Origin of the sequence: Aeromonas bestiarum, from assembly GCF_000819745.1 — a bacterium.
Classification (GTDB): Bacteria; Pseudomonadota; Gammaproteobacteria; order Enterobacterales; family Aeromonadaceae; genus Aeromonas; species Aeromonas bestiarum.
Map to the genome: position 1 here is coordinate 57,283 of NZ_CDDA01000015.1, position 112,920 is coordinate 170,202.

Here is a 112,920-nt window from a genome sequence, read left to right on the forward strand (position 1 = left end):
TGCGGGCTGTGGATGAGCAGGGCGCCCCGCACGCTGGAATGCCACGGCAGCGGGAGCAGCAGGCGGGCCCGCAAGGTGGCCGAGTGATGGACAATCTCGCTCGCCAGTGCTTCGTTGCGTGGTTCGTCATCGCGGATGGCCTGACGCAAGGCAGTATCCCGGGTGAGCCAGCGGTCATTGGCAAACCAGACGGCGTTGCCCGCCTGCGCCAGGATCTGCAGCGCATCCGGCTCCGTGGCCTCCTGCAGCACGGTGACGAGGGGAAAGCGGCCATCGAAGGTGATGGCGTCACAGATCTCCTGCAGCAGCATCTGCTCATCCCCCTGCCCGAGCATGGCATGGTGGGCGCGGCCAATGGCCTCCAGGGTCCAAGTATATTGCAGCAACTGCTCCTGCTGCTGTTTCTTCTCCGTGATGTCATCGAAAAAGACGCCGACGCCGATCACCTGGCCCAGCTCATCGCGCAGGGGAAACTTGGTGGTGCTGAGCCAGCGGGCCTCGCCGCCCTTGAGGTAGGGTTCTTCGTGCCGGTGCGTTGTGCCGTTGGTCATGACCCTGAGATCGTCATCCCGATAGCGCTGGGCCAGCTCGGCCGGGAAAAAATCGGCATCGCACTTGCCGATGATCTGGGCCGGCTCCAGGGCGAGATCATCGGCCAGCAGCCGGTTGCAGGCAGTGAAGACGGAGCGGGTATCCTTGAGCAGGACGCGATAGGGCAGCTGATCCATCACCTGAGCGAAGAGAGGGCCAGCGGGCAACGGCAGCTGGGCGTCGAGCTGATGGCGGGATGAGGGTTCTGGTCTTGAAGTCATCTGTGCTCCTGCGGCTGATCAGCTGGTAGTGAAACGGTAGCCCGCCTGCCACACGGCGAGACAGGCGTTCACCACCTGCTCGTCATAGTGGACGCCGGCATAGCGCGCCAACTGGGCGAAGGCATCGGTCAGCGACATGGCGCGGCGGAAGGGGCGGTGCGCCGTCATGGCAGCCAGCGAGTCCGCTACCCGGATGATCCTGGCTTCCAGACAGATGGCATCACTCTGCAGGCCCTGCGGGTAGCCGCTGCCGTCCATGTTTTCGTGATGCTGCTGCACTATGGTGGCGATGGGCCAGGGGAAATCTATCTGCTGCAGGATGTCACAGCCGGCCTGAGGGTGCAGCTTGATCAGTTCAAACTCCACCGGCCTGAGCTCACGGGGGCGGGTGAGGATTTCGGCCGGGATCTGCAGCAGGCCTATGTTGTGCACCATGGCCGCGAGACCGAGCCCATCCAGCCGCTCCTGTGGCAGTTGCAGGTGTTGACCTATGGCCAGCGCCAGGTCGTGTACGCGCCTTTCATGGCCGGCCGTGCCGGGATCCTTGTGGGCGATGGCGGAGGAGAGCGCCGCTATGGTTTGAAACAGCAAGGTGCGCTGATGCTGCTCGCTCTCCTTGATATGGGTGATATCGACCAGTGCTCCTATGATGCCGGCCACCTTGCCCTGATGGTCATAGAAGAGATCCTTGAAGTTGAGCACCTGATAACGGTGGCCGCTGCGATCGAGCAGACTGTGCTCGAAATATTGCGGTTGCTTGCTGCGCAGTACCTCCATGTCCCGCTGGCTGTACTCGTCCGCCATCTCGGGCGGTAGAATTTCATCCACGCGTTTCCCCAGCAGCTCTGCCTTGCTGATGCCGGTGATCTGGGTAAAGGTCGGGTTGCAACTGATGAAGCGCCCCTCGACGTCCTTGTAGAACACGGGAATGGGGATCGCCTTGAGCAGGGATTCGTTGAAGCGCTGCATGTCCACCAGCTCCGCCTGCTGACGCAGGGCCAGCTGCTCGCTGTCCCGGCACAGCTGGATGGCGCGAGCCAGGTTGCCGAGGATGGGGCTGAACAGGTGGCACAGCTGTTCACCCTCTTGTTCGGCTCTGGGGGAGAGCAGCAGCATGAGGTAGCCCCCTTCGATCCGCAAGCGGTAGGCAAAGGGATAGGGGCGGGAGCCGGGCAGGGGGATGGGGCCGTGCAGGGTGCACTGCTCGCCGCCACTGACCCAGGCGGGCAGCACCAGTGGTTGCCCGTGCTGCTGGATCAACTGCTCGTCCCCGATGGCCTTGACGATCTTGTACTCCCCCTGCGGCAACTGCTGCAGCACGAGACCAACCGGGCAGGCGCAGTGAAACAGAAAGCGTTGCAGCACCTTGGTCAGCAAGGCATCCAGGGTCACCTCGCGTCCGATGCAGAGGGCGAGATCGCAGACGATGGCCATGGCATGGTCGTTGTTCATGACGGCGTTACTCCGTTGCAGAGAATGGCGCCATTGTGGAAGAGGGGATAATCCCCCGCCCGCAAACTGCCAATCTCGCCGAGTGAGAGGGCGCCGACCAGCTCGCGGGCGCCGCTATGGGTAAACAGCGTGCTCAGCTCGAGCTCGCTCTGCTGGCCAAAATGCTGCTGACGGCCGGCGCAGTAATAAAGCTCCAGCGTGTCGACCGGGCCGTGCTGGCGGAGCTTGCCGGCCAGTTCGATGGCATGGGCGGTCGGGCTATGGGGGGCCTTGAGCAGGGTGAGAATGCTGTGATCCGGCACCTCGCCAACACAGAGCAGGGCACCCTCTTCGGTGACTGTGACCGGGATCCTCACGACCACGTCGCCATTGGCCCGCAGCAGACCCAGCGGCAGGTGGACGCCGTACTGATAGAACTGCGCTTGGGTCAGCGTCTGCTGAAATTGTTGCCGGACAAGCGACTGGTAGCGGCTGAAGGCGGGCTCCCAGTCGATGAAGGAAACCTTGTTGCCCTCCGTACTGGTAGCGAGCATGGGCTGGGCCATGAGTTGATAGCCATGCTCCAGCAGGGGATAGCTGTGATGGGGCAGTAGGCTGCAGATGACCGCCTGACTCGTCAGGGTCTGGCTGTCGAACAGGCAGGGCATGGCCTTGAACTGGCCGCTGCCCGCATTGACGCCTGCGTAGTTGACTCTGTCCGCCAGCCTGAGATAGACCCCCTCGAGGATGGAGGCGATGTTGGGGATCATGGCATCGAAGGTCAGAAAGAGGGTGGGGGGGCGGGCCGGATCCGGCCATTGCGCGAGCCGAGGCGCCAGCTGTTCGCAGAGCATGGCGGCAAGCCGGTCTGCATCGTCATTTTGGGGTAACGAGATCAGCCGGGGATCGTGGGATAACGGACGGGGCAGCAGCCAGGCGCCCCTGTCATGAAAACCCTGTCGGCTGATGAGGCGGGGAAAGATGGCGCCGGAAAGCGAAATCGCCAGCTGCCGGCACTCTTGCTGCAGCTCGGCGACACGGTCGATATCCTGTTCGGCCAGCAACACATCGAGTCGACCGCCTCGATAGGGGAGCAGTGCATCGACCAGTGAGCGGGCATCAAAGAGGCAAAAGGAGGGCTGCGTCATGGCTCCTGGCTCCATTCCTGTATCTCATGAATATATCAGCAAGGGGCGGGGTGATGATACTCAGCGGTGACCTGCGATGTGACATAAGTGGTTATAAATACGCATAAAAAAAGAGCTTGCCACCTTGCGGCCGTGATCTTGCTCAACCAGAAACACAAAACCGGCCACCTGGGCCGGTTTTGTGTTTCTGGCAGGGGCGCTACTTAGCGCAGCACCAGGTTCTGGAAGCCCTGCACCAGGCTGATGACGGGTTGGGGTAGATGCCCAGCGCCACCACAGCCGGACTTTGAGCGTCACGTCGATCAGATGGGACTTGCCGATAAGGCCCAATGTCATGGGAATACCTGGGCGATTCCCTGACCTGGGATATAACGCCCCACTTACACAAAAAATGACATGGTTTTGTTTGAATTCACGTCGGTGAATGGTTACACACATCCCAGTTTAAAAATAAAATTTGATCCCCTGGTGAACTGGATATAAGACTTACTCTGCACGGGACTCACAAGGAAGATAAAATGAAAAATGGAAGAGCAGGATGGTTAAATATTTTAACCATCCTAGGGTCAGTAATGTTCACTGTTCAAACGGAGGCTGCAATACCTTATGTCAACTATCATCACACGGTTACGCAGCCGGATGGTTCGACACTTGAGTTGATCCTCAATGGTTCAACTCTTTACGCAGATCAACGTACTAAAGATGGCTATCCGGTTATCTATGACAATACCCTGAAAGGTTACGCTTATGCCAAGCTTTCAGAAAATGAAGAAATGTTTGAGTCGACCGGAGTTCTAGTTACCGAGTCGAATGGTGTTAGCACCAGGTCCATACAGAAGGACACTGATATTCCTCAACATGCCAAGCGTTCTATCGTGCAACGTAACGCCAAGCAATTAAAAATTTTACAATATCAACCCCAGTCACCAAAAATCAGTGGTTTTGCCAATCAATATGCCAATGTAATAGGTAATGTTCGAGGGTTGACCATATTAATTCAGTTTCCTGATGAATCCAGTTCTATTCCACCCAGTGAGGTCATCAACTACACCAACCAAATCGGTTACACAGGCTATGGAAATGCACAATCAATCCGGGACTATTTTCGTGCTGTGTCTGGTAATAAATTAGACTATACCAATACTGTGGTTGGATATTATACGGCCAAGAAATATAAATCCTATTACACAGACCCCACGATAACCTATGGTGCCAGAGCAAGAGAGTTGATAGCCGAAGCTCTGGATTGGCTTGAATACACCGAAGGCTTCGACTTTTCGACCATCTCGAAAGATAGTGACGGCAATATTCGTGGTTTGAACGTGTTCTATTCTGGCAGTACTGGTGGTGGCTGGGCTCAGGGCCTATGGCCTCATCAAGGTGGCTTGAACCGCTGGTGTGCTGATGGGGTCTGTGCATCCAAATACCAGATCTCCAACATGGATAGCAGTTTATCTATCGGGACCTTCATCCACGAGTCAGGACACCTGTTGTTCGGCTGGCCTGATCTTTACGATTACGATGGCAGCTCAGGAGGATCCGCTGGCTCGCACTGCATTATGGGATATGGCGGTGTAACCGGTAACAGACATAAAAAACCAGTTCCACCCAATGGCTACTTTCGCTCACTGAGTGGCTGGGAAACGATCACCGAGCTCAATCCTGCAGTTAATAGCAATGCTCCTTCAGGTCTATTGAGTCACCAGGCTAACAGCAACACACTATACCGCTGGTCCAACCAGAATAAAGCTGGTGAGGCTTTTTATATAGAAACAAGAACTCAAGTCGGGCAAAATCAGTATATGCCAGGTCAAGGTCTGATTGTATGGCATGTTGATCCTAATGGCTCCAATAATAATGAGTGGTATCCATATGTTCAGATGGAGCATGCGGATGGGAATCGTGACCCAGAAAAAAATACTAATCTTGGTGATGCTTATGATATGTATCATGCTTCTGGGCAAGACACTTTCGGTGATACTCAACCCAATGCGCTGTCCAGCCGAGGAACCAATTCACGCTGGTGGAGTGGTGCTGATTCAGGGTTGGAGCTGACTAATATCAGCGCTGTCTCAAGTCAAATGACATTTGACATCGGTGGCAAGGGTAATTCAAATCAAGAGGAAAATTATTCAGGTTATCTGAGTGGGAAGGGCGTTAGTCATATCATTCCGAATGGCAGCTGGTTTCAATATGATGGTGGAACCCTGAGTGGTGTGTTGACCGGCCCCGGCAATGCTGATTTCGATTTGTCACTGGAAAAATGGCAGAATAGTACTTGGATAGCTGTGGCAACATCAACAAGCGTCACCTCGAATGAAGCGATTAACTATGTTGCAAGCAGTGGTTATTATCGGTTTAATGTTTATTCTTATAATGGTGAGGGGAACTATGATTTCACGTTGAGAAAATAGATTCTTGTCATAAATATAAAGGGTCTTAATAAACACATTAATGGAATGTGTCGACTAAAGTCCTATTCTGAATCTGTAGGTTTCATCTGCTGACAATCACATTAATCCGAAACCAGCCAAGCTGGTTTCGGATTTTTTCATCTCTGGAAGATGGCCAATGGTGCCTGACACAAGGGGCATTGGCCATCAGGGCGGGTTAGCGCAAGACCACGTTCTGGAAGCCCTGCACCAGGCTGATGACGGGTTGGGGGTAGATGCCCAGCGCCACCACTATGATGGCGGAGAGCAGGACCACCATGCCGCCCGAGGAGACGGCCCAGTCGGCCTTGGCATCGCGCAGCTGCATGCCGGGTTCCCGCAGATAGAGGGTGACCATGACGCGCAGGTAGTAATAGAGACCCAGGGCACTGCCCAGCACTATGGCGCCGGAGAGCCACCACAGCTTGGCATCGACCGTTACCCCGATGAGATAGAACTTGCCGATGAAGCCCAGCGTCATGGGGATACCCGCGAGCGACAACATCATCACCGTCATGACGGCGGTCAGGTAGGGGCGGTGCCAGAACAGACCACGGTAGCTGTGCAGGGAGTCCGCATCCTTGCCGCGATAGGGGCTGGACATCATGCTGATGACGCCGAAGGCCCCCAGGCTGGTGAACAGGTACATCAGCAGGTAGACGCCGGCCGCTTCCACCGGCATCTGGCCGAGGCGGCTGGCGACGATCACCGCCAGCAGATAACCGAAGTGGGAGATGGAGGAGTAACCCATCATCCGCTTGATGTTGGTCTGCAGCAGGGCCAGCAGGTTGCCGATGACGATGGAGACGACCGCCATGGCGGCCAGCAGCCAGTGGATCATCGGATCCCCCGCCGCAGGCACCGCCAGGTAGAAGCGCAGCAGCACGCAGAACACGGCTATCTTGCTGACGGTGGCCAGGAAGGTGGCCACAGGTGCCGGGGCGCCTTCGTACACGTCAGGTGTCCAGAGGTGGAAGGGGGCCAGGGAGAGCTTGAAGGCAAACCCCACCAGCATCAGTCCCAGACCGCCCATCAGCAGCGGGTGGTGAGCCGGGGTGGTGGCCAGGGTCAGGCCGAGATCGCTGAAGCTCAGGCTACCCGCCTGGGCGTAGAGCAGCGCCATGCCAAACAGCAGGAAGGCGGTGGCGGCGGCGGAGAGCACCATGTACTTGATGCTGGCTTCCAGCGAATGGCGCTCGCGGTAGGCGTAGCCCACCAGACCAAACATGGGCAGGGTCAGCATCTCGATCCCGATGAACAGGGAGGCGAGGTGGCGGGAACCGGCCAGCACCAGGCCGCCGGCGGTGGCGATCAGCAGCAGCAGGTAGAACTCTTCCCGGTTGTCCGGATAGCCCTTGAGCCAGGAGCGACCGAAGGTACAGGTGGCCAGGGCGCCGATGAGCACCAGCCCCATGTAGAAGACGGCGTAGCCGTCTATCTGCAGCAGCGGGGTGACCCCCTGATCACCCTGCGCCATGACGATGGGCAGGGAGAAGAGCGCCAGGTTGAGGCCCGCTATGGTGACGACGAAGGCGGTGTCGTCACAGCGCCGCCAGGCGATGGCCAGCATCAGGGCCAGCATGGCCCCCGTGGTCAGCAGCAGGGGCAACAGGGCCAGCAGTTGAGAAGCTGTGAATGTCATTGCAGTGCTCCTGTAATGGACAAGTAAGGCAACAGGGCCAGCGGTCGGGAAACAGTCAGGTTCATTGCAATGCTCCAGCGGACGGCAGTGCGTACCAGTGCAGCACGCTCATCAGGCTGCTGCCTGCGGTATCGAGCACCGGCTGGGGATAGACACCGAGCAGCACCAGCAGACCGGCGATTGTCAGCATCATGGCCAGCTCGCGGCTGTCCAGTCCCTTGAGTACCTTCTCGTCCTTGGGCGCGCCGAAGCAGGCACGTTGCAGCATGATGAGGGAGTAGACGGATGCCAGCACCAGACCGAAGGTGGCGATGATTGTGATGATGGGAGCGACCTGGAAGCTGCCGATGAGGATCAGGAACTCGCCGACGAAGTTGCCGGTACCCGGCATGCCAAGGGAGGCCACCGAGAAGAACAGCATGACGCCGGGCAGGTAGCGCAACCGGCCCCACAGGCCGCCCATCAGGCGCAGATCACGGGTGTGCAGCCGCTCGTAGAGCTGGCCGCACAGGATGAAGAGGCCGGCGGCGGAGAGGCCGTGGGCTATCATCTGCACCACGGCGCCTTGCAGCGCCAGCTCGCTACCCGAGTAGATGGCGATCATCACGAAGCCCATGTGGGAGATGCTGGTGTAGGCCACCAGCCGCTTGATGTCGGTCTGGGCGAACGCCACTATGGCGCCGTAAACGATGCCGACCAAGCCCAGCAGCATGGCGTAGGGGGCGAACTCGGCGGAGGCCTCCGGGAACAGCGGCAGGGCGAAGCGCAGCAGACCGTAGGCGGCGGTTTTCAGCAAGATACCGGCCAGGTCCACCGAGCCTGCGGTCGGCGCCTGACTGTGGGCATCCGGCAGCCAGCCGTGCAGCGGCACCAGCGGCATCTTGACCGCGAAGGCGATGAAGAAGCCCAGCATCAACAACCACTGGACGCCCTTGCTCATCGGGGTGTTGAGCAAGTCCTGATAGTCAAAGGTGAACACGCCGGTGGCGGCGTGGTGGGTCAGCACCAGACCCAGGATGGCGACCAGCATGATGAGGCCGCTGACCTGGGTGTAGATGAAGAACTTGGTGGCCGCGTTGATCCTGGACTTGCCGTCGGTGACCGAGTGGCCCCACAGCGCGATCAGGAAGTACATGGGGACCAGCATCATCTCCCAGAAGAAGAAGAACAGGAACAGATCCAGCGCCATGAAGACGCCGAGCACGCCCCCCAGGATCCAGAGCAGGTTGAGGTGGAAGAAGCCGATGCGCTGCACGATTTCCTTCCAGGAACAGAGGATGGCCAGCACGCCGATGAAGCAGGTGAGCATCACCATCAAGAGCGACAAGCCATCCACCGCCAGATGCAGGGATATGCCGAAGCGAGGGATCCAGGGCAACTGCAGTTCGGCGGCCCAGGCGGACACGCCCGTCTGGGTTGCAAGGGAAAAGTCACCGCTCCACCAGATGGCGCCGGAGAGCAGCAGGCAGGCGCTCATGGACAGCAGGGCGACCCAGCGCACGAAGTATTCACCGAAGCGCTCGGTCTGCCAACAGAGCAGACCGCCGATGAAGGGTATTAACAAGATCCAGAGTAAGGTCACGATATCAGCTCTCGTCTATGTTCTAGTCACTGTGCAGGCCCGTGGGCTTGCTGCGAGTTCAGGGGCTGCATCACGGGATCAGCCGAGCAGCAGCAGGGCCAGGATCAGGGCGGCGCCCATCCCCATGGAGGCTGCATACCAGCGCAACTTGCCGGAAACGGTCCAGGCCAACAGCTGGTGGCCACTCTGTGCCAGCCAGGCCGGCAGGTTCATCATCCAGTCCAGCGGATCCTTGCCGAGCAGACGGGTGCTGAGCAGGTAGGGTTTGACCCACAGCTGATCGTACAACCAGTCAAAGCCCCAGGCATTGAACCAGAGGGTGCTGAGCAGACGGCCAGGCGCGCTATTCGCCACGCTGGTGGCCAGTCGACGCTCACCCAGGAACAGGAAGGCGGCCAGGGCTATGCCCGCGATGGCGACTATGCCGGAGGCTATTTCCAGCGCATGACGACCCGCTTCTATGTGATCTCCCGGACCGGCCGGCAGTACTCCAGCCAGCGGCGGCACTATCAGGGCCCCGATGCCGGTGGAGAGCACCAGCAGGACCAGCAGCGGCAGCTGGTGGGCCAGGCCGTGGCCGGCGTGGGCCTCGGTCTGCACCTTGCCGTGGAAGGCGATGAAGATGAGGCGGAAGGTGTAGAGGGAGGTCAGGAAGGCCCCCACCAGACCGGCCCACAATAGTGTGGTCTGGCCGGATGCCTGCACCTGCCACAGGATGGCGTCTTTACTGTAGAAACCGGCCGTGACCAGCGGCAGCGCGGCCAGCGCCGAGCCCCCCACCAGGAAGCAGGCATAGACCAGCGGCAGACTCTTGCGCAGGCCTCCCATCTTGAAGATGTTCTGCTCGTGGTGGGTCGCGACTATGACGGCACCGGCGGAGAGGAACAAGAGCGCCTTGAAGAAGGCGTGGGTCATCAGGTGGAAGATGGCCCCTTCCCAGGCGCCAACCCCGAGGGCCAGGAACATGTAGCCTATCTGGCTCATGGTGGAGTAGGCCAGGATCCGCTTGATGTCGGTTTGTACCAGGGCTGCAAAACCCGCCAGCACCAGGGTGATGGCACCGACCAGTGCCACCAGATGCAGGATCTCGGGGGCCAGCAGGAAGAGGCCGTGGGTACGGGCGATGAGATAGACACCGGCGGTCACCATGGTCGCGGCGTGGATCAGGGCAGAGACAGGTGTCGGGCCCGCCATGGCATCCGCCAGCCAGGTTTGCAGCGGCAGCTGGGCCGATTTACCGACCGCGCCGCCGAGCAGCATCAGGCAGGCGAACGACAGGGCAGGGGAACCCTCGGCGAACATCGCGGGCGCGCGCACCAGCAGCTCATGGATGTTGAGGGTGCCCAGCTCCCGGTAGAGGACGAACAGGCCGATGGCGAGGAAGACGTCGCCGACCCGGGTCACCACGAATGCCTTGAGGGCGGCCGCCCCGTTGGCCGGGTTGCGGTAGTAGAAGCCGATCAGCAGGTAGCTGCACAGCCCCACCCCTTCCCAGCCGAGGTAGACGAACAGCAGGTCATCGGCCAGCACCAGGAACACCATGCTGGCGATGAACAGGTTGGTGTAAGTGAAGAAGCGGGAATAGCCCTCTTCTCCGCGCATGTACCAGGAGGCGAACAGGTGGATGAAGAAACCCACCCCGGTCACCACCCCCAGCATGGTCAGCGACAGGCCGTCCAGTGCCAGGCGGAAGGTGGGATTGAAGCTGCCCACCGACATCCATTGCCACAGGGTCTGGGTGTAGACACCGCCGACCGGCATGGTATTGAGGAAATCGATGCCGACCCACAGGGTGGTGAGGGCCGACAACCCTATGCTGCCGACGCCGATCAGTGCCGAGCTGCGCTCGCCGAAACGGCCAAGGGAGAAGGCCAGCACCAGCCATCCCAGCAGCGGGAATAGAAAAGTCAGGTATAAGAGGCTCATCCGCGCATCTCACTCACAGTGTCCACATTGAGGGTGTGGTAACGACGATAGAGCAGCAGTAACAGGGCCAGGCCTATACTGGCCTCCGCTGCCGCCAGAGAAATCACCAGTATGTACATGATCTGGCCATCGGCCTGGGCCCAGCGGCTGCCAGCCACCACGAACGCCAGCGCGGACGCATTCATCATGATCTCGATACTCATGAGGATAAACAGCAAGTTACGGCGGATCAGCAGACCGCACAAACCGATGCAAAACAGCACGGCGGCCAGCAGCAGACCGTGTTCCATGGGGATGCCACTCATTGCTGACCTCCTTCTTGAGATGGACTTGGTGCTGGGCGCACGGCAGTTTTGGGAACGGAAAGCACTTCTCCGCTCTTGTCTTCACGGCCCAGGTGGTAGGCGGTCACCAGACCCGCCAGCAGCAGGATGGAAGCGAGCTCCACCGCCAGCACGTAAGGGCCGAACAGGGCGATGCCGACCTCTTTCGCACTGACGTCGGTCAGACCAAGCTGACCCCCTGTCACGCCGAGAATGCCGTAGGCCAGAAAGCCCAGCAGGACGAGAGAGAGCAGGCCCGGACCCACCCAGGTGGTGGGGGTGAGCCAGTTCTTCTCCTGATCCTGGGACGATCCCAGGTTCAGCATCATCACCACGAACACGAACAACACCATGATGGCGCCCGCGTAGACGATCACCTGCAGGGCACCCGCGAAGGAGGCACCCAGACAGAAGAAGATCATGGCCACGGCGATGAGCGAAATAATGAGATTGAGCAGCGCATGCATGGGATTGCTGGTGCTGATCACCCGCAGCGTGCTGTAAACGGCTACCAGGGCCGCGGCATAAAATGCCAGTTCCATGATTGACTCCTCAGGGCAGCAGGCTCTTGACATCGATAGGTTTGGCTTCGTGCTCGGCATCCCCTTTCGGCTTGCCGTCGATGGCCATACCGCTCATGCGATAGAAGTTGTAATCCGGGTATTTGCCGGGCCCGCTGATCAGCAAGTCTTCCTTCTCGTACACCAGATCCTGGCGGCGGTATTCGCCCATCTCGAAATCCGGCGTCAGCTGGATGGCGGTGGTGGGGCAGGCCTCTTCGCACAGGCCGCAGAAGATGCAGCGGGAGAAGTTGATGCGAAAGAACTCAGGATACCAGCGACCATCGTCCCGCTCCGCTTTCTGCAGCGAGATGCAGCCGACCGGGCAGGCCACGGCGCAGAGGTTGCAGGCCACGCAGCGCTCGTCGCCGTCCGGGTCGCGGGTCAGCACGATGCGGCCACGGAAACGGGGGGCGGCATAGACAGCCTCTTCCGGGTAACTCAGAGTTTCGCGTGGTCGCCAGGCATGGGAAAACACCATGCCCAGACTGCGAAGTTGGGTACCGACACCCTTGATTATGCTAACAATTTTCATAGTCGTGCCTCACTGCACATTCATCAGCACCACAGCCCCTGAGCCTTGCATCCCGAGCGGGGTGCAAGGCGCGAGGCAAGCAGACGTTCCAGCCAAACGGCATCACAATGTTCATATCCATTCCGGCCTCACTGCGCACTCATCAGCACCACGGCTCCCGTGATCAGCATGTTGATCAGGGTCAGCGGCAGGCAGACTTTCCAGCCAAAGGACATCACCTGGTCAAAACGCGGACGGGGCAGGGAGGCCCGCAGCAGGATGAAGAGCACCATGAAGCAGGCGGTCTTCAGGGCAAACCAGATGAAGGGCGGCAACCAGGGGCCGTGCCAGCCACCGAAGAACAGGGTCACTATGAGGGAGGAGATCAGCACTATGCCGATGTACTCGCCCACGAAGAAGAGACCCCATTTCATGCCCGCATACTCGATGTGATAGCCGTCGGCGAGCTCCTGCTCGGCCTCCGGCTGGTCAAACGGGTGGCGGTGGGTGACGGCGACGCCGGCAAACAGGAAGGTGATGAAGCCCAGGATCTGGGGCACCACGTTCCACAAGCCCTCCTGGGCCTCGACTATGTCTCTCAGGTTGAAGCTGCCGGTCTGGATCACTATCCCCATCAGGGAGAGCCCCAGGAACACCTCGTAGGAGAGGGTCTGGGCCGAGGCGCGCAGGCTGCCGAGCAATGAGTATTTGTTGTTGCTCGACCAGCCGGCGAACAGCACGGCATAGACCGCCAGTCCCGCAATGGCCAGTATGTAGAGCAGGCCCACGTTGAGATCCGCCACGCCCCAGGTGGGGGTGAGCGGCACCACGGCAAACGCCAGAATAAAGGCGGTAAAGGCGATGATGGGGGCCAGGATGAAGATCCGGCGATCCGCGAACGGAGGGATCCAGTCCTCCTTGAAGAACATCTTGACCATGTCGGCCGCCAGCTGCAGCAGGCCGAACGGGCCCACCCGGTTGGGGCCGTAGCGATCCTGCCACAGCGCCAGCAGGCGACGTTCGATGAAGCTCATGAAGGCGCCAGCCCCCACTATCCCCACCAGCACGATCAGCGCCTTGCCGACTTCAATCAGCAGCTCCATCAGGGAATCACTCATGCGATCGCCTCCTGCAGGTTGTTGATGTAGGCCTGTTGCAGCGCGGTCGGCAGACCGTTCACGCCGAGCGGCAGACCCAGCAGACCCTGTGCCAGAGCATGGCTCAACCGCAGCTTGAGGCGCCAGTGGTTGCCACCCCAGGAGAAGCTCACCTGGTTGCCCGCGTTGAGGGCAAGGCGAGCCGCATCGGCCGGGTTCAGCACCAGCTCGGGCTCATTCATGCGGGCCTGGATCACAGGGCTGCGAGCGGAGAGTTCCTCGCCGCCAAACAGCTGGTCATAGTTGACCACCTGCAGGGCTTCCTGAGCCACGAAAGGGGCCGGTATGGCATCAAACCAGCCAAGACTGTCTTCACCCGGCTCCAGCAGGCGGCGACCGGGATCACCGGCGCGCAGCTTGCCGCCCACCTCGTCCTGGAACTTGTTCCAGGCCGACGGCGAGTTCCAGCCCGGCGCCCAGGCAAACGGCACCTGTTGCATCGGTTGGCGGGCACCGGCATAGCCTTCCATGGAGAAGTTGAAGGGGGAGTCAGGATCCTGGGCCACTCTCGGCTCGCTGACGTTCTGATCCGCCAGCATGGAGGTGCGACCGCTGTAGCGGTGCGGCTCACGAGCCAGCTTCATGCCACGGATCCGCAGCCCGGCGTTGGGCGAGGCTTCCAGCATGGGAGCGAGCAGCGGCGTCGAGGCGGCGCAGGCGCGGCTGATCTCGTCAAGGTTCTGCCAGCGCAGGGGCTTGTGATCGAGAGCTCCCTGCAGCGCGGCCAGCCAGCGCCACCCTTCCCGGATCTGGATGTCGGCGTTGTAGAAGGCCGGTGCATAGACCTGGAAGTAGCGCTGGGCACGGCCCTCCATATTGACGAGAGTGCCATCGGCCTCGGCAAAGCTGGCGGCAGGCAGCACCAGATCGGCCTTCTGGGCTGTCTGGGTATCCTGATGATCGACCACCAGCAGGTGTTGCAGGCGGGCGATGGCCGCATCGACCCGATTGCGCGGAGCGCGGCGATAGAGATCGTTCTCCAGGGCCACCAGTGCCAGGTTATCCTGGGCTTCGATGCGCTCAAGGGCCGCTTCCAGCGATTTGCCTGCCGACTTGCCTGCATCCAGCATGGCCAGACCCAGACTGTTGGCCTCTTGCGCCACCAGTGCCAGGCTGACGTCCTGGCCACGGCCCTTGAGGGCGCGGGCTATGTTGCTGGCAGCCTCGATCAGTGCCGGAGTACGGGCTCCCGAGCCTGCGATGATGAGCGGCTTTTTGGCGTTGCCAAGCAGGTCGGCCCAGCGAGCGGCTTGCGCCTGTTGTTCTTGGCCGAGATCGGCCAGGGCCAGGGCCGGGGCCGAGCTGTCGAGCTGATGGGCGATGGCAAAACCGAGGCGGGCCTGATCCGCGTGGGGGGCGTGCAGTTTTTCTGCCGCCACGTCGTCGAGGCGGGTGCTGTCCAGGCTGGTGATGAGCAGCGGGTAGCGCTCATTCTGGCCCAGGGTCTGCACCGCGGCGACCTGCCATAAGTCCACCTTCATCTTGCGGGCGATCTCGCGCGCCTTGCCCTTGACCGATTGGCGCAGGGCCAGGGCGATGCGGGCGGCGCTCATGGTGACATCTTCACCCAGCACCAGAATGGCGTCGGCCTCTTCCATGTCCCGCAGGCTCGGCGTGCGAATGCCGCCGTGTTGCAGTATGTGCAACATCTTTTGCAGGCACTCCCACTCGCTCTGCTCGACGCCGCAATAGAAGTTGTCGGCACCCACCAGCTCGCGCAGGGCGAAGTTGCTCTCCAGCGAGGCGCGGGGAGAGCCGATGCCGATGACGCCGGCCGCGGTGCGCAGGGCGTCGGCGGCACGGTTCAGGGCGCCGTCCACCGTGATGGCCAGCTTGTCGTTGCCGTCACGCAGCAATGGCTGACGCGGGCGATCCGCCAGATTGACGTAGCCATAGCCAAAGCGGCCGCGATCGCACAGGAAGTAGTGGTTGAGGCCACCGTGGAAGCGGTTCTCGATGCGGCGCAGCTCGCCGTAGCGCTCGCCCGGGCTGATGTTGCAACCGACCGAGCACTGCTGGCAGATGCTGGGGGCAAACTGCATGTCCCACTTGCGGTTGTAACGCTCGGAGTGGGTCTTGTCGGTGAACACGCCGGTGGGGCAGACCTCCACCAGGTTGCCGGAGAACTCGCTCTCCAGGGTGCCATCTTCGACCCGGCCGAAATAGACGTTGTCGTGGGCGCCATAGACACCCAGATCCTCGCCGCCGGCGTAGTCCTTGTAGTAACGCACGCAGCGATAACAGGCGATGCAGCGGTTCATCTCATGATTGATGAAGGGCCCCAGTTCCTGATTCTGGTGGGTGCGCTTGGTGAAGCGGTAGCGACGGCTGTTATGGCCTGTCATCACCGTCATGTCCTGCAGGTGGCAGGCGCCACCCTCTTCACATACCGGGCAGTCGTGGGGGTGGTTGGTCATCTGCCACTCCACCACCGTCTTGCGGAACTCTTTCGCCTCCTCGTCCTCGATGGAGATATAGGTGCCATCGGTAGAGGGGGTCATGCAGGACATGACCAGGCGGCCGCGCTTGTCGTCGGCATTCTGATACTGCTTGACCGCACACTGGCGGCAGGCGCCGACGCTACCCAGCGCCGGGTGCCAGCAAAAATAGGGGACGTCCAGCCCTAAGGAGAGACAGGCTTGCAGCAGGTTGTCTGCCCCGTCTACCTCGTACTCTTTACCGTCTACAAAAATGGTGGCCATACAACTTCCCTGACATCAATTAGATAAAACGCGCAGATTGGATTAGCCGGCAGGCGTAATCAGACAATGGCGTCATCAAACATTCGTGAACTCTGGTTTGCACCTGTGTTGCATAAAACGGCCGATCAGGCTTCGCCCATCGGCCCTGCGTCCTCGTCTTACCAGCGTTCACCCAGCAGATTGGGCTGGATCCCTTTGAGCAGCTTGTGATTATCCTGCGGTCCCTTGATCCCGGCCTCGAACTCGGCGCGGAAATACTTGAGCGCGCTGCCAAGCGGCTCGACGGCGCCAGGAGCGTGGGCACAGAAGGTCTTGCCCGGGCCGAGGAAACTGACCAGCTGTTCCAGCGTTGCCAGATCTCCTTGCTGACCCTCGCCCCGCTCCAGCGCCCGCAGCAGCTTGACGCTCCAGGGAAGGCCGTCGCGACAGGGAGTGCACCAGCCACAGGATTCGCGGGCGAAGAACTCTTCCATGTTGCGTAAGAGCCCCACCATGTTGATGCTGTCATCCACCGCCATGGCGAGGCCTGTGCCCATGCGGGTGCCGACCTTGCCGATGCCGCCGGCATACATCTGGGCATCCAGGTGCTCGGGCAGCAGGAAGCCGGTACCGGCCCCGCCCGGTTGCCAGGCCTTCAGGCGATAGCCGGGCTTCATGCCACCGGCGTAGTTTTCAAACAGCTCACGGGCGGTGATGCCAAAGGGCAGTTCCCACAGGCCCGGGTTGTTGACCTTGCCGGAGAAGCCCATCAGCTTGGTGCCGTGATCTTCGGATCCCGGCAGCGCCAGCCCCTGATACCACTCGACGCCGTTGCCTATGATGGCGGGCACGTTGCACAGGGTCTCGACGTTGTTGACGCAGGTAGGCTTGCCCCAGACGCCGGAGACGGCGGGGAAGGGGGGCTTGGCGCGCGGGTTGGCGCGGCGCCCTTCCAGGGAGTTGATGAGCGCCGTCTCTTCGCCGCAGATGTAACGCCCTGCGCCGGTGTGGACGAACAGCTCGAAGTCAAAGCCCGAGCCCAGGATGTTCTTGCCGAGCAGGCCGGCGGCCTTGGCCTCTTCCACCGCGCGGCGCAGATTGATGGCGGCATCCACGTACTCGCCACGCAGGAAGATGTAACCGCGATAGGCCTTGAGGGCCTTGGCGGAGATGATCATTCCCTCGATCAGCAGGTGGGGCAGTTGCTCCATCAGCAGCCGATCCTTCCAAGTATTCGGCTCCATCTCGTCGGCGTTGCAGAGCAGGTAACGTATGTTCATGCTCTCGTCTTTGGGCATCAGGCCCCACTTCACCCCGGTGGAGAAGCCGGCGCCACCGCGCCCCTTGAGGCCGGCATCCTTGACAGTGCCGACTATCTCATCCGGGCTCATCTGGCCGAGGGCTTTGCGGGCAGCGTCATAGCCCTGCTTGCTCTGGTATTCATCCAGCCAGACCGGCTGGCCGTCGTCACGCAGCCGCCAGGTGAGCGGATGGGTCTCGGGGGCGCGCGCAATCAGGTTGGCCGTGCCGATGGAGGCGAGAGGCGTGGTCGGCCGTGGGCTCATGGACATAGGTTGGCCTCCGGGGTCTTGTTGCGTTCAAGGCGCATGGGCATATTGCCCTCGTGAAGACTCATGGGTAGGCCTCCAGGGTCTTGAGCAGGCTGATGGCATCGAGTCCGCCATAGGTGTCGTCGTCGATCATCAGCGCCGGCCCCTTGTCACAGTTGCCGAGGCAGCAGACGGGCAGCAGGGTGAAGCGGCCGTCGGCGCTGGTCTGGCCGGGGGCCAGATCCATCACTTCCTTGAGGCCGGCCAGCAGCCCTTCGTGGCCGTTGATGTAACAGACCATGCTGTCACAGACCCGGATGATGTGGCGCCCGACCGGCTGGCGGAAGATCTGGCTGTAGAAAGTCGCAACCCCTTCCACGTCGCTGGCGGGAATGCCGAGTTCGGCAGCGATGGCATGGATGGCACCGTCCGGTACCCAGCCGCGGGCTTGCTGCACTATCTTGAGTGCTTCTATGCTGGCGGCGCGGGGATCTTCGTAGTGGTGTATCTCATGCCGGATGGCATCGCGTTCGGCCTGGCTCAGGACGAAGCCGTCCCCCTTGCCCTGGCACTCACTTTGCCCCTGCGGGGTCTGATTGTTTTGGCACTGACATTGCTGGCTCATGGCTTAACCTTTTGTGGCTTGTCCTTTTTGTCGCGTAACGGTTGTTTAGTAACAGCGGTTACTCAACGATCCACATCCGACATAACGAAATCGATACTGCCCAGGTAGGCGATGAGATCCGACACCATGCTGCCCCGGATCACCGAGGGGATCTGTTGCAGGTGAGCAAAGCTCGGGGTGCGGATCCGGGTCCGGTAGCTCATGGTGGAGCCATCGCTGGTCAGGTAATAACTGTTGATCCCCTTGGTCGCCTCTATCATCTGGAAGGATTCGGCGGCCGGCATTACCGGGCCCCAGGACACTTGCAGGAAGTGGGTGATCAGGGTCTCTATGTCTTGCAGGGTGCGATCTTTGGGCGGCGGCGTAGTGAGCGGGTGATCCGCCTTGAATGGCCCCTCCGGCATGTTCTTCACACACTGCTCTATGATGCGCAGGCTCTGGCGCATCTCTTCGAGGCGTATCATGCCACGGTCGTAAACATCCCCGTTGGCACCGACCGGCACCTCGAACTCGAACTGATCGTAGCCCGAGTAAGGGCGCCATTTGCGCACGTCAAAGTTGAGGCCGGTGGCTCGCAGACCGCCCCCCGTGATGCCCCACGCCAATGCCTGCTCTGTGGTATAGGGGGCGACGCCTATGGTGCGGCCGCGCAATATGCTGTTGCGCATGGCCGCCTTCTCATAATCCATCAGCCGCTTGGGCAGCCAGTTCAGCAGGTTATCCTGGATGAGACGAGCCCAGCCCACCGGCAGATCGTGCGCCACGCCGCCGATACGGAACCAGGCCGGGTGCATGCGCGCGCCCGTGATGGCTTCGATGATGGTGTAGATCTTTTGCCTGTCGGTGAAGGTGAAGAAGACGGGGGTCATGGCACCCACGTCCTGGATATAGGTCCCGAGGAACAGCAGGTGGCTCTGGATGCGGAACAGCTCCGCCAGCATCACCCGGATCACGTCGACCCGGTTTGGCACCTTGATGCCCGCCAGCTTCTCGACCGCCAGCACATAAGGCAGGTTGTTCATGACGCCGCCCAGGTACTCGACCCGGTCGGTATAGGGGATGTAGCTGTGCCAGGACTGACGCTCACCCATCTTCTCGGCGCCGCGGTGGTGATAGCCGATGTCGGGCACGCAGTCGCGGATCTCCTCGCCATCGAGCTGCAGCACCAGCCGGAAGGCGCCGTGGGCGGAGGGGTGGTTCGGGCCGAGGTTCAAGAACATGTAGTCCTCGTTCTCGTTGCCCCGGTTCATGCCCCACTCTTCGGGTTTGAACAGCAGGTTGTCCTGCTCCTGATCCTGTTTGACCGCATCGAGCATGAAGGGATCGAACTCGGTGGCGCGCGCCGGATAGTCTTTGCGCAGCGGGTGACCCTGCCAGCTCTTGGGCATCATGATGCGGGTCAGATGGGGGTGCCCATCGAAGTTGATGCCCATCAGATCCCACACTTCCCGCTCGTACCAGTTGGCGTTGGGGAAGTGGCGGCTGATGGTTGGCAGGCTCAGATCGCTCTCTTTGAGCGGCACCTTCAGCATCACATCGGCGTTGCGGTCGATGGAGATGAGGTGATAGAAAACGGTGAAGTCGCTCTCGGGCAGGCCGTCGCGATGGCTGCGCATCCGCTCGTCGGTGGCGCTGAGATCAAACAGCATCACGAATGGTGAGGGGAGCTTGCGCAAGAAGCCGATCACGTCCAGCAGCAGCTCGCGGGAGAGCCAGACCACGGGCACGCCGGTGCGGGTGGTCTGAACGGTGAAGCGCTCGGCACCAAAGTGGGCAAACAGCTCGCCGACCACCTGGGCATCCTGGTGATCGCTCGGTTGCCACTGGGCCATGGTGTAGTTACTGGGGAATTCTCGAGTCAGTTTCATGATCAGATCTCATCCGGCGTGCGCAGGTTGGTAACGTTGATCCGCTCGCCGCGCTTGCGTTCCTTCTCTGCCTGCATCTGGGGACGGTAGATCCCCTGATCGCCCACCACCCAGGAGAGGGGGCGGCGTTCCTTGCCGATGGAGTCCTGCAGCAGCATCAGGGCTTGCAGGAAGGCCTCGGGACGGGGCGGGCAGCCAGGAATGTAGACGTCGACCGGCAGGAACTTGTCCACGCCCTGTACCACTGAGTAAATGTCATACATGCCGCCCGAGTTGGCGCAGGCGCCCATGGAGATGACCCACTTGGGTTCGAGCAGCTGTTCGTACAGGCGCTGGATGACGGGTGCCATCTTGATGAAGGGCGTCCCTGCTATCACCATGAAATCGGCCTGACGCGGCGAGGCTCGAATAACCTCGGCGCCGAAGCGGGCCACGTCATGGGGGGAAGTGAAGGCGGTACACATCTCCACGTAGCAGCAGGAGATGCCGAAGTTGTAGGGCCAGAGGGAATTCTTGCGACCCCAGTTGACGGTGTCTTGCAACACCTCCTCGAGACGCCCCATCATGATGCCGCGTTCAGCCTGTTGCGCCAGCGGATCATCGACGGTTTGGCGCTGTTCCTGGGGGTAGCGCTCAACCGGCGCATCCGGGTCAATCCGGGTCAGGGTGTACTTCATGGTGCAACCTCAAAGGGAATATCGGTAATTCAGTCTGGCTTCTTGTCAGTCAGAACGCGTTTCTTTGGTGCCCAGTCGAGGGCGCCGATGCGCCACAGGTAGATAAGACCTACCAGCAGCAGGGTGATAAAGATGGCGGCTTCAATAAAGCCGACCCAGCCACTCTCCCGAACGGAGACGGACCAGGCGAACAGATAGAGTGCCTCGACGTCGAAGATGACGAAGAACATGGCGACCAGGTAGAACTTGGCGGAGAAACGCAGACGGGCATTGCCAACCGAATCTATGCCCGATTCGAAGGGCTTGTTTTTGGCTCGACCGTAGGCACGGCCTCCCAGCAAGGCGGCCAGACCTATCATGATCAGGCACAGGCAAATGGCTGCAACGACATAGATAGCAAAAGCCCAATGCTGGACAGCAATATCAGCAAACATATAGGTTTTCCCTAACCGAATTAATCATGTGACTTAACAAGGGTGTTACGCATTATGCCACTTCCATACTGATTTACATGTCATTTCAAAGGATTAATTATTAATCATGGGGGGAAAAATCGGTTTTTGCTAGCAAGGTCAATTTTCTCATTTGAGAATCATTTTCAATGGCGCGAATAGACCCGGAAAACGGCGCGCCGCAGGGGCCTGTACAGCGTGGCATGCGGGGAAAATAGGGGATGCTGGTCGGATGACTGGGGCGATAACGGCTGGATGAGATGCAAAGAAAACCCCGCTGGGCGGGGTTTGCTGATCAGGGTTTGAGGATGGGGAGCGCCTCTTCGGCGGCCTTGCCCTGGGAGAGGGTGATCTCGACCCGGCGGTTGGCCTGTCGATGCTCAGGCGTGTCGTTGGCATAGCGCGGCTGGGCATCGGCCACCCCCTGAGCTATGACTCTGGTTGCGTCCAGCTTGGGGTTGGTGAGCAGGGTATGGACGATGGAGGCCGAGCGCAGCACCGACAGCTCCCAGTTGCTGCGATAGAGCTCTATCGGCGCCTGCGAGTTGTCCGTGTGGCCTGTCACCACCACCTTGCCCGGGATGTCGGCCAGTATGCCGGAGATCTTGCTGACCAGCGGAATGAACTGGGGCTGCAGGAAGGCCGAATCGGCCGGGAACAGCGCCTTCTCGCCGATGCGGATCACCAGCTGGCTGCCGAGCTGCTCCACCTCCAGATCCTTGGATTCAATCTGAGCCTTGAGCTGCTGCTCGAGTTTCTTCTTGGTGACCTGTACCCACTCCTGTTCCTTGGTCTTGTGCGGCCAGGCCTCGGTGGCACTCGGCTTCTCCGAGGCCCCTATGGTTTCGTTGAAGGGATCTGCCGCCGCGGTCGGAGCTTCTTTTTCCAGCACGGTTTCTTTATCCGGGCTGCTGGGGGCCGTTCTGGATTCCGGCTCCAGGATCCCGGTGCCGCCCTGCATCACAGGGGAACCAGCGGGTGGAGAGATGAGGCCGATTTTACCCAGCGACTCGATGAAGCCCTGGATCAGCACCCGGGTCTCGGACTGTTTGGCCATGGCAAAGGAGTAGAGCACCACGAACAGGGCGAACAGCAGGGTCATGAAGTCGGCATAGGAAACCAGCCAGCGTTCGTGGTTCTCCGGCGCTTCAGGCTTTTTCTTTTTGGCCACCATGGCCTCCCAGATAAGGTTCGAGGGTAACTTGTAACCGGGCTTGCGACTCGCCATCCACGATGCAGAGGATGCCGGTCAAGGTCATCTCCTTGTAGTGGCGGATATCATGGGCAAACCCCTTGTAGCGGTTACCGAAGGGAAGAAAGATCAGGTTGGCGGCACCCACCCCGTAGATGGTGGCGATGAAGGCCACCGCGATGGCACCACCCAGTTTGTCAGGGGCATCCAGCAGGCCCATGGCGTGGATCAGGCCAAATACCGCGCCCACTATCCCCATGGTCGGGCAGTAGCCGCCCATGGCCTCATAGAATTTTACTGTCTGCTCGAGATCCTCATGCTCGAACTCGATTTCGTTCTCCAACACCTCGTGGATCTTGGTCTTCTCGTAGCCATCGACCATCATCTGCACCCCTTTTTGCAGGAAGGGATCCTTGATCTCGTCGATCATGCCTTCCAGGGCCAGCATGCCGCTGCGTCTGGCGTTGCCGGCCAGGGTTTCCAGCAACTGTGCCTGTTCCAGCATATCGAGCTTGGGGGGGGCAAGCAGCCACTTGAAGCGCTTGAAGGTTTTACCGACGACGGAGAAGGGAAACTGGGTCAGTGCGGCACCGACAGTACCACCGATCACTATGAGGAAGGCTGGCAGATCGAGCAGGGCGCTGGGATGGCCCCCCTCGATGATGTTACCGCCAAGGATACAGATTATTGCAAAAATCAGGCCAATCAAGCTCATTCTTTGTACGTCCCTGAATATTGATAATGGCTAGTGTAGCTATTTAAGTATCAGTTTTTCAAAATGATATCCAATCGGTGTGCAATAAATCAGAGCCGGGTCCGGCGGGAAAATATTTAACGGCGCAGGGCGGAACATCTGTCTGGACAGGGCGAGAAACCAGGCATGCTCATTCCTGGGTGGGCAAGGACGCCTGATAGGAAGGATGTCCCCAGAATAGTGCCTGTGTTTTTCGTGAGGAGGGTGAGAGCATTAGCCTATCGAGAGCCGATGGCGCAGGCCAGAAAGCAAAAAACCGACCATCAGGTCGGTTCTTTTTAATTTGGCGGTGAGGGAGAGATGATTCGCCACTGCGTGGCTCACCCCTTCGGGGCGGCCTGCGGCCGTTCATCGCAGCAAGCTGCTCTGCTCGAACCCAGCGAGGGTTCTCACCCTCCCTTGTCGACATCCAAGGGCGCCTGCCCCAATGCAAAAAGCCCGACCAGTGGGTCGGGCTTTGCAATTTGGCGGTGAGGGAGGGATTCGAACCCTCGATACGTTGCCGTATACACACTTTCCAGGCGTGCTCCTTCAGCCACTCGGACACCTCACCAAATTTTGGTCTGTTGTTTAGGGTGCTCAGCCAGCACCTTGTTCGCCGCGCCGTTGCGCTGGAACGGGGCGTAATTTAGGGGAAAGGGCTGCCGGGGTCAACCACTTTTCCCCTTATTTTTCATAATCTTTATCGGATGCCTATCCCTTGAACAGAATGCCTGTTTTTTAAACCCGATCAGGGCTTGTCCAGGATGATCAGGCTGTCGGGCAGCTCATTCTGATCCCGGGTCGCCGGGAAGGCATCGGTCAGGATGGCGCTGGTGTGTTCCACGCACTCGATAAATCCCTGCTCCACTTCCCGGTTGCGTACCCGTTGGGTGAAGTCGTCGATGATCGCCTGCCACTGGGCATTGTCGATGTGCTGGGCTATGCCGTCGTCCACCAGTATCTCCACGTAGTGCTCGGCCACCGAGACGAAGATCAGCACCCCCAGCCGGTCCCGGGTGCGGTGCAGACCCTGTTCGACAAACTGCAGGCGAGCCATCAGCGCCGCCCTGTGCCGACGTACCTTTTTCGGGATCAGGTACATCTTGATGGGGGTCCAGTGGAACAACAGGCTCAGCAGCAGCCAGACCGACCACTGTGCCAGCAGGATCTCGTACCAGCCGAGCCAGAAGCCGAGCTCAAACACCAGCAGGGGCGTGAGCATGGCAATCAGCGCTGCCCACAGGGTGGGAATATAGCGATAGCCGTCGCTGGCTGGCGCCAGCACTGTGACCAGTTCAGCATCCGTTTCCAGCTCCGCCTCGCGAACCTTGGCCTGCAGCGTGTGGAAGAACTGTTTAGAAATCATAGTGTTGTCTCTTCATTCCTGTATTCCTGTTACCAACCACCGGAGGCTCCTCCGCCGCCAAAACTGCCGCCGCCCCCGCTGAAACCGCCACCGCTGCCGCCACGGCCACCGAAGCTGCCGGCCCCGAAGCCTCCGGTCAGCAAAGCCGCGCGGCGTCGGCCACCGCTGCTACCCCCTCCGCCACCGCCGCGCAGGTTGTGCAGCACTAGCATCACAATCACCATCAGGATGAACAGCCAGGGGCCGCCCAGCTTGCCTTCCTGTTTGTCGGTGTCCACCGGCGTGTACTCACCCGCCAGCGCCTGCATGATGCTCCGGCTGCCGGCGACCACGCCGGCGACCATGTCGCCACGCTTGAAGGCGGGCAGGATCCGGGTCTGGATGATGTTGGCCGCAATGGCGTCGGGCAGGGCACCTTCCAGCCCATAACCCACCTCGATGCGCACCTTGCGTTCATCCTGGGCGATCAGCAGCAGGACGCCATTGTTCTTGCCCTTCTGACCTATGCCCCAGTGGCGGCCGAGCTGGTAGCCGTACTCCTCTATGGTGTCGCCACCCAGCGTGTCGATGGAGACCACCACCAGCTGGATGCCGCTGCGCTTTTCAAACGCGGCCAGTTGCTGGGTCAGCTGATGGGCCTGCTTGCGGGACATCAGGTTCGCCTCGTCCACCACCCGGCCGCTGAGGGCCGGAAAGGTGGGGGCGGCTTGCAGCGCCGCCGTCCACAGCAGCAGACAGGGCAACAGCCAGCGAACAAGCCTGCTCATTGGAAGCTGACCTTGGGCGCCTCATCGGCACCTGGCTTGGCACTGAAGCTAGGTTTGGCCTCCAGATCCGAATAGAGCAACTTGGACCAGATGACGCCGGGGAAGGTGCGGATCTCGGTATTGAACAGGCGCACCGCCTCTATGTAGTCGCGGCGGGCCACAGAGATACGGTTCTCGGTGCCTTCCAGCTGGGCCTGCAGGGTGAGGAACTGCTGATCCGCCTTCAGATCCGGATAGCGTTCAACCACCACCATCAGCCGGGAGAGGGCGCTGGAGAGTTGATTCTGGGCCGCTTCAAACTCCTTGAGCTGGGCGGGATCGCTCACCTGCACGCTGCCGACCCGGGCACGGGCGTCGGTGACCGCTTTGAGGGTCTCCTGCTCATGGCTGGCATAGCCCTTGACGGTGGCCACCAGATTGGGAATGAGATCGGCCCGGCGCTGGTACTGGTTCTCGACCTGGCCCCAGCTCGCCTTGACCTGTTCATCCAGGGTCGGAATGTTGTTCATGCCGCAACCCGTCAGTCCCAGCAGCAGGGTCAGGGTCAACAGGCTCTGCGTTGCCCTGCGCCAGAGTGAAGTGGCCATCTTGTTGTTCTCCATTGAAATTTCTAGCGGATATAGGTGCACCATAACAGCTTGTGGTCAACTGCCACAACGGGCGGGCAGCCTGGGTTTGCTGTACGCCATCGAGACCTTGGGCAATTGCGGCTTGTCCTTGAGCCAGGAGGCCAGCTCGGCGCCGCAGCCATTGCCGGGCGGGATAGGGGCCTGGGGCTGGCAATCCGGACTGCCAGCCGGACAGCGAAGACGCACATGGAAGTGGCTGAAGTGGCCGACCCAGGGACGCAGCTTGGTGACCCAGGGTTCGTCGGCGGCCCGTTTGCACACCTCGCCCTTGAGCACAGGGTTGATAAAGATGCGGGCCACCTCGGGCTTGCTGGCCGCGAGGCGCAGCAGTTCCAGTTGCTGGGGGCCGAAGCGTCCCGGCAAGACCCGGTAACTGGGCTCGTCGATCAGCGCCCACTCCCTGGGGGCATCTTGCTCCCATTTGCTGATGGGCTGGTTGGCCATCCGAAACCAGATGTCGGCATCGAGCCCGGTCTGGTGGCTGCGATGGCCCGAGCTGAAGGGGCCGCCGTGGGCCATGGCCAGATCGGCGATATAGAGATCCGGCATGCCGGCCATCCGGGTCTGGTTTGCCAGGGTAGTGAGGTAGTGAATAAGGTCGGGGTGACCGTAGTAGCGCAGCCGTTTGCTGCGGATCACCTGATAGCCGGGCCCTGTCAGCGGCAGGGCCATGCCATTTTTGAGGCAGCCGGCCGAATAGCCACCAATGGCTTCGGGATCGATCGGGCGGCTGGTCCCGGTATGCAGGGCACTGGCCATGAAGAGCAGGGTGGTAGCAAGCATGAGACTCCCGACAATCACGCTAAGAGGTGGGCTCAGATAACCCCAATCATATCAAGAGTCTGGCAAGGTCGTCATCCGACTTGCCGGTCGGGTTGCATCTTGGCGTCCGGCTCCCGCACAATGCGCGCCACAGCCAGGTGAGCGCACGAGAGCATGAGGAGAAGGAGATGAAGGTGAGTGAGCTGGTGGAGAAGGCAGGGCTCTGTTGCCTGATGCCTCCCGCCCGACGTTTTTATCCTGTGATGGGGGTCTTGCTGCTGGCGAGTCTGGTAACCGTGCTGGCCGCCGTCGGCCTGGGTTATCCGACGATGGGGCTGCTGCCCTGGGTGGGTCTGGTGTTTGGCGGCATAGTGCTGCTGATGATGGTGCTGCCTCGCAACTGGCAGCGCTGGCGACTGGCCGAGCTCGCCTGGGACGATGAGCGCCTCTATCTGCTCAATGGCAGCGAGGACAGGGCGCTGGCACTGCCAAGAGCGGCCCTGGTCGGCATAGAGCGGGATCGCAAGGTGGGCCACGACGGCCAGTGGCTGGAGTTCAGCCTGGATCTCAGGCTCGATGGCGAGCAGCTCGCGGCGGCGACCAAACTGATGGGGCTAGGCCGCGAGGGAACCCACGAGGTCGCGCCCGGCATTTATCGCTTTGGCTTTAAACGGGCCTGGCACGGTCGCCGTGCACTCAAGGAGATACTCAAGGCGCTGCTCCCCATTTGAGCTGACTATTTTCTCGACAATCTACCTCAAAGCTCAGATACTGCCAGTGACTCGAATTGATCTTGCCTGTTCTGTTCGCCCAAGAGATCAATGACTTGAGTGAACAGAACGGGGAGTGCCTCGGCATGATGCCCTGGCAGGTCCGGCATGGAGGTTGTGCCCTTACTTCTGTGTTGGTGATTGGATAGAGAAGGCACCTTGAATCGAGAGTGGATGGCATGAAGATTTACGTAGGTAATCTGTCGTACCGGATGACGGCCGACGAACTGACAACCGTGTTCAGCCAATTTGGGCAGGTAGAAAAGGTCGATATCATCATCGATCGCGATACCGGTCAGTCCAAGGGGTTTGGCTTTATTGAAATGCCTGTCAATGGCGATGCCGAGAAGGCCATCGCCGGTTTGCATGGCACCGAAATCGGTGGCCGCACCATCACAGTCAACCAAGCCAAACCGAAGACAGATGCACCACGTGGTCGCCCCCAGCGTCATCGTTGAGTTGCCTCGATAATGCAAAACGGCATGGGTATCTCCCATGCCGTTTTTGTTGGTGCGGCGCCATGCCGCTGTCACTCAGGGTCAGGGCACGTCATACCCGAGCGCCGCCTTGCGAATGCGGAACCACTGCTGGCGAGTGAGCTGGATGGACTCGGCGGCCACGGCGGCGGCGATCCGCTCCCGCTTGCCTGATCCTATCAGCGGCAACGGCTGGCTTGGCAGCATCATCACCCAGGCGTAGACCAGCTGCTCTATGTGCTGAGCGCCCACTTCATGGCGGATCTGCTCGAGCTCGGCGCGCAGCGGCGCATACTCCTGGCCGTTGAACAGGCGTCCGCCACCGAGGCAGGACCAGGCCATGGGCTTGATGCGCAGTTGCTGGCATTGATCCAGGGTGCCATCCAGGGTGGTGCTCTGGTTCAGCGGCGAGATCTCCAGCTGGTTGGTGACCAGCGGGAAGGGCAGGCGCGATTGCAGCAGCTCGAGCTGGCGAGGGGTGAAGTTGGATACCCCGGCGTGCTTGATCTTGCCTGCCTGCCTGAGGGTGATGAAGGCATCGGCCACCTCGTCGGCATCCATCAGGGGGTCCGGACGGTGGATCAGCAGCAGATCCAGATGGTCGGTGCCGAGCTTGTGCAAGGAGGCCTCGGCGCTGGCGATGATGTGTGCCTTGCCGGTGTTGTAGTGGTTGAGGGCATGTTCAGGCCTGGCGGTGAGGGCGATGCCGCACTTGCTGACGATCTCCATCCGCTCGCGCAGGGAAGGCTCGAGGCGCAGGGCCTTGCCGAACGCCTCCTCGCACTGGTAACCGCCGTAGATGTCGGCGTGATCCAGGGTGGTCACTCCCAGGTCCAGGTGGTACTTCATCAGGTCGAGCAGCGCGGCCGGGGAGAGTTGCCACTCCATCAGACGCCAGTAGCCCATGATGAGGCGGGAGAAGGTCGGGCCCTGATCGTGCAGGGCGACGCGAGATACAGACATGAGTGACTCCTTGGGAAATTAATGCTGCCAGCATCTTGGTCTCTTCTGCCTGGCAAGGCAATAATGCGGCTTTTGTTCACTCGAACTTTGGTTCTGACGGGATATATATGGAAGGATTTGCCGAGCGGTTGCGGAGTCTGATCGGGGCGGGCAGCATCAGCGCGTTTGCGCGTAAAGTCGGCTTGAGCGAAGCCCTGATCCGCAAATATCTGAAGGGGGCCGAGCCCGGCCTTGGCAAGGCAAACCAGATCGCCATGGGGGCCAACTGCTCGCTGGAGTGGCTTGCCACCGGCTGTGGTTATCTTTACCGACAGGCAGAAGTGGTGGATCGGGAGGCGCTGGCCGCCGCAGGCGCCCTGTTGCAGGAGCTGCAGCCGGCGCCCTCCCTGCCTGATGAAAGGCAACTGGTCACCCTGCTCGCCTACTACCAGTTCCTGCGCAGCCACAAGAAGGCCGACGGCTTCCTGGATCTGGCGCTGGCGCGCGAATTTGGCAAGCACCTCAATGAGGCATGAACCCGGATGGGCATAGCCGGCCAACTCTTGGCGGCAGCCGGTTATTATTCTGATAACCTCTAAACAGACGGCAGATCCGGGGAGAGGGTGATGGGCTATCTGATCTTGGGCAGTGGTGGATTGGGCACGGCGCTGGCCAGGGAGCTGTCGGACCGGGGCGAGGAGCTGGTGCTGGCGGGCAGGCAACTGCCAAAAGGACTGGATCCGGCCTGCTACTTCCCGTTGCAGGAGGTGGATCCACTCTCCTTCGATGCGCTGTTCACCCTCTATGACACGACCACCCTGCCGAGCGTGGTGATCAACACCATAGGTCTGCTGCACGACATCAACTTCATGCCGGAGCGGCGGGTGGAGGAAGTCAATCCCAAGTGGCTGTGCGACAGCCTGCTGGCCAATGCCTGGCCACATCTGGCCCTCGGCGCCTGCCTGAGCCGCCGCATGGCCCCGGATGCCAGCTTGTGGCTCTGTTCTCTCTCCGATCTGGCCGGCAGCCTGACCGCCAATGAGACGGGCAGCCGCTACAGCTACCGGATGAGCAAGGCGGCCCTCAACATGGGGGCCAGGACGCTGGCGCTCGAATGGCGGGGTCGCTTCCCCTGCGCCGGGGTGATCACTGTGCATCCGGGTCCCATGGATACCCCCATGAACCAGCCCTTTCTCCATGAGCTGGCCCCCGCCAGCCTGCAGGATCCGGCCTGGGTCGCCCCCCGTTTGCTGGATCTGATCGCCGGTTTGTCGTTGGCACAATCCGGCGCATTTGTGGATCTGCAGGGGCAGCTGCTGCCCTGGTAAGCCGTCACCGGGTTCACATTCCAGCGACGCCCTGCTTGCCAAGCCCGCCCGGGCTGGCTAACGTCGTCCTCCTGCACCAGGAGGGATGTCATGCGCTACATCGATTTACGAAGTGATACGGTCACCCAGCCCACGGATGCCATGCGCCAGAGCATGCTGCATGCCGAGGTCGGGGACGATGTCTATGGGGAGGATCCGGGCGTCAATGCGCTGGAAGCCTATGGCGCCGACCTGCTTGGCAAGGAGGCCGCGCTGTTCGTGCCGTCCGGCACCATGTCCAACCTGCTGGCGGTGATGAGCCATTGCCAGCGAGGGGAAGGGGCCGTGCTGGGCTCGGCAGCCCACATCTATCGCTACGAGGCGCAGGGTTCTGCCGTGCTGGGGTCTGTGGCCCTGCAACCCGTGCCCATGCAGGCCGATGGCTCACTGGCACTGGCGGATGTGCGGGCGGCCATCGCCCCTGACGATGCCCATTTTGTCCAGACCCGCCTCGTCTGCCTCGAGAATACCCATAACGGCAAGGTGCTGCCCCTGTCTTATCTGCGCGAGATGCGCGAGTTTGTCGACGAGAATGGCTTGCAGCTGCACCTGGACGGCGCGCGTCTGTTCAACGCCGTGGTGGCGAGTGGCCATGCGGTGCGCGAGCTGGTCGCGCCGTTTGACAGTGTCTCCATCTGCCTCTCCAAGGGGCTGGGGGCGCCGGTGGGATCGCTGCTGGTGGGTTCCCATGCCTTCATCGCCCGTGCCAGAAGGCTGCGCAAGATGCTGGGTGGCGGCATGCGTCAGGCGGGGATCCTGGCCCAGGCCGGCCTGTTTGCCCTGCAGCAGCATGTGGTACGCCTCGCAGACGATCATCGCCGTGCCAGACGGCTGGCCGAGGGGCTGGCGGCGCTGCCCGGCATCAGGCTGGATCTGGCGCAGGTGCAGACCAACATGGTGTTCCTGCAACTGACGAGTGGCGAGAGTGCACCCTTGCTGGCCTTCATGAAGGAGCGGGGGATCCTCTTCTCCGGCTATGGCGAGTTGCGGCTGGTGACTCATCTGCAGATCCACGATGATGACATCGAAGAGGTGATCGACGCCTTTACCGAGTACCTCGGAGCGCATTGATACGGGTTGCTCACTACAGAAACAACACAGGGCGCCGCGGCGCCCTGTTTCATTTGTGAATGATGTTGTTGGTCACGCCTGTCGCTGGCCTGTCATCAGCATGGCCTCGTCGGTAGCATCGTAGATCATCACGGCGATATGGGTCACCTGACCGCCGAAATCGGCCAGCGGCACCAGGGTCAGATTCTGGAACATGTGGGGGGCCGAGCCAGTGATGGGGCGATAGTTGGAGAAACGCAGCAGATAGGGTTTCTGCTCCCAGGTGCTGAAGGCGCGATTGTTGAGCTTGAACACCATGTTGGCCTTGCGTTCGAACCAGGCCCTGTCCACGTCGGGGAAGAGATCGAACAGCACGCCATCGCGCACCTCACCGGCCAGCCGGCCGCTGTGGCTCTCCATGAAGCCGTTCCACACCTGCACCCTGTACTCCTTGTCGAGCACCACCAGCCCCACGTCCAGGTTCTGGACTATGTTCATCAGCCAATGAAATTCACGAATTTCCATGGTCACTCCCTAGAGCATGTGCATGATTTTGTTGTTCATGGTGGCGATGGAATCTTCGGTAAACAGCAGCAGCAGGTCACACTGCACCGCGTAATCCTGGACCCGGTAGTTGATCTCGATGGCCAGGGTGCGGCGCCAGCGGCTCTTGTTGGTGTTGATGAGATCCTTGATGGGCCTGTGCTGGCCGAGCACCACAGGGTGACCTTGGCTGAAGGGGGTATCGAGCTGGCTGGCGTAACCGCGCAGGAAGGCGCCGATCAGCACGTTGGCCGTGTCCATCAAGAGTTCCAGCTCGGCATTGCGATCCAGCGCGCCCTGATGGTTCATCAGTCGGGCCAGATCCTTGAAGCTGGAGTCGTGAAACAGGATCAGCGCTTCGCCGGCGATCCCCGCCCCGATGAAGCCCTGACAGACGGCGGAGAGGGTATCCGAATCGGCGGCGGCCGAGAGGGCCATGTGCAGCTCGGAGACTTCCAGCACGTTGACATTTGGGATGGGCAGCACTACGAAGGCGTTGAGCAGGCGGGCCAGCAGGTCGGCGGCCTGGCCCATGGAGACGTTGGCAAGCTCTTGGTAAACGTCGCGGATCTCGGGGGTGATCTTGACGCCGACATCGGCATCAGGTTCACCTGCCGCCAGGCCCTCGAGCAAGGCTGGCGCAGCAGCGACGCCATTGGGTTGCCACAAACCGTGTTGTCTGAGCAGGGCGCTCAGGGTCTCGGGGGCGGCGGGTTTCTTGATGAAATCGAGGGCGCCCAGGCTCATGACCCTTTGATGCGCCTCGGGCTGGATGTCGCCAGACACGACGAACACCTTGTTGCGCAGCCCTTCCTGTTGCAGTGTCTCCAGCACCCCGTAGCCGTCCATTTCCGGCATGGTCAGATCCAGAAAGATCAGATCGCCATGTCCCATCAGCACCTGTTCCACCCCTTCGAGCCCGTTTGCGGCGTAATGCAGCGTCACATCCCAGTCGGAAGGAAGGGCGCGGGCCAGCTGTTTACGAGCGAATCCTGAGTCATCACATATCAATACATTCATAGTGTTAGGCTGGCCTGGTCAACGAGGATTGCTATAAGTGTGGCCCGCTGACGGTCAGATGCAATGGGACAAACTGGTTGCCGGTGAAAATTGGTTGTCCCATTGGTGGTTCCGGTAGCGCGCTGAGTATTTTTCAACGAATTCAGCGAACATCTTAACACGCAGCGGGGCGAACTGAGGCTGGCAGCGCAACATATAGAAGGGGCGATTGCCGGTTTTCCAGTCCGGCAGCACGGCGACCAGTTGCTCATCCTGCAGGAAGGGGTGCACGTAGTGGCGCGGTGCGTTGACTATTCCCAGATGCCGTCTGGCGGCCCTGACAGCCGCCTGGGTCTGGTTGACGGTGAGCTTGGCGGCGCGCTTGATCTGCACGGTCTGCTCGTCCCGGCCGGTCAGTTGCCAGTGCTGATGGGGCCAGCAGTAGATCAGGGCGTGCTCCTCCAGCTGGGCCGGGTGCGCCGGTGTGCCCATCTTCTCCAGATAGAGTCTGGAGGCGAACAGGCCGTATTCGATGTGACCGAGACACTGGGCATTGGTCATGGATTGGGGCAGTTCACCGTTGAAAAACACCAGATCCCGATCGTTGTCGAGCAGGTGCTGATGGTCGTTGGTCTGGGCGATGTCGAATCGCACCGCCGGGTAGTGCAGGCCAAAATCCGCCAGCATGTCGACCAGTATGGTGTTGGAGAGCGCGATGGGCGCGGCGAGGCGGATCACCCCGTTGATGTCGGCTTCCCGGCCCTGGATTTCACCCGTGGCCTGCTCAATCTCGGCCAGCGGGGTGCACAGACGCTCGTAATATCTGAGCCCGTCGTCGGTGAGGCGGAGTTTGCGGGTGGATCTGTGTAGCAAGGAGCAGCCGAGCTGCTCTTCCAGCTGAGAAATACGTCGACTGATGGTGCCGGTAGGCATGCCCAGTGCGGCAGCTGCGTGGGAGAAGCCTCCCTCTTGCACCACCTTGACGAACAGATAGAACTCTTCGATGTACTTCATAAGCGGTGTTCTGGGTGTAACAAGGGAGTGACCTTAAAAAGAGCCACCCGCCTTGGCAAGTGCAATCCGGCGTTTAATTGATCTGGATTAGATTCGACTCCCGCTGGTATTGGTGCAACAGGCGGACAAATTCGGCCGGATCCCGGTCCAGACTGTTGTCCGGCACCAGCAGATCGTAACCGAGCAGGTCACGCAAGCGGGTCATGCGATTGGCCAGCATGGCGATCACCCCCTCGTAGCGCTGACCAGACGGGGAGCGAAAGTGGCTCTCTTCCAGCAATCCCTCCCCCTGAAAGGCATCACCGCAGCCGCCGCTGGCACAATCTTGTCGTTCACTGCGCAGGGCTTGCAACAGCACGGCCCGCTGTTCGGTCAGCAGGCGCACGGCCAATCTGGGTGTGATCAATGTCAAAAAATCGTCGTAATCTTTTATCTTCAAACCTATGTAGGGCAGGGCGACCAGATCCCAGCCCAGATGAATGCGTGGTTGGTCAATACGTTGAATATTTCTCCATTTCAGGATCCAACCGCCGTATTTATGGTGATATTGCAAACAATCGTGACAGAGCGAGAGGCTGAAATGGGGTTCAACCAGCTTCAATGAGCCGATAAATATCATCATCAGACCTGCCAGCAGGCCGGAGACGAAGGGGATTAGTGGTTGTTCACGGAATAAAAAAAGTATAAAAATCATAGTAATGGTTACTATGATGCCCAACAATATCAAGGTGAGTCCGTTTTTCCTGACCATGGGTTTCACATGTAGCGTTTTCATATGAAGTCAGCCCTTGTGCGCATGCTTATTTCCAGATTATGGGCTGGATCCGATTTTGTACCAGCATCGGGCGTCCCGAGAGGGCGTCTTGTTGCAGGGTTTCCCTGTGATCACACATGATGAATCACCATATTAGATGAATACGCTAGACGAACGGTTATTGAACGGGATGGATGTGCTGCATACCCCAATCTGGGTTTATGACATCCGCCACCATCATATCTACTGGGCCAACCGCACCGCATTGGGGGTGTGGGAAGCCAGCTCGCTTGCCGAACTGCAATCGCGCGACTTCTCGGCCGACATGGCCGATGCCATCGACTTGTTGCTGCAACGCTATCTCGGTGATTTTCAGCAGGGGCGCAGCTACAGCGAGTGGTGGACTCTCTCGCCCAAGGGCGTCAAGAAGCAGATCTACCTGCGGCTGTCCGGCATCCAGCTGGCTGGCCGCTTGATGATGATGACGGAGGCGGTGATCGACGCCGATACCCTCTATCAGGAGTCCTCCCTCGCCACTGGCGACACCTTGGCCTGCCTGTTTGACAATCAGGGTCGGCTGGAGAGTGGCAACCACCATTTCGACATGTGTTTTGGTGGCCAGGTCAGCCAGCTCTCCCAGGTGTTTTCCGGCAACGACGAAGCCTTCTATCAGAAGCTCTCCCGACTCGACGAAGTGGTGGCCGAGGGGGAGTGCCGGACGCTCAAGGGGATGCGCTGGTTCCAGTACCAGTTTCGTCATATCCAGCAGGGGGGCGCAGATCCTGCTCACCATGCGCGACATCACGGACCGCAAGCTGGAGGAGCTGGAACACCGCCACCTGGCCTGGCACGACTCGCTGACCGGGTTGCTCAACCGCTATGGCCTGATGAAATCCCTCGAGGCATATTGCGGTCTGGGTGGGCGTTTCGCGCTGGTGTTCATGGATCTGGACAACTTCAAGCTGGTCAACGACAACTATGGCCACAAGGCCGGTGATCGGCTGCTGGAGCGGGTGGCCGGTCGGCTCAAGCAGGTTTGCCCGCGGGATGTGGAGCTGGCGCGCCTCGGCGGGGACGAGTTCACCGCCCTGGTGCCGCTGACGCACTCCAGCGATCGGGCGCAGGAAGTGGCCGATCTCATGCTCTCCCAGATGACCAAGCCGCTGCAGCTGAGCGGGGTGCCGGAGGTGACCATAGGTGGCAGCATAGGCATCGCCATCTACCCGGACGATGCGGATGACGGCGACAACCTGATCACTCGCGCCGACATGGCCATGTATCAGGCCAAACAGATGGGACGCCTGCGCTGGCAGCGTTTCACCCCCAGCATGCAGCAGACCCTGCACCGCAAGCTGACCCTGAAGCAGTTTCTGGCCAAGGCCATAGGTCGGCAGGAACTGAGCCTCTGCTACCAGCCCCAGGTGGATGTGGCAAAGGGCAAGTTGCTCGGTTATGAGGCCCTGCTGCGCTGGCACAACCCTGTGCTCGGCCATGTCTCGCCGGTGGAGTTCATTCCGCTGGCCGAGGAGATGGGTCTGATCCGGGAGATCGGCAGCTGGGTGCTCTCGACGGCCTTGGCCCAGATGGCCCATTGGCAGCAGCAGTGGCGGGTACGGGTGCCGGTCTCGGTCAATCTGTCCGGGTTCCAGCTCTCCTCCTCCTTGCCGGAGCTGGTGGCCCAGCAGCTCAAGGCGTATGGCGTGGATGCCAGCCTGCTGACTCTGGAGCTGACCGAGACAGTCCTTATGCTGGACATGAAGGGCTGCATCGAGATCCTCGATGCCCTGAGCGAGCAGGGGATCAAGATCGCCATCGACGATTTTGGTACCGGCTATTCGTCGCTGGCCTACCTGAACCGACTGCCGATCGACACCATCAAGCTGGATCGCTCGTTCGTGGTGGGGCTGAACCTGCCGGTGATCCGCGCCACCGTCGCCATGGCGACCAGCCTGGGGCTTGGCATCATGGCCGAAGGGGTGGAGGATGAGCACGAGCTCGCCGCGCTGCGTGCCCAGGGTTGTCACGTGTTCCAGGGCTTTTTGTTCAGCAAGCCGATGACGGTGGAGCAGGTGGAGGCCAGTGCCTTTCTGGTGCGCTGCAAGGCGGGCGACTATCCGCTGGCGGGATAGGGCCAAGGAAGTGCCTCTGTCATCGTCAGCTGCGAGGGGCCTTGGGCCCCTCCGTTTTTTTGGGTAGAGTGTGGGCTTCTTCCTGGAGGCATCATGAACCCGACCATAGACCTTATTCTCGCCCATAGATCCATTCGTCAATTTACCCCGGAGCCCATCACGGCGAGCCAGCTCGACCAGATCCTGAGTGCGGCCCAGTCTGCCTCCAGCTCCAGTTTCCTGCAGGCGAACAGCATCATACGGGTGACCGACATGGCCCTGCGCGCCCGGCTCGCCGAGCTGGCGGGGCATCAGGCCTATGTGGCCGAGGCGGCCGAGTTTCTGATGTTCTGCGCCGATTATCATCGCCACGGCCAAATCGTGCCGGATGCCCAGACAGGTTTTGTCGAGCAGCTGCTGATCGGGGCCATCGATGGCGCCCTGATGGCCCAGAATGCCCTGCTGGCCGCCCAATCGCTGGGATTGGGTGGCGTCTACATAGGCGGTATTCGCAACAATCCGGTCGCCGTGAGCGAGGCGCTGGGGCTGCCCCATCAGGTGATCCCCCTGTTTGGGCTCTGTCTTGGCCATCCGGCGCAGGCCCCCGAGCAGAAACCCCGCTTGCCCCGGGCGCTGGTGGTGCACGAAAACCACTACCAGGCCGAGCTGGATCGCCCCTTGCTGGCGCAATACGATCAGCAGATCGAGGCTTACTATCAGGCTCGCAGCAGCAATAACAAGCAGCAGACCTGGAGCAGCCAGATCCGGGGCATCCTCGGCAAGGAGGCGCGCCCCTTCATGCAGGAATTCCTGCAATCGAAAGGGTTCAACCTCAAGTAATGGGCCCGATGGGCGATACTATGAGGTAATGGCAGTGTTGCCATCGCTGCGTGATCCTGATCTCCGCTGCCGATTTGTGGCTCCAAAGCGCAATAAATCGTGGGTAAGCGCGGCGGTGCGGACTACCTTAAGTGGGTAAGCTGTTGTAGGATCACGCAATTGGATTGGGACAGGAGTTTGAACATCCTATGATTTTAACCTTGGTATTGCTGTCTATTGGCGCACTCCTGTTTCTGGTGATCGCCTATAACGTGATGCAGCAATATAAGCAGAAGGCAGAGGCCGACAAGCGCCATGCCATCGCTCGTCATAAGGCAGTGGCGGATGAAACCGAAGAGGTGCTGCTGAATGTCAACTTGGTGCCCTTCTCCAAGAACATAGTGCTGTTGCTGCAACACCGTATTCTGGATGCGTACCGGGCGATCGCCCTGGTGATGCCCAATGGCCAGATCAAGCAGCGCATCGCAGACGTGCAGACCCAGATCAAGAATGTGCAGGAGAATTACAGCAGCCAGGATGAGGGGCACTTCAAGACGCCCGAATCCGACCGCCAGGCCATTCAGATGCTGCAACTGGTCAAGAAGATGCGGGCCGTGCTGCGGGTCGAACACAACAAGGGCAAGATAGATCCCCACGGTTTTGCCCAGGAGGAGCGTCGCCTCGAGCTGATGCAGCTCAAGATCAACATCTCCAATCTGGTCAAGCGGGCCATGGATGCCCAGATCCAGGGGCAATACGGTACCTGTCGTCAGCTCTATACCAAGGGGCTATCTGCATTGGCCGGGGTGTCTGACAAGGATCCCTATCTGATGGCCCGTGAAGAAGACATGCGCCAGGGGCTGGCCGGACTGGATGCCCACCTGCAGCAGCACAGCGAGAAGGAGCTGCAGAACATCAAGGATAAAGAGGCGGACGAGCTGGACGTCCTGTTCCAACCCAAGAAGAAATGGTGATCATGTCCCACCCACTCGATACCACACTGGGGCCCATGGCCCCATTTGTTTGCCAGCTGCTGGCTGAACTGGCGCAACGGGCCGTCCATGTCGATGCCATCGACGTTGACCACCTCTGTTACCGTGCGGCCACGCTGGTCGAATATCAGGCCCTGCAACAGACCCTGGCGGCGCACGGTGCCCTGCTGGTGGAAGGCATGATAGGGGGGCGTCCCATTGCCACCTACCAGCTGCATCATCCCGTGTGCTGTGGCGACGTCAGCGTGCCCTGCATCGAACTGGCGGCGCCCAAACCGGGTCGCAGCCATCAGGCGGGGCTGGAGCACATAGAGCTGGTGGTGCCGTCACTGCCGGCGCTGGTGGCCGCGCATCCCGATGTACCGTTCAAGACTGGCAACATGGATGATCTCCGCAACCCTGACGTGGGTTTGATGCTGACATCGGGCCAGATCAAGTTTCACCTGCGCTCTTTGGCCGAGGTGATCGAGGAAGAGCTGCACACTGGCGCCGTGGTGCCTGTGCCCGCCGATTATTACGACAACCTCTGATTGATGCGAGAGCGGGCACGGGGGCCCCTTGATGATGATGCTGTGTAGGCGTGGGAGCCGCTACCCGTGACTACGATGGCGTATGACAGGAGAGGGGGCGGGTGTTACGCCCCTTCAAGTGACCGAGCCAGAGGCTCAAGCCCGCGGTGATCACCAGCACCAGCTCGATGCCGAGCACCAATCCCCCCAAGCCACCCCGCTCCCAGAAGGGATGCAGGTAGAGGCCTCCCAGGCTGGCACCCAGATAATACCCCACCAGATAGAGTGACGAGGCGAGCGCCCGGTTGTGTTCCACGTGCTGGCCGACCCAGGCACTGGCACAGGCGTGGGCGAGAAAGAACCCGAAGCTCGAGATGAGCAGCCCCGTCAATATGGCCGCCAGCGAGCCGTGCAACAGCAGCGCACTGCCCAGCGCCATCAGCGAGATCCCCGCCAGCAGCAGGCGCTGTGCCCCCCAGCGGTGGGCGCAGCGACCACTCAGGGAGGAGGCGACCGTACCCGACAGATAGGTCAGGAACAGCATGCCGAGCCACTGGGTGGGCAGGGAGAAAGGGGCCTTGGCCAGCAGGAAGGTGAGGTAGCTGTACTGGTTCAAAAACACCATGAAGTTGAGCCCGCCGATGAGATAGGCACCGACCAGCAGCGGGTTGCCGAGGTGGCTGCTGATGGCCTGCCGGAACTGGCCCGGCTCGGCGATGACGGGCACGAAACGGGTCTGGGCCGGCAGCAGCCAGATGACGAGGGGCAGCAGGGTCAGGCTTATCAGGCCTATGCCGAGAAAGGTGTGCTGCCAGTCGCCAAACCAGCCGGCCAGCAGACCACCGACCACCCGGCCGGCGATCCCGCCGAGCGAGTTGGCGGCGATATAGACGCCGACGGCGGAGAGCAGGGCGCGCTTGCTGAACTCTTCTCCCATATAGGCGATGGCGGTGGCGGGCAGCCCGGCCAGCAACACCCCTTGCAGTATCCTCAGCAGCAACAGCGATTCAAACTGGTTCACTAGGCTGATGAGCAGGGAGAGCAGTATGGCGCCGGCCAGGCTCCACAGCATGATCCGTCGCCGACCGAACCTGTCCGCGAGGCGGGCGCAGAGCAGCAGCGAGGCGGCCAGACCTGCGGTGCAGCCAGCCAGTGTCCAGCCCGCCGCCAGCGAGCTGACAGAGAAGACATCTGCCAGCAATGGCAGCAGGGGATGAGTCTGGTAGAGGTTGAGAAACACCAGGAAGGAACCCAGGCTCAGGGCCAGGGTGGCGCGTATCCATTCGCGGCTACCTACTTCGATCATATGCGGTTGTCCTGACGGCTTTTGTGCAGAGTAGTGCGCCGCAGAGCATAAATATAATATATTTAAGTTATCCAACTAATAAGATTAATTGATATGGATTTGAAACAGCTCACCTATTTGCTGGCGGTGCGGGATGCCGGTTCCTTCACTAAAGCGGCCAATGGCCTCCATATTGCCCAGCCCGCCATCAGCATGGCCATCGCCAAGCTGGAGCAGCAGCTCGAGTTGCGGCTGTTTGACCGGCAGGATCGCACAGTGCGGCTCACCCCGGAGGGGGAGGTACTCTGCCGTCATGCCGAGCGACTGTTGTTGCAGATGCACCAGGCGGAAGCCGAGATGGCCGAACTGAAAGGGCTGGAGCGTGGCGAGGTGCGTATCGGCATTCCCTACATGATGGGCTCTTACTACTTTCCGCCGATCCTGATGGCCTTCAAGCATCGCTATCCCGGCCTCAAGATCCGTGTGGAGGAGGCGGGCTCGCGTGAGCTGCTGAGCCGCATGGTGGATGGCACCCTGGATCTCGCCATCCTGATCACCAGCGATCTGCCGCCTGCATTGGAAGGGGCCCAACTGCTGCGTGAAGAGATGTTGATGGTGGTGGGGGAGGAGCACCCGCTGCGGCAGGCCCCGGCCGTCTCCCTGACCCAGTTTTTCAGCCAGGAGTTGGCCATGTTCCGGCGCGGTTTCTACCACCGCGAGCACATGGAAGCATTGGCGCAGGGGCTGGGCTGTGAGCCCAATATCGCCTTCGAGAGCAACCTCATCCCGCTGCTCAAGGCGGTGGTAAAGCAGGGATTTGCGGTGACCACCTTCCTGCGGATGGTGCTGGACGAGGAGATTGCCTTGACCGGCGTGCCGTTTGCTCCGCCCATTTTCCTCGATCTCTGCGTGGCGTGGCGGCGGGGGGATCCGCTCTCCATGGCGAACCGCGCCTTGCGGGATTTTTTGCTGGCGCAGGCCCGGCCATAAATGGCCAAGAAGGAAAGGCTATCAGGCAAAAGTTTGTTAGTATTAGTTCAAGTCGCCTTTAGAGCCTAACACCATGAAACTCCAACAGTTGCGTTATATCGTTGAGGTTGCCAACCACAGATTGAACGTGTCGGCAACGGCAGAGAGCCTCTACACCTCTCAGCCAGGGATCAGCAAGCAGGTGCGCATGCTGGAAGATGAGCTGGGGATCCAGATTTTCGAGCGCAGTGGCAAGCATCTGACCCAGATCACCCCGGCAGGGCGGGATGTGATCAAGATAGCCAACGAGATCCTGGGCAAGGTGGAGAGCATCAAGGCGGTGGCGAGCCAGCATACTCATCCCGAGCAGGGCACGCTGCATATCGCGACCACCCATACCCAGGCCCGCTATGCGTTGCCCGATGTGATCAAGGGGTTCATCAAGCGCTTTCCCAAGGTCTCCCTGCACATGCATCAGGGCACCCCGACCCAGATCAGCGAAGCCGTGGTCAAGGGCCAGGCCGACTTTGCCATTGCCACCGAGGCGCTGCACCTGTACGAAGATCTCATCATGCTGCCTTGCTACCACTGGAATCGCAGCGTGATCGTGCCCAAGGGCCACCCGCTGACCCAGGTTGGCAAGCTCTCCATTGCCGATATTGCCCGCTTCCCGCTGGTGACCTATGTGTTCGGCTTCACCGGCCGCTCCGAACTGGATACCGCCTTCAACCGGGCCGGGTTCGAACCCAACATCGTCTTCACCGCCACCGATGCCGATGTGATCAAGACCTATGTGCGATTGGGGGTGGGGATCGGCGTGATGGCGACCATGGCGTTGGATCCCCAGGTCGATACCGATCTGGTGGCGCTCGATGCCAGCCACCTGTTCGCCCACAGCACCACCAAGATAGGGTTTCGCAAGGGCTCCTTCCTGCGCACCTACATGTATGACTTCATGACCCGTTTCGCCCCGCACCTGACCCGGGATGTGGTGGAGCGCGCCATTGCGCTGCGCTCCAGTGACGATGTGGATGCCATGTTCGCCGATATCGAGCTGCCCATCCGCTAGCGCGGCCAGTCTGAGAGTCTGCCAACAAAAACGCCTCCCGATGGGAGGCGTTTTTCATGCCGGCGTGTGGCGGGCCGGACTCACTTCTTGAACAGGTGATCCAGCTTGCTCGCCTTGGTCGAGAGATAAAACTCGTTGTGGGGATTGCGCCCTTCCTGCAGCGGAACCCGCTCCGCCACCGGAATGCCAAAGCTCTCCATCGCCTTCATCTTGCGCGGGTTGTTGGTCATCAGACGCAAACTGGTGACGTGCAACGCCTTGAGCATGTCGGCGCAGATGGTGTAGTCGCGCATGTCGGCGGCAAAGCCCAGCGCCACATTGGCCTCAACGGTATCGGCGCCCTGATCCTGCAGGTGGTAGGCCCGGATCTTGTTGAGCAGGCCTATGCCGCGCCCTTCCTGGCGCACGTACAGCAAGACGCCACGACCGGCCTTGGCGATGTTCTCCATGGCGGCCTGCAATTGGAAACCGCAGTCGCAGCGCAGGCTGAACAGGGCGTCTCCGGTCAGGCACTCAGAGTGAATGCGGCCCAGCACAGGCTCATCACCCGTGACATCGCCCATCACCAGCGCAGCATGATCCTTGCCGGTACCGGTTTCCTGAAAGCCTACCAGCGTGAAGGTGCCCCAGGGGGTCGGCAACTTGGATTTGGCCACGAGGGTAACGCTGCTCATAGGTTGCTCCTTACTACAGCTGCTTAAAAAGGGCGGCCAGTTTAGCGCGCCTTGTCCATAACAACCATAAGAACAAAACCTTGCACTGTTTAATGACTTGAGTCGCTGTACGCAAACCACGCGATCGCGACGGCTTCTGCGCAAATGTGCGCCTTGACGACTGCCAGGCTCGGCACATTTGGGTATAATCGGCGCCCATTACCCCATCCCTTCCGGGATGTGTGCAACAAGTGTGCAGGAGAGAAGTTATGCCTCAGATGGCCCCCGTGATGACAATCGATGGCCCGAGTGGTGCCGGTAAAGGCACCCTGTGCCAGTTGCTGGCTGAGAAACTGGGTTGGCACCTGCTCGATTCCGGCGCCATCTACCGGGTGTTGGCCCTGGCTGCCTTGCATCACGATGTAGAGCTCGATTCTGAAGCTGCATTGGTCCCACTGGCTGCCAACCTGGATGTGCAATTCCAGGTGGACAGCGAGCAGGTCAAGGTGGTGCTGGAAGGGGAGGATGTCTCCCGTACCATACGTACCGAAGAGGTGGGTAATGCCGCGAGCAAAATCGCTGCCTTCCCGCGGGTACGCGAAGCCCTGCTGCGCCGCCAGCGTGCATTTCGTCAGGCACCGGGTCTGATCGCCGACGGACGTGACATGGGAACCGTGGTTTTCCAGGAGGCCGAGGTGAAGATTTTCCTCGACGCCAGTGCGGAAGAACGCGCCCAGCGCCGCTATAAGCAGTTGCAAGATAAGGGCTTTGATGTTAACTTTGAGCGTCTTTTAACCGAGATTCGGGAACGTGACGATCGCGACAGAAATCGCGCCGTAGCGCCCCTTAAACCGGCAGAAGATGCTCTCGTGGTGGATTCTACCGCCATGACCATAGATGAAGTGCTGGCAACGGTACTCGCCTATGCAGAGCAACAACTTGGTGATGCCAGCGCAAGCTGACATCCGGTCGTCTGCACCAAGGATGGCGCAGATTATTTAAAACAGCCCCGCTTGTGCCGGATTGCAAGTGGATGTTTCATTTGTGACATAAACAATGATCGAATCTTTTGCTCAACTCTTTGAAGAGTCCCTGAACTCCGTTGAAACCCGTCAAGGTTCCATCGTCAAGGGTACTGTCGTTGCTATCGAGAACGGTTTCGTACTGGTTGACGCCGGTCTGAAATCTGAGTCCGCCATCCCGGCTGAAGAATTCAAGAACGCCCTGGGCGAGCTGGAAATCAGTGTGGGTGACACTGTTGACGTAGCTCTGGACTCTATCGAAGATGGTTTCGGCGAAACCAAGCTGTCCCGTGAAAAAGCCAAGCGCCACGAAGCCTGGCTGCAGCTTGAAAAAGCTTACGAAGAGCAAGCTACCGTTATCGGTATCATCAACGGCAAGGTCAAGGGTGGTTTCACCGTTGAACTGAATGGCATCCGTGCCTTCCTGCCGGGTTCTCTGGTTGACGTGCGTCCGATCCGTGACACCGCTCACCTGGAAAACAAAGAACTCGAGTTCAAAGTCATCAAGCTGGACCAGAAGCGCAACAACGTTGTTGTTTCCCGTCGTGCCGTGATCGAGACCGAGAACACCTCCGAGCGCGAGAGCCTGCTGGCTAACCTGCAAGAAGGTCAAGAAGTTAAGGGTATCGTCAAGAACCTGACCGACTACGGTGCATTCGTAGATCTGGGCGGTGTTGACGGCCTGCTGCACATCACCGACATGGCGTGGAAGCGCGTTAAGCATCCTTCCGAAATCGTCAACGTTGGCGACGAGATCGCAGTCAAGGTTCTGAAGTTCGACCGCGAGCGTACCCGTGTATCCCTGGGTCTGAAGCAGCTGGGCGAAGATCCCTGGGTTGCTATCGCCAAGCGTTACCCGGAGACCACCCGTCTGTCTGGCCGCGTGACCAACCTGACCGACTACGGCTGCTTCGTTGAAATCGAAGAAGGCGTTGAAGGCCTGGTACACGTATCCGAGATGGATTGGACCAACAAGAACATCCACCCGTCCAAAGTTGTTAACGTTGGCGACGTGGTTGACGTGATGGTTCTGGATATCGACGAAGAACGTCGTCGTATCTCCCTGGGTCTGAAGCAGTGCAAATCCAACCCGTGGCAGCTGTTTGCCGAAACTCACGCCAAGGGCGACCGTGTTTCCGGTAAAATCAAGTCTATCACTGACTTTGGTATCTTTATCGGTCTGGACGGCGGCATCGACGGCCTGGTTCACCTGTCTGACATCTCCTGGAACAACCAGGGCGAAGAAGCAGTTCGTGAATTCAAGAAAGGCGACGAGATCGAAGCCGTTGTTCTGCAAGTGGACCCGGAGCGTGAGCGCATCTCCCTGGGTGTCAAGCAGATCGAAGAAGACCCGTTCAATAAGTACCTGTCTGATAACAAGAAAGGTGCTATTGTGAAGGGTAAGGTTACCGAGGTTGATGCCAAGGGTGCCGTGATCGAACTGGCTGACGGCGTAGAAGGCTACCTGCGTGCCTCCGACGCTGCTCGTGACCGTGTTGAAGACGCGACTCTGGTACTGTCTGTTGGTGATGAAGTTGAAGCCAAGTTCATGGGCGTTGATCGTAAGAACCGCACCGTAAGCCTGTCTGTCCGTGCTAAGGACGAGGCTGACGAACGTGTTGCTATCGATAGCCTGAACCAACAAGAAGAAGTTGTGTTCAGCAATGCTATGGCTGAAGCGTTCAAAGCTGCCAAGGGTGAATAATCCTTGATGCAAGAAAAGGGCGGCTTCACGCCGCCCTTTTTTATATTGGCGTAATGAATATTGCATGTGATCGGGGAAGGAGATTTAACGTTATGACCAAATCAGATCTCATCGAACAATTGGCTGCGAGCCGCATGCATATGCCGGCCAAAGATGTCGAAGCTGCCATCAAGGAGATCCTTGAGCAGATGGCATCGACTTTGCAAAACGGCGATCGGATTGAAATCCGTGGATTTGGAAGTTTTTCACTGCACTATCGTGCCCCCCGTGTGGGTCGTAATCCCAAGACCGGGGACAAGGTTGAACTGACCGGGAAATATGTCCCTCACTTCAAGCCTGGCAAAGAGTTGCGCGAGCGCGTGAACATTATTGAATAATGCAGAAAACGGCATACTTGGGTATGCCTTTTTTGTTTTTATGGCCGCTATTGTGCCAATCGTCCGGTTTCTCCAAGTCTTTTCCCATTCGCTCTAGAGTCTGCCCGTGATTTTAAGGATAATCAGCCTTTCATTAGATACTGACAGGGAGCTCCTATGAAGCGTATCTTGGCCCTCATTCCGCTGGTGCTGGTGTTTATTCTGACCCTGGCCATCGGTTCGCAAAATGGTCAGCTGGTGCAGTTCAACTATCTGATTGCCCAAGGGGAGTTCTCGCTCTCCATGCTGCTGGGTTTCTTCTTTGGCGGTGGCTTCCTGCTCGGCTGGCTGGTGTTCGGTCTGCTGTTTTTGCGCCTCAAGATGCAAAACCGCACCCTCAACCGCACCATGCGTCGTCAATCCCGCGAGTTGGAGCTGGCTCGGTCGGCAGTCAAGGAATAATGTCCCTCGATGCTTGAACTGCTTTTCCTGCTGTTGCCGATTGCCGCTGGTTATGGCTGGTACATGGGGCGCAGGAGTGTTCGCCAGGACACCCAGAAACAGAGTAACCAATTTTCCCGCCAGTACGTGGCGGGCCTCAACTATTTGCTGTCTGACGAGTCGGACAAGGCGGTGGATCTCTTCATCCAGCTGCTGGAAGTGGACAGCGAAACCATCGAAACCCACCTCTCCCTTGGCAACCTGTTTCGCCAGCGCGGCGAAGTCGACCGTGCCATCAAGATCCACCAGAACCTGGTGACCCGTGAGCTGACCCGCGAACAGCGCCAGCTCGCGCTGCAGGAGCTGGCGCGCGACTTCCTGGCCGCGGGCTTGCTGGACAGGGCCGAGGCGCTCTGGAACGAGCTGTGCGAAGACGGTGACTATGAGGAGACGGCGCTGGCCCAGCTGCTGATCATCCATCAGCAGTTGCGTGACTGGGACAAGGCCATCGAGGTCGCGGTGCGGTTGCAAAAATATCAGGGCAAGAAGCTGGCCGATCCCATCTCGCACTTCTATTGCGAGCAGGCAGACAGTGCCTTGCGCGACGGCGACAAGCCAGCTGGGCTTGCCAAGCTCAAGCGGGCGCTGGGGGTCAACCCTGCCTGTGCCCGCGCCAGCCTGCGGCTGGCCGAACTGGCGATGGAGGCGGGGGAGTATGAGCAGGCCGGCAAGGATCTGCTGCGGGTGTTCGAGCAGGACATCGATTTTGCCTCCGAAGCCATCCCCTGGCTCACCGAATGCTACCAGCGTCAGGGCCGCTCTCTCGAACTCATCCCCCTGCTGGAGCAGGCGGTGGAGGATCACGCCGGCGTCAGCGTGACCCTGGCCCTTGCCAAACTGGTGGAGGAGCGCGATGGCCTGAGTCAGGCCCGCGCGCTGGTGCTGCGCCAGCTGCGCCGTCACCCCTCCATGAAGGGCTTCTACCAGTTGGTGGGCTTCCAGCTTGCCAGCGCGGAGGAGGGGCCCGCCAAGGAGAGCCTGGAGTTGCTGCAGCAACTGGTTGGCGAACAGATCAAGATCAAATCCACCCACAAGTGTCGGCAGTGTGGTTTTGCCACCCACTCGCTGTTCTGGCAGTGCCCATCCTGCCGTCAGTGGGGATCCATCAAGCCGATCCGCGGCCTGGACGGCGAGTAAGAGCTGGATCAATTGAAAGTGAGATGCCGGGGCTGCAAGTGCCGCCGCGGTGTCATCAGGTTGAACCTGGGCCTGGATGGTGAAGCCGCGCCCAGATGGTGAACAACAATCAATAGGAAGTGAGATGCTAGATCCCAAAGTACTGGTAGCGCTGGATTATCAGCACGAGGCCGATGCCTTCGCGTTCATTGAACGTATCTCTCCGGCCCAGTGCCGCCTCAAAGTAGGCAAGGAGATGTTTACCCTGTTTGGCCCCCAGTTTGTACGTCAGCTGGTCGCAAAGGGATTCGATGTATTTCTGGATCTGAAGTTTCACGACATTCCCAATACCGTGGCCAAGGCCGTGGCCGCCAGTGCCGAGCTGGGTGTCTGGATGGTCAACGTCCATGCCAGCGGCGGTGAACGCATGATGCGTGCCGCCAGAGAGGCCTTGCTGCCCTATGGCGACAAGGCGCCGCTGCTGATCGGGGTGACAGTGCTGACCAGCATGGAGCAATCCGACATGGCGCCCCTTGGCCTGGACGTGAGCCCGGCCGAGCAGGTGATCCGGCTGGCGACATTGACCAGGGCCGCAGGGCTGGATGGGGTGGTCTGCTCCGCCAATGAGGCGAGTGAACTCAAGGCCCTGCTCGGCGCCGACTTCAAGCTGGTGACCCCGGGTATTCGCCCCACCGGATCCGCGGCCGGGGATCAACGCCGGGTGATGACGCCGCTGGCTGCGATGCAAGCCGGCGCCGACTATCTGGTCATAGGTCGCCCCATCACCCAGGCAGAGGATCCCGCCGCCATGTTGTCAGGCATCAATGCGGAGCTGGCCGGGCGTTAAGGTTTGAAGGCCGGGTGAGCCCCGGCCTGTTTTTTGGTCAAGGCAAGCAGGCATTGGGCGCCATCACTCCTTGATGGCCTGGCTGCCGAGACTGACCGGCAACAGGCCGAGCAGCAGGCCCGCCACCGAGCCAATCAGATGTGATTCGATGTGAACCCGGGCGCCAATCAGTACAGAAACCGGGCTCTCGCCCGCGCTGTAGAAGTCCACTCCAAGCTTGATGGCCACCCCCAGCAGCATCAGCCAGCCCGAATAGCGGCGATAGCGGATGTCCTGCAAGGCTCCCCACACGAACAGGCCGTGCAAGGCGCCCGACAGCCCCATGTACCACTGAGTCTGCGGGCATAACCACCAGATGCCGAGACCGACGGCCCCCCCCAGCAACAGCAGCAATACCGGCAGGCGACAGCCCGTCAGGTATTCACGAAACAGGCTGTAGAGCACGCACAGGCCGCTCAGGTTGAGCAGCAGGTGCCATAAATTGGTGTGGGCCAGATTGCCTGTTATGATGCGCCACCCTTCGCCTTGGGCGATCAGGGTGCGATCGAAGGAGAGCAAATGATTCGGTACTGTGAAGAAAAGCAACAAGCTGGCGAGTGAAAGCGTGATGACCCAGAGCAATCCTGATTTTTCTGACAACATGAAACAGCCCAACGATAAGAACAGCCGATACTGTACACGTTGCACCAGAGCCCTCAAAGCCTGTCTGTGTGATTATATTCGGCAGGTGCCGCATCTCGCTCCCCTCCATATTTTGCAGCATCCGAGCGAAGTGGGGCACCCCAAGGGCACTGCCGCTCTGCTCGCCGCCTCTCTCACCCAGGCCAGTATTCATGTGGGGGAGGATTTTGCCGAGGCGCATTGGCTCAATGACTTGCTGGCGGATCCCGAGGTGCACTGCTATCTGCTCTGGCCTGACGAGCATGCGCTGGGGCTGGATCAGGTGCGCGATCAACGGCATCAGGCAGGGGATCGCCGTCAGGTCTGCTTTCTGTTGCTCGATGGCACCTGGCGCAAGGCGTATCGCATCTTGCACAGCAATCCGGCCCTGCTGCGGTTGCCCAGGATCAAGCTTGGCGCCATACCGGGCCAGTACTCCATTCGCAAGAAGCCGTTTCCCGAGGCGTTGTCGACCCTGGAAGCGGGTTATCATCTGTTATCCCAGTGGGAGGGCGAGCCCGCGCGCTTCGCCCCGCTGATGAACCTCTTTACCCATTTAAACCGGCAGTGGCATGACTTTGCACAAGGTCGCCGTACTTGAACTGCCTGAAGGAGTGATAAACGTGAAAAAAGCCGTCGTGGTATTCAGTGGTGGGCAGGACAGCACCACCTGTCTGGTGCAGGCTCTGGCCCAGTATGACGAGGTGCACGCCATTACCTTTGACTATGGCCAGCGCCATCGGGAGGAGATAGAGACGGCTCGCCGACTGGCCGGCGCGCTTGGCATTGCCGCCCACAAGGTGATGGACGTGACCCTGCTCAATGAACTGGCGGTCTCGGCCCTGACCCGGGACGACATTCCGGTCAGCTGCGAGCTGCAGGAGAACGGTCTGCCCAATACCTTCGTACCGGGCCGCAACATATTGTTTCTGACCCTGGCCTCCATCTATGCCTACCAGGTGGGCGCCGAATCGGTGATCACCGGGGTGTGCGAGACCGATTTCTCCGGCTACCCGGATTGTCGCGACGAGTTCGTCAAGGCGCTCAATCAGGCGGTCTCCCTGGGGCTGGGTCGCGGCATCCGCTTCGATACCCCGCTGATGTGGCTCGACAAGGCCGAGACCTGGGCGCTGGCGGATCATTATGGTCACCTGGAGACGGTGCGCCAGCAGACGCTGACCTGCTACAACGGCATCGCCGGCGATGGTTGTGGTACCTGTCCTGCCTGCGAACTGCGTAGCCGGGGGCTGAATCTGTATCTGGCCGACAAGGCGGGCATCATGGCCCGGTTGTACGAGAAAACCGGGCTGGGCGAGAAAAGCGGACTGTGAGCCTGCGTCTTGCCTTCGCTTGGGGTATAATCCGCGACTTTTGCAACAAGCCGTGACCGAGATGCACTACCCAATCAACGAGATTTTCCAGACCATCCAGGGGGAGGGCATCTTCACCGGCCTGCCCGCCATCTTCGTTCGCCTGCAAGGCTGCCCCGTGGGCTGCCCCTGGTGCGATACCCGCCATACCTGGATTGTCGATCCCGCTCGTGAAGTGGGGGTTCAGGCGGTGCTCGACTGTTCCAATGAATCGGATGGTTGGAGCAAGATGAACACTGAGCAGATCCTGGCCAGTTTCCAGCAGCTCGGTTATCAGGCGCGCCACGTGGTGATCACGGGTGGGGAACCCTGCCTGTATGATCTGCAGGGTCTCTCTACCGCCCTGATTGAGGCGGGTTACCAGGTGCAGATCGAAACCAGCGGTACCAGCGAGATCCAGACCCATGCCAATACCTGGGTCACAGTGTCGCCCAAGATTGGCATGAAGGGGGGCCTGCCCGTGCTGGTCTCGGCCCTCGAGCGTGCCAACGAGATCAAGCATCCGGTAGCGACCGAGCGCCATATCGAGGAGCTGGATGCCCTGCTGGCGACCGCCACCTTGCGGCCTGACGTGGTGATTGCGCTGCAACCCATCAGCCAGAAGCCCAGAGCCACCCAGCTGGCGATGGCTACCTGCATCGCCCGTAATTGGCGGCTCTCCATCCAGACCCATAAATATCTGGACATCGATTAATATGGAGTGGCTCTCTGACGAGCGGGTGTTGCTGACCCTGGCCCACAAGATGCCTTACGGCAAATATCAGGGGCGGCGCATCATAGATATTCCAGAGCCCTATCTGGTGTGGATGGCGCGCACCGGCTTTCCCGCTGGCGCGTTGGGCCAGACCCTGGCCCTTGCCTATGAGATCAAGCTCAACGGGCTCGAATCCATGATTGTTCCCATTATTAACAGGATGTCGGTATGAGAATATATACGAGGCAGGGTGATAAAGGCATGACCCGGCTGGCCGATGGTGTGCAATTGGCCAAGGACGATATGCGGGTGGAAACCTATGGCTATATCGATGAATTAAATTCTCATATAGGTCTACTCATTGCCGAGGTTCCTGCTGCTGAAACCGGCTTATTAGCCGACTTGTTATTATTGCAACAAGAGTTGTTCGATTTGGGCGGTGAACTGGCATTTTCCAGCGCTGGTCAGCAGGAGGCCATCTGGCAGGTGAATAATGCATGGACGTTGCGCCTGGAGCGGCAAATTGATGGCTACAGCGCCAATTTGCCCGTGCTGCGCAATTTCATTTTGCCCAGTGGTTCCCGGGCGGCGGCGCAAGCCCATGTGGTGCGCACCCTGACCCGTCGTTGTGAGCGCCTGCTGCTGAGCCTGAGCCGTGCGGAGCAGATCAATCCGGCCATACTGCCTTATATGAACCGGCTGAGTGACTGGTTCTTCACCATAGCCCGCTACCTGCTGGCCTGTACCTCGACGCCGGAAGTGCTCTGGGTCAAGGCGGCAGAACGGAGTTGATGAGCGGATATCAGGTAATAAAAAACCTCGCACTGCGAGGTTTTTTTATGGGAGGTCGTTTGCCTGATCAGATGGCAAATTCTTCGACGGATTTACCGTCGGCAACGGCCTTGGCAATCACGGATGGCATGCGGCCCTGACCGGTCCAGGTTTTTTCAATGCCGTTATCCAGATAGCGATATTTGGCCGGGCGAGGGGCGCGCTTGCCTTTGGCGGCTTTGGCCGGTTCAGTGGCAACCGTGCCCACCAGTTCGGCCGGATCAATGCCGGCGGCTTTCAGCATTTCGGCATATTCGTTAATCTTGCGCTGATGCTCTTCACGGGCCTGACGATCGGCGGATTCATCTTGCTGACGTTCGGCAACAATAGCAGAGAGCTTTTCCAGCCCCTCTTCCAATTGCTCCAGGGTCAGCTCACGGCAAGCTGCGCGCAAGCTACGGATATTCAGCAGTACTTTCAAAAATTCGTTCATAGTGTCCACCACGCGAGCAAAGGAGTGAATTAAATAAAAAAGAGTAATTTTGGGTAATTTATACGGCAGCTTGCTATTAAGTCAAGATAAGCGAATTAATAAATTCAGAGTGCAAATTAAGTGAACTATTTTGAATTCAGGCTGGATTCAGCAATATTGGCCGTCATCATACTCGACTGAGTTCTGGATAGATGAAAATAGCGACAAAACCAATATATTTGCACCATTTGACTACCATTTTGCCATTTTAAAACGCCCCATGTGGGGATTTAATCAAAAAACTTGCTATAACGTGCCGGCACGATAAAATGTGCCTCGAATACCTTTAAGTAGAGGCGCGCTGCCTATGACTACTTGTGCGGAGGGTGATGCCTGTGATGCATGAGGAAAGGAGTCAGCGCCGAAGTGGCCAGGCCATCATACCGGGCTGCTGGTTCTGCATCGAACAGGTGCAGGACTGCCATAGTCATCCACTATGGAGCGCTACCTGAAGGGGCTGAGGAGTATAACCTCCCCATGGGTTTTGTTTCTTTATCCTCTCGGTAGATCTCCACCTGCTGTCTTTAGGTGCAAAGAGATCATGGACATCATTCATTACGCCGACTCCGGTTGGTCTGTCATTCCCCCTTTACTGGCCGTCGCTCTGGCGATCATCACCCGCCGCGTCCTGGTGTCGCTGGGGGTAGGTATTGTTGCCGGCAGCCTGCTGCTCAATCAGTTTTCCCCGCTCGATTCCCTGCATTACATGTTGAATACCGTGCTCAAGATCTTCTGGGTCGAGGGTGCACTCAACCGTGACAACGTCAACATGCTGCTGTTCATGCTGCTGCTGGGCGGCCTCATCAGCCTGATGAGCGTCTCCGGTGCGACCCGTGCCTTCGCCGAGTGGGCCGAGCGTCGTGCCAAGACCCGCAAGGGGGCCAAGGCGCTCACCGGCATGATGGTGTTTGCCTTCTTCATCGATGACTTCTTCCACAGCCTGTCGGTGGGGGCCATCTGCCGTCCGGTCACCGACCGCTTCCAGATCTCCCGTGCCAAGCTGGCCTATCTGCTGGACTCCACCGCGGCGCCCGTTTGCGTGCTGATGCCCATCTCCTCCTGGGGTGCCTACATCATCGCCCTGGTAGGTGGCATCATGGCGGCGCACGGTCTGACCGATCAGAGCCCCATCTCCGCCTTCGTCGAAATGATCCCGATGAACCTCTACGCCGTGTTCACCCTGATCATGGTGCTGGTGGTTATCGCATTCCAGCTCGACATAGGCTCCATGCGTCAGCATGAGCAATGGGCGCTGGAAGGCAAGCTGTGGGATGAGTCCAAGGGTCGCCCCATAGGTCTGGACATGGAGAGCCCGGAAGAGAGCAATGGCGGCATGATCGACATGGTGCTGCCGATCCTGACCCTGACCGCCGCCACCGTCTACTTCATGATCCACTCCGGTGCCGCCGTGCTGAGCGAGAAGGGGCTGCCGTTCAGCGTGCTCGGCTCGTTCGAGAATACCAACGTCGGTTCTTCCCTGGTCTATGGCGCCCTGTGCAGCCTGGTGGTCTCCATCGGTCTGGCCATGCGCCTCAAGCTCGGCGCCAAGAACTGGATGAAGGCCGCCCCGCAAGGGATCATGGCCATGCTGCCGGCCATCAACATATTGCTGTTCGCCTGGACCATAGGCGCCGTGGTGCGCGACGTGGAGACCGGCAAGTACCTGGCCTCCATGGCCAACGGCAACCTGCCGATCGAGGTGTTGCCGGCGGTGGTGTTCATCCTCTCCTGCGCCATGGCGTTTGCCACCGGCACCAGCTGGGGCACCTTCGGCATCATGCTGCCGCTGGCCGGTGACATGGCGGCCGCCAGCGACATCAGCCTGATGCTGCCCATGCTGGCCGCCGTGTTGGCAGGCTCGGTATTTGGCGACCACAGCTCGCCCATCTCGAGCACCAGTATACTGTCGGCCACGGGCGCAGGGTGCCATCACATCGATCACGTGATGACCCAGCTGCCCTATGCGCTGGCCATCGCCTTCGGTGCCGCGCTCGGTTACCTGGTCATGGGGTTGATGCATTCCGTGCTGGCGGGCTTCACGGTCAGCGGGCTCTGGTTTGTGATCTTCTCCGGTTACCATCTGCGCAAGGCTCGGCTCCATCGAGAGCTGGCTATCGCATAAATAGAACAAGGGGCCCACGGGCCCCTTGGTTTTGGCATGGGCTTTGGTTAGCATGCGCCCCATAAATTCAGTTTCGGAACAACACCATGGCTTCACTGCACTACAAATTTGCCACCATGAATTCAGGCAAATCCACCCAGCTCATCCAGGCCCACTTCAATTATCTGGAGCGGGGCATGCAGCCCCTGGCCATGACACCGGCCATCGATGACCGCTTCGGCGCGGGGGTGATCAGTGCCAGGGTGGGATTGGAGTTGAAGGTGGATGTGTTCAGTGACGGCTGCGATCTGTTCGAGATGGTGAAGGCGCGCCATGCCGAGAAGCGCATCGATGTGTTCATCGTCGACGAGGCCCAGTTTCTGACCCGCGAGCAGGTCTACCAGCTCGCGCGCATCGTCGATGAGCAGGATATTCCTGTGATGGCCTACGGTCTCAAGACCGACTTTCGCGGTGAACTGTTCCCCGGCTCCTACCATCTGCTCTGTCTCGCCGACAAGTTCGAAGAGCTGAAAAGCATCTGCTGGTGCGGCAACAAGGCGCACATGAATTCCCGGGTCAATGAAGCAGGCCAGGTGATGCGCGATGGCGAGCAGGTGGAGATAGGTGGCAACGATCGCTATGTGTCGCTGTGCCGCAAGCACTATCTGGAAGGACGGGCCTACAAGTGATCCGGCCGGGATAAGAGAGAAGGGCGCCAATCAGGCGCCCTTTTTGTTTGCGACTCAGTCGATCTCGATATCCACGGGGGCAATGATGGGATCGGCCACCGGCAGGCGATGGAACAGCTGGCGAAAATGTTGCTGAACCCGGCCTATGTCCACCAGCGACATGCCGGAGGCGAAGCCGAACCAGACGTAGAGTCCGGTGAGATCGCGAAACATGGGCGGCAGGTAGCGGGGGGCATCGATCAGCCCTTCCAGATAGTGCTGATAGAGCACGGGGATGTCGTCCAGGGTCACCTTGCCGACGAACAGCATGGGCAGGATCTCGGGGACCCCTTCCAGCACGGCGCTGCGGATGAAGTTGACCGTCTCCACGTAGCCGCGCACGTAGGAGAGATCCTTGGTAAAGCAGGCACCGCCGCCCACCATGCCGCCACGAAACACCCGCTGGGTGATCTTGTAGGCATCGTGCTCGCTGGTGCCCTGCGCCACAAAATGCTGGAACACCTCGACAAAGTCGGCGCCTCGCTCCGCCATGTCGATGGCCATCACCCGATCCGAGATGCGCTTGGCCCGATCCGGAAAGGAGCTGAAGGTGAGCGTCTCGATCAGGACCGCCAGCCCCTCCTGACAGGCGGTGATGCGCGGCGAGCCGGCGCTGAGCCAGGTGGCGTAGGGCTGCTGGCGGCCGTTGAGGGTGGTGCCCACGTGTACCCAGCCCTCGTGTACCTCCAGCACCTGCAGATCCAGCTCGGAGAAGCGGGCGTGGGAGTTGAGCTTGATGTAATCGCCACCGGCGGCGGCGTCCGAGACGATGCCATCGCTTAGCTTGACCTGTACCGTGCCGTCGCTGAAATAGCTCGACAGCTTGCCCTGCAGCTTGGCGACCGCCGCTTCCCCTTCAAACTCCTTGGGGTAGGGGCGCACCAGATGACGGGCACCGGGCAGGGAGAAGATGTCGCACAAGCGGGCTCCCAGCTCCTTGAGGGTCTTGCGATCGCCGCGCAGGTGATCGCTGGCCGAGCCGTACAGCAGCTGGCTGTAGCGCAAGAAATCGGGCTGTCCGCGCTGGCGCAGCATCTCGATCACTACCATGTACTGATCGACCGTCTCTTGCAGGATCCGGCCCAGGTCATCCTGAGGGCCCAGCCGGCGCCGGATCCTGTCTCGCAACTCCTTGAGTTCAAGATACTTGTTGCGGGGATCGAAGCCGAGGGGCAGGGCATCGTAGAAGTGCTGGTCGATGGCGGGCAGCACTCGTCCCCCGTTGGCCAGAAAATCGGCCTGGAGGTGACGGGGCCACTTGATGGCATCCAGAATGCGAATGGGCTTTTGCAGGGCCAGCAGTTCATCCGACAGGGATTTCAGATGCAGGCGGTACTTTTCTTGGATGGTCATCAGGCCTTCTGTGGGGTGAAGGTGGGGCGAGAATGGCTGAGTATATGCATAGTGTTTGCCAAAAAGAAGCTGGCTCCCTGCTTATCCGGCCACTGCACTTTTGGTTGCCGGAAAATTGGTTTAGACTGCGCCCCTTGATCCTTATCGTGTCGTGGAAATGATGAATATCCCCAGCTCTGAAATGATAATGCGTTGGTTGCAGCAGGCTCGTATCGAGCACTATGTCTGCGATCAGTGTCATGGCATCCACATTGTCTCCCTGCAGTCCGTCGACGGCATCCAGGAGAGCCGGATCTTTGTCGAAGAGGAAGGGCTGCTGTTTTCATCCGAGCTGGAAGTGCGTCCCTCCTCGCTGCTGCCGCTGATGGCCGAACTGGGTCGCCTCAACATGCAGTACCCGTCGCTCAAGGTGTTCCTCGACATTATCGATGACAACCTGCCGCGTCTCATCGTGGGCCACACAGTGTTCACCAAGGCGGGTCTTTCAGTGGAACAGTTCCTGCTGTTCGTCGAAAGCACCACGGCCGCGACCCATGAAGTGGTGTCCGAATGCGAGCGCCTTGGCTTCCTCAACCTGCCCGAGATCCTGGTCGCGCCGGAATGCGTGCACTGATTTGTGCGTTAAATGTGCGAACGATTCGTCAGGCAAAAAAAGCCGTTGACGCCGGCGGGGCTTTCCCCTAAATTACGCCCCGTTCCAGCGCAACAGCGCCGTGAACACAGTGTTGGCTGAACACGTTAAACAACAGACCAAAATTTGGTGATGTGCCCAAGTGGCTGCCAGCCGATGATATCGGCAAGCAAGCACGAGCGCATGACTAGAACAAATTGGTGAGGTGTCCGAGTGGCTGAAGGAGCACGCCTGGAAAGTGTGTATACGGCAACGTATCGAGGGTTCGAATCCCTCCCTCACCGCCAAATAAAACAAAAGGGCCTGTCGAAAGACAGGCCCTTTTTGTTTCTCCAGTGCTTGCTGGTGCAACCCCTATCCAGGCTCGGCAAGCGGACAGGCTCCGCCATGCCGGGTAGCCAAGAGTGCCCCTTGGGCGAGATCCCGCTGACGGTGAGCGCATCCCGGCCGAATGCCACCAAAACTGACCTAATTCACCCGGCTCGGAGCGGCTGGCCAGCGTGAGCCCGCCTCAGGCACCAGAGGATCAGTCACACTCGGCGCAGTCCGGCTGCGCCGGGTGTTTTTAGATGCCGCCATGCCTCATCTCTCCCGAGTTGAGATGGGGGAGCCTGTGCTAGGCCGTGACTCGCCGGGCGTACCCTGCATATGAGGGCATATCGGCGTCTGCCAGCGACTGTGCATTGGCGCAGGGCTGGGCAAGCGTGACGAACACCCGGGAGGTGAGGCGGGTCAGCAGTTCATAGGGGATAGTCCCTATCTTCTCAGCCACCTGTTCCACCGGCAGACCCTCTCCCCACAGGATCACCTCATCCCCGCACTGGTCGCTGGCGTGTGGCCCGAGATCGACCGTGATCATGTCCATGGAGACCCGGCCGACGATGGGCACCCGGCGACCATTGACCAGCATGGGCGTCCCCTCGGGAGCCATGCGCGGGTAGCCGTCGCCATAGCCGACCGCGACCACCCCCAGGGTGGTGTCGCGCTGGGCCACCCAATGGGCGCCATATCCTACCGATTCTCCCCGCTTGCACTCTCTGATGGCGATGAGCTGGCTCTTGAGGGTCATGACGGGGCGCAGCCCATGATCGGTGGCCAGCTGGCCCCCGAAGGGGGAGGCGCCATAGAGCATGATGCCAGGTCTTATCCAGTCGCTGCGTGAACCCGGCCAGGCCAGGATCCCCGCCGAGTTGGCCATGGCCCGCTCGCCTGGCAGGTGGGCGGTGAGCTGGTTGAACGCCTCGATCTGCTGCTGGGTGGCTTGGTTCTCCTGCTCGTCGGACTGGCCGAAATGGGTCATCAGATGGAAGGGTTGTACCACGCTCCTGCAATGGCTCAGTCGTTCGATGAAGGCGGGCAGATCCTGCGTTCTCACCCCCAGCCGGTTCATCCCGGTATCGAGCTTGAGCCAGACCTTGATGGGAGCGGGCAGCTTGGCCTGTTCGAGCAGCGCCAGCTGCTCCCAAGTGTGCAGTGTGGTCTGTAGATTGTGCTCCGCCAGCAGCGGCAGCGCCTCGGCCGAGAAGAAGCCACCCAGTACCAGAATGGGTTTGGTGATGGCATTGGCACGCAGCACCAGCGCCTCTTCGAGTCGCGCCACCGCATAGGCATCCGCCTGGACCAGGGTGTTGGCGACCAGCAGCAGACCATGACCATAGGCGTTGGCCTTGAGGACCGCGATGATCTTGCTGTGGGGGGCGTGACGCCGCACGACGGCAAAATTGTGATGGAGCGCATCGACATCGATGCTGGCCGTAACTGTGTTCATCATGGGATCGGGTGTCTGCTCGATGAGGATCTGGGTTGGCTGTTCGTCTCAATCTTGACCCGCTGGCTTGGGCGCCTTGTGTCGGGTCGCCGGAGTACGCAGCGGATGTTTATTTATATGCTTTAAAATGTACGATTATGTTATCAGTTGTTTTTTGTTTGGTAAATTACGTGGCGAATGGGAGCACATGAATGGCCTGAATACGGGATATTCCTCTGTATAAATGTGCTTCCCAACGCTTTGTCTTGCTCCCTATCACGCGATATTTATCACTGGTTATGACCCGCCAAAGGCAGGGGTTAATGTGGGTTTTTCAGTGAGTTGGCGGCAGGACCCGGCTCGGGTTAATGGGGTTTGACACGGATTTTGGGGGCCGGGACGGGCCGGATGAAGGCGCGGGGGAGGGGAAAATAGGGCTGCCGGGATGGCAGCCCTTGTTGGTCTGCTACACCTTGAAGAAACCTATGCCCTGGTTGAGCTGGTGGATGATGTCGGTCAGCTGGGAGGCATCGTGGTTGACGCTCTCGGCGGCGGATACGTTCTCCAGCGACATCTGGGTGATCTCCTCGACCGACTGGGCGATCAGCTGGCTGGCGGCGGCCTGCTCATGGAGCATGGAGCTGATCTCCTGGATGAGGCCCACCACCTTGCGGGAGCTCTGATCCACCTGGGCCATGGTATCGCTGGAGCTGTCGGTGGTTTCTCGCACCCTGCTCATGCTGTCGGCACAGGCATTCATTCCCTTGACCGCGCCTGTGGCCCCCTGCTGGATCGACTTGAGCATCTCGTTGATCTCTTGCGTCGCCTGGGTCGTCCGCGCCGCCAGGGTACGCACCTCGTCGGCCACCACGGCAAAGCCACGGCCCATGTCACCGGCCCGGGCGGCCTCGATGGCGGCGTTGAGTGCCAGCAGGTTGGTCTGATCCGCCACCCCCTGGATCATCACCGAGATCTGGCTGATGCGGGTGATGTCATCAAACAGCCCCTGCACCTGTTTGGCCGAGTCGTTGACGGCCGTGGTGACCTTGAGCACCTCTTGCGAGGCGTGCTTGACCTGCTCTTCGCCCGAATGGGCAATTTCTCCCGACTGCATCACCACGCTGTTGGCCTGGTTGGCGAAGGAGGAGAGCTGGGAGACCGAGGTGGTCAGCTCTTCAACCGATGCGGCTGTATTGGCGGTCGCCAGCGATTGTTGCTGGGAGCTGGTGTTGACCTGCTGGGCGGCGGCGACCAGTTGGGAGGAGCTGGCGGTCAACCCTTCGGCGGCACGCTGCATGGTCGAGACAATGTCGCGCAAGCTGTGGCGGGTGCTGCTCATGGCTTGCTGCATCTGGGTCAGCTCGTCGTTGCCTTCCGCACTGTCCTGCGCCGTGAGATGCCCTTGCGCCAGCTGCTTCAGCTCGCTCATGATGGCGATCAAAGGCAGATTGATGCTGCTGCTGAGCAGCCAGCCCAGCACCAGGGAGAGCATGACGGATCCGGCGAGTATGGTATAGGTGGTGGTGGTGATATTGGCGACGATCACGTCGCTGTCATCATAAGCCTTCTTGCCGAGCCCCTGATTGATGTCCACCAGCTTGCTGAGCAGGTCGTCGACCACCTGGAAGCTGGCGGCGGCTTCCCCCTTCATCAACTTGACGGCGGTGTCGTTGTCATTGGCATAGCTGGCCGCCATGGTTTTCTTCGCCGCTTCCTTGTAAATCGGCCAGGCTCTGTCCACCTCCGCCAGCGCGGCTTTTTCCGGCTCGGTCAGCTCGGTCGCCCGGTATTTATTCAGTAGGGTATTCATCTTCTGTTCGTAGCCATCCATCTGGCTGGCGATCTTGTCCATCCCCGCTGGGGTGGGCTCGATGACATAGTCAAACAGCGAACGGTTATGGTAGATGGCCTGCATATTGGCGTTGGAGACATCTGTGATGGGGGTCAGAATGTTGAGATACATGTCATTGAGCATGTCGTTGACAGTGGCGGTATTCTGTTTGCCGTAGAGCCCCACCCCGATCAGGATGAGGTTCAGCAACAGAAAAGAGACAATAAGCCGCGTCTTGATGGAGATCTGGCGAAGTAGGTTGTTCATGGTAGCCTCATGCTTGTTTTATTTGCGTTCCCTGCAGCGAGATTACGACTGCTCTCTTGTCATCCCACCCCTGGCCGGGTGAGCACCACAATATCGTTTCTGCATCCTCGTTATTTCACCCTTCATGTCACCCTGGCTTGCCATTCGGCAAACCAGGACGTTATCTGTGCCACAGGCAAGGGGCGACTGACGTAATAGCCCTGGGCCAGTTCACAGCCCAGCAGGGCCAGTTGCCGCCAGTCCTCTTCGCTCTCAACCCCTTCGGCCACCGTCTTGAGCCCGAGCTTCTGGCTCATGACGATGGCTGAGGTCAATATAGCCAGCTTCTTCGGGCTGCTATGGGCGTCGTGGACAAATTCTTTATCTATCTTGATCTCGGTGAAGGGGCAGCGGGATAACTGCTTCATGGAGGAGTAGCCGGTGCCATAATCATCCATCGCTATGCCAAATCCCCTGAGCCGCAAACGGGCCAAGGTGCCCAATGACATGGAGAGATTGGACATGAAGGTGGTTTCGGTGACTTCAATAATGATGGCGTTGCAGGGCAGTTGGTGTTCCTGCACGACCGCAATCATGTTCTCGACCAATTTATCCGTGAGCAGCAGGCTCACCGGCAAATTGATCGAACAGCTGATGGGGCCGGGCAGGCTGGCCAGTGTCGTGAGCGCATCACAGGTGGCGTGCAGGAAGTGATAAAAGAAATCCAGCGCCAATTGCCCCTCTTCCAGATGGTGGACGAAACAGACGGGCGGGATCACGCCGTGTTCGGGATGGAGCCAGCGTACCAGGGCCTCAAAGCCATAGAGGCGCGAATCCGCCATCGTTATCTTGGGTTGCAGAAAGGGCACCAGTTGCCGGTTATCCAGCGCCTGCTGCACATCGTCGGCGGTGAAGGCGAGCTGCATCCACTTCTTGTTCTCCCTGTGCACCAGGGGATCGCAATGCTGCAGCATGTTGCGCAGGTCGCTCGATTTGAGCGGCTTTGACAGCACGCCTATCACCTCCAGGGTGCCCGCATCGGCAATGGCGTGGATCACGTCCAGCACATCCCGCTCCACCCCGCTCATCACGGCCACAAACATCCGGTAGTGGGTATTCTTCTCCAGGTTGCTGATGAGCTCCACTCCGTCCATGCCCGGCATGTTGAGGTCGGTCAGCAGCAGATCGATGCGCTCCTCTTTGTGCTCCAGTTGCTGCAGCTTGTCCAGCGCATCCTGCCCGTCATGGGCCACATGAATGTGGCCAAATCCCAGCTCCTGCAACAGGCAGGTCACCTCATACTGCTGGGTGCGGGAGTCATCCACTACCATGGCACTGCGTCCTTGCCATTTTTCCAACGACATAATTACACGCCTCGCTGATCCGGACGGCTGAGCGTCTGGGTGATGTGGGTGAGTGACATGACTTCATCCACGCCACCATGGGCTATGGCCTCCTTGGGCATGCCAAACACCACGCAACTGCTTTCATCCTGCGCTATGGTGCGGGCCCCTGTGTCGTGCAGCTCTTTCATGCCCCGGGCTCCGTCGTCCCCCATGCCGGTCATTATGATGCCAAGCGCATTGCTGCCCGCGCTCACGGCCACCGAGCGAAACAGCACGTCTACCGACGGGCAGTGGCGGGAGACCGGCGGGCCCTCTTTCACCTCAGCCAGATACTGGGTGCCGCTGCGCTGGATCAGCAGGTGCTTGCCGCCCGGGGCTATGATGGCGACGCCCGGCAGCAGGCGATCGCCGGTGGCCGCTTCCTTTACCTCCAGCTGGGAGAGGCTGTTGAGCCGCTCGGCGAAGGAAGCGGTAAAGCGGGCCGGCATGTGCTGCACTATGGCCAGCCCCGGACAGCTGGCCGGCAGGCGGGAGAGCAGGTACTCCAGCGCCTGGGTGCCGCCGGTGGAGGTGCCGAGCGCGATGATCTTCTCCGTGGTGCGAAACGAGATCCGCTCGGCCGGGGGGGAGAGCATCTCATCGGCATTGCGGCGCGGGACGACCGCAATCTGATTGGTCGCGGGCAGCAGATTGCGCAGCTTGGCGCTGACGGCAGCTCGTATCTCCTGGATGAAGTCGTTGGCTGACTGCTGCAGGAAGCTCTTGATGCCCACGCTGGGCTTGGTGACGATGGAGATGGCCCCCGCCGAGAGGGCCTCCAGGGTGATCATGGCGCCCTCCTCGGTCAGGGAGGAGCAGATGATGACGGGGGTCGGGCGCTCGGCCATGATCTTCTTGAGGAAGGTCAGCCCGTCCATACGCGGCATCTCTATGTCGAGGATGATGACATCGGGCCAGCACTTCTTCATCTGCTGCATGGCGAAGATGGGGTCGAAGGCGGCGCCAATGACCTCTATGTCCGCAGCCTTGCTCAGCATCTGGGTCAGCACTTCCCGCACCAGGGCCGAGTCGTCGACGATCAATACCCGTATTGTCATGGCGCATCCTTTGCTGGCAGACGGCGATAGCGGGAAGGGGCTTCCTGCATGAGGGGAAGATCTTGCTGGCGAATGACCTCTGAGTGCCCGACCAGCAGATAGCCACCGGGTCTCAGCAGCTGGCAGAGCTGGGTCAGGACGCGGGCCTTGGTGGTGTCGTTGAAGTAGATGAGGACATTTCTGAGCAAAATTACATCGAAATCGCGCTCCTGATACTCGCCGCACGACAGCAGGTTGAGGTTGGCGAAGGCGACTTTTCTGGCGAGCGTCGGCTTGACCCGGATCTTGCCCGCGTATTCGTCGTGACCGCGCTGAAAGTAGCGCAACCACAGATGGGGTGGCACATGGCGGGCCCGCTCGACCGAATAGATGGCGCGCCGGGCAAAGGGAATGACGCGGGTATTGATGTCGGTGCCATGAATGCTCCAGCGTTCGTTGATGCCGAGCTGCTCGGCCAGCACCATGGCGGCGGAGTAAGCCTCCTCGCCGGTGGAGCAGGCCGCTGACCAGACGCGAAGCGGCTGGCTGCGACTGGCGAGCAGCTGCTCGGCATGGTGTTTCAGCCAGCTGAAGTGCTGGGCCTCGCGAAAGAAATAGGTCTCGTTGGTCGACAGAAGATTGATGGCGAGCTGGCGTTCCTGGGGGGCGAGGGGCTGGTTTATCCGCTCCCAATAGGCTTGATAGCTGGTGAGCTGCAACGCCCGCAGCCGCTTGGCGAGTCTGGATTGCACCAGTGCCCGCTTGCAGGGGGCGAGATCTATGCCCGCCGTGTTGAGGATGAAACGCCGAAACAGATCAAATTCGCTCTGACTGAGGGTCGGGACCAGCTCTGGCGTGAACAGCGGCGCCGCCATGTTCATCCGCCTTGCTCTTGCGAGAACAGCTGGCCGGTGGCGGCCTCGGCCATGGCGCTCAGTTCGGTGATGGAGAGCGCCTTGTGCATGTCGAGCAGGATGGCGAACCGCTGATCTATGGTGACGACCCCCTGAATGAAGTCGCCCCGGATGTGGGTGCCGAAGGTCGGTGCCGGCTCTATGGTGTCGGTGCGGATCTCCAGCACCTCGCACACCGCATCCAGCAGCATGCCGATCTCCTGCTCTTCCCCATTGCTGTTGGGCAGGGAGAGGATCGCGACGCAGGTGGTGGGCAGCAGCGGGGTCTGATCTCTGCCAAAGCGGATGGAGAGGTCGATCACTGGTACAACTGCCCCCCGCAGGTTGATGATGCCCCGCACGAAGCGCGGCATCATGGGGACCGGGGTCATGCCTTCGAACTCGATGATTTCACGGATGCAGCCTATGTCGACCCCATACAGCTCGCCCCCCAGCATGAAGGTGACGCAGTGAAAATGGGAGACTGTAACAGCAGGAGCAAAGGTATCTCTCATCGGCCTGCTCCTAATAGTTGGTGAACTTGCCATCATCTATCTCTCGCTCCAGATCCTCTTCGTGGAAGGGTTGCTGGCGGACAAATCCCTTCTTCGGCTTGATGCGTCTGGTGGCGGAGTAGGTGGCACTGTGCAAGGGATGGGGCTGGCGATCATTTCCCCCCCTGAGCGTGAACTGCTGCATCAGCTCCTGCAGTTGCAAGGCGGTGGAGCTGAGTTCTTCCGAGGTGGAGCTGAGCTCTTCCGCCGAGGCGGCCGAGGCCTGCATGCCATCGCTTATCTGGGTCACGGCTATGTTGATCTGGGAGACGCTGGCCCGCTGCTCGCGGGAGGCGGAGGCTATCTCCTGCACCAGGGTGGCGGTCTGATCGATGCCGGGCAGCATCTCGCGCAGCAAAGATCCCGCCTGTTCGGCCACGCTGACGGAGCGACCCGCCAGCTCGCCTATCTCCTTGGCGGCGGTTTGTGACCGCTCGGCCAGCTTTCTTACTTCGGCGGCGACGGTGGCAAAGCCCTTGCCATGCTCACCGGCCCTGGCCGCCTCGATGGCGGCATTGATGGCCAGCAGATCCGTCTTGTTGGCGATGTCATTGATGACAGTGATGCGCGAGGCTATCTCCTTCATGGCGTGGACCATCTCGCCAACCGCCTTGCCACTGTCGGTGGCGCTGCTGGCGGCCTTGGTGGAGATGTTCTCGGTCACCCTGGCGTTGTCGGCATTCTGGCTCACTGTCGCCGTCATCTCCTCGACCGAGGCGCTGGTCTGTTCGACGCTGGAGGCGAGCTCGGACGACGTCTGGGAGAGGGCATTGGCGGTGGCGGCCACCTGCTCGGAGGCCGAGCCTATCGCCTCCGACATGGCACCCACCTCGTTGAGGGTATCGGAGAGGCGGTGGGCCATGCTCTTGATAGCGTAAAGCAGGCTGCTGGTGTCGTCGGCTCTGAGCAGCACAGGGGTGGAGAGATCGCCGTCGGCGACGCGGGCTACCACCTGTACCGTATAGGAAGGATCCCCCCCCAGCTGGCGCAATATGCTGCGGGTCACCAGCAGGGAGAGAATGAAGCAGATAAGAAAGGCGCTGCAGGCGATGGCGATCAGGATCTGCAGATTGTCCCCATAAATGATTTTGCTGTCGGCTAATGACTGAGTGGCGAGCTTGTCATTCAGGTTGACCAGGTCGGTAAGAAGATCGTCAGCAACATTGAACGCCGGTCGCCCCTGTTCGGCCAGCATGATGGCCGCTTTCTGGTTATTGAGATTGTCCCCCGTATCGGATTGCACAGTTCGTATGATGTTATCGGCTATGGGTTTGTAAATTGCCCACGCTTGGTCAAAGCGAGCCAACAGATCTATTTCTGGCTGGGTGAGGGAGGTCTTGCGGTACTTGTCGATCAGTTCATTCATATTGCTTTCATAGCGCAACATGTTGTTTTCATTTTCTTTTCTTGTTTTTTCGTTGTTTTCAAGCACATAGCGATAGAGGGCCCGACTCGTGTATATGGCCTGCATATTGGCGTTGGCCAGATCCTTGATGGGGGTGAGCTGATTGGCATGCATGTTCTCGACCAGCGTTGCCATCTCCTTGGTGGAGTAGTAGCTGGTGAGCGTCAGCACTCCCAGCAACAGCATGAGAATGGAAAACGAGAACACCAGTTTTGTTCTGACTTGCAAGTTGTGAAACCAGTCCATGGTTCTACTCCGTGAATCCTGTTAGTGACAGTATGGTCTGTGGTCAATGTCTGAGGGTGAACAGGGCGTCGGCCTGCTGATGGAGCAAGTGTTGTTCCCGCCGCCACGCCAGTTGAATGAGTTGGGGCACGTCGAGGATCAGCGCCGGCTGGCCATTGCCCAGAATGGTGGAGCCGCTGACGTAACGCAGGGATTTGAACAAGTCTCCCAGCGGCTTGATCACCGCCTGCACTTCCCCTATCAGGCGATCCACCACGATACCGGCGCGGTTGTCGGCGTAATCGACCATCACCACGAATTCGGGTTCGGTCGCCGCCGGCAGGGCAAACAGTTCGCGCAGGGCGATGAAGGGAACCCACTCTCCGCGCACGTTGATCTGGCGACTCTGGCTGTGCAGGGCATCCGGCGGCAGGTCGATGCACTCGACCATCATGTCGAGGGGGATCACCAGGGAGGCGTGATCCACCTCAATCCGGAAGCCGTCTATGATGGCCAGGGTCAGGGGCAACCTGAGCCGGAAGGTAGTGCCTGCACCCAGCCGACTCTCTATGGTGGTTTCACCGCGCAGAAAGTCCAGATTGCGCTTGACTACATCCAGCCCGACCCCGCGCCCCGAGAGATCGCTGACATCGGCGGCGGTCGAGAATCCCGGCAGGAACAGCAGCTGGAAGATCTCCTGTTCACCGAACACCTTGCCCTCCGGCACCATGCCTTGGGCGTGGGCCTTGGCGAGGATCTTGTCGCGATCTATGCCCCGGCCGTCATCGCTCACCTCCACCACAACGGCACCGGCATCGTGATAGGCATTGAGAGTGATCACCCCTTGCGCCGGCTTGCCGGCCGCCAGCCGCAGTGCCTGATCTTCGAGGCCGTGATCGGCGGCATTACGCACCAGATGCATCAGGGGATCGGTCAGTTTCTCGACCATGGATTTGTCGATGTCGGTGTCGGCGTTGCGGATCTGCAGCTGGATCTCCTTGCCCGTCTGCTGGGAGAGTTCGTGCACCAGTCGCGGGAAACGGTTGAAGATCTCGTTGATGGGCACCATGCGCAGGGTCAGGGCATCGTCACGTATCCCCTCCACCAGGGTGTTGACGGTGGCGACTGATTCGATGAGCTCAGCATCTCCCCTGAGCCTGGCCTGCAGTGTGGTAGCCGAGGTGGCGATCACCAGCTCGCCGACCCGGTTGATCAGGCGATCCAGCTTGGCTGCCTCGATCCGGATGTAGTGCCCTTCGGCGCGCAGCTGCGGCTTGGCCTGAACCAGAGGGGCGGGGATGGGGGCCGATTCGGGCTCCGCTGGTGTCGGCGTCGTGGCGGCACTCGGCAAGTCACCGCTCGCGATGCGGGCGGCTTCCGCTTCGGTCAGTGCCTGGGCGGCCACCCAGCGTTGCAGTTGGGCCGAGAGCGGTTCATCCCGCCATGCCGCCAGCCGTTGGCCCTGCTCGGCAAACCGCGCCAGATCCTGATGCGGCGTGAGCACGCTGATGAGGCTGGCGTGGGCGACAAAATCGAAGGTGCCCAGGATCCGCTCTCTGGGCTCGGCACTGAGCAGGCCTATCTCGTAGCCGAGAAAACATTCTGTGGGATCGAGCAGTTGCAGCGGTGGCCACTCGTGCCAGACCGGCTGGATGAAGTGGATCCGTCCCAGATTGGCCAGGTAGCGGATGAAGGCAAGCAGGTCGAAGCCATCCTGATACAGGGCCGGATAGAAGCGCAGGGAGAGGTGCCAGGGGCGCAGATCCTGCGAGGCGACTGGGGCCGGCGAGGGCATGGCCAGCGGCTCGCTGGGCAGGGTCTGGTGACCCTGTAACTGGGAGAGCAGGGCCAGGATCTGCTGGGTCTCGGTCTGCTGCAGTTCGGGATTGTGTTCGGCGCCCTGCAACAGATCGCGCAGTTGATCGTTGCAGGCCAGCAACAGGTTGATCAGGTGTTCATCCAGCGCTATCTCGCCGCTGCGCAGCCGCTCCAGCATGTTCTCCATGGCGTGGGCGAAGCGCACCAGCATGGTCAGCCCCAACATGCCCGCCGAACCCTTGATGGTGTGGGCGGTGCGAAACATCAGGTTGTAGGTGTCGGGGTGGGCCGGATAGGCCTCACGATCCAGCAGGGCATGTTCCAGGTTGTCGCATTGTTCATAGGCCTCTTCGAAAAAGAGGGCGCGGGCCTTATTGATGTCCATGAACCGCCCCCTCTGGGCCAACGTCTGCCCACAACCCCAGCTCGGTCAACACGCCGTGGGCGACACACTCATCGCTCGCAAGCAGCCGCAGCCGCTTGCCCTGCTGGCTGGCCTCCTGCTGCAGGATGGCGATGAGCTGGGCGCCACAGCCGTCGAGCACCTCCAGCGGGTTCAAGTCCAGGTTCAGGTCGGCAAAGTTGAGCAGGCCGAACAGATCGTCCTGCAGATCCCCCAGCGTCATTATGCTCAGTTCGCCGCTCAGGGTGGCGGTGGGGGGGGTGTGCCGGGTATCGAGTTCCAGGCTCATGACAGTCGCTCCCGGATCATGGTTGCACCACCTTGTAGACATCATCGAGCAGTTTGAGCGGCTCGAACGGCTTGGTCAGCCAGACCCGGGCACCGGCCTCGAATCCCTCTCGCTTGATCTGATCTGAGTCTTCCGTGGTCAGCATGATGAAGGGGAGGTAGCGGGTCGTCTGCTGCGCCTTGACCCGTCTGAGCAGCGTCATGCCATCCATGCCGGGCATGTTGAGGTCTGAAATAATGAGGTGTACGCGTTGGTTGTCCAGCTGGATGAGGGCGGCCTCGCCATCTTCTGCTTCTATCACGTCAAAACCGGCGCTGCTGAGCGTCATGGTGATGGCCGCCCTGATCCCGACGGAATCATCCACCACCAGTATGGTCTTGCCCATAAGTCATCCTCTCGACGCTACATCAGGAGTGGGCCCCAGCGCAGGGGCGAGGCCAGCTCTGGGCCTCAGTGATAATTGTTGTTCAAGAGTCTGATGTTGGAGAGATTTTTTATAGTGCATCCGGGATTGGGAGACACTTGGCACTGATTGTGCAACCTCCTATGGGGGCTAGGTGTGAGGCTAGGGATGGAAACGAGGGGCAGGCTCCTGGCCGTGGTACGGTTTTGCCCAAATAAAAGGCAGTTGAATGAGCGCTGCCATGAGCACGATATTGACGGAACGACAGCTGATAATAAATATCATTGGCAAGTCTATTCCTGTTAGTTACATATATGATCACAAATAATAAAGGTATATTTTATCGGCCTCTTTCTTTTCTGGTGATCACTCAGGGCTGATAACATCAGTAGTCTTAAAAATAGTGTGACAACGCTTTCGTTCTGATTATTTAACATCGCGAATTAACGAATGATTTTTATGTTGTTAATTCATAAAATCATAAATATAACCCTTTGTGGGTATTTTGCTGGGTCATTGTATGGTTAGCTAACTGCATGCTACATATGGTTTTTTTAAATTAATGATGATGAGTTATATATCCGGGTAATGTCCTGCGACTTGATGGAGATCAACACGGGAGGAGAAGGGAGTCCTTAGCATTTCCGCTATTAAGCATTTATCAAACAAGTGCTCACTAACGGGAATAAGAAGAATGGTCGAGGATAATTTTTTATCGGCTCATGGAATTAATCGCCGTGACTTTATGAAATTGTGCGCCGGGATGGCCGCAACCCTGGGATTAAGCCAGAATGCCGTGGCCAAGATGGCCATGGCGCTCACCAGCCCCGAGCGGCCACCGGTGATCTGGATTGGCGCGCAGGAGTGCACGGGTTGCACCGAGTCACTGCTGCGCTCAACCCACCCCACCATAGAAAACCTGATCCTCAACACCATTTCGCTGGAGTACCACGAGGTGCTCTCGGCGGCCTTTGGCCATCAGGCGGAAGAGAACAAGCGCAATGCCATCGAGCGCTACAAGGGCAAGTATGTGCTGGTGGTGGACGGCTCCATTCCATTGAAAGATGGTGGCGTCTACTGCATGGTGGCCGGTGAGCCCATAGTCGATCATATCCGCCGTGCGGCTGCCGATGCGGCTGCCGTCATCGCCATCGGTTCCTGCTCTGCCTGGGGCGGTGTGCCCGCCAGTGGTGGCAACCCGACCGGCGCCGTCAGCCTGGAGGAGGCCCTCGGCAATATCGGCACCCCCATCATCAATATCCCAGGTTGCCCGCCCAACCCCCACAACTTCCTCACCACGGTTGCTTACTACATCACCTACGGCAAGTTGCCGGCGCTGGATAGCAAGAAGCGTCCGCTGTTTGCCTACGAGCGCCTCATCCACGAGAACTGCGAGCGCCGCCCGCACTTCGATGCGGGACGTTTTGCCAAGGAGTTCGGTGACGAGGGCCACCGTCAGGGCTGGTGCCTCTACCATCTTGGCTGCAAGGGGCCCGAGACCTACGGCAACTGCTCGACCCTGGAGTTCTGCGACGTGGGCGGCGGCATCTGGCCGGTGGGCATAGGCCATCCCTGCTACGGCTGCAACGAACAGGGGGTGGGTTTCAGCAAGGGGATCTTCCAGCTCGCCAAGGTCGAAAATCCGACCCCGCGGGTGGAGAAACCCGACGTGGCCATTCAGGAGGGGGGACACATGTCGCCCACCGCCACCGGCCTCATCGGTGGTGCCCTCGGGGTACTGGTGGGGGTGAGCCTGATGACGGTGCGCGAACTCGGTCGCCAGCAGAAGCGCCACGAAGCCGGGCAGCACCCATCACGGGAGGAGTGACCGTGAACAGACGCAATTTCCTCAAGTTTGCCTCCGCCAGCGCGCTGGCGGCAGGGGCCGCCGTGCCCGGCAGCGCCATGGCGGCGGCCAAGAACAAGCCGCCCATTCCTGGATCGCTCGGCATGTTGTACGACTCCACCCTCTGCGTCGGCTGTCAGGCCTGCGTGGCGGAGTGTCAGCGCCTCAACGGCAACCCGGCCAACCCGGCCGGGGAATCGACCTGGTCCAACAACGACAAGCTGACCCCCTACACCAACAACATCATCCAGGTGTGGAAGAGCGGCACGGGTGAGCACAAGGATCAGCTGGTGGATGGCTATGCCTACATCAAGAAGCAGTGCATGCACTGCGTCGATCCCAACTGCGTCTCCGTCTGTCCGGTGCAGGCCCTTAAAAAAGATCCCAAGACCGGCATAGTCCATTACGACCCGAGCGTCTGCACCGGCTGCCGCTACTGCATGGTGGGCTGCCCGTTCGATGTGCCCAAATATGACTACGACAACCCGTTCGGGGCCATCCACAAGTGCGAGCTCTGCAACCAGCAGGGGCTTGAGCGGATCAATCAGGGCAAGTTGCCCGGTTGTGTCGAGGTGTGCCCGACCGGCGCCGTCATCTTCGGCAGCCGCGAGGATCTGATGGCCGAGGCCAAGCGCCGCCTGCTGGCGAGCCCGGGCAGCGAGTATGCCTATCCGCGCCAGACCCTCACTGCGGGCGACCCTTATCTGCATGAAGTGCCGAGCTACCAGCCCTATGTCTATGGCGAGAAAGAGGGCGGTGGCACCCAGGTGCTGGTACTGGCCGGGGTGCCTTACACCAAGCTCGACATGCCCGACTTGCCGGAGCTCTCCTCAGGGGCGCGCTCGGAGCATATCCAGCACACCCTCTACAAGGGGATGGTGCTGCCCATGGTGGTGCTGACCGGCCTCTCGGTACTCATTCGCCGCAACGCCAAGAAGCACGATCAAGCGCACCCTCATGACGAGGACCATGCGCCTGGGCAGGGCAAAGAGCCGGGTTCTGACAAGGGAGGCAAGGATCATGAGTAACCACAAGGCACATCCGCTCGGTGGCAAGCTGGTCAGCTGGCCCGTCATAGTGCTGGCGCCCTTCGTCATCCTGTGCGGCATGCTGATCCTCAAACGCCTCATCTTCGGGCTGGGCTCGGTCACCGATCTCAACGGGGGTTATCCCTGGGGGCTGTGGATCTCGTTTGATCTGCTGATCGGCACAGGTTTTGCCTGCGGTGGCTGGGCACTGGCCTGGGCCGTCTACGTCTTCAACCGGGGCGAGTATCACCCCCTGGTGCGACCGGCCCTGCTGGCGAGTTTGTTCGGCTATTCGCTGGGCGGCCTCTCCATCACCATAGATGTAGGCCGTTACTGGAACCTGCCTTACTTCTACATTCCGGGTTTCTTCAACACCTCCTCTGTGCTGTTCGAGACAGCGGTCTGCATGACCATCTACATAGGGGTGATGGCGCTAGAGTTCGCACCCGTGCTGTTGGAGAAGTTCGGCTGGAAGACTTCCATGGCCCGGCTCAACAAGATCATGTTCTTCATCCTGGCGCTGGGGGCCCTGCTGCCCACCATGCACCAGTCCTCCATGGGATCCTTGATGATAGTGGCGGGGGAGAAGATCCATCCGCTCTGGCAAAGCTACGAGCTGCTGCCGGTCTTCTCCTTGTTGACCGCCTTCATCATGGGCTTCTCCATAGTGGTGTTTGAAGGTTCTTTGGTGCAGGCGGGGCTGGCGGGGCGGGGTCCCAACGAGAAGTCGCTGTTCTACAAGCTGACCCAGGTGATCGACATCTTCCTGATCCTGTTTGTGGCGCTGCGCTTTGCCGAGATCGTCATCAACGACAAGTCGGCCTATCTCTCAGAGTTCAACCGCTACGCCGTCATGTTCTGGAGCGAGATTGCGCTGATGATATTCCCGCTGCTGGTGTTCCACTGGGACAAGAGCCGCCGCGATTCGCGCATGTTGTTCCTGGGGGCACTCAGCATGCTGCTGGGCGCAGCCCTCTGGCGACTGGATTACTCCCTGCTCGCCTTCAACCCCGGCAATGGCTATCACTACTTCCCCTCCGCGGCGGAAGTGCTGATCTCCTTGGGCTTCGTCGCCATCGAGGTCTGTGCCTATTTGCTGCTGATCCGGCTCTTGCCGGTACTGCCATCACTTGAACGTGTTCACCAAGATTATCAGGCCCGAGGGAAAGCCAACGTATGAGCCAACGTATCACCATAGACCCCATCACCCGCATTGAGGGGCACCTGCGTATCGACTGCGAGATCGAAGGCGGCATAGTCACCAAGGCCTGGTCGTCCGGCACCATGTGGCGCGGGATGGAGGAGATCGTCAAGGGCAACGACCCGCGCGATGCCTGGATGATAGTGCAGCGCATCTGCGGGGTATGTACCTCCATTCACGCCATCGCCTCGGTGCGGGCGGTGGAGAACGCCATCGGCGCCCAGGTGCCGGTCAACGCCCAGTACATCCGCAACCTCATCATCGCGGCCCACAATATCCACGATCACATAGTCCACTTCTACCAGCTCTCCGCGCTGGACTGGGTGGACATCACGGCGGCGCTTGAGGCCAATCCGCAGAAGGCGGCGGACATCCTCAAGGGGGTCTCTACCTGGTCCCTCAACAGCGCCGAAGAGCTGACCAAGGTGCAGGACAAGATCCGCGCCCTGGTGGCGAGCGGCCAGCTTGGCATCTTTGCCAACGGTTACTGGGGTCACAAGGAGATGAAGCTGAGCCCGGAGGTGAACCTCATCGCCGTGGCTCACTACCTGCAGGCGCTGGAGTGCCAGCGCGATGCCAACCGCATCGTCGCCATTTTGGGGGGCAAGACGCCCCACATCCAGAACCTGGCGGTGGGCGGGGTGGCCAACCCCATCAACCTGGATGCGCCAAGCGTGCTCAACCTGGAACGGCTGCTCTATGTGAAGAGCTTCATCGACCGGCTCGGCGAGTTCATCGAGCAGGTCTACAAGGTGGATGCCGCCATCATAGCCGCTCACTATCCCGAGTGGCTGGCGCTGGGGCAGGGGGCCAAGCACTACCTGAGCGTGCCCGAGCTTCCTACCGATGCCGACGGCGGCAGCTTCCTGATGCCGGGTGGCTATATCGAGAACGGCAATCTGGCCGGCTATCGCCCCATCGTGAGTCATCAGGATGCCTGGCTGATGGATGGGATTGCCGAGAGCAACAAGCACGCCTGGTACAAGGATGATGCCCCCCTCAAGCCGTGGGAGGGCAAAACTGAGCCCAACTACACCGGTTGGCAGGATGACGGCAAGTACTCCTGGGTCAAATCCCCCACCTTCTACGGCAAGGTGGTGGAGGTGGGGCCCCTCGCAGACCTCTTGGTGAAGCTCGCCGCCAAGCACCCGGAGACGGTGGCTCACTTCGATCAGCTGAACGGCATCTACAAGGCGCTCACCGGCTCTGCCATCAAGACCGAACAGCTGCATTCCACCATGGGTCGCATCATTGGCCGCGCGGTGCGTTGCTGCGTGCTGAAAGACACCCTGGCGCACCAGTGGAAGGCGCTTGTCGACAACATCGGCAAGGGGGATTTCACCGCCTACATCAAGGCCGAGATCCCGGCGGACAAGGAGTTTCGCGGGGTGGGCTTTGAAGAGGCGCCGCGCGGCATGCTCTCCCACTGGATCGTCATCAAGGAGGGCAAGATCGCCAACTATCAGGCGGTGGTGCCCTCGACCTGGAACTCGGGCCCGCGCAACTTCAATGACGAGCCCGGCCCCTACGAGCAGGCGCTGGTAGGGACGCCGGTGGCGGATCCCGCCAAACCTCTGGAGGTGGTGCGTACCATCCACTCGTTCGACCCCTGCATGTCCTGCGCGGTCCACGTAGTGGATACCCAAAATGGCGAAGTGACTCAGGTGAAGGTGCTGTGATGAACACCCTGATCCTGGGCGTAGGTAACCTGCTGTTGAGCGACGAGGCAGTGGGAGTGCGCCTCGTCGAGGCGCTGGGGCGCGAATACCGTTTTGCCCCCGGCATCGAGCTGCTGGATGGCGGCACCGCCGGTATGGAGCTGCTGGAAGCCATGGCCAGTCGCGACCACATCATTTTGGCGGATGCGGTGCGCAGCGGTAACCCGCCGGGCACAGTAGTGACCCTGAAGGATGAGGAGATCCCGACCCTGTTTGGCCGCAAGATCTCCCCGCACCAGCTGGGGCTGGCGGACGTGCTCTCGGCGCTGCACATGACGGGGGAATCCCCCAAGCGGCTCACCTTGATCGGCATAGAGCCTGAATCTCTCGAACCGCGCATCGGCCTCACCCCTGTGGTGGCGGCGGCGATGGGGGAGGCGAAGGATCGGATTTTGACCCTGCTGGCCGCCGTTGGCGCCCCCGCCATTGCGCTCTCCGATGCCGAGCGGGCAAAGCAAGAGCAGGAGGGCCTATGGCGCAGTCCCATTTAAGCGAGGTTGAAGCCGTGCAGGAGTTCATCGGTTTTGCCAGCAATCCCGCGCCTTTGCTGGTGGCCCAGTACGAGCGGATCGCCCGCGAAGAGATGCAAGGGCTGCCCTTCTATCACGCCACCATGCCTATCGTGGCCGAGTGCGTGTTGTTTGAAGAGCAGTGGCTCGGCTGCGTGCTCACCCCCTGGATGCTGAGCCTGGTGGTGCTGCCGGGGCCGGATCAACTCTGGCCGGTGCGCAGCAGCAGCGATCGGCTCGCTCTGCAGCTCCCCTGCGGCAACATGACCTTTATGGTGGGGGAATTGCCCGAGACGGGGCAGCTGCTGGCCTGCTCCCTGATGTCGCCGCTCGACCCCCATCTCGAGGCCGAAGAGGGGCGCTCGCTGGTGAGCAGCACCCTCAAAATGCTGCACTCCTTGCCGCTGCAGCAAGGTGCCGTCGGCGTGGATCTGGGGCGCAGACGGCTGTTTGGTGCTCGTCGTGGCCAACCGGCATAGCCACTAGGTTTCACGCGAAATCAAGTTTAGAATAGGGGCCCGTTTTGGCCCCTCACTCGCTTCTTCGTTTGACGTTTTTCTTCGAGGTGAGTGGTACAAACGAACAAGGAATCTTATGACCATTCAATGCCATGGCCGCCGCAAGGGTGTGCCTGTCGTCGCGGCCACTTTGCTGGCCCTGCTCTCGGGCGGACTCTCTCATTCCGTACTGGCCGCCCAACCTGTGCCTGCCGAACTCAAGCTTGCTATCGGCGCCGAACCCACCGAAGGGTTTGACCCCTTGCTTGGCTGGAGTCACGGCAGCTACCTGCTGCTGCACAGCCCGCTGCTCAGGCAAAACGCGGACCTCAGCTGGCAGGATCTGCTCACCCAATCGGTGACACCGAACAAGGATGGCAAGGGGTGGCTCATTACCCTCAAGCCCGGCCTGACATTCTCCAACGGCGCGCCGCTCACCGCCGAGGATGTGGCATTTACCTACAACAGCGCGGCCAAGGGCGGCGGCAAGATCGACATGGGCAACTTTGTCTCAGCCAAAGTGCTCTCGCCTACCGAGGTGGCCATCACCCTGAGTGCCCCCCAGAGCACCTTCGTCAACGTGCTGGGCTCGCTCGGTATCGTGTCGAAGAAGGATTACGATCCCAAGGCGTACGCTCAAAAGCCTGTCGGTGCCGGCCCTTACCGGCTGGTGAGCTTCCTGCCCGGTCAGCAACTGGTGGTTGAGGCGAACCCCTATTACGCCGGTGGCAACAATGATTTCAAACGGCTGGTGTTTGTCTTTATCGATGAAGAGAGCGCCTATGCCGCCGCCCAGAGCAGCCAGCTCGATCTGGTGCGCATCCCCCCGTCGCTGGCGCCCACCGTGCCTGCCTCGCTCAAGCTGTGGGTACGGCCGAGCGTGGAGAACCGCGGCATCGTCTTCCCGATCCCCCCTGCGGGCGGCAAGGATGCCCAGGGTTATCCCGTCGGCAACGACGTGACCTCTGATGTGGCGGTGCGCCGCGCCATCAACTACGCCATCGATCGCAAGCTGCTGGCCGATCAACTGCTGGAAGGGCACGCCATCCCCGCTTACAGCGCGGTGGAAGGCTTGCCATGGCTGAACAAAGCCACCGCCTTCAAGGATGGCGATACCGCCCATGCCAACGCCCTGCTCGACGAGGCGGGCTGGAAGATGGGCAGCGACGGCATTCGCCACAAGGGCTCCCTGCGCGCCGCCTTTACCCTCTGGTACACCAGTGGCGACAGTACCCGCCGGGATCTGGCGGAAGCGGTGCGCGCCATGCTCAAACCCATCGGTCTCGAAGTGAGCCTCAAGTCCGGCAGCTGGGAGCAGGTGGAGCGCGAGATGCACGCCAATCCGGTGCTGATGGGGTGGGGGAGTCTGGATCCCATGGAGCTCTATCACCACTACCAGAGTGGTTCGGGCGGCGTGGAGTTCTACAACCCGGGCTACTACCGCAACCCTGTGGTGGATGGCCACCTCAAGCAGGCGCTGGATGCCCCGAACTGGCAGGCGGCGGTGCCCTTCTGGCAGCAGGTGGAGTGGGATGGCAAGACAGGTGCCGGGGTGCAGGGGGATGCCGCCTGGGCCTGGCTGCTCAATGTGCAGCACACGTATCTGGCCAACCGCTGCATCGACCTTGGCAAGGGGGCGCCGGAAATTCACGGTAGCTGGTCCCTGCTCAACAACCTCTCTGACTGGCGGTGGACGTGCCGCTAAGTTCGCCCTTGAGCACGTCAGGTTATATCTTGCTAAAAGCCCTGCTGCGTCTGGCAGGGCTCTTGTGTCTGGTCTCTGTCGCCACCTTTGTGCTGCTGAGCTACTCCCCCATAGATCCCATCAAGGCCTATATCGGCAACGATCTGCTCCACGTGCCGCCCGAGCAGTACGCCCGCATCGCCGCCCGCTGGGGGCTGGATCAGCCGCTCTGGCTGCGTTACTGGCACTGGTTCGGCCAAGTGCTGCAGGGGGATCTCGGTTACTCCATGCTCTACAACGCGCCTGTGGCTCAGGTGATAGGCAGCCGCTTTGCTGCCTCTTTCCTGTTGCTGGCCGGCGCCTGGCTGCTCTCCGGCTTTTTCGGCATTTTGCTTGGGCTCTGCGCCGGTCGCTATCTCAACCGCTGGCCCGATCGCCTTATCTGCCGCTTTGCTTACTTGCTCGCCTCCTTGCCCACCTTCTGGGTCGGCCTCTTGCTGCTCGCCCTGTTTGCGGTGCACTGGCCGCTGCTGCCGGTTTGCTGCGCCTGGACGCCTGGCCTCTCTGCCGATGAGGCGGACTGGCTGATGCGATTGCGCCATCTGCTGCTGCCGGTGACCACGTTGGCGTTGCTCGGGGTGGGCAACATCGCCCTGCATACCCGGGGGCGGGTGGCCGAGGTGCTGGCGAGCGACTTTATCCGCTACGCCCGCGCTCAGGGGGATGGCGGTTGGCCCATGCTGCGTTTTCACGTGCTGCGTCACGCCCTGACCCCGGCGCTCTGCCTGCAGTTTGCATCCCTCGGTGAGCTGATTGGCGGATCGCTCTTGGCAGAGAAGGTCTTCTCCTATCCGGGGCTAGGCCAGGCGACCGTGGATGCGGGGCTCAGGGGCGACATCCCCTTGCTGATGGGCATAGTGCTCTTCTGCACCCTGCTGGTCTTTATTGGCAATACGGTGGCCAGCGTGCTGCTGGCACGCATCAACCGGGGTTGGGAGGGTGAGCATGCTGTTTAATCCGCTCCCCTCAATGTTGCGTCTGGGCTTTGCCCTGATCGGATTGGCGTTGCTGGCCGCCTACGGCTGGAGCCTCTCTCATCAGGATGTGCCCATGGATCTGCTGGCCCGCCAGCAGCCGCCCTCGCTGGTCCACTGGTTCGGTACCGATCAGATGGGGCGGGATCTCTGGCTGCGGGCATTTCAGGGCACCCTCACCAGTCTGGAGCTGGGGATCAGCACGGCGCTGTGCAGCGGCCTGTTGGCCATGGTGGCGGCAAGCCTCTCGCTCATCCATCCCAGATGCGATGTGGCGGTGCGCCTCGTGATTGATGCCATGCTGGCGCTGCCCCATATGCTGCTGCTGATCCTTATCTGCTTTACCGTGGGGGGCGGCATGCGCGGGGTGATCCTGGCGGTGGCGCTCACCCACTGGCCCAAGCTGGCGCTCATCCTCTGTGCGGAGGCGCGGCGGATCGCCTGCAGCGACTACGTGGTGCTGGCCCGCTGTCAGGGGATGGGGGCGCTACGTCGCTGGCGCACCCACCTGCTGCCGGGGTTGTTGCCCCAGTGGTTTATCGGCACCTTGCTGATGTTTCCCCATGCGGTGCTGCACAGCGCGGCTTTGAGCTTTCTCGGCTTTGGTCTGGCGGCCCACGAGGCCTCTCTTGGCCTGCTGCTGGCTGATGCCCTGCGTTATCTGGCCGGTGGTGGCTGGTGGCTGGCGCTCTTCCCGGGGCTGATGTTGCTGCTGCTGGTACTGCTGTTTGATCAGGCTACCCGCGCCCTGCAACAGCTGCTGTGGCACAGGAGTGAAGCATGCTGAGTTTTGACCATGTGACCATAGAGGCCGCCCACTACTCCTGGCTGGGGCGACGCAGCTGGCAGCCTTTGCTGACCGATATCAGCCTGCAACTGGCGCCGGGGGAGATAGTGGCGCTGGTGGGGGGGAGCGGCGAGGGCAAGAGCCTGCTGCTGCAAAGCGCCCTGACCCTGCTGCCGGACAACCTGCGCATGCGTGGCACCATCTCCCTCGATGGCACGCCTCTGTGCGATGCAAGCAGGGCCCGTCTGCGTGGCCACACCCTCTGTTATGTGCCGCAGGGGGTGAGCGCCCTCAATCCGTTGCTGACGGTGGAGCGCCAGCTTGGCCGGGCGGCGCGTCTGTGCGGTCAGAGCGGTTCTCGCGAGCGGCTCGGCGAGCAACTGCTGCGCTACCAGCTGCCTGCGGCCACCCTGGACAACTATCCGCGCCAGCTCTCCGGCGGCATGGCAAAGCGCATTCTGGCCTGCACCGCGGCGCTTGGCGGCGCCCGCTACATTCTGGCAGACGAGATCACCGCCTGGCTCGACGAGGGGCTGGCCTGCCTGTTGCTCAGCCAGTTGCGTGAATTGGCCAATCAGGGCAGCGGTATCCTCTGGGTCACCCATGATCTGGCGCTGGCGGCCCGCTTTGCCGATCGCATAGTCGCGCTGCATCAGGGGCAGGTGAGCGATACCTTGAGCAGCCACCATCTGCGGCAGGGGCAGGGAAGCGAGATGCTGCGTGCCCACTGGCAGGCGCTGCCCGAGTTCAACGCGCTCTTCTCTGCGCCGGAGGTCTCCTGATGTTCGTGTCTCTTAAACAGGCAGCTTGCTGCGCGGCAAATATGCAATGGCGGGGATTCACTCTCAGGGCTCGCAACAACGCCGTTCACCCTTTGTTACCCCGGAGGTCTGCTGATGTTTGAAGTTCGGGATCTCACCATCACCCAGGGGGAACGCCCTCTCTGGCAGGGGTTGTCGCTGACGGTGAAAGCGGGCGAGCGGCTGGGGATGTCTGCCCCGAGCGGTTATGGCAAGACCACGCTGGGGCGGGTATTGGCGGGCTGGCAACCGGTTCGGGCAGGTGGGCAGATCCTGCTGGATGGTCAGCCTTTGCCGGAGCAGGTAAAAGGCTACAAACGAATCCAGCTGGTGCCCCAGCACCCGGAACTCACCTTCAATCCCTATCGCACCACAGGGCAGGCGCTGTGGGATGTATGGCGCCCCGATGACGCCATGCTGGCCCGTTTTATGGTCAAGCCTGAATGGCTCGGTCGTAAACCCGGTCAGCTCTCCGGTGGCGAGTTGGCCCGCATCGCGCTGCTGCGCGCCCTCGATCCCCGCACCCGGTTGCTTGTCGCCGACGAGGTGACCGCCCAGCTGGATCCGCAAATTCAACGCCAACTCTGGCGGGAGTTGATGCGTGAGTGCGAACAGCGCGGGCTTGGCATGCTTGTCTTCAGTCACCAGCAGGCATTATTGCGCCAGATCTGCCATCGGGTGCTGCGCTTTGGTGAGGCGCAGACCGAATCTGGGGAGCTGACCGAAAGTGCAGCTTGATAGTTGGTTCCCCCTCATCCCCAACCCTTCTCCCGCAAGGGGAGAAGGGAGCAAATATGCGGTTCACCAGCAAGATGTACCTCGGCGTATCTGGATACAGGCAGGGCATTATCGGTGTCCACTCATCGGTTCCCTCTCCCTGGGGAGAGGGCTAGGGTGAGGGGACGCGAGTGAGAGAGGCTGGCCATTTGGTGCAGATAGAACGGCTGGCAAGGTTCGCAGATAAAAGAGAGGGAGGCATCAGCCTCCCTCTTTTGTTTTCTACCGTTATCAGCGGCGTTTAACCGGTTCAGGCAGTGGCCAGCCAGTTGAGCCAGGCATCCATCCCTTCACCCGTGGTGGCGCTGACCTGGATCACCTGAATATAGGGGTTGACCCGTTTGGCGTTCTCGATGCAGCGTGCCACGTCAAAGCTGACATGGGGCAGCAGATCAATCTTGTTGATCACCATCAGCTGAGCGGCGGCAAACATGTCCGGGTATTTGAGGGGCTTCTCTTCCCCCTCGGTGACGGAGAGGATCGCCACCTTGTACTTCTCGCCGAGATCGAAGCTGGCGGGGCAGACCAGATTGCCCACGTTCTCGATAAAGAGGATGCCCCCTTCATTGGCGGGCAGCTGGTGGCAGGCGTCGTGGACCATTTTGGCGTCCAGATGGCAGCCCTTGCCGGTGTTGATCTGCACGGCAGGGACGCCGGTGGCACGAATGCGATCCGCATCGGCACTGGTCTGCTGATCCCCTTCGATCACAGCACAGGGGCGCTTGTCGGCCAGTTGGCGCAGGGTTTCGCACAGCAAGGTGGTCTTGCCTGAACCCGGGCTCGACACCAGGTTAAGCACCAGCTGGGCCGCCTCATCGAAGTGTTCGCGGTTGTGGGCCGCCAGCTTGTTGTTCTTGGCCAGCACATCCATCTCGATGGCGATCAGCTGGCGCTGCCCCATGCCGGGGACCGACAATCCCGCTTCCCCTTTGCCATAGTGCAGATCACCCTGCTGATGGTCATGGTCATGGCTGTGATCATGGGGATGCGCGTGGGAATGGCCGTGGTCATGAGAGTGGGCATGATCATGATGATGGTCGTGGGGGTGATCGTGATGGTGCTCATGACCCTCTGCTCCCACTGGCGCCCGTACCCCGTGGTAGTGGTGATGGACATCCCCCTGATGGTGATAGTGGTGGTGAACGATCAGGGTGCGCGGTGCGCTCTGCTCATGTTCGTGATGAGCGTCATGGGCATGAGGGTGGCCGTGCTCATGTTCATGGTGATGATGGTGCTCATGATCGTGAGCGTGGGGGTGTGCATGGTCGTGATCCTCTTCATGGCCGGCGATCCGCGCCTGGCCGCATCCGCATACGCTACACATATCAACTTACCTCGATGTCGGTGATGCGCAGGCTATCGCCTTGCGCGACTCGTAATTTGTATCCGCCGCACTCGGGACAGGCCTGCCCGCGCTCGGTGAGGGTGACCGTCTGGTTGCAGTCGTAACACCAGGCTTCTGCCGCCTGATGCTGAAAGTGCAGCTGGGCCCCTTCGACGGCGGTGCCCTTGGCGGCGGCTTCGAAACAGAAGGCAATGGTGTCCGGGTCAACGCAGGAGAAGCTGCCGACCTCGAGCCAGAGGGCGGTCACCTTGTTAAAGCCCCGCTGGGCGGCCTGTTCAGCCGCCAGATCGATGGCAGCCATGGCCAGAGACATTTCGTGCATGGTGACTCCTTAACCGATATTGGGAGGAGGAACCGTTCCCCCTCCTTGTGACATGCATCCGTTTGGCAAACGGCGTGGCCGCTCAACAGATCCGCGGGAGCAGTTCCCCTTGCGGCAGCTCCAGATAACGGCGGCTGCCCCAGGGGTTGTTGAGCACCACCTTGTGGCGATCGCTCGTCTGAACCACGCCTATCTGGCTGGCGGAGGGGTTGAATTGCCGCAATATGCCCAGCGCGTCCTGCGCCTGTTCGGCAGGCAGGGCCAGCACCATGGTCCCCTCGTTGGCGAGATCATGGGGCTCGAAACCGTAGAGTTCGCACAGGCCGCGCACCGGATCGCAGACCGGAATGGCGGACTCCTCCAGCTCGATACCCACTTGGGAGGCGCTGCTCCACTCGTTGAGCACGGCGGCGAGGCCACCGCGGGTGGCATCGCGCAGGGCGTGAGGGGTAATACCTGCCTTCAGCAGCGTTTCTACCTGCGGCCAGAGGGTGGTGCAGTCGCTCTTGAGATCAGATCCCAGCTGCAGGGCATCGCGGGCCATCAGGATGCAGGCGCCGTGGCTGCCGATATCCCGCGACACCAGAATGGCGTCACTGGCCTTGAGGTTGCGCACCGAGATGCCCCGGCTCTGTTCGGGCAGCGGAAAGGTGCCGACCCCGCTGGTGTTGATGAAGATCTTGTCGGCTGCCCCCTTGGGCACCACCTTGGTGTCGCCGCAGACGATGCGGGCACCGCTGTTGGCCAGCTCTGCGGCCATCGACTCGACGATGCGGGTGAGATCGGCGTAGGGGAAGCCTTCCTCGATGATAAAGCTGGCGCTCAGATACTCGGGCTTGGCCCCCATCATGGCGAGATCATTGACCGTGCCGGCGATGGCCAGTTTGCCGATATCGCCCCCCTCGAAGAAGAGCGGAGAGACGGTAAAGCTGTCGGTGGTGAAGGCGACGGGCCCGCTCACCGGCAGCAGGGCGGCATCTTCACCGCGCAGTAGGATCTCGTTACCAAAGTGGCGAAAGAAGAGCTGGTTGATCAGCTGATTCATCTCGACGCCGCCGCCGCCGTGGCTTAACTGAATTTCTCTCATTGGATCCCCATATATCGGTAGTAGGCGTTGCAGGCCCCCTCGGAGCTGACCATGCAACTGCCCATGGGCTGGGTCGGGGTGCAGCCCCGGCCAAAGACTTTGCACTGATTGGGCTTGGCCAGCCCGCGCAGAATATCGGCGCACTGGCACGCCTTGTGGTCATCGATGGGGGTCTCACTGAGTTGAAAGTGGCGCTCCGCATCGCGCCTGGCGAAGGCATCGCGCAGGCGCAGGGCGGAGGCGTTGATGTCCCCGAGGCCTCGCCAGCGAAAGTGCTCGCGGGTCTCAAAATATTGGTCGACCAGCCGCTGGGCGGCCCGGTTGCCGCTGGCGGTGACGGCGCGGCTGTACTGCACCTCCAGCGCGTAGCGACCCTCCACCTTTTGGCGCACCATCATCAAGAGCGCCTCCATTACATCCACCGGCTCGAAGCCGCTCACCACCACAGGCACCTGATAACGATCGACGATGGGCAGGTAGATATCGGCGCCTGTGATGACGCTGACGTGGGAGGGGCCGATAAAGGCGTTCACCTTGGCAACCCCGTCGGCCATCACGGCGTGGATGGCGGGGGGCACCAGCACATGGTTGATATGAAACAGCAGGTTCTCCACCCCCGCAGCGTCGGCTGCTGCCAGCAGCGCGGCTGTCATGGGGGTGGAGGTCTCGAACCCGATGGCGAAGAAGACCACGGTTTTGTCCGGGTTCTCCTTGGCGATGCGCAGCGCATCGAGGGGGTCATAGACGGGGCGGATATCGCTCCCCTTGGCCCGCTGCTGGGCCAGTGTGCCCTTGGAGCCCGGCACCCGGATCATGTCCCCCAGGGTGACCAGAATGACGTTGGGCTCTCTAGCCAGTTCGATGGCCTGATCGATGCGTTCCTTGGGCATGATGCAGACCGGGCAGCCGGGGCCATGGACGAACTCTATGCTGGCTGGCAGCAGCTGGTGCAGGCCGTACTTCATGATGGTGTGGGTATGGCCACCGCACACCTCCATCACTCGCAGCGGTTCGGGCAGATCCTTGGCCAGTTCGGTGATCTGGGCGGCGAGGGCGCGGATGACGTCGGGCTGACGAAAGCCCTGAAACAGGTCATTCAAGGTCAGCATGGCAAGATATCCTGATCGGGCATCAGGGCCACCATCTGGCGGAAGCTCTCGAGGCTGGCCTGCGCCTCCGCTTCGTCAATCTTGCTCATCACAAAGCCGATATGGAGCAGCACATAGTCGCCAAGGTTGAGGGGATCTTCGAGCAGCATGCAGCTGACGCGCCGCTGCACCCCCAGGGTATCGACGGTGACGCAGTTATCTTCTGGGTGCAGCTGCACCACCTGAGAAGGGATGGATAGACACATGGATTTCAGGACTCCGACAAGGTGGCACAACCGGTTGTGGCAGGCTGGTGCGTGGCAATATGGTGGATGGCAAACCAGAGCTGACCGGCGGCTATGCCACCGTCATTGAGCGGCAGGGTTTCGCTGGTCAATACCTGGCGACCGGCGGCTTCGAGGCCGGGCACAAGCTGATCCATCAGCACCCGGTTTTGGAAGACGCCGCCCCCGAGTGCCACCGGATAGCCAGGGAAACGCCCGGCCAGGGCGATGACCAGATTGCTGACAGCGCGGATAAAACCGGCGGCCAGGCTGGCGGTTGAGGTGCCTTTGCTCCGCTCGCCGACAAGGGTATTGAGCAGCTCTGCCCACTCAATAAGCAGTGGCCCCTCTGCGCTCTGGTTCAGGCCAAAGGCGAGGGGGAAGGGCAGTTCATCCGGTGTCAGCTGCAAGGCAGCTGCCTCCAGAAGGAGCCCGGCTTCGCCCTCGTAATCCGGGGTATCGATCACCCCCAGCAGCGCCGCGACGGCGTCGAACAGGCGGCCGATGGAGCTGGTATGGGGGGCGTTGCGACCCAGGCGCCAGAGCTGGTGCAGGTTGCTGATCCGCTCAGCTGGCAGTTGCTTGATCGCCGGAATATCGAGGGCGCAGATCTCCTCCACGCCATACGACTCGAACAGCAGCCCCAGCAGCTGGCGCACCGGCTCGCGGATGGCCGCCTCGCCGCCGATCAGCTTGAAGGGTTTGAGGTGCGCAACCCGTGTAAAGCCCTTCACATCGGCCAGCAGCAGCTCGCCACCCCAGAGGGTGCCGTCATCCCCAAGGCCGGTGCCATCGAAGGCAACCCCCAGAACTGGGCCCCTGATGTCGTGCTCGGCCATCACAGCCAGCAGGTGGGCGTGATGGTGCTGCACCTCGAGATGGGTCGCACCCTCTGCCGCGCAATAGCCCTTGGCCCACTGGTGGCTGAGGTAGCCCCGGTGGCAGTCCGACACCAGCAACTCGGGCTTGAGATCGTAGAGTTCGCGAAAGGTGGCGAGGGTCTGCTCGAAGTGGCCCTGCATCGGCAGGCTGTGCAGATCGCCGATATAGGGGCTGTAGATGCGCTGGCGGCCAAAGGCCAGCGCCAGCTGGTTCTTCTGCTGCGCCCCGACTGCCAAGAGCGGCGCCCTGACAGCCTGTTTCAGACTGGGGGTGCAGGGGGCGTAGCCCCGGGCGAGGCGCAAAGTTTGGCGCCGCCCGCCTGCCCACTGCACCAGACTGTCGTCGCAGGGGTGCAGTATGGGGCGGTTGTGATCCAGGATGCCGTCGATTTCACCCCCGAGTTCCCTGACCACAGCATCGTACTCGATGAGGATCGGGCTGCCGCGACCATTGGCGCTGGTGGCCACCAGCGGTAGGGCACAGGCGTCCAGCAGCAGTTGATGGAGCGGGGTATAGGGGAGCATGACCCCAAGGTAGGGGATGCCGGGGGCTATCCCCTCGGCCAGCGGGGCCGCGGTGTGTTGGAATTCTGACGGCCGTTCATCCTTGGTGCGCTTGCGCAGCAGGGTGATGGGTCTGGCCTGAGAGGCGAGCAGCTTCCACTCGTCTTCGCTGCCGGTGACATGCAATTTGGCCTCGGCAAGGGAGCCCATCATCACCGCCAGCGGCTTGCGCGCGCGCCGCTTGAGCGCTCGCAATCTGGCGACACTCTGTTCATTGCGGGCATCACATATCAGGTGATAACCCCCCATCCCCTTGACCGCGATCAGTGCCCCCGCTTGCAGGGCGCGGGCAGCCATTTGCAGGGCATCCTCGAGCTCGGCCAGGGTATCGCCGCGGCCGCTGCGCCAGCTGAGATGGGGCCCGCACTCGGGGCAGCTCACCGGCTGAGCGTGGTAGCGTCTGTCCAGCGGATCTTCATACGCCGCAGCGCAGCGCGGGCACATGGCAAAACCCGCCATGGCGGTGTGGGGTCTGTCGTAGGGGAGGCGGCGGATGATGCTGTAGCGCGGGCCGCAGTGGGTGCAGTTGGTAAAGGGGTAGTGATGGTGGCGATCGCTTGGGTTGGCCACATCCGTGGCGCACGCCTCGCACATCCCCTGATCCGGCGAGATGGCGACCGTGGCGGCGCTCTGCTGCTGGCTCGCTTTAATTCGAAATTGGCCATGGAACTGGTCGTCGTAGTCGGGGTCAGCATCTCGGGGAAGCTCCCGCTCGCTGAAATGATCGATTCGGCTAAGCGGCGGCGCCAGCTCCCGCAGTTCGCGGGCAAAGGCGGCCAGCCGCTCGGGCAGGCCTTCGGCACCTATGGTGACGCCATTGGCGTCGTTCAAGACATAGCCGGCAAGGCCGTGGCGCAGCGCCAGCCCATAGACGAAGGGGCGAAAGCCGACCCCCTGCACTATGCCGTCGATATGAAATTCGCGGCGCAGCCGGGTTGCTGCAGAATGGGCTGCTAGCGTGGCCGTCATGCCGGCTCCTGCTGCATGGCGTCTTGAGTCTGTGGCAGGCGCAACACCCGACGCTCGTTCTCCTCGCGCCGCACCCAGCCATCCATCTCCATGCGCAGGCAAAACGGAATGGCGTATTTACGCGACAAACCGGTGATCTCCTTGAAGGATGCCATGTCGATCAGATCTCCCACCTGCTGGCCCGCCAGCACGGCGGCGACCATCTGGTTGTAAAGGGCGGCGTCGTAGTAGATGGGGCCATCGAGCTGCACCAGATACTTGAGTCGCGCCAGGTTGCGCAACTGCTTTTGCAGCGCGCAGTTTTTTTGTAAACCATTGCGCTGCAAGCCCTGCTGCAGGGCGGCGGGCAGCTTGCGGGTGATAAAGGGATCCAGCTCCACGCCGCCGGGGCCCAGTTTACCGGGCTCGTAACCCTCCTTGCCTTGATCTCGCACCACTTTGAGCACCAGCAGCGCCTCTTCCCCCAAATCATCTTCCGACTCGCCGCCGCCCGGCTGCCACTTGTCATGGTGCAAGCGGATCAGCTGCTCGCCCTTGAGTTGCTGGAGCAGGGCGTGCGTGACCGGCAAGGCGATGCCAAATCGGGTCGCGAGCTCGGCGGCGCTAAGCGGTTCGCATTTCAGTGTGGCGAGCAGCCGCTCGCGGCTCTGCGCCAGCCAGTGGTTGTCGAGCAGCCAGTCACCGAGGAGGGTGACCTGGCCCGGCAGCTCGCCAAAGCGGCTGGCCAGCACATAGCCGTTGAGGCCCAGCTGCAGGGTGGCGGGGTTGTAGTGCTCGAGCTCTTCAGGCATCTCGCCCAGCAGGGCGTGCAGCGCCTTGCGTCTGGCGGGGTGAATATCGCCGCACCAGACGATGCGGGCGCCGTGCAACAGTTCGCTGCTGCCGTGGCGGATAATGGCGAGCGGCTGGCCGAAGAAGCAGGGAATGGGGTTGGCAAAGATCAGTCGCGCCAGCCGGGTGTCCTTGATCGGAACAAAACGGGCCCGACCGTGCCAGCTGCCGAGGGCCACTTCCACCTCGCGGTTGCGTTGTTCCCGGATGCTGCCGCCGACCTCGTTCAGTCGCACGATAAGGTGGGTCGCCGCCTCGCACTGGCCGGCGGCGCTGGTGAGGCAGTGGCCGCGGGCCACCTCCTTGTGGGGCACTTTTTTAAGGCCCACTGCTACCCGGCAGACGGCGCCAATCTCATCAAGGCTTTGATGATAGGCCTGCAGCGAGCGCACCTGCACCTCCCGATCGGCGGGGTAGAGGCGCAGCTTGTCCCCCACCTTGAGGCTGCCCTGCTGCAGGGTGCCGGTGAGCACGGTACCGGTGCCGTTGGCGGTAAAGATTCTGTCTACATACAGTCGCGGGGTGGCCTGTTCGCGGGGGGCATGATGCTCGGCCATATCCCCCAACTGGCGCACGATGGCGGTGTGCAGGGCGGCCATATTCTCGCCGGTCTTGGCGCTGACGCTGACGATATCGGGCACCATGCCGCTCTCGTCCATCACCCGCTCCAGCAGGCTCTCTTCCAACAGCAAAAGCTCGTCGGCACTGATCAGGTCGCACTTGTTGATGCAGACCAGCAGGCGCGGTACCCCCATCGCCTTGAGCAGGCGCAGGTGATCGCCGGTCATCGGCATCCACCCCTCATCGGCGGCGATGACCAGCAGCACCAGATCCAGACTCCAGAGCCCCGCTACCATGTTGCGGATATAACGCTCGTGGCCGGGCACATCGATGACGCCTATGGTGTTGCCCTGACCATCGTCAAAGTGGGCAAAGCCGAGATCCTGGGTCATGCCGATGGCCTGTTCATGGGCGCGGGAGGTGGTGATGCCGGTGAGGGCCTTGATCAGCAGGGTCTTGCCGTGATCCACGTGGCCGGCAAGACCGATAACGGCGCGATAGGGGGTCATGGGATCAGGGCTCCTCGGTCGCATTGATCTGGGCGGGCAACAGCAATTCCTTGAGTTGGGCAATCAACAGCTCCATCTCAGCCGGTAGCAGGGTGGCCATATTGAGCAACACCTTCTGCTGGCGCACCGTGGCGATGACAGGCACCGGCAATTCCCGCAGGGCGTCGAGCAGTTGCTGGGCCGGGCGCGGATCTGTGCATTCGAGCGCCAGCGCCGGGTAGAATTCGTCCGGCAGGGTGCCGCCGCCCACCACCAGCTGGGCGGGCACCTCGGCAAAGCAGCCGGGCAGGGTGGCCATCAGCTGATCGGCCCTGGCCTGCATGGCGGCGGGCTTGCTCAAAGTGCGCTGGGCGATGCCCTCGCCGATGGGGGACTTGTTGAGCTTGTGGATGAGCAGGCGTTCCAGCAGGGAGTAGACGATGCGGCTCGGGCGGAAGGTGCGCATCATGGGGTGTTTTTCCAGCCGCTTGATGAGATCGCTGCGGCCGCTGATGATGCCCGATTGCGGGCCCCCCAGCAGCTTGTCGCCTGAGTAGCAGACCAGATCCGCCCCCGCCTTGATGTACTGGCGCACCGAGGTTTCGTCCGGCGCAAACTCTTCTGTGGTCAATCCCGAACCCTGATCCACCGCCAGCACCACCTGCTCCGGCAGGGCTCGGGCCAGCTCGCCGATGTCGGGGGATTCGGTAAAGCCGCGAATGGCGAAATTCGACCTGTGCACCATCAGCACCAGCGCGGTCTGATCTGTGATGGCATCGAGGTAATCTCGGGCTGTGGTGATATTGGTGGTGCCCACTTCCACCAGTTTGGCGCCGGAGAGCGCCAGAATATCGGGAATGCGAAAACCGCCGCCAATCTGGATCTGCTCGCCGCGCGAGACGATCACCTCGCGCCCCTTGGCCACTTCCTGCAGCAGCAAAAAGAGCGAGGCGGCGTTGTTGTTGACCACCAGCGAATCTTCGGCCTGGGTAAGGCAGCCAAGCAGGGGGGCGATCAGCCCCTTGCGCCCGCCGCGTTTGCCGGTGGCGAGATCCAGCTCCAGATTGTTGTACCCGGTGTTGAGATCGCGCACCTCGTCCCACAGATCGGCACTTAACGGCGAGCGCCCCAGATTGGTGTGCACCAGGGTGCCGGTAGCGTTGATCACCCGGGTCTGACGTTGGCGTAGCTGCTGTTGGCAACGCCTGGCAATCAGCGTCTCGATCTGCTCGGGGGTGACCCCATGCTGGCGAAAATCTTCGCTCTGGCGCAGTTCACTAAGGGTCTCGCGCACCGCCTGAGTCACCAGCGGGCGGCTCAGCGCATCGATAAACCCAGCGAGAAAAGGTTGCTGCAGCAGCTGTTCCACTTGTGGCAAACGGCGCGCTTGTTGCTGGCTGGACTGTGACCGTGAATCTGGCAGTGAATCGTTGGCAGTCGACCCTGGCTCGGGCTGGCTGTGGGAGTGGGCTATGGCTGGCGCGTGAGACGGGTTCGGCATGGGATTACCAGGGCAGTGCGTGGGTTTGACATGCACACAGCTTTGCCGATAGAGAGGCCGAGTTGACGGGTTATTTCAGTGCTGGCTGGTTACTGATTCTTGCAAATATCGCGCATGAATTAATGATGAATTGATGCTGATAAATTAATTGTTGGCCAGAACGACAACCTGCGATCGGATTATATTGGCAAGCGGCAAGCACCGTTTTTAAACAAGCATCAACCGGCTTTGAAATGTGGTTGATTCAATTTTTCCAATATATGTAATTGGCGGAAGAGGCAGGAATCGAACCTGCCAAAGCCTTCTCGGCTCACATCGGTTTTGAAGACCGAGGAGGCCACCAGACCCCATCAACTTCCATAATGGCCGCCATTTTGTGGCAAATTTCTGTGACTGGCAACGCTTTTTTTATCATGAAAAAGCGAGGGTTAGCGGTTTTTTGAAAAATCAAAAGAACCTTGTTTTATATCAAATTCAGCACGATTAGCCCGATATTTTTAATTTAACATCGGGCCTCGATCACATTGCCATAACCGTCAGTCAATAACGGTCGTTAACAACTCGGTAAATAGTTATCGCTCGGCGTTGGAAATATTCCACTGGTCCAGTCGTTCTATTAACAAGCTGGTATCCTTGGCGGCATCAAGATGCTGATAAAGATAATCCATCGCCTCGCTCGCCATCTCTGTCATCGGGAAGGAGAAAGCGACTATGGCCGGTTGCACCCCGACAAAGATCACCTCGGGGACAAAGGTCTTGAGCTCGTCGATCAAAAAATTGAGCGGCATGTTGTGGGTCGAGAAGATAAACATCTCGGCTATGGTTTCGGGGGGGATCACCTGCAGGGTACCCGCCTTCTCGCCGATCTCGGCGGCATCCACCAGCACCACCCGCGCCGGTTGCAGCTCCCGCACCTTGTGCACCACATTTTCCGGCGCTATGCCGCCGTCGATATGGATCCAGCCGGGCAGGGGGACGGCTTGCAGCTTGTCCGCCAGATAAGGGCCGGCACCGTCGTCCCCCATCATGGCATTGCCCACGGTCAACACGAGATTGCAGCCCATCAGCGGCTCCTTACCATCAGGTACATATGGGGATCGTTATAGAGGGCGGTGAGCTGATCCATAAAGGTGTTGGTCCAGCCCAGCTGCTGCTCATCGAGCACATTGTCGGCTTTGCGCAGTCGGTCGAAGGCGCAGGCCAGCATATGGCAGTGCTCGCGATAGATGGTGATCTCGCCAAAGGTGAGAAACCCCTCCATCTTGCGGCGCGCCTCGCTGCCGGTTGGCAGCTTGGCCACCCAGTCGCGATAACCCGTCAGCGGGCAGACCAGATCGGCACTGAGGCAGTCGACAATGCCGAGGTGATGGCCAATGGCGAGGCTGTAGTACATCACCTCTTTGGCCTCTTCCGGCACGTCGAACTGCTCATCCACAAACTTGCGCGAGAGGCGGTAGAAGAAAACCTTGTCAGCCATGCACCGCCTCTCCCTTGCCGGCCGCCCGGTTGAGGCAGGCGTTGGCCAGGTTGTTGACGATCTCCGACAGGCGCGGGTCGTCGTGCTGATCGAGATAGCTCTGGATGCGCAGATCCACATCCTGCTGGGTCGCCCCTTCGAGCAGGGCCATAAACTCGTCGGCTATGGTCTGTCCCTGACGGTATCCGGCCATGCGGCGCGCTTCGCGCTCGATCATCACCCGAATTTCATTGGGGATGCCAGTGTGGCGCAGCTCGACCCGCTCACCCGGTTGCACCTCGTGGCTGGTGGCGGTCAGTTTCTGCTCAAGCAGACCCAGCGCCACCGCAAAGCCATAAATGGTAGCCGCGGGAGTGGGAGGGCAGCCTGGGATATAGACATCCACCGGCACTATCTTGTCGGTGCCACCCCAGACGCAGTAGAGATCGTGGAAGATGCCGCCGTCACAGCCGCAGGCACCGTAGGCGATGCAGATCTTGGGATCGGGGGCCGCCTCATAGGCGCGCAGGGCCGGTACTCGCATCGCCCGGGTTACCGCGCCGGTAAAGAGCAGGATGTCGGCGTGGCGGGGGGAGGCGACCACTTTGATGCCGAAGCGCTCGGCATCGAACAGCGGTGTGATGGTGGCGAAGATCTCTATTTCGCAGGCGTTGCAGCCACCGCAATCGACCCGATAGACATAGGCCGAGCGGTGAATGTCTTTGAGCAGGGTCTTCTTGAGTTTGGTGATCTCGGGGTCCTGTGCCAGCGGCACGGCGCGGGTATGGGCATGGCCGACAACCGGTTCTATGCCTTTGATCTTGCTCATCACATCCACTCCTGTTGTGTGGTAATCGGTGTGGCAATTGGTGTGGTCAGGGCCGAGTCAGGCTGGCTCAGCATGCTCTGTTTTCGTTTGCAGTCGGGGCAGTGGTGAAGCCGCTCCGGGGTCGCCAGCGGCGTGCCCGCCTGCTTGAGGGTGTCCTCCACCAGTGCCACCAGCTTGCTCGGGGCAAAGTAGGTGCCGCACAGGGTGCAGGGGGCCAGCGCGAAGCGGGCCTCCTCATACAGGTCGGCCTTGTTGGTCACCGCCAGTTCGAACTCGGGAGAGAGGGCGATGGCGCGGGTCGGGCAGACCTCTTCGCAGCGGCCACAGAAGATGCAGCGCGCCATGGAGATCTCCCAGCGCCGCTCGCCGGTTTCCATATCGACGTCCATCACCAGCGCGTTGGCCGGGCAGGCCTTGGTGCAGGCGGCGCAGGCGATGCACTGATCCGCCTGATATTTGGGTTTGCCGCGAAAATCCCGGTTCACCTCGTAGGGGGCGAAGGGGTACTTGGCGGTCGGTGTGCCAGCCTGGAGTATGGTCTTGAACAGCTTGATCATGATGACCCCTTACTTGAGCGGAGAGTTTTTGCGGTCGATACCGTAGCGCTCGATCTCCTTGTAGGAGACCACGGTGGACTTGCCCTTCTTGGGATCGACCAGGGTGACCCGATCGGTACAGGAGTAGCAGGGATCCAGACTGCCGATAATGAGCGGCGCATCGGCGACGGTATTGCCACGCAGCATGTAGCGCAGCGCAGGCCAGTTGGCGTAGGTGGCGGCGCGGCAGCGCCAGCGGAACAGCTTCTGGTTATCCCCGGTCATGCTCCAGTGGACGTTCTCGCCGCGGGGCGCTTCGGTAAAGCCCAGCGCAAACTTGCCCGGCTGATAGGTGAACCCTTCGGTGAGCAGTGGCCCCTCCGGCAGGTGCTCAAGACCAAACTCGATCATGTCGAGGGAGTCGTAGAGCTCGTGGATGCGCACCAGCACCCGGGATTGCACGTCGCAACCGGCCAGGGTCTGGATCTCCATCGGCAGTTCGCGATAGGCGGCAAAGTCGTGCACCCGACGCACGTCGCGCTTGAAGCCGCTGGCCCGCACCATGGGGCCGACGCAGCTGAAATCGCGGGCGATTTGCGGATCGAGGCGGCCTATCCCCACCAGACGGGAAGTGATATTGGCGGTATCCAGCAGCATGGCCACCAGCGGTTTCAACTCATCACGCAGCTCCCGTACCAGCTGGGCGCCCTTGATGCGATCTTCCTTGAAGATATCGCGGCGCACCCCGCCAATCAGGTTGAGGCCGTAGGTCTTGCGGGCGCCGGTCAGCAGCTCGGCCAGGGTCATGGACTTTTCCCGCACCCGGAAGAACTGCATGAAGCCGGTGTCGAAACCGGTGAAGTGGCTCGACAGGCCGATGTTGAGGATGTGGCTGTGCAGGCGCTCTACTTCCAGCAGTACGGCGCGGATCATCTTGGCCCGCTCGGGCACCTTAATGCCCATGGCGTTCTCCACCGAGGTGGTGTAGGCCACGCTGTGGGTAAAGCCGCAGATGCCGCAGACCCGGTCGGTCAGGAAGGCCACTTCGTTGTAGCCCATGCGGGTTTCCGCCAGCTTCTCCATGCCGCGATGGACATAGAAGAGGCGGTAGTCGGCATCTATGATGTCTTCCCCATCGACGAACAGGCGAAAGTGCCCCGGCTCGTCCGAGGTGATGTGCAGCGGGCCCACCGGCACGATGCGGTTGGCCTCATTGCCCAGCTCATTGACGAAGGGGTAGGTCTCTGTGTCGGTGGTGGGCATGGGGCGCTGGCGGTAATCCATGGCATCTTTGCGCAGGGGGTGGATATCCTCCGGCCAGTCATCCGGCAGCACCAGCCGCCGTTCGTCCGGCAGGCCGACGGCGCGCAGGCCGTACATGTCGCGGATCTCCCGCTCGCCCCACACCGCCGCCGGAATGGTCGGGGTGATGGAGGGGTACTCCTGCGAGGTGGCTTCGACCAGCACCTTGACGGTGATCCAGCTCTTGGTGTCGCCCTCCATGGAGAAGACGTGGTAGACGGCGAAGTGGCCGTTGAGGCTGCGCTCGTCATTGGCAAACGAAACCGAGAGCCAGCCGCCCTGCTTGTGGAAGATCAGGCTGGTGAGGGCCACCAGGCTGGTGGGCTTGACGGTCAGGGTGGCCTGATCAGCGGTCTGCCACTGCTCGTCGATAATGGCGTGGGGCAGTTGCTGTCGCAGTTGCTGGATATAGTCGCAACCGATGCGATCCGAAATGGCGATGGTCATGCAGTTCTCACTTTAAATTCGCAAATGATGAAATCGAAAAAAGCAGCTGTGATGGCGGGCATGAGTTATACCCCGACCAGATAGGCGAGCAGCGCCAGCAGGGCCAGCCCCAAGCCATAGCGGGTGAGCTTGTGGGTGCGCACGAACTGGGTGCGGGCCATGGAATTCTCGATGATGCCCGCGAGTGAAAAGGCCACCAGCAGCTTGCAGAGCAGGATCAGGGCGGCCACCGCCAGCGCGGGCAGGCTCCAGTTCGCCGCCTTGCCGAAAGGCAGGAAGATCACCAAAAAGAGCTGCACCACCACTAGCTGCTTGAGGCCCATGCTGAGCTTGAGCAGGGCCAAACCGGCGCCCGAGTACTCGGTGAGCGGCCCCTCCTGCAACTCCTGCTCGGCTTCGGCGCAGTCAAAGGGCAGCTTGCCCATCTCCACAAACACCGCGAAGGCGCAGGCGGCCCCCGCCAGCAGAGTAGCGATGGGCGCGGCCAGCGGCTGGGTGGCGACGTAGCTGCTGATGTTGCCCAGATCCGAACTGCCCACCATCATCGCCATGATGAAGCAGGCGAGCACCAGAATGGGCTCCACCAAAATCCCTAAGGTCAGCTCGCGGCGGGCACCGATCCCGGCAAACATGCTGCCGCTGTCCAGCCCCGCCAGGGAGAAGAAGAAGCGGAAGATGGCGAACAGGTAGATGTCGGTGATGAGATCCCCGGCGATGGGAAAGGGGGACTCGTGGGTCAGGGGCGGCAGCGCCATCGCCACCAGCAAGAGGGCGGCGATCAGCAGCGCCGGCATCAGGTTGAAGATGATGCCGGCAGGCTCCGGGGTCACCTCCTGACGGCGCAGGAGCTTCCCGATATCCCGGTAATCCTGCAGCAGGCCCGGCCCCTGACGGGAGTGCATTTTGGCCCGCAGCACCCGGTTGAAACCTGTGGCCAGCGGCGCCAGCGCCAGCATGGCGATGGCCTGGGTCAGGGCGAGGGCAACCATGCCCCAGCTCGGCATTTCAAGAACAGGCATATCAGACTCCTACAGCCATCAGGATAAAGAGCGCCAGCACCAGGCCGTGCAACAGCCAGCCAGCGGCAGAGGGAGACGCGCTCACCCCGTGCAGGGCGGTGGCCAGATCAAGCTGTGGCTGTTTGCGATAGAGCGGGGCACAGAGTTGGCGCAGGGTATGGGTGACACCACCGGAGGTGAGGCTCATGCGCTCCTCGTAGGCGTAACCGCAAGCCCAGGGGGTACCGGCGTGACGACGACCCAGCTTGGGCCCCTTGAAAATGGCCACGACCAGCAGCGGGATGAGGAACAGCCCCAGCAGGGTGATGGCAATCACAGGCGGGGAGAGGATCGCCTGTGAGCTGCCCTGCGCCAGCAGGGTCGCACCAGTGGCCACGCTCATCTGGCCCATGAGGTGAGAAGAGACGAGCGCTTGACCGTAGCCGCTGACAAAGGGGGCAATCCAGGGGGCGCCCAGACCCAGCACCAGACAGACCGCTGCCAGCAGCAGGGTGCCTGCCACCATGGCATTGGGTACTTCGCGGGCCTGACTCGCTTTTTCGCTGCGCGGGGCGCCGCAGAAGCAGATGCCATACACCTTGACGAAACACATCACCGCCATGGCGCCGGTCACTGCCAGCATTACTACCGCCAGCGGGGCAACGACAGAGGTGCCGAGTTTGGTCATGGAGAGGAGCGCCTGATAGATAAACCACTCGCTGACAAAGCCGTTGAGGGGCGGCAGCGCCGAGATGGCCATGGCACCGATAAGGAACGCCAGCGCGGTCCAGGGCATCAGCTTGGCGAGGCCACCCATCTTGTCCATGTCACGGGTGTGGAGGCGGAACATCACAGATCCTGTGCCCATAAAGAGCAGGCTCTTGAAGATGGCGTGGTTGAGCAGGTGATAGAGGGCGCCGAGCAACCCCAGCACCACCAGCGCCGGTTGCTGGTTGGCGATGCCTATCATGCCGATCCCCATCCCCATCAGGATGATGCCGATGTTCTCCACCGTGTGGTAGGCGAGCAGCCGCTTGAGATCGTGCTCGGCCAGCGCAAACAGCACCCCGAGCACTGCCGAGCAGGCACCGAAGATCAGCACCATGTAGCCCCACCAGAGCTGGCTGGCGCCGAGAAAGTCGATGCTGACCCGCAAAATGCCGAACAGACCCAGCTTCACCATGACGCCGGACATCAGCGCCGAGATATGGGAGGGGGCGACGGGCTCGGCCACCGGCAACCAGCCGTGCAGGGGCACGAAACCGGCGCGCAGGCCAAAGCCGCAGAAGCTGAGCAGGAACACCAGAGAGGCCAAGCCGCCCGCTAGATGGTGCTCGCGCAGCGCGGCGAACTCCAGCGAACCGCTGTCGCGGCAGAGCAGCCAGAAGGCGATCAGCACCAGCGCCATGCCGATATGGTTCATCACCAGATAGAGGCGGCTCTGTTTGGCCGCGTCCGGGTTGGTCTTGACCAGCCAGTAGGTGGTGAGGGTCACCAGCTCGTAGCAGAGCAAGAAACCGAGCGCGTTGTCGGCCAGTACCATGCCCACCATGGCGAACAGGAAGAGGTTCATCAGCGCGCCGATGGCCACATCGCCCTTGCCCTGATATTCGCGAATATAGGCAAAGGAGTAGAGGGAGACAGCCAAGCCCACAAGCGTGATCACCAGCAGCATCAGGACTGACAGCATATCCAGATGGACCGAGCCCAGCAGCCAGAGCTGGCCGTCGATGGGGGCACCTTGGGCAAAGATCTGGATGGCGGCGACCAGACCCGCGAGCGAGCCCAGCAGGGCAAAGCCGCTATTGAGGCGGTTGGCAAGCCAGGGCTGCTTTTGCAGCAGCAGACCGGCGGCTGCGCCCAGCAAAAAGAGCAGGAGCGTGGCCATAACAAGGGGGGACAACATCAGCAGGATCCCTCAGTGATTGAAGCGTCGGGTGAAACAGGCGCAGCCGTGGCGGTCGAGCAAGACGCGGTTGCGCAAGCAGAGGCCGAGAATGCGGGGGCACCTTGTGGGTGAGCATTGGCCGCTTGCAGACGACGGTCGCGGGCGGCGTTGGCGCAGGCAGTGTCGTTGACCATGCTCAGTGACTGGGAGGGGCAGGCCTCGATACAGGCGGGGCCTTCGGCGCGAAACTCGCAAAGGTCACATTTGACCGCAATGCTGCGCACGCCCGGCTCCCAGCTCAGCAGATCCTCGCCAAAGCAGCGCAGACTGGCGGAGGTGGAGGGATTGCTGGATCGGATGGAGCAGGGGATATAGGTGTCGTAGCTGTTGGCCATGGCCACCGGACGGCTGCCACCGCTCTGGATTGCACCGAACGGGCAGGCCACGGCGCACAGGTTGCAGCCGATGCAGAGCGACTCGTTGAGCTGCACGTAATCGCCGGTCTGGCGAATTGCTTCGACCGGGCACACCTTGATGCAGGGGGCATCGTCACAGTGACGGCACTGAACCGGCATGGTCGCCTGCTCGTGTCGCATAACGGTTAATCGGGGGGCTTGCTGCAAACCTTGCGCCTTGTGAACCGTGCTGCAGGCCGCCATACAGGTGCCACAGCCGATACACAGCTTGGGGTCAGCGATAACGAAGCGGTTCATAGCCTACCTTGTCGTGTCGCGAACGGAGAGAATAGGGGCAGGATGGCAAAATGCGGGCCAAATCTGAGGTGATGCCAAAAATGAGTTTAAGATACTGTTTTTAAATGGTTTTAATTTTAATGTCGAGCCATGGCGAGGACGCGGCACAGTGTCTAAGTGTGACGTTCGTCACTTGTGACGAAGGGCGGGAGAGGCTTCGTCACCTCGGAAAAACAGTGCCGACAGGGAGCAATGCGGAGTCGTAATGAAGGGCGGAAGGGTTATTCGTTTGCGATAGGGAATGGGGTACAAAAAACGAAATGAATTGCACCGTTTGCAGCCATATGGTCGTCGTGGCGTGCTCCCTTCTCCCCTCGCGGGAGAAGGGTTGGGGATGAGGGGGAAAGTAAGCATATGGTGCGCGGTGCACTGTGCTTGTTGCACCCTACGGCTGTTGTGAGAGGGGGCGGTATAGCCGTAAGTGAGCAGGTTCGATTAGGTGTAGGGTGCAAAGAACGAAGTGAATTGCACCGTTTAGCCATATGGTCGCCGTGCTTTGCACCCTTCTCCCCTCGCGGGAGAAGGGCTGGGGATGAGGGGGCCGGTAATTGGGGTTAACGGCAAAGAGAGAGGGAGGCCAAAGCCTCCCTCTCTCTTGCTGGCGTTCTTTATGCCCTCAGAACGCCATCAGATATCCACCTGTGAGCCCAGCTCTATCACCCGGTTGGGCGGGATCTCGAACTGATCCGGTGCGCGCAGGGCGTTGCGCTGCAGCAGCATAAACAGCTTGCCGCGCAGATAGAGGTACCAGGGGCGCTCCTTCATGATCAATGACTCGTGGGCCATGAAGAACGAGGTTTCCATCATGCGGCAGCTCAGCCCCTCCGCGTTGCAGCGGTGGAAGATCTCCTCCATGTTGGGGGTCTCGCGCCAGCCGTAGCTGGCCACCACCCGCCAGAAGGTGGGGGAGAGCTGCTCGATGTAGACCCGGCGCACGTTGTGGACGTAGGGCACATCCTCCACCCGCAGGGTGAGCAGGATGATCCGCTCGTGCAGCACCTTGTTGTGCTTGAGGTTGTGGAGCAGCGCATGGGGGATCACATTGACCACCCGCGACATATAGACGGCTGTGCCCGCTACCCGGGTCGGCGGGGATTTTTCCAGCGAGGCGATCATGGGCTCGAGCGAATTGCCGTGCTCGTTCAGGCGGCGAATGAGCTGAAAACGCTCGCTCTTCCAGCTGGTCATCAGAGTGAACATCACCGCGCCCAGGGTGAGCGGCAGCCAGCCACCGGAGAAGATCTTGCCCAGGTTGGCGGCAAACAGCGGCACGTCGATGGCCAGCAGCAGGGCGAACAGGGCAGCCACCAGATAGGTGGGCCAGCGCCAGCTGTTCTTGGCCACGGAGCAGAAAAGGATGGAGGTGAGCACCATGGTGCCGGTGACGGCGATGCCGTAGGCCGCTGCCAGATTGCTGGAGTGCTCGAAGCTCATGATGACGATCACCACTGAGATATAGAGCATCCAGTTGATGACGGGAATATAGATCTGGCCAGACTCCTGCTCGGAGGTGTGGACGATGCGGATGGGTGAGAGATAACCGAGCCGCACCGCCTGCCGGGTGAGGGAGAAGACCCCGGAGATCACCGCCTGGGAGGCGATGACGGTCGCCATGGTCGCCAGCACCAGCAGCGGCAGCAGCGCCCATTTTGGGGCGAGCAGGAAGAAGGGGTTGGCGATGGCCGCCGGGTTGCCCAGCAGCAGGGCCCCCTGGCCGAAGTAGTTGAGCACAAGCGACGGCAGCACCACCACAAACCAGGCGAGCCGGATCGGGTTCTTGCCAAAGTGGCCCATGTCGGCGTAGAGCGCCTCCACCCCTGTGATGGCCAGCACCACGGCGCCGAGGGCAAAGAAGGACGTGGTCTGGTACTCGGCGAAGAAGCGCAGCGCCCAGATGGGGTTCAGCGCCCCCAGCACCTCGGGATTCTGGATGATGCTGCGCAGTCCCAGCACGGCCAGAGTCAGAAACCAGGTGAGCATGATGGGGGCAAACAGCTTGCCCACCATGGCGGTGCCATGTTTTTGAATGGCAAACAGCAGGGTCAGCACCAGCACGGAGAGCGGCACTATATAGGGGTCGAGGGAGGGGGCCATCAGGCTCAAGCCCTCGATGGCCGACATCACCGACATGGCCGGGGTGATCACCACCTCGCCATAGAAGAAGCTGCCGCCAATCAGCCCCAGGATGATCAGCACAGGCGTCCAGCGGGGAGAGGCGTTGCGGGTGGCCAGCGACATCAGGGTGAGAATGCCCCCTTCACCGGCGTTGTCGGCCCGCATCACGAAGGAGAGGTACTTGACCGAGACCACCAGGATCAGCAGCCAGAAGATGAGGGAGAGAAATCCCAGGATGGCGGCGGGTTCGGCACCGATCCCGAATTGACCCGACAGGCACTCACGCAGGGTATAGAGGGGGCTGGTGCCGATATCACCATAGACCACGCCAATCGCCGCCAGCGTGACGCCGGACAGGGCTTGTTTGTTATCACAGCTCATGAGGTTATCTTGTTACACGTTTGCCAAAGCACAAGGGCCCGAACGCTCAGGAAAACCCTGGTATTCAATCGGGATAGCATTAAGAAATTGCGATGGGAAAGGGAGTTAACTGGATATAAAGGGGCTCATTATGGGACACAGTCTGTTCATCTGCCGTTAAGCGTATGATGACACACACTCTGTGGGATCATGCTCTGGTATAAATAATCAAAAGGGGCTTTTGAACGAAATTATTAATTATCCATTGATTGAAATAACCCGTCGGGATGCGTACAAGCGTTTGTTTTCTCTGAGTATCCATGTTGGTCAGAGTTTTCAATCAGGTTGGTTGAAAAATAAACGATAAAATGCTGACCAATAAATTGATGCAGAGGTGGGTAAAGAGGACAGAGTTGGGTGGCAATGGAGTCTTTTTTGTCAGGTGGGAAAAGGTAGGGGGCAATGGACAAAGTGAATTGCATCACTAATTAAAAGATGAAAGAAGTGCAATGTGCTGCGCTTACCGTACCCTACGACACTAATAACAGTTCTCAATGGGGGAGCATCCTACAGTTCGTTTTGCATATCAGGCTTGGTCGATTTTATCGATTGCCATTATATGCTACATCTGATTTATCTATGCCAATATCTCGTCTCATGGCATTTGTTAAATATAATGTCTTCGTTCTTATTATCTCCCAATTTGTTGTTTCTCCATCAAATACGATAGCCAACAAGTGATCTATAAATGCATCATTAGCATCCATGACTTCTTGCGGTGCGATCATTGCAAGATAACCATATATTTTCAGTCTTTCTGTTTCAAAATTTTCTTTTTCTTCAGGAGATAATTCTCTTTTATGTTGCAATACAATCATCTCAACTTTGGCCAGCATTATTGCTACGAGATCAATCGTGGCCCTATAAATAACCAATTTATCACTATGTTCTCTGAGGTGAGTTTGTTTATAAATTTCCAAATCATTATTTAATTCTGCCAAATGTAGCTGGTTTTCTTTTTGTAGCTGGATTCTTAGACGCTCTAATTTTTGTTCATGATTGGCACTTTCTGTCGCCATAAGACGATCGGCCCATATTTTCCCTAAATAATTTGACAGGCCAAGAATAATTGCCCCACTACCACCCAAAGATGCAATAATGGTTGCACCAATTGATAAGTATTCACTCATATCAATAATCCCTATATAATTAATAATGACTTCTATTGTTTACAGTCAATATCTACAAGGCTCCATATATTTCTATCAAAGGTTTTATAAATTGTGCTCTTTTTTATACAGGAATGGCAAAGTGACGGCAAAGGTAATTGAATCATCTCCAAAAACTTTTTTACCGTTGTAGCTAGCGACATAGCGTTTTAGAAACATATATGCTTCTTCATTATATGGGTCACTATCATCCTGCTTGTGAGTTTTTAATAAATCCTCTGCGTACTCAACAGCGTCAAAAGTGTTTCTTTTACCGGTGGTTATTGATAAAAGATAGCCGTTTATAATTTTATCCATGTAGTAATTAAGTTTGTTTATGACTGCTATTGTTTTTGCTTCACCTAACTTAGAGTTAACGGTTTTTAACTCACTCTCTTTTTCTTTTATCAAAAAGCTAAGTTTAGATTCTTGAACGTTCAGCGAAGCAATCGATTTTTGATGCTCGATAATTTTACCGTTTAAGCCTTTTATTTGGTTGGTTAATTCATTTTTTGTAGAGACAAGAGATTGGTTTTCAATTTTTGCTTGTTGTAACTCTTTTTCTTTCTCAAATACAGGGTGAATAGTGCTGAAATATGCCCATACACCAAAGCCTAAACTTAGGATCGTTGATATTTTAACCATGTGTTCCAGAAAACCATCGTCCTGCTTATACAGTTTCACTGACTCCCTCCATATTTGTAATTGTCAGGTTAAAAAATTATTTATCTGGCTAGAGAATTTATTTTTCCATCCTCACTCATTTCCTAAGTGTCAGAGTCCACTTTTGCTTTTTTTTAATCAATTCTATTAATTTCCTATCTGCATGGTAACGCACTTCAACGAAGCGTTGCCAAGTGGCACATATTAACCGGAGGGATAGAAAACTGAAGGGGTAGGGGCCTAAAACCTGCTCTGGCTCAACAAATCAGTCATTAAACGACCTATTTTTGTTCGGTTTTACTTGGTGATGGCTTGCTGGCTTGATAGAAAAATCAAGCCACTTGCCGCAGCTCCAAGCTGCTTTTGCGTACTGCGCATCCCATTTTTAGCCCTTGGCATCGCTTGTCTCCCCGGATGTTGTCCCTCCGCTTGTCTGGTTTATGGTGCCCGATCCGTGCTCCAAACCCCTTTGAATGACTCTGTTACGCGGTTGGGGCAGGGGCCTGTCAGCCGGTGTCGAGCTCGTCACTTTTGTCGTGTCGATCACAGTTCGGCGAAGCTGTCGTCATCGTCATCGGCTTGAAAGTCGTCGTCTATGTTTCTTATTACCCCTTTATTTTCAGCTAGTTGCGAACTTTATTTGGCCCATCCCCGCTTTTGGTCTGATAAATGCTTTGTGGGTGAGCCGGCTGCGTCGTCGATGTGAGAGTGTGCGCCCCTGAGGCGATGACACTTGGGCACGCCGGACGATGCCAGTACGGCAGTAACGAAACATTTAGGATCCCTCTCTATGAACAGCTTCGTGATTGCAGATCCCAGTCTTTGTATTGGGTGTCGTACCTGTGAGGTGGCCTGCGCCGTGTCACACCAGTCAACGTCCTGCGCGGGTACCGTTGAGCGGGAGGGCGGCCTGCGTCTTGCCATCGAGGATGGACATCTGGTCTCCAAGGACAGCTATTTCCAGCCGCGCCTCAAGGTGATCGTCGGCAGCAAGGTGACCACGCCTGTGCTCTGCCGCCAGTGTGAAGACAAGCCGTGTGCCCTGGCCTGCCCCAACAATGCCATTGTCAGCGAGGATGGTTGCGTCAAGGTGCTGCAGGCGCGCTGCATCGGCTGCAAATCCTGCGTGGTGGCCTGTCCTTACGGTGCCATGGCGGTGGTGGTGAAAGAGGTGGCGCCCGCTGCCGATGCGCTGTTCAAGCGCCCGCAGACCAAGGCGCAAGCCTTGAAGTGCGATCTCTGCCGTCACCGTGAAGCGGGCCCGGCCTGTGTCGAGGTGTGCCCGACCCAGGCGCTGCGCTTGGTGACCCCGGAGTCGCTGGGCGAACTGAACCGCCAGAAGCAGTTGGCCAGTGCCGAGGCGATGGCGGCCTGCCAGCGCCAGCCGGTCTTGGCACAGGGGTAATGCATTGGATGGCGTGCGCAGGCCCTTGCTGGCCGCCGCTTGCGCCTCTGTGCGCTCTACCCCTGGCAAGCCATTTTCGTTGAAGGCCTTTTATCGTTAACAGCCTTTTACCGTTAACAAACAAGAGTGTGAGTCATGAAAAAAGTCATTACCGTCTGCCCCTATTGCGGCACCGGTTGCAAGATCAACCTGCTGGTTGAAAACGACAAGGTGGTGGGTGCCGAGGGCGCCAACGGCCGGACCAACGAGGGGCAGCTCTGCCTCAAGGGTTATTACGGTTGGGATTTCTTGAACGACACCAACCTGCTGACCCCCCGTCTCAAGAGCCCTATGATCCGCCGCGAGCGCGGTGGCAAGCTCGAATCCGTCTCCTGGGACGAAGCCATCGACTTTGCCAGCAGCCGTCTGTCCGCCATCAAGGCGAAATATGGCCCGGACGCCATCATGACCACAGGCTCGGCCCGTGGCCCTGGCAACGAAGCCAACTATGTGATGCAAAAATTTGCCCGCGCCGTGCTGGGGACGAACAACGTCGACCACTGCGCGAGGGTGTGACACGCACCCTCAGTCTCCGGTCTGGAGACAACTGTAGGCAATGGCGCCATGAGCAACGCCATTCCCGAAATTCAAGAGACCAAGTGCCTGCTGGTGTTTGGTTACAACGCTGCTGACTCTCACCCCATAGTCGCCCGCCATATCCTCAAGGCGAAGGCAAACGGGGCCAAGGTAATTGTGTGTGATCCCCGCATGGTGGAGACCGCCCGCATCGCCGATCAGTGGCTGCCGCTCAAAAACGGTTCCAACATGGCGCTGGTCAACGCCTTCGGCAACGTGCTGATCGCCGAGAACCTCTATGACAAGGCGTTCGTCGCCAACTACACCGAGGGGTTTGAGACCTACAAGGCGCTGGTAGCCAGGTACACCCCGGAATACGTGGAGGGGATCACCGGCCTCAAGGCCGCCGATATCCGCGCCGCCATTCGCACCTATGCGGCCTCGCCTGCCTCCATGATCCTGTGGGGCATGGGGGTGACCCAGTACGGTCAGGCAGTGGATGTGGTCAAGGGGCTGGCCGGGATTGCGCTGCTGACCGGCAACTTCGGTCGCCGTGGCACCGGTTGCGGTCCGGTGCGCGGGCAGAACAACGTGCAGGGCACCTGTGACATGGGGATGCTGCCGCACCAGTTCCCGGGTTATCAGTCGGTGAGCGATCCCGAGATCAGTGCCAAGTTTGCCAAGGCGTGGGGCGTACCGGCGCTCTCCCAAAAGCCCGGCTACCGGCTGACGGAGCTTGGCCACAAGGTGGAGGAGGGCAAGTGCAAGGCCTTCTACATCTTCGGCGAAGATCCGGCCCAGACCGAGGCCGACCTGGCCCAGTTCAGGCGCACCCTGGGCGGCATGGATCTGGTGATCGTGCAGGACATCTTCATGACCCAGACCGCCGAGATGGCGGATGTGATCCTGCCCGCCACCAGTTGGGGCGAGCACGAGGGGGTTTACAGCTCGGCGGATCGCGGCTTCCAGCGCTTCTACAAGGCGGTGACGCCACCCGAGAACGTGAAGCCGGACTGGGCAATCTTTTCGCTGATGGCCACCGCCATGGGGTATCCCATGGAGTACCACAACACCCAGGAGATCTGGGACGAGATGCGCGCCCTTTGCCCGCTCTATACCGGGGTCAGCTACGACAAGATAGCGGATCTCAAGAGCGTGCAGTGGCCTTGCCCGACCGAGGATCACCCGGGCACCAGCACCCTGTTCGAGGGGAATGTGTTCACCACCCCGAGCGGCAAGGGTCAGCTGATAGCCTCCGAGTGGCGTGCGCCGCTGGAGCAGCCTTGTGCTGAGTATCCGCTGGTGCTCTCCACAGTGCGGGAGGTAGGGCACTACTCCTGCCGCTCCATGACAGGCAACTGCTCGGCGCTGCAGACCCTGGCCGATGAGCCCGGCTATGTGCAGATCCACCCGAGCGATGCGCAAAAGCTTGGGGTGAAGGATCAGGCGCTGGTGTGGATCTCGTCGCGACGCGGCAAGGTGATCACCCGGGCCAACTACAACGAGCGGGTCAACGCCGGTGTGGTCTACATGACCTACCAGTGGTGGATCGGGGCGTGCAACGAGCTGACCATAGAGCACCTTGATCCCGTCTCCTACACCCCCGAGTACAAGTACTGCGCGGTGAAGATTGAGCGTATTGAGGATCAGCCCGAGGCGGAAGTGTACGTCCAGACTGAATACAGCGCGCTCAAAGCGAAATTGCGCAGCGCCGCCAAGGGGTAATCGTCGTTAAATAAAGTGGATCCAGGCTCTGTTCACAGGGCCCGGATCCCCTCATCCTTTTTTCAGCTGGCAGGTGTCCTTCATGAAAAATGAATTAACTCTCTCATTCGGGATCTTTTATGTTTCCGCTTATTTTCTGGCGATGTTATTGGGGCTGGTCTGCTTCTGGTGGCACGATGAGCTGATATTTCTGCTGGGGTTCGGTTTCTTCGGCTGTTTTATCGCCGCGCGCATCGCCATGGGCGCCGTGCTGGCGGCGCTGAGCGTTCAGGCGGCCTGGCTGATAGCCTTTCTCTCCACCACCCTGATCAATGGCCTGCTGACGGGCTTGCTGGCGCTGGTGATCCTGCTCACCCATCAGGCGGTGTCTGCAGAAATAGCCGACAATATCAGTGGGTTATTGATTGCATTTCAGCTGCTGTCGGCCGGCTTTATCCTGGGTGGCCTCAAGCTCTACAACTACCAGCTCATCTCCTCCTGACGAGGCGCAGCCATGGGCAAGCGGCGGCTATCCAGTCAACCCATCAAACGACGCCATGCGGCGACGAGGGCCGACAGGAATTGGCGGAGCACGGCAATATATGTGAGCCAATGTGAGCATATTTGGTAGTGATGGCGGGATATTGGCGCTGGCCTGTCTGGTTGTAATGGGGATAGGGCTACCTTATTATGCGACAGGCAGTGAGAAGCTATTTCAAGGCATGTTAGTTTTTATAATTAAGCGTTAAGTTTTTAAAAATTAATTATAACATCTGACGGATCTGGCTGACCTGTTGTTTACCGTCGTTGCTGACCGCAATGTGCCCGCAATCTTTTGCCCATATAGATGTAACGTGAGGCCAGAATGCTGAATGTGAGTGCCATTCCGTTAACCGACATCTCACCCATCTGGGATGACGGCTTTCTCTCTCTCTCCAAGAACCTGCTCTCCGCCGTCACCCTGGATGATTTCATCAAGAAGCTGAACCGGATAGACGCCTGCTTCGCCGGGGTGACCCGGGTCAACCTGATCCTCAATCTGGGGGCGGGGGAGGAGGCCCTCTTCTACTTCATGGGGGAGAAGGGCCCCAAGCACCTGGTCTGCGCCAAGGCAGATCTCCATTTCTCCAGGGAGCAGGCCATAGTGCTGCCCGCGGCCCGCTTTCACAACCGCTGCGAGTTACTGGCGGCGGCCGGGGTGTATGAGGGGTTGCACTCTTACTGCCAGTTGCCCATCACCACGGCCCGCAGCCACCTGGGCGGGGTGGAGTTCATCAGCCCGGCGGCCAATGCCTTCCCGATGGAAACCCTGGCCAAGCTGACCCAGCTGGCGGCCATCGTCGCCATTGCGCTCGAAAACGTGCTCGACAAGGAGCGCACCCTGGAGCAGGCCAACTCCCTGCGTCTGGAGCGCGACAGCTGCAAGATCCTGGTGGATGTCACCAATGCGGTGATCAAACTGGTGCGCATCGCCGAGCTGCCGAGGAGCCTCTTCTCCATACTGCAGCACCACTTCTCCATCAGCAGCCTCTGCCTGGCGGAATACAACGCCACCTCCGACAGCTTCAAGAGCTATCTGGTCAATCAGCAGCAGAGCGATCAGCCCGGCATCATCAACCACTCCTGTTTCGAGAAGAACTGTCTGCAGGGGGCGCTCGGCCACAGCGAGCCCTTCTTCATCTATCGGGAGCAGGGCCACGGCTGCGATTCGAGCTGCCGCTTCAGCTCCCAGATACTGCCGGCCGATGCGGACAGCTCCTGTATACTGCCGCTGCGCTATCGGGGCAATCTGCTGGGGGTCTTGATCCTCTCCCACCCGGATGCCGATTTCTTTGCCGACATCGATATCTCATTGCTGGAGCAGGTGGCGGCCCGCACCGCCATTGCCATGAACAACGTGCAGGCGCAGCAGGAGATCTCCAACACCACGGGGGCCCGCGAGAAGACGATCCGGGTGGCGGAGCTCGAGCCCAACGCCGATTTTTCCAGCATCATCTATCAAAGCGCCGTCATGGAGAGTGTGCTGGAGAAGGTGAAGCTGGTGGCCCAGAGCGACTGCTCAGTGCTGATCCTGGGGGAGACCGGCACCGGCAAGGAGCTGATCGCCCAGGCCATCCATCGGCTGAGCGATCGCCGCGAACAGGAGATGGTGAAGGTAAACTGCGCCGCCATTCCCACCGGCCTCATCGAGAGCGATCTGTTCGGCCACGAGAAGGGGGCCTTTACCGGTGCCCTGGCCCAGCGCATCGGTCGCTTCGAGCGGGCGCACAAGGGCACATTGTTTCTGGACGAGGTGGGGGACATGCCGCTGGACTTGCAGCCCAAGCTGTTGCGGGTATTGCAGGAACACGAGCTGGAGCGGGTCGGCAACAGCAACCCCATCGCCATCGACGTGCGGCTGGTGGCGGCCACCAACTGCGATCTGCTCTCCATGGTCAAGAACAAGCGCTTCAGAAGCGATCTCTACTACCGGCTCAACGTCTTTCCCATCGAGTTGCCCCCCCTGCGCGAGCGGCGCGAAGACATACCGCTCTTGGTCAACTTCTTCATCAAGAAGATCGCCAAGCGGATGCGGCGCAACATCACCTCGATCCCGGCCGATGCCATGAAGATGCTGGTGTCGCTCCCCTGGTACGGCAATATCCGCGAGCTGGAAAACATCATAGAGCGCGCCGTGGTGATGACCCGGGGCCATGTGCTCAACCTCTCGCCGGACGAGCTGATGCCGCTCAAGGGCTATCACAAGATAGAGACCCTGGTCTATGACGAGCCCGAGCAGGCCTTGTTCAAGGGCGGCAGCGGCCAGAGCGAGGGGGTGGAGGACGAGCGCCAGACCATCATAGACACCTTGCGCGAATGCAACGGCATAGTCGCGGGGGAGCGGGGCGCCGCCAACCGGCTCGGCATGAAACGCACCACCCTGCTGTCGAAGATGAAGCGGCTCGGTATCTCGGCGAAAGCCCCCCAGACCCTCAACTAAGGGCTCCAAGATGTTGCTCGAACTCGATAGCGATACGCCGCAGGCGCTTAGCGCCCACCGGGAGGTGGTCCATTACCAGCGCGACGGCGTCACCACGGACAGCGCCATGCAGCTGCCCTGCGAAACCCCGGTGGCGCTGGTCTACAACGGCCTGGCCCACAGCGTCATGATGTGTTCGGCCGCCGATCTGGAGGACTTTGCCATCGGCTTTTCACTCTCCGAGGGGATCATCGACAGCCTCCACGATATTCACGATATCGAGCAGGTCGATGGCTGCCAGGGGATTGAGCTGCATATCACCCTGGCCAATCGCTGCGTCTATCGCCTGAAAGAGAAGCGGCGTACCCTGGCGGGGCGCACTGGGTGCGGCATCTGTGGCAGCGAGAGCCTGGAGCAGGTGGTGCGCACCCTGGCGCGGCTGCCGGACAGCCAGCGCTTCAAGGTGACCCTGATCGACAAGGTGCTGGACGCGCTGCGCCCGCTGCAACTGCTGGGGCAGAGCACGGGGGCCACCCATGCCGCCGTCCATGTGGATGGTGCGGGCAATATCCTGGCCATTCGCGAGGACGTGGGGCGTCACATAGCGCTCGATAAGCTGGTGGGGCACCTGCAGCGCACCGGCCGGCGCGACGGCGCCATCCTGGTGACCAGCCGCGCCAGCTTCGAGATGGTGCAAAAGTGTGCCAGCGCCGGTGTGGAGATCCTGCTCGCCATCTCGGCCGCCACCGAGCTCGCGGTCGAGCGGGCCGAGCAGACCGGGCTCACCCTGGTGGGCTTTTGCCGCCCGGGGCGGGCCGAGATCTACAGCGGTCGTCAGCGCATCGGGTTGGGGTAGTGCAGCCATGGATGCCGGGTTATCCGATCGGTGGTTTGCGAGGGCCGGCAGGCACAAGGCCATTGGCGGACGGGGGGCGGCTCGGGTATAGTCCTGCGCCAACAAGATAGGTTCGGCCGGGCGAAGCGCAACCCGCACCCGCAAGGGTTGCCTGAGGTCGCCGCCCGCCGACACAGCGTCAAAGGATACTTAGCCCATGAAATTCAGCCCCTTGCTGGATGAGATGATGAAGGCCCTGCAGGTGCTGCCGGGGGTCGGTCCCAAGTCGGCCCAGCGCATGGCGTTCACCCTGCTCGAGCGCGAGCGCAGCGGCGGTTTGCGCCTGGCCCAGTTGCTCAACCGGGCGCTGACCGAGATAGGCCACTGCAGCCATTGCCGCACCTTCACCGAGAACGATCGCTGCGAGATCTGCGCCAATCCCAAGCGCGAAGAGAGCGGCCTGCTGTGCGTGGTGGAGAGCCCGGCGGACGTGGCTGCCATCGAGCACACGGGCCAGTTCTCCGGCCGTTACTTCGTGCTGATGGGGCACCTGTCCCCCCTCGATGGCATAGGTCCGGAAGAGCTGGGGCTGGAGATCCTGGAGCGGCGCCTGAAGGCCGAGTCCATCAGCGAGCTGATCCTGGCCACCAACCCCACCATCGAAGGGGATGCCACCGCCTGGTATATCGCCGACATGGCCCGCGCCGCCGGCGTCAAGGTGAGCCGGATTGCCCACGGCGTGCCGGTGGGGGGCGAGCTGGAGCTGGTGGATGGCACCACGCTTTCTCATTCCTTGATGGGGCGCCAGCCCCTTAATTGAGCCCGCGTCAGCCCCTTAATTGAGGCCGCATCAGCCACTGAGCTGAGCCTGCGCCAGGCTTATTGCTTCCCAAACCCGCCTCGGCGGGTTTTTGTTTGGCCGATGGGCGGCGCCTGGCAGTGCGCTGGCGCAAAAATCGCCATTCGCACCGTCAGCAGACTTGTCCCCCTTGAAATGGGGATCCCAGGCCCCATCTTGTATCAGGAATGTGTTCAACCCGAATCGCCTGAGGATAGTGTCGATGACCCAAAGCGTTCATGCCGAAACCCACGGGTTTCAGACTGAAGTCAAACAACTGCTGAGCCTGATGGCCCACAGCCTCTACTCCAACAAAGAAGTGTTCCTGCGCGAGCTGATCTCCAACGCCTCAGATGCGGCGGACAAGCTGCGCTTCAAGGCGCTTTCCGATGCCTCTTTGTTCGAAAACGACGGCCAGTTGCGCGTTCGCCTGGTGGTTGATAAAGAGAACCGGACCCTGACCATCTCTGATAACGGTATCGGTATGAGCCGGG

106 protein-coding genes, 3 tRNA genes, 1 other RNA gene, 1 pseudogene and 1 riboswitch (2 of these 112 cut by a window edge) are annotated in these 112,920 nt (G+C 60.2%); of the genes and pseudogenes, 46 read left to right on the forward strand and 65 right to left on the reverse strand.

What is annotated here, in order from left to right; translation table 11 throughout:
* The 4 genes in view from BN1118_RS07520 to BN1118_RS21620 are tightly spaced (at most 60 nt apart) and all read right to left on the reverse strand, a layout consistent with a single transcriptional unit that may run on beyond the window.
* Positions 1-812, reverse strand: the 5' portion of a protein-coding gene (locus tag BN1118_RS07520) for an HD domain-containing phosphohydrolase (RefSeq protein WP_043555301.1). The gene continues 730 nt to the left of window position 1, outside the view; the window shows 812 of its 1,542 coding nt (coding positions 1-812); it begins with the start codon at positions 810-812; its stop codon lies beyond the left edge, outside the window.
* Positions 813-830: 18 nt separating this feature from the next.
* Positions 831-2,264 (reverse strand): HD domain-containing phosphohydrolase, encoded by a 1,434-nt coding sequence (locus BN1118_RS07525; protein ID WP_043555303.1) that lies wholly within the window; start codon positions 2,262-2,264, stop codon positions 831-833.
* The gene (locus BN1118_RS07530) at positions 2,261-3,391 is read right to left on the reverse strand and encodes an FIST signal transduction protein (protein ID WP_043555304.1); all 1,131 of its coding nucleotides are present in this window, start codon (positions 3,389-3,391) and stop codon (positions 2,261-2,263) included. Before BN1118_RS07530 ends, BN1118_RS07525 begins: the two co-directional genes overlap by 4 nt.
* Positions 3,392-3,451: 60 nt before the next feature.
* Complete coding sequence (locus BN1118_RS21620) at positions 3,452-3,727, reverse strand: hypothetical protein (protein ID WP_156994846.1); 276 nt, start codon at positions 3,725-3,727, stop codon at positions 3,452-3,454.
* 182 nt (positions 3,728-3,909) lie between these two features.
* On the opposite strand from BN1118_RS21620, the gene BN1118_RS21085 reads away from it, so the two are divergent.
* Positions 3,910-5,805: a M6 family metalloprotease domain-containing protein gene (locus BN1118_RS21085; RefSeq protein WP_244463587.1), complete on the forward strand. Its 1,896-nt coding sequence runs from the start codon at positions 3,910-3,912 to the stop codon at positions 5,803-5,805.
* Positions 5,806-6,001: 196 nt separating this feature from the next.
* On the opposite strand, the gene nuoN is transcribed toward BN1118_RS21085, so the two are convergent.
* From nuoN to mepA, 21 genes are all read right to left on the reverse strand, one after another.
* Positions 6,002-7,465, reverse strand: a complete 1,464-nt coding sequence (gene nuoN, locus BN1118_RS07540; RefSeq protein ID WP_043136710.1) for an NADH-quinone oxidoreductase subunit NuoN — start codon at positions 7,463-7,465, stop codon at positions 6,002-6,004.
* Between the two features lie 61 nt (positions 7,466-7,526).
* Entirely contained in the window at positions 7,527-9,047 is a 1,521-nt protein-coding gene (nuoM, locus tag BN1118_RS07545; protein WP_043555308.1) for an NADH-quinone oxidoreductase subunit M, read from the reverse strand.
* A 78-nt stretch (positions 9,048-9,125) separates the two neighbouring features.
* Complete coding sequence (gene nuoL / locus BN1118_RS07550; RefSeq protein ID WP_043136704.1) at positions 9,126-10,973, reverse strand: NADH-quinone oxidoreductase subunit L; 1,848 nt, start codon at positions 10,971-10,973, stop codon at positions 9,126-9,128.
* The gene (nuoK, locus tag BN1118_RS07555; RefSeq protein WP_042034381.1) at positions 10,970-11,278 is read right to left on the reverse strand and encodes an NADH-quinone oxidoreductase subunit NuoK; all 309 of its coding nucleotides are present in this window, start codon (positions 11,276-11,278) and stop codon (positions 10,970-10,972) included. The genes nuoL and nuoK overlap by 4 nt, the downstream gene beginning before the upstream one ends.
* The gene (gene nuoJ / locus BN1118_RS07560) at positions 11,275-11,838 is read right to left on the reverse strand and encodes an NADH-quinone oxidoreductase subunit J (RefSeq protein WP_043555311.1); all 564 of its coding nucleotides are present in this window, start codon (positions 11,836-11,838) and stop codon (positions 11,275-11,277) included. Before nuoJ ends, nuoK begins: the two co-directional genes overlap by 4 nt.
* A gap of 10 nt (positions 11,839-11,848) precedes the next feature.
* Positions 11,849-12,391 (reverse strand): NADH-quinone oxidoreductase subunit NuoI, encoded by a 543-nt coding sequence (gene nuoI / locus BN1118_RS07565; RefSeq protein WP_043136700.1) that lies wholly within the window; start codon positions 12,389-12,391, stop codon positions 11,849-11,851.
* A gap of 128 nt (positions 12,392-12,519) precedes the next feature.
* Positions 12,520-13,488, reverse strand: a complete 969-nt coding sequence (gene nuoH, locus BN1118_RS07570; RefSeq protein WP_043555312.1) for an NADH-quinone oxidoreductase subunit NuoH — start codon at positions 13,486-13,488, stop codon at positions 12,520-12,522.
* Positions 13,485-16,229: an NADH-quinone oxidoreductase subunit NuoG gene (gene nuoG / locus BN1118_RS07575; RefSeq protein WP_043555313.1), complete on the reverse strand. Its 2,745-nt coding sequence runs from the start codon at positions 16,227-16,229 to the stop codon at positions 13,485-13,487. The genes nuoH and nuoG overlap by 4 nt, the downstream gene beginning before the upstream one ends.
* Before the next feature lie 158 nt (positions 16,230-16,387).
* On the reverse strand, positions 16,388-17,773 hold the full coding sequence (nuoF, locus tag BN1118_RS07580) for an NADH-quinone oxidoreductase subunit NuoF (protein ID WP_043555840.1): 1,386 nt from the start codon (positions 17,771-17,773) through the stop codon (positions 16,388-16,390).
* A gap of 67 nt (positions 17,774-17,840) precedes the next feature.
* The gene (nuoE, locus tag BN1118_RS07585; RefSeq protein WP_043136692.1) at positions 17,841-18,383 is read right to left on the reverse strand and encodes an NADH-quinone oxidoreductase subunit NuoE; all 543 of its coding nucleotides are present in this window, start codon (positions 18,381-18,383) and stop codon (positions 17,841-17,843) included.
* 62 nt (positions 18,384-18,445) lie between these two features.
* Positions 18,446-20,251 carry an NADH-quinone oxidoreductase subunit C/D gene (gene nuoC, locus BN1118_RS07590; RefSeq protein ID WP_043555314.1) on the reverse strand — a complete coding sequence of 602 codons (1,806 nt, stop codon included), beginning with the start codon at positions 20,249-20,251 and terminating at the stop codon, positions 18,446-18,448.
* 2 nt (positions 20,252-20,253) lie between these two features.
* Positions 20,254-20,928, reverse strand: a complete 675-nt coding sequence (locus BN1118_RS07595; RefSeq protein ID WP_042034369.1) for a NuoB/complex I 20 kDa subunit family protein — start codon at positions 20,926-20,928, stop codon at positions 20,254-20,256.
* A gap of 29 nt (positions 20,929-20,957) precedes the next feature.
* Positions 20,958-21,362 (reverse strand): NADH-quinone oxidoreductase subunit A, encoded by a 405-nt coding sequence (locus BN1118_RS07600; RefSeq protein ID WP_042865893.1) that lies wholly within the window; start codon positions 21,360-21,362, stop codon positions 20,958-20,960.
* A 313-nt stretch (positions 21,363-21,675) separates the two neighbouring features.
* A complete protein-coding gene (locus BN1118_RS07605) occupies positions 21,676-22,554 on the reverse strand; it encodes a flagellar motor protein MotB (protein ID WP_043555315.1) in 879 nt (292 codons plus the stop codon).
* The gene (locus tag BN1118_RS07610) at positions 22,529-23,287 is read right to left on the reverse strand and encodes a flagellar motor protein (protein ID WP_043555316.1); all 759 of its coding nucleotides are present in this window, start codon (positions 23,285-23,287) and stop codon (positions 22,529-22,531) included. Before BN1118_RS07610 ends, BN1118_RS07605 begins: the two co-directional genes overlap by 26 nt.
* A gap of 323 nt (positions 23,288-23,610) precedes the next feature.
* A non-coding RNA gene (locus BN1118_RS21090) (RtT sRNA) lies at positions 23,611-23,739 on the reverse strand.
* Positions 23,740-23,791: 52 nt separating this feature from the next.
* Positions 23,792-23,879 (reverse strand) — tRNA-Ser (locus BN1118_RS07615).
* Between the two features lie 177 nt (positions 23,880-24,056).
* Entirely contained in the window at positions 24,057-24,674 is a 618-nt protein-coding gene (locus tag BN1118_RS07620) for a TPM domain-containing protein (protein WP_043555317.1), read from the reverse strand.
* Positions 24,675-24,703: 29 nt separating this feature from the next.
* Positions 24,704-25,441 (reverse strand): TPM domain-containing protein, encoded by a 738-nt coding sequence (locus tag BN1118_RS07625; protein ID WP_043555319.1) that lies wholly within the window; start codon positions 25,439-25,441, stop codon positions 24,704-24,706.
* Positions 25,438-26,043, reverse strand: coding sequence for a LemA family protein (locus BN1118_RS07630; RefSeq protein ID WP_043555321.1), 606 nt, complete (start codon positions 26,041-26,043; stop codon positions 25,438-25,440). Before BN1118_RS07630 ends, BN1118_RS07625 begins: the two co-directional genes overlap by 4 nt.
* A 42-nt stretch (positions 26,044-26,085) precedes the next feature.
* A complete protein-coding gene (mepA, locus tag BN1118_RS07635; RefSeq protein WP_043555323.1) occupies positions 26,086-26,853 on the reverse strand; it encodes a penicillin-insensitive murein endopeptidase in 768 nt (255 codons plus the stop codon).
* Between the two features lie 167 nt (positions 26,854-27,020).
* On the opposite strand from mepA, the gene BN1118_RS07640 reads away from it, so the two are divergent.
* Together BN1118_RS07640 and BN1118_RS07645 are read left to right on the forward strand one after the other, a co-directional pair.
* Complete coding sequence (locus BN1118_RS07640) at positions 27,021-27,563, forward strand: hypothetical protein (protein WP_043136673.1); 543 nt, start codon at positions 27,021-27,023, stop codon at positions 27,561-27,563.
* Between the two features lie 218 nt (positions 27,564-27,781).
* Positions 27,782-28,060 carry an RNA recognition motif domain-containing protein gene (locus BN1118_RS07645; protein WP_080741091.1) on the forward strand — a complete coding sequence of 93 codons (279 nt, stop codon included), beginning with the start codon at positions 27,782-27,784 and terminating at the stop codon, positions 28,058-28,060.
* Between the two features lie 81 nt (positions 28,061-28,141).
* Here BN1118_RS07645 and BN1118_RS07650 read toward each other — a convergent pair whose 3' ends face one another.
* A complete protein-coding gene (locus tag BN1118_RS07650; RefSeq protein WP_043555325.1) occupies positions 28,142-29,041 on the reverse strand; it encodes an aldo/keto reductase in 900 nt (299 codons plus the stop codon).
* Positions 29,042-29,148: 107 nt separating this feature from the next.
* Between BN1118_RS07650 and BN1118_RS07655 the strand changes: the two genes are divergently transcribed.
* The 3 genes from BN1118_RS07655 (at position 29,149) to ltaE (ending at position 31,458) form a co-directional block, all read left to right on the forward strand.
* Positions 29,149-29,556 (forward strand): helix-turn-helix domain-containing protein, encoded by a 408-nt coding sequence (locus BN1118_RS07655; RefSeq protein WP_043136665.1) that lies wholly within the window; start codon positions 29,149-29,151, stop codon positions 29,554-29,556.
* A gap of 90 nt (positions 29,557-29,646) precedes the next feature.
* Positions 29,647-30,348 (forward strand): Rossmann-fold NAD(P)-binding domain-containing protein, encoded by a 702-nt coding sequence (locus BN1118_RS07660; protein WP_043555327.1) that lies wholly within the window; start codon positions 29,647-29,649, stop codon positions 30,346-30,348.
* A gap of 90 nt (positions 30,349-30,438) precedes the next feature.
* On the forward strand, positions 30,439-31,458 hold the full coding sequence (gene ltaE, locus BN1118_RS07665) for a low-specificity L-threonine aldolase (protein ID WP_043555330.1): 1,020 nt from the start codon (positions 30,439-30,441) through the stop codon (positions 31,456-31,458).
* 72 nt (positions 31,459-31,530) lie between these two features.
* Here the strand turns inward: ltaE and BN1118_RS07670 are convergent, their stop codons facing one another.
* From BN1118_RS07670 to BN1118_RS07685, 4 genes are all read right to left on the reverse strand, one after another.
* Positions 31,531-31,962 (reverse strand): PAS domain-containing protein, encoded by a 432-nt coding sequence (locus BN1118_RS07670; protein WP_042871318.1) that lies wholly within the window; start codon positions 31,960-31,962, stop codon positions 31,531-31,533.
* Positions 31,963-31,971: 9 nt separating this feature from the next.
* A complete protein-coding gene (locus BN1118_RS07675) occupies positions 31,972-33,000 on the reverse strand; it encodes a response regulator (protein WP_043555334.1) in 1,029 nt (342 codons plus the stop codon).
* A gap of 54 nt (positions 33,001-33,054) precedes the next feature.
* Positions 33,055-33,993: a LysR family transcriptional regulator gene (locus tag BN1118_RS07680; protein ID WP_043555336.1), complete on the reverse strand. Its 939-nt coding sequence runs from the start codon at positions 33,991-33,993 to the stop codon at positions 33,055-33,057.
* Positions 33,994-34,066: 73 nt separating this feature from the next.
* On the reverse strand, positions 34,067-34,768 hold the full coding sequence (locus BN1118_RS07685; protein WP_043555338.1) for a DUF2982 domain-containing protein: 702 nt from the start codon (positions 34,766-34,768) through the stop codon (positions 34,067-34,069).
* A gap of 169 nt (positions 34,769-34,937) precedes the next feature.
* Between BN1118_RS07685 and BN1118_RS07690 the strand changes: the two are divergent.
* The 4 genes and pseudogenes from BN1118_RS07690 (at position 34,938) to BN1118_RS07705 (ending at position 39,196) form a co-directional block, all read left to right on the forward strand.
* Positions 34,938-36,876 (forward strand): annotated as a pseudogene (locus BN1118_RS07690) (putative bifunctional diguanylate cyclase/phosphodiesterase).
* Positions 36,877-36,969: 93 nt separating this feature from the next.
* Positions 36,970-37,695, forward strand: a complete 726-nt coding sequence (gene nfsA, locus BN1118_RS07695; RefSeq protein ID WP_043555340.1) for an oxygen-insensitive NADPH nitroreductase — start codon at positions 36,970-36,972, stop codon at positions 37,693-37,695.
* A 188-nt stretch (positions 37,696-37,883) separates the two neighbouring features.
* On the forward strand, positions 37,884-38,648 hold the full coding sequence (locus tag BN1118_RS07700; protein ID WP_043136644.1) for a hypothetical protein: 765 nt from the start codon (positions 37,884-37,886) through the stop codon (positions 38,646-38,648).
* Positions 38,642-39,196, forward strand: a complete 555-nt coding sequence (locus BN1118_RS07705; RefSeq protein ID WP_043555342.1) for a VOC family protein — start codon at positions 38,642-38,644, stop codon at positions 39,194-39,196. The genes BN1118_RS07700 and BN1118_RS07705 overlap by 7 nt, the downstream gene beginning before the upstream one ends.
* Before the next feature lie 70 nt (positions 39,197-39,266).
* Here the strand turns inward: BN1118_RS07705 and BN1118_RS07710 are convergent, their stop codons facing one another.
* Positions 39,267-40,481, reverse strand: a complete 1,215-nt coding sequence (locus tag BN1118_RS07710; RefSeq protein ID WP_043555344.1) for an MFS transporter — start codon at positions 40,479-40,481, stop codon at positions 39,267-39,269.
* Between the two features lie 93 nt (positions 40,482-40,574).
* Between BN1118_RS07710 and BN1118_RS07715 the strand changes: the two genes are divergently transcribed.
* Positions 40,575-41,450 (forward strand): LysR family transcriptional regulator, encoded by an 876-nt coding sequence (locus tag BN1118_RS07715; protein WP_043555346.1) that lies wholly within the window; start codon positions 40,575-40,577, stop codon positions 41,448-41,450.
* 73 nt (positions 41,451-41,523) lie between these two features.
* Positions 41,524-42,498: an HTH-type transcriptional regulator CysB gene (cysB, locus tag BN1118_RS07720; RefSeq protein ID WP_043136635.1), complete on the forward strand. Its 975-nt coding sequence runs from the start codon at positions 41,524-41,526 to the stop codon at positions 42,496-42,498.
* Between the two features lie 80 nt (positions 42,499-42,578).
* On the opposite strand, the gene ribA is transcribed toward cysB, so the two are convergent.
* Positions 42,579-43,172 (reverse strand): GTP cyclohydrolase II, encoded by a 594-nt coding sequence (ribA, locus tag BN1118_RS07725; RefSeq protein ID WP_043555348.1) that lies wholly within the window; start codon positions 43,170-43,172, stop codon positions 42,579-42,581.
* Between the two features lie 248 nt (positions 43,173-43,420).
* On the opposite strand from ribA, the gene cmk reads away from it, so the two are divergent.
* From cmk to pyrF, 6 genes are all read left to right on the forward strand, one after another.
* Positions 43,421-44,113, forward strand: a complete 693-nt coding sequence (gene cmk / locus BN1118_RS07730) for a (d)CMP kinase (protein WP_042871343.1) — start codon at positions 43,421-43,423, stop codon at positions 44,111-44,113.
* A gap of 94 nt (positions 44,114-44,207) precedes the next feature.
* The gene (rpsA, locus tag BN1118_RS07735) at positions 44,208-45,878 is read left to right on the forward strand and encodes a 30S ribosomal protein S1 (RefSeq protein WP_042034339.1); all 1,671 of its coding nucleotides are present in this window, start codon (positions 44,208-44,210) and stop codon (positions 45,876-45,878) included.
* 92 nt (positions 45,879-45,970) lie between these two features.
* Positions 45,971-46,255 carry an integration host factor subunit beta gene (gene ihfB / locus BN1118_RS07740; RefSeq protein ID WP_005299934.1) on the forward strand — a complete coding sequence of 95 codons (285 nt, stop codon included), beginning with the start codon at positions 45,971-45,973 and terminating at the stop codon, positions 46,253-46,255.
* 156 nt (positions 46,256-46,411) lie between these two features.
* The gene (locus tag BN1118_RS07745; protein WP_042034338.1) at positions 46,412-46,696 is read left to right on the forward strand and encodes a LapA family protein; all 285 of its coding nucleotides are present in this window, start codon (positions 46,412-46,414) and stop codon (positions 46,694-46,696) included.
* Between the two features lie 9 nt (positions 46,697-46,705).
* Positions 46,706-47,872, forward strand: a complete 1,167-nt coding sequence (lapB, locus tag BN1118_RS07750; protein WP_043555350.1) for a lipopolysaccharide assembly protein LapB — start codon at positions 46,706-46,708, stop codon at positions 47,870-47,872.
* 124 nt (positions 47,873-47,996) lie between these two features.
* Complete coding sequence (gene pyrF, locus BN1118_RS07755; RefSeq protein ID WP_043555352.1) at positions 47,997-48,698, forward strand: orotidine-5'-phosphate decarboxylase; 702 nt, start codon at positions 47,997-47,999, stop codon at positions 48,696-48,698.
* 63 nt (positions 48,699-48,761) lie between these two features.
* On the opposite strand, the gene rrtA is transcribed toward pyrF, so the two are convergent.
* Positions 48,762-49,340, reverse strand: coding sequence for a rhombosortase (gene rrtA, locus BN1118_RS07760; RefSeq protein ID WP_209428862.1), 579 nt, complete (start codon positions 49,338-49,340; stop codon positions 48,762-48,764).
* On the opposite strand from rrtA, the gene BN1118_RS07765 reads away from it, so the two are divergent.
* The 5 genes from BN1118_RS07765 (at position 49,306) to BN1118_RS07785 (ending at position 52,214) form a co-directional block, all read left to right on the forward strand.
* Positions 49,306-49,959: a tRNA-uridine aminocarboxypropyltransferase gene (locus BN1118_RS07765; protein ID WP_209428863.1), complete on the forward strand. Its 654-nt coding sequence runs from the start codon at positions 49,306-49,308 to the stop codon at positions 49,957-49,959. The genes rrtA and BN1118_RS07765 overlap by 35 nt on opposite strands.
* 22 nt (positions 49,960-49,981) lie before the next feature.
* Positions 49,982-50,689, forward strand: a complete 708-nt coding sequence (gene queC / locus BN1118_RS07770) for a 7-cyano-7-deazaguanine synthase QueC (RefSeq protein WP_043555357.1) — start codon at positions 49,982-49,984, stop codon at positions 50,687-50,689.
* Between the two features lie 61 nt (positions 50,690-50,750).
* The gene (gene queE / locus BN1118_RS07775) at positions 50,751-51,422 is read left to right on the forward strand and encodes a 7-carboxy-7-deazaguanine synthase QueE (RefSeq protein ID WP_043555843.1); all 672 of its coding nucleotides are present in this window, start codon (positions 50,751-50,753) and stop codon (positions 51,420-51,422) included.
* 1 nt (position 51,423) lies between these two features.
* The gene (locus tag BN1118_RS07780) at positions 51,424-51,654 is read left to right on the forward strand and encodes a DUF3820 family protein (RefSeq protein WP_042871355.1); all 231 of its coding nucleotides are present in this window, start codon (positions 51,424-51,426) and stop codon (positions 51,652-51,654) included.
* Positions 51,651-52,214, forward strand: a complete 564-nt coding sequence (locus tag BN1118_RS07785; protein WP_043555359.1) for a cob(I)yrinic acid a,c-diamide adenosyltransferase — start codon at positions 51,651-51,653, stop codon at positions 52,212-52,214. Before BN1118_RS07780 ends, BN1118_RS07785 begins: the two co-directional genes overlap by 4 nt.
* A 67-nt stretch (positions 52,215-52,281) precedes the next feature.
* Here BN1118_RS07785 and BN1118_RS07790 read toward each other — a convergent pair whose 3' ends face one another.
* Positions 52,282-52,686: an H-NS family histone-like protein gene (locus BN1118_RS07790; RefSeq protein WP_042871358.1), complete on the reverse strand. Its 405-nt coding sequence runs from the start codon at positions 52,684-52,686 to the stop codon at positions 52,282-52,284.
* Between the two features lie 322 nt (positions 52,687-53,008).
* Positions 53,009-53,180, forward strand: a riboswitch (Lysine riboswitch).
* Between the two features lie 86 nt (positions 53,181-53,266).
* On the opposite strand from BN1118_RS07790, the gene BN1118_RS07795 reads away from it, so the two are divergent.
* Positions 53,267-54,847 (forward strand): Na+/H+ antiporter NhaC family protein, encoded by a 1,581-nt coding sequence (locus BN1118_RS07795; protein ID WP_042871359.1) that lies wholly within the window; start codon positions 53,267-53,269, stop codon positions 54,845-54,847.
* Between the two features lie 86 nt (positions 54,848-54,933).
* Positions 54,934-55,515: a thymidine kinase gene (locus tag BN1118_RS07800; protein ID WP_043136617.1), complete on the forward strand. Its 582-nt coding sequence runs from the start codon at positions 54,934-54,936 to the stop codon at positions 55,513-55,515.
* Positions 55,516-55,569: 54 nt separating this feature from the next.
* Here the strand turns inward: BN1118_RS07800 and BN1118_RS07805 are convergent, their stop codons facing one another.
* Complete coding sequence (locus BN1118_RS07805) at positions 55,570-56,907, reverse strand: flavohemoglobin expression-modulating QEGLA motif protein (protein WP_043136615.1); 1,338 nt, start codon at positions 56,905-56,907, stop codon at positions 55,570-55,572.
* 157 nt (positions 56,908-57,064) lie between these two features.
* On the opposite strand from BN1118_RS07805, the gene BN1118_RS07810 reads away from it, so the two are divergent.
* Together BN1118_RS07810 and BN1118_RS07815 are read left to right on the forward strand one after the other, a co-directional pair.
* The gene (locus tag BN1118_RS07810; protein ID WP_084214039.1) at positions 57,065-57,520 is read left to right on the forward strand and encodes a type III secretion system chaperone family protein; all 456 of its coding nucleotides are present in this window, start codon (positions 57,065-57,067) and stop codon (positions 57,518-57,520) included.
* Between the two features lie 217 nt (positions 57,521-57,737).
* Positions 57,738-57,825 (forward strand) — tRNA-Ser (locus tag BN1118_RS07815).
* A gap of 329 nt (positions 57,826-58,154) precedes the next feature.
* Here BN1118_RS07815 and alr read toward each other — a convergent pair.
* The 10 genes from alr to BN1118_RS07870 all read right to left on the reverse strand — a co-directional run bounded on the left by alr (position 58,155) and on the right by BN1118_RS07870 (position 69,756).
* On the reverse strand, positions 58,155-59,309 hold the full coding sequence (gene alr, locus BN1118_RS07825) for an alanine racemase (protein WP_209428864.1): 1,155 nt from the start codon (positions 59,307-59,309) through the stop codon (positions 58,155-58,157).
* Between the two features lie 442 nt (positions 59,310-59,751).
* Positions 59,752-61,383 (reverse strand): methyl-accepting chemotaxis protein, encoded by a 1,632-nt coding sequence (locus BN1118_RS07830; protein ID WP_043555365.1) that lies wholly within the window; start codon positions 61,381-61,383, stop codon positions 59,752-59,754.
* Positions 61,384-61,505: 122 nt separating this feature from the next.
* On the reverse strand, positions 61,506-62,726 hold the full coding sequence (locus tag BN1118_RS07835) for an EAL domain-containing response regulator (RefSeq protein ID WP_043555368.1): 1,221 nt from the start codon (positions 62,724-62,726) through the stop codon (positions 61,506-61,508).
* A 2-nt stretch (positions 62,727-62,728) separates the two neighbouring features.
* Positions 62,729-63,805, reverse strand: coding sequence for a protein-glutamate methylesterase/protein-glutamine glutaminase (locus tag BN1118_RS07840; protein ID WP_043555369.1), 1,077 nt, complete (start codon positions 63,803-63,805; stop codon positions 62,729-62,731).
* Positions 63,802-64,665: a CheR family methyltransferase gene (locus BN1118_RS07845; RefSeq protein WP_244463589.1), complete on the reverse strand. Its 864-nt coding sequence runs from the start codon at positions 64,663-64,665 to the stop codon at positions 63,802-63,804. The genes BN1118_RS07840 and BN1118_RS07845 overlap by 4 nt, the downstream gene beginning before the upstream one ends.
* Positions 64,662-65,192 (reverse strand): chemotaxis protein CheW, encoded by a 531-nt coding sequence (locus BN1118_RS07850; protein WP_043555370.1) that lies wholly within the window; start codon positions 65,190-65,192, stop codon positions 64,662-64,664. Before BN1118_RS07850 ends, BN1118_RS07845 begins: the two co-directional genes overlap by 4 nt.
* Before the next feature lie 10 nt (positions 65,193-65,202).
* A complete protein-coding gene (locus tag BN1118_RS07855) occupies positions 65,203-66,882 on the reverse strand; it encodes a methyl-accepting chemotaxis protein (RefSeq protein WP_043555374.1) in 1,680 nt (559 codons plus the stop codon).
* Positions 66,883-66,925: 43 nt separating this feature from the next.
* Positions 66,926-69,064, reverse strand: coding sequence for a chemotaxis protein CheA (locus tag BN1118_RS07860; RefSeq protein WP_043555375.1), 2,139 nt, complete (start codon positions 69,062-69,064; stop codon positions 66,926-66,928).
* A complete protein-coding gene (locus BN1118_RS07865) occupies positions 69,051-69,371 on the reverse strand; it encodes an STAS domain-containing protein (RefSeq protein ID WP_043136602.1) in 321 nt (106 codons plus the stop codon). The genes BN1118_RS07860 and BN1118_RS07865 overlap by 14 nt, the downstream gene beginning before the upstream one ends.
* Before the next feature lie 16 nt (positions 69,372-69,387).
* Entirely contained in the window at positions 69,388-69,756 is a 369-nt protein-coding gene (locus tag BN1118_RS07870) for a response regulator (RefSeq protein WP_043136600.1), read from the reverse strand.
* 712 nt (positions 69,757-70,468) lie between these two features.
* On the opposite strand from BN1118_RS07870, the gene hybO reads away from it, so the two are divergent.
* The 11 genes from hybO (at position 70,469) to BN1118_RS07925 (ending at position 81,616) form a co-directional block, all read left to right on the forward strand.
* A complete protein-coding gene (gene hybO / locus BN1118_RS07875; RefSeq protein WP_042871387.1) occupies positions 70,469-71,602 on the forward strand; it encodes a hydrogenase 2 small subunit in 1,134 nt (377 codons plus the stop codon).
* Between the two features lie 2 nt (positions 71,603-71,604).
* Positions 71,605-72,648: a hydrogenase 2 operon protein HybA gene (gene hybA, locus BN1118_RS07880; protein ID WP_043555381.1), complete on the forward strand. Its 1,044-nt coding sequence runs from the start codon at positions 71,605-71,607 to the stop codon at positions 72,646-72,648.
* Entirely contained in the window at positions 72,641-73,828 is a 1,188-nt protein-coding gene (gene hybB, locus BN1118_RS07885; protein ID WP_042871392.1) for a Ni/Fe-hydrogenase cytochrome b subunit, read from the forward strand. Before hybA ends, hybB begins: the two co-directional genes overlap by 8 nt.
* The gene (gene hybC / locus BN1118_RS07890; RefSeq protein ID WP_043555384.1) at positions 73,825-75,528 is read left to right on the forward strand and encodes a hydrogenase 2 large subunit; all 1,704 of its coding nucleotides are present in this window, start codon (positions 73,825-73,827) and stop codon (positions 75,526-75,528) included. Before hybB ends, hybC begins: the two co-directional genes overlap by 4 nt.
* A complete protein-coding gene (locus BN1118_RS07895) occupies positions 75,528-76,058 on the forward strand; it encodes a HyaD/HybD family hydrogenase maturation endopeptidase (RefSeq protein ID WP_043555386.1) in 531 nt (176 codons plus the stop codon). Before hybC ends, BN1118_RS07895 begins: the two co-directional genes overlap by 1 nt.
* Positions 76,040-76,555, forward strand: a complete 516-nt coding sequence (hybE, locus tag BN1118_RS07900; protein ID WP_043555387.1) for a hydrogenase-2 assembly chaperone — start codon at positions 76,040-76,042, stop codon at positions 76,553-76,555. The genes BN1118_RS07895 and hybE overlap by 19 nt, the downstream gene beginning before the upstream one ends.
* A 115-nt stretch (positions 76,556-76,670) precedes the next feature.
* A complete protein-coding gene (locus tag BN1118_RS07905; RefSeq protein ID WP_043555389.1) occupies positions 76,671-78,278 on the forward strand; it encodes an ABC transporter substrate-binding protein in 1,608 nt (535 codons plus the stop codon).
* Positions 78,263-79,273 carry an ABC transporter permease gene (locus BN1118_RS07910; RefSeq protein WP_043555391.1) on the forward strand — a complete coding sequence of 337 codons (1,011 nt, stop codon included), beginning with the start codon at positions 78,263-78,265 and terminating at the stop codon, positions 79,271-79,273. The genes BN1118_RS07905 and BN1118_RS07910 overlap by 16 nt, the downstream gene beginning before the upstream one ends.
* Positions 79,263-80,078, forward strand: coding sequence for an ABC transporter permease (locus BN1118_RS07915; protein ID WP_043555392.1), 816 nt, complete (start codon positions 79,263-79,265; stop codon positions 80,076-80,078). Before BN1118_RS07910 ends, BN1118_RS07915 begins: the two co-directional genes overlap by 11 nt.
* Complete coding sequence (locus tag BN1118_RS07920; RefSeq protein WP_043555394.1) at positions 80,072-80,860, forward strand: ATP-binding cassette domain-containing protein; 789 nt, start codon at positions 80,072-80,074, stop codon at positions 80,858-80,860. Before BN1118_RS07915 ends, BN1118_RS07920 begins: the two co-directional genes overlap by 7 nt.
* 114 nt (positions 80,861-80,974) lie before the next feature.
* Positions 80,975-81,616 (forward strand): ATP-binding cassette domain-containing protein, encoded by a 642-nt coding sequence (locus BN1118_RS07925; protein WP_043555395.1) that lies wholly within the window; start codon positions 80,975-80,977, stop codon positions 81,614-81,616.
* Between the two features lie 289 nt (positions 81,617-81,905).
* Here BN1118_RS07925 and hypB read toward each other — a convergent pair whose 3' ends face one another.
* Positions 81,906-82,736, reverse strand: coding sequence for a hydrogenase nickel incorporation protein HypB (gene hypB, locus BN1118_RS07930; RefSeq protein ID WP_209428868.1), 831 nt, complete (start codon positions 82,734-82,736; stop codon positions 81,906-81,908).
* Between hypB and BN1118_RS22240 the strand changes: the two genes are divergently transcribed.
* The gene (locus tag BN1118_RS22240; protein WP_244463590.1) at positions 82,617-83,003 is read left to right on the forward strand and encodes a hypothetical protein; all 387 of its coding nucleotides are present in this window, start codon (positions 82,617-82,619) and stop codon (positions 83,001-83,003) included. The genes hypB and BN1118_RS22240 overlap by 120 nt on opposite strands.
* On the opposite strand, the gene hypA is transcribed toward BN1118_RS22240, so the two are convergent.
* From hypA to BN1118_RS08015, 19 genes are all read right to left on the reverse strand, one after another.
* Positions 82,981-83,322, reverse strand: a complete 342-nt coding sequence (gene hypA / locus BN1118_RS07935; protein ID WP_043555398.1) for a hydrogenase maturation nickel metallochaperone HypA — start codon at positions 83,320-83,322, stop codon at positions 82,981-82,983. The genes BN1118_RS22240 and hypA overlap by 23 nt on opposite strands.
* A gap of 82 nt (positions 83,323-83,404) precedes the next feature.
* The gene (gene hypE / locus BN1118_RS07940; protein ID WP_043555400.1) at positions 83,405-84,409 is read right to left on the reverse strand and encodes a hydrogenase expression/formation protein HypE; all 1,005 of its coding nucleotides are present in this window, start codon (positions 84,407-84,409) and stop codon (positions 83,405-83,407) included.
* Positions 84,406-85,518: a hydrogenase formation protein HypD gene (gene hypD, locus BN1118_RS07945; RefSeq protein ID WP_043555403.1), complete on the reverse strand. Its 1,113-nt coding sequence runs from the start codon at positions 85,516-85,518 to the stop codon at positions 84,406-84,408. Before hypD ends, hypE begins: the two co-directional genes overlap by 4 nt.
* Complete coding sequence (locus tag BN1118_RS07950) at positions 85,512-85,763, reverse strand: HypC/HybG/HupF family hydrogenase formation chaperone (RefSeq protein ID WP_043555405.1); 252 nt, start codon at positions 85,761-85,763, stop codon at positions 85,512-85,514. Before BN1118_RS07950 ends, hypD begins: the two co-directional genes overlap by 7 nt.
* A gap of 5 nt (positions 85,764-85,768) precedes the next feature.
* Positions 85,769-88,195, reverse strand: coding sequence for a carbamoyltransferase HypF (hypF, locus tag BN1118_RS07955; protein ID WP_043555407.1), 2,427 nt, complete (start codon positions 88,193-88,195; stop codon positions 85,769-85,771).
* Positions 88,192-90,096, reverse strand: a complete 1,905-nt coding sequence (selB, locus tag BN1118_RS07960; RefSeq protein WP_043555409.1) for a selenocysteine-specific translation elongation factor — start codon at positions 90,094-90,096, stop codon at positions 88,192-88,194. The genes hypF and selB overlap by 4 nt, the downstream gene beginning before the upstream one ends.
* 4 nt (positions 90,097-90,100) lie before the next feature.
* Positions 90,101-91,576: an L-seryl-tRNA(Sec) selenium transferase gene (gene selA / locus BN1118_RS07965; RefSeq protein ID WP_043555410.1), complete on the reverse strand. Its 1,476-nt coding sequence runs from the start codon at positions 91,574-91,576 to the stop codon at positions 90,101-90,103.
* Between the two features lie 267 nt (positions 91,577-91,843).
* Positions 91,844-91,935: transfer RNA gene (locus BN1118_RS21625), tRNA-Sec, on the reverse strand.
* 213 nt (positions 91,936-92,148) lie between these two features.
* The gene (gene hycI, locus BN1118_RS07970) at positions 92,149-92,640 is read right to left on the reverse strand and encodes a hydrogenase maturation peptidase HycI (RefSeq protein WP_043555412.1); all 492 of its coding nucleotides are present in this window, start codon (positions 92,638-92,640) and stop codon (positions 92,149-92,151) included.
* Positions 92,640-93,053: a formate hydrogenlyase maturation HycH family protein gene (locus tag BN1118_RS07975; RefSeq protein WP_043555413.1), complete on the reverse strand. Its 414-nt coding sequence runs from the start codon at positions 93,051-93,053 to the stop codon at positions 92,640-92,642. The genes hycI and BN1118_RS07975 overlap by 1 nt, the downstream gene beginning before the upstream one ends.
* Positions 93,046-93,861, reverse strand: coding sequence for an NADH-quinone oxidoreductase subunit B family protein (locus BN1118_RS07980; RefSeq protein ID WP_043555414.1), 816 nt, complete (start codon positions 93,859-93,861; stop codon positions 93,046-93,048). The genes BN1118_RS07975 and BN1118_RS07980 overlap by 8 nt, the downstream gene beginning before the upstream one ends.
* Complete coding sequence (locus tag BN1118_RS07985; RefSeq protein ID WP_043555415.1) at positions 93,861-94,418, reverse strand: formate hydrogenlyase complex iron-sulfur subunit; 558 nt, start codon at positions 94,416-94,418, stop codon at positions 93,861-93,863. The genes BN1118_RS07980 and BN1118_RS07985 overlap by 1 nt, the downstream gene beginning before the upstream one ends.
* Positions 94,419-94,427: 9 nt before the next feature.
* The gene (locus BN1118_RS07990) at positions 94,428-96,146 is read right to left on the reverse strand and encodes a hydrogenase large subunit (RefSeq protein WP_005315165.1); all 1,719 of its coding nucleotides are present in this window, start codon (positions 96,144-96,146) and stop codon (positions 94,428-94,430) included.
* A gap of 65 nt (positions 96,147-96,211) precedes the next feature.
* The gene (locus tag BN1118_RS07995) at positions 96,212-97,165 is read right to left on the reverse strand and encodes a respiratory chain complex I subunit 1 family protein (RefSeq protein ID WP_043555417.1); all 954 of its coding nucleotides are present in this window, start codon (positions 97,163-97,165) and stop codon (positions 96,212-96,214) included.
* 1 nt (position 97,166) lies between these two features.
* A complete protein-coding gene (gene hyfB, locus BN1118_RS08000) occupies positions 97,167-99,050 on the reverse strand; it encodes a hydrogenase 4 subunit B (protein WP_043555418.1) in 1,884 nt (627 codons plus the stop codon).
* Positions 99,050-99,745, reverse strand: a complete 696-nt coding sequence (locus BN1118_RS08005) for a 4Fe-4S dicluster domain-containing protein (RefSeq protein WP_043555419.1) — start codon at positions 99,743-99,745, stop codon at positions 99,050-99,052. The genes hyfB and BN1118_RS08005 overlap by 1 nt, the downstream gene beginning before the upstream one ends.
* 666 nt (positions 99,746-100,411) lie before the next feature.
* Positions 100,412-102,280, reverse strand: a complete 1,869-nt coding sequence (gene kup, locus BN1118_RS08010; RefSeq protein WP_043555420.1) for a low affinity potassium transporter Kup — start codon at positions 102,278-102,280, stop codon at positions 100,412-100,414.
* Between the two features lie 581 nt (positions 102,281-102,861).
* Positions 102,862-103,449: a hypothetical protein gene (locus tag BN1118_RS21630; protein WP_156994852.1), complete on the reverse strand. Its 588-nt coding sequence runs from the start codon at positions 103,447-103,449 to the stop codon at positions 102,862-102,864.
* Between the two features lie 84 nt (positions 103,450-103,533).
* A complete protein-coding gene (locus tag BN1118_RS08015; protein WP_043138355.1) occupies positions 103,534-104,151 on the reverse strand; it encodes a hypothetical protein in 618 nt (205 codons plus the stop codon).
* Positions 104,152-104,920: 769 nt separating this feature from the next.
* Here BN1118_RS08015 and BN1118_RS08020 point away from each other — a divergent pair.
* The 7 genes from BN1118_RS08020 to htpG form a co-directional block, all read left to right on the forward strand.
* Complete coding sequence (locus tag BN1118_RS08020; RefSeq protein ID WP_043555421.1) at positions 104,921-105,535, forward strand: 4Fe-4S binding protein; 615 nt, start codon at positions 104,921-104,923, stop codon at positions 105,533-105,535.
* Positions 105,536-105,670: 135 nt separating this feature from the next.
* Positions 105,671-107,815, forward strand: a complete 2,145-nt coding sequence (gene fdhF, locus BN1118_RS08030; RefSeq protein ID WP_084214041.1) for a formate dehydrogenase subunit alpha — start codon at positions 105,671-105,673, stop codon at positions 107,813-107,815.
* An 82-nt stretch (positions 107,816-107,897) separates the two neighbouring features.
* Positions 107,898-108,296, forward strand: a complete 399-nt coding sequence (locus tag BN1118_RS08035) for a hypothetical protein (protein WP_043555424.1) — start codon at positions 107,898-107,900, stop codon at positions 108,294-108,296.
* Positions 108,297-108,659: 363 nt separating this feature from the next.
* Complete coding sequence (locus BN1118_RS08040; protein ID WP_043555426.1) at positions 108,660-110,774, forward strand: sigma 54-interacting transcriptional regulator; 2,115 nt, start codon at positions 108,660-108,662, stop codon at positions 110,772-110,774.
* A 10-nt stretch (positions 110,775-110,784) separates the two neighbouring features.
* The gene (fdhD, locus tag BN1118_RS08045; RefSeq protein ID WP_043555427.1) at positions 110,785-111,609 is read left to right on the forward strand and encodes a formate dehydrogenase accessory sulfurtransferase FdhD; all 825 of its coding nucleotides are present in this window, start codon (positions 110,785-110,787) and stop codon (positions 111,607-111,609) included.
* A gap of 196 nt (positions 111,610-111,805) precedes the next feature.
* Positions 111,806-112,408, forward strand: a complete 603-nt coding sequence (recR, locus tag BN1118_RS08050) for a recombination mediator RecR (protein WP_043138375.1) — start codon at positions 111,806-111,808, stop codon at positions 112,406-112,408.
* Positions 112,409-112,649: 241 nt separating this feature from the next.
* On the forward strand, positions 112,650-112,920 hold the beginning of the coding sequence (gene htpG / locus BN1118_RS08055; protein ID WP_043555428.1) for a molecular chaperone HtpG. Its footprint extends 1,643 nt past the window's final position; only the first 271 of its 1,914 coding nucleotides appear in the window; its start codon is at positions 112,650-112,652; its stop codon lies off the right edge, out of view.

What these genes read in the sequence shown, in the direction of transcription:
- BN1118_RS07835 (WP_043555368.1), bottom strand. Translation starts at nt 62,726, where the DNA reads ATGTCGTTGGAAAAATGGCAAGGACGCAGTGCCATGGTAGTGGATGAC.
- BN1118_RS08040 (WP_043555426.1), top strand. Translation starts at nt 108,660, where the DNA reads ATGCTGAATGTGAGTGCCATTCCGTTAACCGACATCTCACCCATCTGG.
- BN1118_RS07990 (WP_005315165.1), bottom strand. Translation starts at nt 96,146, where the DNA reads ATGACCATCGCCATTTCGGATCGCATCGGTTGCGACTATATCCAGCAA.
- nuoF (WP_043555840.1), bottom strand. Translation starts at nt 17,773, where the DNA reads ATGAGCCCACGGCCGACCACGCCTCTCGCCTCCATCGGCACGGCCAAC.
- BN1118_RS07625 (WP_043555319.1), bottom strand. Translation starts at nt 25,441, where the DNA reads ATGAGCAGGCTTGTTCGCTGGCTGTTGCCCTGTCTGCTGCTGTGGACG.
- selA (WP_043555410.1), bottom strand. Translation starts at nt 91,576, where the DNA reads ATGCCGAACCCGTCTCACGCGCCAGCCATAGCCCACTCCCACAGCCAG.
- BN1118_RS07765 (WP_209428863.1), top strand. Translation starts at nt 49,306, where the DNA reads ATGACCCAGAGCAATCCTGATTTTTCTGACAACATGAAACAGCCCAAC.
- BN1118_RS07525 (WP_043555303.1), bottom strand. Translation starts at nt 2,264, where the DNA reads ATGAACAACGACCATGCCATGGCCATCGTCTGCGATCTCGCCCTCTGC.
- BN1118_RS07675 (WP_043555334.1), bottom strand. Translation starts at nt 33,000, where the DNA reads ATGAATGTATTGATATGTGATGACTCAGGATTCGCTCGTAAACAGCTG.
- hybE (WP_043555387.1), top strand. Translation starts at nt 76,040, where the DNA reads ATGGCGCAGTCCCATTTAAGCGAGGTTGAAGCCGTGCAGGAGTTCATC.
- BN1118_RS07915 (WP_043555392.1), top strand. Translation starts at nt 79,263, where the DNA reads ATGCTGTTTAATCCGCTCCCCTCAATGTTGCGTCTGGGCTTTGCCCTG.
- BN1118_RS07830 (WP_043555365.1), bottom strand. Translation starts at nt 61,383, where the DNA reads ATGAACAACCTACTTCGCCAGATCTCCATCAAGACGCGGCTTATTGTC.
- nuoE (WP_043136692.1), bottom strand. Translation starts at nt 18,383, where the DNA reads ATGAGCCAGCAATGTCAGTGCCAAAACAATCAGACCCCGCAGGGGCAA.
- BN1118_RS07870 (WP_043136600.1), bottom strand. Translation starts at nt 69,756, where the DNA reads ATGGGCAAGACCATACTGGTGGTGGATGATTCCGTCGGGATCAGGGCG.
- cmk (WP_042871343.1), top strand. Translation starts at nt 43,421, where the DNA reads ATGCCTCAGATGGCCCCCGTGATGACAATCGATGGCCCGAGTGGTGCC.
- BN1118_RS07595 (WP_042034369.1), bottom strand. Translation starts at nt 20,928, where the DNA reads ATGAAGTACACCCTGACCCGGATTGACCCGGATGCGCCGGTTGAGCGC.
- kup (WP_043555420.1), bottom strand. Translation starts at nt 102,280, where the DNA reads ATGAGCTGTGATAACAAACAAGCCCTGTCCGGCGTCACGCTGGCGGCG.
- BN1118_RS08035 (WP_043555424.1), top strand. Translation starts at nt 107,898, where the DNA reads ATGAAAAATGAATTAACTCTCTCATTCGGGATCTTTTATGTTTCCGCT.
- BN1118_RS07905 (WP_043555389.1), top strand. Translation starts at nt 76,671, where the DNA reads ATGACCATTCAATGCCATGGCCGCCGCAAGGGTGTGCCTGTCGTCGCG.
- mepA (WP_043555323.1), bottom strand. Translation starts at nt 26,853, where the DNA reads ATGCTTGCTACCACCCTGCTCTTCATGGCCAGTGCCCTGCATACCGGG.
- BN1118_RS07660 (WP_043555327.1), top strand. Translation starts at nt 29,647, where the DNA reads ATGGGCTATCTGATCTTGGGCAGTGGTGGATTGGGCACGGCGCTGGCC.
- hypA (WP_043555398.1), bottom strand. Translation starts at nt 83,322, where the DNA reads ATGCACGAAATGTCTCTGGCCATGGCTGCCATCGATCTGGCGGCTGAA.
- BN1118_RS07655 (WP_043136665.1), top strand. Translation starts at nt 29,149, where the DNA reads ATGGAAGGATTTGCCGAGCGGTTGCGGAGTCTGATCGGGGCGGGCAGC.
- BN1118_RS07865 (WP_043136602.1), bottom strand. Translation starts at nt 69,371, where the DNA reads ATGAGCCTGGAACTCGATACCCGGCACACCCCCCCCACCGCCACCCTG.
- recR (WP_043138375.1), top strand. Translation starts at nt 111,806, where the DNA reads ATGAAATTCAGCCCCTTGCTGGATGAGATGATGAAGGCCCTGCAGGTG.
- BN1118_RS07800 (WP_043136617.1), top strand. Translation starts at nt 54,934, where the DNA reads ATGGCTTCACTGCACTACAAATTTGCCACCATGAATTCAGGCAAATCC.
- BN1118_RS07920 (WP_043555394.1), top strand. Translation starts at nt 80,072, where the DNA reads ATGCTGAGTTTTGACCATGTGACCATAGAGGCCGCCCACTACTCCTGG.
- selB (WP_043555409.1), bottom strand. Translation starts at nt 90,096, where the DNA reads ATGACCCCCTATCGCGCCGTTATCGGTCTTGCCGGCCACGTGGATCAC.
- BN1118_RS07950 (WP_043555405.1), bottom strand. Translation starts at nt 85,763, where the DNA reads ATGTGTCTATCCATCCCTTCTCAGGTGGTGCAGCTGCACCCAGAAGAT.
- BN1118_RS07680 (WP_043555336.1), bottom strand. Translation starts at nt 33,993, where the DNA reads ATGAAGTACATCGAAGAGTTCTATCTGTTCGTCAAGGTGGTGCAAGAG.
- BN1118_RS07650 (WP_043555325.1), bottom strand. Translation starts at nt 29,041, where the DNA reads ATGTCTGTATCTCGCGTCGCCCTGCACGATCAGGGCCCGACCTTCTCC.
- BN1118_RS07705 (WP_043555342.1), top strand. Translation starts at nt 38,642, where the DNA reads ATGGTGATCATGTCCCACCCACTCGATACCACACTGGGGCCCATGGCC.
- BN1118_RS07860 (WP_043555375.1), bottom strand. Translation starts at nt 69,064, where the DNA reads ATGGACATCAATAAGGCCCGCGCCCTCTTTTTCGAAGAGGCCTATGAA.
- hyfB (WP_043555418.1), bottom strand. Translation starts at nt 99,050, where the DNA reads ATGTTGTCCCCCCTTGTTATGGCCACGCTCCTGCTCTTTTTGCTGGGC.
- lapB (WP_043555350.1), top strand. Translation starts at nt 46,706, where the DNA reads ATGCTTGAACTGCTTTTCCTGCTGTTGCCGATTGCCGCTGGTTATGGC.
- BN1118_RS07670 (WP_042871318.1), bottom strand. Translation starts at nt 31,962, where the DNA reads ATGGAAATTCGTGAATTTCATTGGCTGATGAACATAGTCCAGAACCTG.
- pyrF (WP_043555352.1), top strand. Translation starts at nt 47,997, where the DNA reads ATGCTAGATCCCAAAGTACTGGTAGCGCTGGATTATCAGCACGAGGCC.
- BN1118_RS07795 (WP_042871359.1), top strand. Translation starts at nt 53,267, where the DNA reads ATGGACATCATTCATTACGCCGACTCCGGTTGGTCTGTCATTCCCCCT.
- BN1118_RS07600 (WP_042865893.1), bottom strand. Translation starts at nt 21,362, where the DNA reads ATGTTTGCTGATATTGCTGTCCAGCATTGGGCTTTTGCTATCTATGTC.
- BN1118_RS07995 (WP_043555417.1), bottom strand. Translation starts at nt 97,165, where the DNA reads ATGCCTGTTCTTGAAATGCCGAGCTGGGGCATGGTTGCCCTCGCCCTG.
- nuoC (WP_043555314.1), bottom strand. Translation starts at nt 20,251, where the DNA reads ATGAAACTGACTCGAGAATTCCCCAGTAACTACACCATGGCCCAGTGG.
- BN1118_RS07640 (WP_043136673.1), top strand. Translation starts at nt 27,021, where the DNA reads ATGAAGGTGAGTGAGCTGGTGGAGAAGGCAGGGCTCTGTTGCCTGATG.
- BN1118_RS07715 (WP_043555346.1), top strand. Translation starts at nt 40,575, where the DNA reads ATGGATTTGAAACAGCTCACCTATTTGCTGGCGGTGCGGGATGCCGGT.
- hypE (WP_043555400.1), bottom strand. Translation starts at nt 84,409, where the DNA reads ATGAGAGAAATTCAGTTAAGCCACGGCGGCGGCGGCGTCGAGATGAAT.
- BN1118_RS07840 (WP_043555369.1), bottom strand. Translation starts at nt 63,805, where the DNA reads ATGACAATACGGGTATTGATCGTCGACGACTCGGCCCTGGTGCGGGAA.
- nuoN (WP_043136710.1), bottom strand. Translation starts at nt 7,465, where the DNA reads ATGACATTCACAGCTTCTCAACTGCTGGCCCTGTTGCCCCTGCTGCTG.
- hypD (WP_043555403.1), bottom strand. Translation starts at nt 85,518, where the DNA reads ATGCTGACCTTGAATGACCTGTTTCAGGGCTTTCGTCAGCCCGACGTC.
- BN1118_RS08005 (WP_043555419.1), bottom strand. Translation starts at nt 99,745, where the DNA reads ATGAACCGCTTCGTTATCGCTGACCCCAAGCTGTGTATCGGCTGTGGC.
- BN1118_RS07790 (WP_042871358.1), bottom strand. Translation starts at nt 52,686, where the DNA reads ATGAACGAATTTTTGAAAGTACTGCTGAATATCCGTAGCTTGCGCGCA.
- hybB (WP_042871392.1), top strand. Translation starts at nt 72,641, where the DNA reads ATGAGTAACCACAAGGCACATCCGCTCGGTGGCAAGCTGGTCAGCTGG.
- BN1118_RS07925 (WP_043555395.1), top strand. Translation starts at nt 80,975, where the DNA reads ATGTTTGAAGTTCGGGATCTCACCATCACCCAGGGGGAACGCCCTCTC.
- ltaE (WP_043555330.1), top strand. Translation starts at nt 30,439, where the DNA reads ATGCGCTACATCGATTTACGAAGTGATACGGTCACCCAGCCCACGGAT.
- cysB (WP_043136635.1), top strand. Translation starts at nt 41,524, where the DNA reads ATGAAACTCCAACAGTTGCGTTATATCGTTGAGGTTGCCAACCACAGA.
- hybC (WP_043555384.1), top strand. Translation starts at nt 73,825, where the DNA reads ATGAGCCAACGTATCACCATAGACCCCATCACCCGCATTGAGGGGCAC.
- hybO (WP_042871387.1), top strand. Translation starts at nt 70,469, where the DNA reads ATGGTCGAGGATAATTTTTTATCGGCTCATGGAATTAATCGCCGTGAC.
- BN1118_RS07610 (WP_043555316.1), bottom strand. Translation starts at nt 23,287, where the DNA reads ATGAGCTTGATTGGCCTGATTTTTGCAATAATCTGTATCCTTGGCGGT.
- hycI (WP_043555412.1), bottom strand. Translation starts at nt 92,640, where the DNA reads ATGGGCTGCAATCTCGTGTTGACCGTGGGCAATGCCATGATGGGGGAC.
- ribA (WP_043555348.1), bottom strand. Translation starts at nt 43,172, where the DNA reads ATGAGCAGCGTTACCCTCGTGGCCAAATCCAAGTTGCCGACCCCCTGG.
- BN1118_RS07985 (WP_043555415.1), bottom strand. Translation starts at nt 94,418, where the DNA reads ATGATCAAGCTGTTCAAGACCATACTCCAGGCTGGCACACCGACCGCC.
- BN1118_RS07850 (WP_043555370.1), bottom strand. Translation starts at nt 65,192, where the DNA reads ATGAGAGATACCTTTGCTCCTGCTGTTACAGTCTCCCATTTTCACTGC.
- BN1118_RS07810 (WP_084214039.1), top strand. Translation starts at nt 57,065, where the DNA reads ATGATGAATATCCCCAGCTCTGAAATGATAATGCGTTGGTTGCAGCAG.
- rrtA (WP_209428862.1), bottom strand. Translation starts at nt 49,340, where the DNA reads ATGTTGTCAGAAAAATCAGGATTGCTCTGGGTCATCACGCTTTCACTC.
- nuoK (WP_042034381.1), bottom strand. Translation starts at nt 11,278, where the DNA reads ATGAGTGGCATCCCCATGGAACACGGTCTGCTGCTGGCCGCCGTGCTG.
- BN1118_RS07700 (WP_043136644.1), top strand. Translation starts at nt 37,884, where the DNA reads ATGATTTTAACCTTGGTATTGCTGTCTATTGGCGCACTCCTGTTTCTG.
- BN1118_RS21630 (WP_156994852.1), bottom strand. Translation starts at nt 103,449, where the DNA reads ATGAGTGAATACTTATCAATTGGTGCAACCATTATTGCATCTTTGGGT.
- nfsA (WP_043555340.1), top strand. Translation starts at nt 36,970, where the DNA reads ATGAACCCGACCATAGACCTTATTCTCGCCCATAGATCCATTCGTCAA.
- BN1118_RS07685 (WP_043555338.1), bottom strand. Translation starts at nt 34,768, where the DNA reads ATGAAAACGCTACATGTGAAACCCATGGTCAGGAAAAACGGACTCACC.
- BN1118_RS07980 (WP_043555414.1), bottom strand. Translation starts at nt 93,861, where the DNA reads ATGAGCAAGATCAAAGGCATAGAACCGGTTGTCGGCCATGCCCATACC.
- hypF (WP_043555407.1), bottom strand. Translation starts at nt 88,195, where the DNA reads ATGACGGCCACGCTAGCAGCCCATTCTGCAGCAACCCGGCTGCGCCGC.
- nuoG (WP_043555313.1), bottom strand. Translation starts at nt 16,229, where the DNA reads ATGGCCACCATTTTTGTAGACGGTAAAGAGTACGAGGTAGACGGGGCA.
- ihfB (WP_005299934.1), top strand. Translation starts at nt 45,971, where the DNA reads ATGACCAAATCAGATCTCATCGAACAATTGGCTGCGAGCCGCATGCAT.
- BN1118_RS08020 (WP_043555421.1), top strand. Translation starts at nt 104,921, where the DNA reads ATGAACAGCTTCGTGATTGCAGATCCCAGTCTTTGTATTGGGTGTCGT.
- nuoJ (WP_043555311.1), bottom strand. Translation starts at nt 11,838, where the DNA reads ATGGAACTGGCATTTTATGCCGCGGCCCTGGTAGCCGTTTACAGCACG.
- BN1118_RS22240 (WP_244463590.1), top strand. Translation starts at nt 82,617, where the DNA reads ATGGTCATGGCTGTGATCATGGGGATGCGCGTGGGAATGGCCGTGGTC.
- nuoL (WP_043136704.1), bottom strand. Translation starts at nt 10,973, where the DNA reads ATGAGCCTCTTATACCTGACTTTTCTATTCCCGCTGCTGGGATGGCTG.
- queE (WP_043555843.1), top strand. Translation starts at nt 50,751, where the DNA reads ATGCACTACCCAATCAACGAGATTTTCCAGACCATCCAGGGGGAGGGC.
- BN1118_RS07895 (WP_043555386.1), top strand. Translation starts at nt 75,528, where the DNA reads ATGAACACCCTGATCCTGGGCGTAGGTAACCTGCTGTTGAGCGACGAG.
- fdhD (WP_043555427.1), top strand. Translation starts at nt 110,785, where the DNA reads ATGTTGCTCGAACTCGATAGCGATACGCCGCAGGCGCTTAGCGCCCAC.
- BN1118_RS21620 (WP_156994846.1), bottom strand. Translation starts at nt 3,727, where the DNA reads ATGACATTGGGCCTTATCGGCAAGTCCCATCTGATCGACGTGACGCTC.
- BN1118_RS07745 (WP_042034338.1), top strand. Translation starts at nt 46,412, where the DNA reads ATGAAGCGTATCTTGGCCCTCATTCCGCTGGTGCTGGTGTTTATTCTG.
- BN1118_RS07845 (WP_244463589.1), bottom strand. Translation starts at nt 64,665, where the DNA reads ATGAACATGGCGGCGCCGCTGTTCACGCCAGAGCTGGTCCCGACCCTC.
- nuoH (WP_043555312.1), bottom strand. Translation starts at nt 13,488, where the DNA reads ATGAGTGATTCCCTGATGGAGCTGCTGATTGAAGTCGGCAAGGCGCTG.
- BN1118_RS07780 (WP_042871355.1), top strand. Translation starts at nt 51,424, where the DNA reads ATGGAGTGGCTCTCTGACGAGCGGGTGTTGCTGACCCTGGCCCACAAG.
- BN1118_RS07645 (WP_080741091.1), top strand. Translation starts at nt 27,782, where the DNA reads ATGAAGATTTACGTAGGTAATCTGTCGTACCGGATGACGGCCGACGAA.
- BN1118_RS07605 (WP_043555315.1), bottom strand. Translation starts at nt 22,554, where the DNA reads ATGGTGGCCAAAAAGAAAAAGCCTGAAGCGCCGGAGAACCACGAACGC.
- BN1118_RS07630 (WP_043555321.1), bottom strand. Translation starts at nt 26,043, where the DNA reads ATGGAGAACAACAAGATGGCCACTTCACTCTGGCGCAGGGCAACGCAG.
- BN1118_RS07530 (WP_043555304.1), bottom strand. Translation starts at nt 3,391, where the DNA reads ATGACGCAGCCCTCCTTTTGCCTCTTTGATGCCCGCTCACTGGTCGAT.
- rpsA (WP_042034339.1), top strand. Translation starts at nt 44,208, where the DNA reads ATGATCGAATCTTTTGCTCAACTCTTTGAAGAGTCCCTGAACTCCGTT.
- BN1118_RS07785 (WP_043555359.1), top strand. Translation starts at nt 51,651, where the DNA reads ATGAGAATATATACGAGGCAGGGTGATAAAGGCATGACCCGGCTGGCC.
- BN1118_RS07855 (WP_043555374.1), bottom strand. Translation starts at nt 66,882, where the DNA reads ATGGACTGGTTTCACAACTTGCAAGTCAGAACAAAACTGGTGTTCTCG.
- nuoI (WP_043136700.1), bottom strand. Translation starts at nt 12,391, where the DNA reads ATGAAAATTGTTAGCATAATCAAGGGTGTCGGTACCCAACTTCGCAGT.
- BN1118_RS07975 (WP_043555413.1), bottom strand. Translation starts at nt 93,053, where the DNA reads ATGGCTGACAAGGTTTTCTTCTACCGCCTCTCGCGCAAGTTTGTGGAT.
- BN1118_RS07620 (WP_043555317.1), bottom strand. Translation starts at nt 24,674, where the DNA reads ATGATTTCTAAACAGTTCTTCCACACGCTGCAGGCCAAGGTTCGCGAG.
- BN1118_RS07710 (WP_043555344.1), bottom strand. Translation starts at nt 40,481, where the DNA reads ATGATCGAAGTAGGTAGCCGCGAATGGATACGCGCCACCCTGGCCCTG.
- BN1118_RS07805 (WP_043136615.1), bottom strand. Translation starts at nt 56,907, where the DNA reads ATGACCATCCAAGAAAAGTACCGCCTGCATCTGAAATCCCTGTCGGAT.
- BN1118_RS21085 (WP_244463587.1), top strand. Translation starts at nt 3,910, where the DNA reads ATGAAAAATGGAAGAGCAGGATGGTTAAATATTTTAACCATCCTAGGG.
- alr (WP_209428864.1), bottom strand. Translation starts at nt 59,309, where the DNA reads ATGATGAACACAGTTACGGCCAGCATCGATGTCGATGCGCTCCATCAC.